Annotated in this window: 111 protein-coding genes and 1 pseudogene (2 of these 112 cut by a window edge); 75 read left to right on the top strand and 37 right to left on the bottom strand. The window is 75.5% G+C overall.

The annotated features are described in order from the left end of the window. From WA616_RS04115 to WA616_RS04045, 15 genes are all read left to right on the top strand, one after another. Positions 1-691, top strand: partial view of a tripartite tricarboxylate transporter permease gene (locus WA616_RS04115; RefSeq protein ID WP_336027519.1) — the 3' portion only. The gene continues 875 nt to the left of window position 1, outside the view; the window shows 691 of its 1,566 coding nt (coding positions 876-1,566); the start codon falls outside the window, past its left edge; the stop codon is at positions 689-691. Beyond that, on the top strand, positions 688-1,107 hold the full coding sequence (locus WA616_RS04110; RefSeq protein WP_336027518.1) for a universal stress protein: 420 nt from the start codon (positions 688-690) through the stop codon (positions 1,105-1,107). Before WA616_RS04115 ends, WA616_RS04110 begins: the two co-directional genes overlap by 4 nt. 87 nt (positions 1,108-1,194) lie before the next feature. After that, entirely contained in the window at positions 1,195-1,473 is a 279-nt protein-coding gene (locus WA616_RS04105) for a hypothetical protein (protein WP_336027516.1), read from the top strand. A 46-nt stretch (positions 1,474-1,519) separates the two neighbouring features. Beyond that, complete coding sequence (locus WA616_RS04100) at positions 1,520-2,428, top strand: alpha/beta hydrolase (protein WP_336027515.1); 909 nt, start codon at positions 1,520-1,522, stop codon at positions 2,426-2,428. Between the two features lie 70 nt (positions 2,429-2,498). Then, the gene (gene uvrC, locus WA616_RS04095; RefSeq protein ID WP_336027512.1) at positions 2,499-4,574 is read left to right on the top strand and encodes an excinuclease ABC subunit UvrC; all 2,076 of its coding nucleotides are present in this window, start codon (positions 2,499-2,501) and stop codon (positions 4,572-4,574) included. Then, positions 4,571-5,554, top strand: coding sequence for an RNase adapter RapZ (rapZ, locus tag WA616_RS04090; protein WP_336027510.1), 984 nt, complete (start codon positions 4,571-4,573; stop codon positions 5,552-5,554). The genes uvrC and rapZ overlap by 4 nt, the downstream gene beginning before the upstream one ends. Beyond that, positions 5,554-6,588, top strand: a complete 1,035-nt coding sequence (locus tag WA616_RS04085) for a gluconeogenesis factor YvcK family protein (RefSeq protein WP_336027509.1) — start codon at positions 5,554-5,556, stop codon at positions 6,586-6,588. The genes rapZ and WA616_RS04085 overlap by 1 nt, the downstream gene beginning before the upstream one ends. A 43-nt stretch (positions 6,589-6,631) precedes the next feature. Beyond that, positions 6,632-7,606, top strand: coding sequence for a DNA-binding protein WhiA (whiA, locus tag WA616_RS04080; RefSeq protein ID WP_425432418.1), 975 nt, complete (start codon positions 6,632-6,634; stop codon positions 7,604-7,606). Between the two features lie 226 nt (positions 7,607-7,832). After that, positions 7,833-9,503, top strand: coding sequence for a histidine kinase N-terminal 7TM domain-containing diguanylate cyclase (locus tag WA616_RS04075; RefSeq protein WP_336027505.1), 1,671 nt, complete (start codon positions 7,833-7,835; stop codon positions 9,501-9,503). Positions 9,504-9,621: 118 nt separating this feature from the next. Next, positions 9,622-10,626 (top strand): type I glyceraldehyde-3-phosphate dehydrogenase, encoded by a 1,005-nt coding sequence (gene gap / locus WA616_RS04070; protein ID WP_073420282.1) that lies wholly within the window; start codon positions 9,622-9,624, stop codon positions 10,624-10,626. Then, positions 10,626-11,834, top strand: a complete 1,209-nt coding sequence (locus tag WA616_RS04065; RefSeq protein ID WP_442901967.1) for a phosphoglycerate kinase — start codon at positions 10,626-10,628, stop codon at positions 11,832-11,834. Before gap ends, WA616_RS04065 begins: the two co-directional genes overlap by 1 nt. Continuing rightward, positions 11,834-12,646 carry a triose-phosphate isomerase gene (gene tpiA, locus WA616_RS04060; RefSeq protein WP_336027502.1) on the top strand — a complete coding sequence of 271 codons (813 nt, stop codon included), beginning with the start codon at positions 11,834-11,836 and terminating at the stop codon, positions 12,644-12,646. Before WA616_RS04065 ends, tpiA begins: the two co-directional genes overlap by 1 nt. Positions 12,647-12,681: 35 nt before the next feature. After that, on the top strand, positions 12,682-14,496 hold the full coding sequence (locus WA616_RS04055; RefSeq protein WP_336027499.1) for an ABC transporter substrate-binding protein: 1,815 nt from the start codon (positions 12,682-12,684) through the stop codon (positions 14,494-14,496). A 35-nt stretch (positions 14,497-14,531) separates the two neighbouring features. Then, positions 14,532-14,765, top strand: coding sequence for a preprotein translocase subunit SecG (gene secG, locus WA616_RS04050; RefSeq protein WP_073420278.1), 234 nt, complete (start codon positions 14,532-14,534; stop codon positions 14,763-14,765). Between the two features lie 176 nt (positions 14,766-14,941). Next, a complete protein-coding gene (locus WA616_RS04045; RefSeq protein ID WP_073420277.1) occupies positions 14,942-15,283 on the top strand; it encodes an RNA polymerase-binding protein RbpA in 342 nt (113 codons plus the stop codon). A 46-nt stretch (positions 15,284-15,329) separates the two neighbouring features. On the opposite strand, the gene pgl is transcribed toward WA616_RS04045, so the two are convergent. From pgl to tkt, 5 genes are all read right to left on the bottom strand, one after another. Beyond that, the gene (gene pgl, locus WA616_RS04040) at positions 15,330-16,160 is read right to left on the bottom strand and encodes a 6-phosphogluconolactonase (RefSeq protein WP_336027495.1); all 831 of its coding nucleotides are present in this window, start codon (positions 16,158-16,160) and stop codon (positions 15,330-15,332) included. Continuing rightward, entirely contained in the window at positions 16,157-17,335 is a 1,179-nt protein-coding gene (locus WA616_RS04035) for a glucose-6-phosphate dehydrogenase assembly protein OpcA (protein WP_336027492.1), read from the bottom strand. The genes pgl and WA616_RS04035 overlap by 4 nt, the downstream gene beginning before the upstream one ends. 25 nt (positions 17,336-17,360) lie before the next feature. Further along, positions 17,361-18,878 carry a glucose-6-phosphate dehydrogenase gene (zwf, locus tag WA616_RS04030; protein WP_336027491.1) on the bottom strand — a complete coding sequence of 506 codons (1,518 nt, stop codon included), beginning with the start codon at positions 18,876-18,878 and terminating at the stop codon, positions 17,361-17,363. Positions 18,879-18,992: 114 nt separating this feature from the next. After that, positions 18,993-20,096, bottom strand: a complete 1,104-nt coding sequence (tal, locus tag WA616_RS04025; protein ID WP_336027488.1) for a transaldolase — start codon at positions 20,094-20,096, stop codon at positions 18,993-18,995. A 33-nt stretch (positions 20,097-20,129) separates the two neighbouring features. After that, entirely contained in the window at positions 20,130-22,349 is a 2,220-nt protein-coding gene (gene tkt, locus WA616_RS04020; RefSeq protein WP_336027486.1) for a transketolase, read from the bottom strand. A 303-nt stretch (positions 22,350-22,652) separates the two neighbouring features. Between tkt and WA616_RS04015 the strand changes: the two genes are divergently transcribed. Together WA616_RS04015 and WA616_RS04010 are read left to right on the top strand one after the other, a co-directional pair. After that, on the top strand, positions 22,653-23,594 hold the full coding sequence (locus WA616_RS04015) for a heme o synthase (RefSeq protein WP_336027485.1): 942 nt from the start codon (positions 22,653-22,655) through the stop codon (positions 23,592-23,594). 259 nt (positions 23,595-23,853) lie between these two features. Beyond that, on the top strand, positions 23,854-24,840 hold the full coding sequence (locus tag WA616_RS04010) for a ScyD/ScyE family protein (RefSeq protein ID WP_336027483.1): 987 nt from the start codon (positions 23,854-23,856) through the stop codon (positions 24,838-24,840). Positions 24,841-24,967: 127 nt separating this feature from the next. Here WA616_RS04010 and WA616_RS04005 read toward each other — a convergent pair whose 3' ends face one another. Beyond that, positions 24,968-25,912 (bottom strand): COX15/CtaA family protein, encoded by a 945-nt coding sequence (locus tag WA616_RS04005; protein WP_336027480.1) that lies wholly within the window; start codon positions 25,910-25,912, stop codon positions 24,968-24,970. A 199-nt stretch (positions 25,913-26,111) separates the two neighbouring features. On the opposite strand from WA616_RS04005, the gene WA616_RS04000 reads away from it, so the two are divergent. The 10 genes from WA616_RS04000 (at position 26,112) to WA616_RS03955 (ending at position 36,336) form a co-directional block, all read left to right on the top strand. After that, on the top strand, positions 26,112-28,652 hold the full coding sequence (locus WA616_RS04000; RefSeq protein ID WP_336027478.1) for an ATP-dependent Clp protease ATP-binding subunit: 2,541 nt from the start codon (positions 26,112-26,114) through the stop codon (positions 28,650-28,652). Between the two features lie 109 nt (positions 28,653-28,761). Beyond that, complete coding sequence (locus tag WA616_RS03995) at positions 28,762-29,583, top strand: helix-turn-helix transcriptional regulator (RefSeq protein WP_336027476.1); 822 nt, start codon at positions 28,762-28,764, stop codon at positions 29,581-29,583. Then, positions 29,580-31,022: a Fe-S cluster assembly protein SufB gene (sufB, locus tag WA616_RS03990; protein ID WP_073420267.1), complete on the top strand. Its 1,443-nt coding sequence runs from the start codon at positions 29,580-29,582 to the stop codon at positions 31,020-31,022. The genes WA616_RS03995 and sufB overlap by 4 nt, the downstream gene beginning before the upstream one ends. After that, a complete protein-coding gene (gene sufD, locus WA616_RS03985; protein ID WP_336027473.1) occupies positions 31,022-32,353 on the top strand; it encodes a Fe-S cluster assembly protein SufD in 1,332 nt (443 codons plus the stop codon). The genes sufB and sufD overlap by 1 nt, the downstream gene beginning before the upstream one ends. Positions 32,354-32,356: 3 nt before the next feature. After that, positions 32,357-32,710: a non-heme iron oxygenase ferredoxin subunit gene (locus WA616_RS03980; RefSeq protein ID WP_073420266.1), complete on the top strand. Its 354-nt coding sequence runs from the start codon at positions 32,357-32,359 to the stop codon at positions 32,708-32,710. 15 nt (positions 32,711-32,725) lie between these two features. After that, positions 32,726-33,499 (top strand): Fe-S cluster assembly ATPase SufC, encoded by a 774-nt coding sequence (gene sufC, locus WA616_RS03975; protein ID WP_336027469.1) that lies wholly within the window; start codon positions 32,726-32,728, stop codon positions 33,497-33,499. Continuing rightward, the gene (locus WA616_RS03970; protein ID WP_336027467.1) at positions 33,496-34,824 is read left to right on the top strand and encodes a cysteine desulfurase; all 1,329 of its coding nucleotides are present in this window, start codon (positions 33,496-33,498) and stop codon (positions 34,822-34,824) included. Before sufC ends, WA616_RS03970 begins: the two co-directional genes overlap by 4 nt. Then, the gene (sufU, locus tag WA616_RS03965; protein WP_073420263.1) at positions 34,824-35,291 is read left to right on the top strand and encodes a Fe-S cluster assembly sulfur transfer protein SufU; all 468 of its coding nucleotides are present in this window, start codon (positions 34,824-34,826) and stop codon (positions 35,289-35,291) included. The genes WA616_RS03970 and sufU overlap by 1 nt, the downstream gene beginning before the upstream one ends. After that, positions 35,288-35,704, top strand: coding sequence for a metal-sulfur cluster assembly factor (locus tag WA616_RS03960; RefSeq protein ID WP_073420262.1), 417 nt, complete (start codon positions 35,288-35,290; stop codon positions 35,702-35,704). Before sufU ends, WA616_RS03960 begins: the two co-directional genes overlap by 4 nt. A gap of 68 nt (positions 35,705-35,772) precedes the next feature. Next, positions 35,773-36,336 carry a GNAT family N-acetyltransferase gene (locus WA616_RS03955; protein WP_217651213.1) on the top strand — a complete coding sequence of 188 codons (564 nt, stop codon included), beginning with the start codon at positions 35,773-35,775 and terminating at the stop codon, positions 36,334-36,336. A gap of 3 nt (positions 36,337-36,339) precedes the next feature. On the opposite strand, the gene WA616_RS03950 is transcribed toward WA616_RS03955, so the two are convergent. Next, on the bottom strand, positions 36,340-38,178 hold the full coding sequence (locus WA616_RS03950; RefSeq protein WP_336027464.1) for an SCO7613 C-terminal domain-containing membrane protein: 1,839 nt from the start codon (positions 38,176-38,178) through the stop codon (positions 36,340-36,342). 46 nt (positions 38,179-38,224) lie between these two features. Next, positions 38,225-40,381, bottom strand: coding sequence for an SCO7613 C-terminal domain-containing membrane protein (locus WA616_RS03945; RefSeq protein WP_336027461.1), 2,157 nt, complete (start codon positions 40,379-40,381; stop codon positions 38,225-38,227). 130 nt (positions 40,382-40,511) lie between these two features. Here WA616_RS03945 and WA616_RS03940 point away from each other — a divergent pair, with 130 nt between their 5' ends. From WA616_RS03940 to WA616_RS03915, 6 genes are all read left to right on the top strand, one after another. After that, the gene (locus WA616_RS03940; protein ID WP_336027460.1) at positions 40,512-42,113 is read left to right on the top strand and encodes an ABC-F family ATP-binding cassette domain-containing protein; all 1,602 of its coding nucleotides are present in this window, start codon (positions 40,512-40,514) and stop codon (positions 42,111-42,113) included. A gap of 284 nt (positions 42,114-42,397) precedes the next feature. Next, complete coding sequence (locus WA616_RS03935) at positions 42,398-42,628, top strand: helix-turn-helix domain-containing protein (protein ID WP_073420258.1); 231 nt, start codon at positions 42,398-42,400, stop codon at positions 42,626-42,628. Continuing rightward, a complete protein-coding gene (locus tag WA616_RS03930; protein WP_336027459.1) occupies positions 42,625-43,398 on the top strand; it encodes an enoyl-CoA hydratase/isomerase family protein in 774 nt (257 codons plus the stop codon). Before WA616_RS03935 ends, WA616_RS03930 begins: the two co-directional genes overlap by 4 nt. 76 nt (positions 43,399-43,474) lie before the next feature. Continuing rightward, positions 43,475-45,367, top strand: coding sequence for an ABC transporter ATP-binding protein (locus tag WA616_RS03925; RefSeq protein WP_073420256.1), 1,893 nt, complete (start codon positions 43,475-43,477; stop codon positions 45,365-45,367). A gap of 43 nt (positions 45,368-45,410) precedes the next feature. Then, positions 45,411-45,878 carry an SgcJ/EcaC family oxidoreductase gene (locus WA616_RS03920; RefSeq protein WP_073420255.1) on the top strand — a complete coding sequence of 156 codons (468 nt, stop codon included), beginning with the start codon at positions 45,411-45,413 and terminating at the stop codon, positions 45,876-45,878. Beyond that, positions 45,875-46,699 carry a sulfurtransferase gene (locus WA616_RS03915; RefSeq protein ID WP_336027454.1) on the top strand — a complete coding sequence of 275 codons (825 nt, stop codon included), beginning with the start codon at positions 45,875-45,877 and terminating at the stop codon, positions 46,697-46,699. Before WA616_RS03920 ends, WA616_RS03915 begins: the two co-directional genes overlap by 4 nt. Positions 46,700-46,723: 24 nt before the next feature. Here WA616_RS03915 and WA616_RS03910 read toward each other — a convergent pair whose 3' ends face one another. Further along, the gene (locus WA616_RS03910; RefSeq protein ID WP_073420253.1) at positions 46,724-47,311 is read right to left on the bottom strand and encodes a TetR/AcrR family transcriptional regulator; all 588 of its coding nucleotides are present in this window, start codon (positions 47,309-47,311) and stop codon (positions 46,724-46,726) included. 94 nt (positions 47,312-47,405) lie between these two features. On the opposite strand from WA616_RS03910, the gene WA616_RS03905 reads away from it, so the two are divergent. After that, positions 47,406-48,905 carry a DHA2 family efflux MFS transporter permease subunit gene (locus WA616_RS03905; protein WP_336027452.1) on the top strand — a complete coding sequence of 500 codons (1,500 nt, stop codon included), beginning with the start codon at positions 47,406-47,408 and terminating at the stop codon, positions 48,903-48,905. A 59-nt stretch (positions 48,906-48,964) separates the two neighbouring features. On the opposite strand, the gene WA616_RS03900 is transcribed toward WA616_RS03905, so the two are convergent. Genes WA616_RS03900 through WA616_RS03890 form a run of 3 tightly spaced genes read right to left on the bottom strand, consistent with a single transcriptional unit; the run spans position 48,965 to position 53,299 of the window. Continuing rightward, positions 48,965-49,681, bottom strand: coding sequence for a sirohydrochlorin chelatase (locus WA616_RS03900; RefSeq protein ID WP_336027451.1), 717 nt, complete (start codon positions 49,679-49,681; stop codon positions 48,965-48,967). After that, complete coding sequence (locus WA616_RS03895; protein ID WP_336027449.1) at positions 49,678-50,433, bottom strand: SDR family oxidoreductase; 756 nt, start codon at positions 50,431-50,433, stop codon at positions 49,678-49,680. The genes WA616_RS03900 and WA616_RS03895 overlap by 4 nt, the downstream gene beginning before the upstream one ends. A 7-nt stretch (positions 50,434-50,440) precedes the next feature. Then, on the bottom strand, positions 50,441-53,299 hold the full coding sequence (locus WA616_RS03890; protein WP_336027447.1) for an aconitate hydratase: 2,859 nt from the start codon (positions 53,297-53,299) through the stop codon (positions 50,441-50,443). A 285-nt stretch (positions 53,300-53,584) separates the two neighbouring features. Here WA616_RS03890 and WA616_RS03885 point away from each other — a divergent pair, with 285 nt between their 5' ends. The 8 genes from WA616_RS03885 to WA616_RS03850 all read left to right on the top strand — a co-directional run bounded on the left by WA616_RS03885 (position 53,585) and on the right by WA616_RS03850 (position 61,952). Continuing rightward, a complete protein-coding gene (locus WA616_RS03885; protein WP_336027445.1) occupies positions 53,585-54,343 on the top strand; it encodes an SIR2 family NAD-dependent protein deacylase in 759 nt (252 codons plus the stop codon). Next, positions 54,340-54,708, top strand: coding sequence for a hypothetical protein (locus WA616_RS03880; protein ID WP_336027444.1), 369 nt, complete (start codon positions 54,340-54,342; stop codon positions 54,706-54,708). Before WA616_RS03885 ends, WA616_RS03880 begins: the two co-directional genes overlap by 4 nt. Then, on the top strand, positions 54,705-55,133 hold the full coding sequence (locus tag WA616_RS03875) for a DUF1772 domain-containing protein (protein ID WP_336027443.1): 429 nt from the start codon (positions 54,705-54,707) through the stop codon (positions 55,131-55,133). Before WA616_RS03880 ends, WA616_RS03875 begins: the two co-directional genes overlap by 4 nt. Before the next feature lie 61 nt (positions 55,134-55,194). Next, positions 55,195-56,733, top strand: coding sequence for an AMP-binding protein (locus WA616_RS03870; RefSeq protein ID WP_336027441.1), 1,539 nt, complete (start codon positions 55,195-55,197; stop codon positions 56,731-56,733). 146 nt (positions 56,734-56,879) lie between these two features. After that, complete coding sequence (locus tag WA616_RS03865) at positions 56,880-58,274, top strand: C40 family peptidase (protein WP_336027440.1); 1,395 nt, start codon at positions 56,880-56,882, stop codon at positions 58,272-58,274. Between the two features lie 330 nt (positions 58,275-58,604). Next, complete coding sequence (locus WA616_RS03860) at positions 58,605-59,885, top strand: AAA family ATPase (protein ID WP_336027439.1); 1,281 nt, start codon at positions 58,605-58,607, stop codon at positions 59,883-59,885. Continuing rightward, entirely contained in the window at positions 59,882-60,964 is a 1,083-nt protein-coding gene (locus WA616_RS03855) for a DUF58 domain-containing protein (RefSeq protein WP_336027438.1), read from the top strand. The genes WA616_RS03860 and WA616_RS03855 overlap by 4 nt, the downstream gene beginning before the upstream one ends. A gap of 28 nt (positions 60,965-60,992) precedes the next feature. Continuing rightward, on the top strand, positions 60,993-61,952 hold the full coding sequence (locus tag WA616_RS03850; protein WP_336027437.1) for a VWA domain-containing protein: 960 nt from the start codon (positions 60,993-60,995) through the stop codon (positions 61,950-61,952). Positions 61,953-62,024: 72 nt separating this feature from the next. Here WA616_RS03850 and WA616_RS03845 read toward each other — a convergent pair whose 3' ends face one another. The 5 genes from WA616_RS03845 to WA616_RS03825 all read right to left on the bottom strand — a co-directional run bounded on the left by WA616_RS03845 (position 62,025) and on the right by WA616_RS03825 (position 68,249). Then, the gene (locus WA616_RS03845) at positions 62,025-63,509 is read right to left on the bottom strand and encodes a glycosyltransferase family 2 protein (RefSeq protein WP_336027435.1); all 1,485 of its coding nucleotides are present in this window, start codon (positions 63,507-63,509) and stop codon (positions 62,025-62,027) included. Beyond that, positions 63,506-64,156, bottom strand: coding sequence for a hypothetical protein (locus tag WA616_RS03840; RefSeq protein WP_336027433.1), 651 nt, complete (start codon positions 64,154-64,156; stop codon positions 63,506-63,508). Before WA616_RS03840 ends, WA616_RS03845 begins: the two co-directional genes overlap by 4 nt. A 187-nt stretch (positions 64,157-64,343) precedes the next feature. Then, positions 64,344-65,315 (bottom strand): quinone oxidoreductase family protein, encoded by a 972-nt coding sequence (locus tag WA616_RS03835; RefSeq protein WP_336027431.1) that lies wholly within the window; start codon positions 65,313-65,315, stop codon positions 64,344-64,346. 86 nt (positions 65,316-65,401) lie between these two features. Continuing rightward, positions 65,402-67,138: a DUF429 domain-containing protein gene (locus WA616_RS03830; protein WP_336027429.1), complete on the bottom strand. Its 1,737-nt coding sequence runs from the start codon at positions 67,136-67,138 to the stop codon at positions 65,402-65,404. Between the two features lie 208 nt (positions 67,139-67,346). Next, entirely contained in the window at positions 67,347-68,249 is a 903-nt protein-coding gene (locus tag WA616_RS03825) for an SDR family NAD(P)-dependent oxidoreductase (RefSeq protein ID WP_336027428.1), read from the bottom strand. A gap of 104 nt (positions 68,250-68,353) precedes the next feature. On the opposite strand from WA616_RS03825, the gene WA616_RS03820 reads away from it, so the two are divergent. Beyond that, positions 68,354-69,019, top strand: a complete 666-nt coding sequence (locus tag WA616_RS03820) for a TetR/AcrR family transcriptional regulator (RefSeq protein WP_336027426.1) — start codon at positions 68,354-68,356, stop codon at positions 69,017-69,019. A gap of 62 nt (positions 69,020-69,081) precedes the next feature. Here the strand turns inward: WA616_RS03820 and msrA are convergent, their stop codons facing one another. From msrA to WA616_RS03800, 4 genes and pseudogenes are all read right to left on the bottom strand, one after another. Beyond that, positions 69,082-69,594, bottom strand: a complete 513-nt coding sequence (gene msrA, locus WA616_RS03815; protein ID WP_336027424.1) for a peptide-methionine (S)-S-oxide reductase MsrA — start codon at positions 69,592-69,594, stop codon at positions 69,082-69,084. Positions 69,595-69,695: 101 nt separating this feature from the next. Next, the gene (locus tag WA616_RS03810; protein WP_336027421.1) at positions 69,696-70,520 is read right to left on the bottom strand and encodes an alpha/beta fold hydrolase; all 825 of its coding nucleotides are present in this window, start codon (positions 70,518-70,520) and stop codon (positions 69,696-69,698) included. Positions 70,521-70,658: 138 nt separating this feature from the next. Next, complete coding sequence (locus WA616_RS03805; RefSeq protein WP_336027419.1) at positions 70,659-71,114, bottom strand: SRPBCC domain-containing protein; 456 nt, start codon at positions 71,112-71,114, stop codon at positions 70,659-70,661. An 82-nt stretch (positions 71,115-71,196) separates the two neighbouring features. Continuing rightward, positions 71,197-72,083 (bottom strand): annotated as a pseudogene (locus tag WA616_RS03800) (helix-turn-helix transcriptional regulator). A gap of 157 nt (positions 72,084-72,240) precedes the next feature. On the opposite strand from WA616_RS03800, the gene WA616_RS03795 reads away from it, so the two are divergent. After that, complete coding sequence (locus WA616_RS03795) at positions 72,241-73,086, top strand: SDR family NAD(P)-dependent oxidoreductase (RefSeq protein WP_336027418.1); 846 nt, start codon at positions 72,241-72,243, stop codon at positions 73,084-73,086. A gap of 6 nt (positions 73,087-73,092) precedes the next feature. On the opposite strand, the gene WA616_RS03790 is transcribed toward WA616_RS03795, so the two are convergent. Next, the gene (locus tag WA616_RS03790; RefSeq protein WP_336027417.1) at positions 73,093-73,581 is read right to left on the bottom strand and encodes a hypothetical protein; all 489 of its coding nucleotides are present in this window, start codon (positions 73,579-73,581) and stop codon (positions 73,093-73,095) included. Between the two features lie 130 nt (positions 73,582-73,711). Between WA616_RS03790 and WA616_RS03785 the strand changes: the two genes are divergently transcribed. Continuing rightward, complete coding sequence (locus WA616_RS03785) at positions 73,712-74,017, top strand: muconolactone Delta-isomerase family protein (RefSeq protein ID WP_336027416.1); 306 nt, start codon at positions 73,712-73,714, stop codon at positions 74,015-74,017. Positions 74,018-74,030: 13 nt separating this feature from the next. Here the strand turns inward: WA616_RS03785 and WA616_RS03780 are convergent, their stop codons facing one another. Continuing rightward, positions 74,031-74,948, bottom strand: coding sequence for a nucleotide excision repair endonuclease (locus tag WA616_RS03780; protein ID WP_336027415.1), 918 nt, complete (start codon positions 74,946-74,948; stop codon positions 74,031-74,033). Between the two features lie 70 nt (positions 74,949-75,018). Next, positions 75,019-75,750 (bottom strand): SDR family oxidoreductase, encoded by a 732-nt coding sequence (locus WA616_RS03775; RefSeq protein WP_336027414.1) that lies wholly within the window; start codon positions 75,748-75,750, stop codon positions 75,019-75,021. Positions 75,751-75,854: 104 nt separating this feature from the next. On the opposite strand from WA616_RS03775, the gene WA616_RS03770 reads away from it, so the two are divergent. Further along, complete coding sequence (locus WA616_RS03770; protein WP_336027413.1) at positions 75,855-76,700, top strand: LysR family transcriptional regulator; 846 nt, start codon at positions 75,855-75,857, stop codon at positions 76,698-76,700. Positions 76,701-76,799: 99 nt separating this feature from the next. Here the strand turns inward: WA616_RS03770 and katG are convergent, their stop codons facing one another. From katG to WA616_RS03755, 3 genes are read right to left on the bottom strand one after another with little or no spacing between them, the layout of a single operon-like run. Further along, positions 76,800-79,076 (bottom strand): catalase/peroxidase HPI, encoded by a 2,277-nt coding sequence (katG, locus tag WA616_RS03765; RefSeq protein WP_336027412.1) that lies wholly within the window; start codon positions 79,074-79,076, stop codon positions 76,800-76,802. Beyond that, positions 79,073-79,537 carry a Fur family transcriptional regulator gene (locus WA616_RS03760; protein ID WP_336027411.1) on the bottom strand — a complete coding sequence of 155 codons (465 nt, stop codon included), beginning with the start codon at positions 79,535-79,537 and terminating at the stop codon, positions 79,073-79,075. Before WA616_RS03760 ends, katG begins: the two co-directional genes overlap by 4 nt. A gap of 31 nt (positions 79,538-79,568) precedes the next feature. Then, on the bottom strand, positions 79,569-80,057 hold the full coding sequence (locus tag WA616_RS03755) for a VanZ family protein (RefSeq protein ID WP_336027410.1): 489 nt from the start codon (positions 80,055-80,057) through the stop codon (positions 79,569-79,571). Positions 80,058-80,273: 216 nt separating this feature from the next. Here WA616_RS03755 and WA616_RS03750 point away from each other — a divergent pair, with 216 nt between their 5' ends. Further along, positions 80,274-81,431: a 3-deoxy-7-phosphoheptulonate synthase gene (locus tag WA616_RS03750; protein ID WP_336027408.1), complete on the top strand. Its 1,158-nt coding sequence runs from the start codon at positions 80,274-80,276 to the stop codon at positions 81,429-81,431. A 6-nt stretch (positions 81,432-81,437) separates the two neighbouring features. Here WA616_RS03750 and WA616_RS03745 read toward each other — a convergent pair whose 3' ends face one another. Continuing rightward, positions 81,438-82,313: an alpha/beta fold hydrolase gene (locus tag WA616_RS03745; protein WP_336027406.1), complete on the bottom strand. Its 876-nt coding sequence runs from the start codon at positions 82,311-82,313 to the stop codon at positions 81,438-81,440. Between the two features lie 34 nt (positions 82,314-82,347). Here WA616_RS03745 and WA616_RS03740 point away from each other — a divergent pair, with 34 nt between their 5' ends. Then, positions 82,348-84,267: an AfsR/SARP family transcriptional regulator gene (locus tag WA616_RS03740; protein ID WP_336027405.1), complete on the top strand. Its 1,920-nt coding sequence runs from the start codon at positions 82,348-82,350 to the stop codon at positions 84,265-84,267. Between the two features lie 34 nt (positions 84,268-84,301). On the opposite strand, the gene WA616_RS03735 is transcribed toward WA616_RS03740, so the two are convergent. Continuing rightward, positions 84,302-84,505: a zinc-ribbon domain-containing protein gene (locus WA616_RS03735; RefSeq protein ID WP_073420226.1), complete on the bottom strand. Its 204-nt coding sequence runs from the start codon at positions 84,503-84,505 to the stop codon at positions 84,302-84,304. A gap of 39 nt (positions 84,506-84,544) precedes the next feature. Between WA616_RS03735 and WA616_RS03730 the strand changes: the two genes are divergently transcribed. The 6 genes from WA616_RS03730 (at position 84,545) to WA616_RS03705 (ending at position 89,557) form a co-directional block, all read left to right on the top strand. Then, positions 84,545-84,901 (top strand): nuclear transport factor 2 family protein, encoded by a 357-nt coding sequence (locus WA616_RS03730; protein WP_336027404.1) that lies wholly within the window; start codon positions 84,545-84,547, stop codon positions 84,899-84,901. A gap of 35 nt (positions 84,902-84,936) precedes the next feature. Next, positions 84,937-85,908 carry a patatin-like phospholipase family protein gene (locus tag WA616_RS03725; protein WP_336027402.1) on the top strand — a complete coding sequence of 324 codons (972 nt, stop codon included), beginning with the start codon at positions 84,937-84,939 and terminating at the stop codon, positions 85,906-85,908. An 87-nt stretch (positions 85,909-85,995) separates the two neighbouring features. Beyond that, on the top strand, positions 85,996-86,700 hold the full coding sequence (gene fabG / locus WA616_RS03720) for a 3-oxoacyl-[acyl-carrier-protein] reductase (protein ID WP_336027398.1): 705 nt from the start codon (positions 85,996-85,998) through the stop codon (positions 86,698-86,700). Then, on the top strand, positions 86,700-87,473 hold the full coding sequence (gene fabI, locus WA616_RS03715; protein WP_336027396.1) for an enoyl-ACP reductase FabI: 774 nt from the start codon (positions 86,700-86,702) through the stop codon (positions 87,471-87,473). The genes fabG and fabI overlap by 1 nt, the downstream gene beginning before the upstream one ends. A 55-nt stretch (positions 87,474-87,528) precedes the next feature. Next, positions 87,529-88,671, top strand: coding sequence for a ferrochelatase (locus WA616_RS03710; protein ID WP_336027395.1), 1,143 nt, complete (start codon positions 87,529-87,531; stop codon positions 88,669-88,671). Positions 88,672-88,711: 40 nt separating this feature from the next. Then, a complete protein-coding gene (locus tag WA616_RS03705) occupies positions 88,712-89,557 on the top strand; it encodes a class I SAM-dependent methyltransferase (protein WP_336027394.1) in 846 nt (281 codons plus the stop codon). On the opposite strand, the gene WA616_RS03700 is transcribed toward WA616_RS03705, so the two are convergent. Then, positions 89,538-90,191 (bottom strand): hemerythrin domain-containing protein, encoded by a 654-nt coding sequence (locus WA616_RS03700; protein WP_336027392.1) that lies wholly within the window; start codon positions 90,189-90,191, stop codon positions 89,538-89,540. The two genes, WA616_RS03705 and WA616_RS03700, sit on opposite strands and share 20 nt — an antisense overlap. Positions 90,192-90,231: 40 nt before the next feature. Beyond that, complete coding sequence (locus tag WA616_RS03695) at positions 90,232-90,969, bottom strand: hypothetical protein (protein ID WP_336027390.1); 738 nt, start codon at positions 90,967-90,969, stop codon at positions 90,232-90,234. 118 nt (positions 90,970-91,087) lie between these two features. Here WA616_RS03695 and WA616_RS03690 point away from each other — a divergent pair, with 118 nt between their 5' ends. Together WA616_RS03690 and WA616_RS03685 are read left to right on the top strand one after the other, a co-directional pair. Further along, positions 91,088-91,519 (top strand): NfeD family protein, encoded by a 432-nt coding sequence (locus WA616_RS03690; protein ID WP_336027389.1) that lies wholly within the window; start codon positions 91,088-91,090, stop codon positions 91,517-91,519. Positions 91,520-91,580: 61 nt separating this feature from the next. After that, on the top strand, positions 91,581-92,762 hold the full coding sequence (locus WA616_RS03685; RefSeq protein WP_336027388.1) for an SPFH domain-containing protein: 1,182 nt from the start codon (positions 91,581-91,583) through the stop codon (positions 92,760-92,762). A 36-nt stretch (positions 92,763-92,798) separates the two neighbouring features. On the opposite strand, the gene WA616_RS03680 is transcribed toward WA616_RS03685, so the two are convergent. Next, positions 92,799-93,749, bottom strand: coding sequence for an RNA polymerase sigma factor SigF (locus WA616_RS03680; RefSeq protein WP_336027387.1), 951 nt, complete (start codon positions 93,747-93,749; stop codon positions 92,799-92,801). Continuing rightward, a complete protein-coding gene (locus WA616_RS03675; protein WP_336027385.1) occupies positions 93,746-94,192 on the bottom strand; it encodes an ATP-binding protein in 447 nt (148 codons plus the stop codon). Before WA616_RS03675 ends, WA616_RS03680 begins: the two co-directional genes overlap by 4 nt. Positions 94,193-94,535: 343 nt before the next feature. Here WA616_RS03675 and WA616_RS03670 point away from each other — a divergent pair, with 343 nt between their 5' ends. After that, positions 94,536-96,347: a SpoIIE family protein phosphatase gene (locus WA616_RS03670; protein WP_336027383.1), complete on the top strand. Its 1,812-nt coding sequence runs from the start codon at positions 94,536-94,538 to the stop codon at positions 96,345-96,347. 73 nt (positions 96,348-96,420) lie between these two features. Beyond that, entirely contained in the window at positions 96,421-97,431 is a 1,011-nt protein-coding gene (locus WA616_RS03665; protein WP_336027382.1) for a DNA topoisomerase IB, read from the top strand. 84 nt (positions 97,432-97,515) lie between these two features. Here the strand turns inward: WA616_RS03665 and WA616_RS03660 are convergent, their stop codons facing one another. Beyond that, the gene (locus WA616_RS03660; protein WP_073420756.1) at positions 97,516-97,914 is read right to left on the bottom strand and encodes an STAS domain-containing protein; all 399 of its coding nucleotides are present in this window, start codon (positions 97,912-97,914) and stop codon (positions 97,516-97,518) included. 305 nt (positions 97,915-98,219) lie between these two features. Continuing rightward, positions 98,220-98,729, bottom strand: a complete 510-nt coding sequence (locus WA616_RS03655; protein WP_073420216.1) for a hypothetical protein — start codon at positions 98,727-98,729, stop codon at positions 98,220-98,222. Positions 98,730-98,873: 144 nt separating this feature from the next. On the opposite strand from WA616_RS03655, the gene WA616_RS03650 reads away from it, so the two are divergent. The 8 genes from WA616_RS03650 (at position 98,874) to WA616_RS03615 (ending at position 107,258) form a co-directional block, all read left to right on the top strand. After that, positions 98,874-99,485, top strand: coding sequence for a DUF1360 domain-containing protein (locus tag WA616_RS03650; protein ID WP_336027380.1), 612 nt, complete (start codon positions 98,874-98,876; stop codon positions 99,483-99,485). Positions 99,486-99,624: 139 nt separating this feature from the next. After that, entirely contained in the window at positions 99,625-100,635 is a 1,011-nt protein-coding gene (ku, locus tag WA616_RS03645) for a non-homologous end joining protein Ku (RefSeq protein WP_336027379.1), read from the top strand. Positions 100,636-100,637: 2 nt separating this feature from the next. Next, positions 100,638-101,624: a non-homologous end-joining DNA ligase gene (gene ligD, locus WA616_RS03640; RefSeq protein WP_336027378.1), complete on the top strand. Its 987-nt coding sequence runs from the start codon at positions 100,638-100,640 to the stop codon at positions 101,622-101,624. A 24-nt stretch (positions 101,625-101,648) separates the two neighbouring features. Next, positions 101,649-102,566: a non-homologous end-joining DNA ligase gene (gene ligD, locus WA616_RS03635; RefSeq protein ID WP_336027377.1), complete on the top strand. Its 918-nt coding sequence runs from the start codon at positions 101,649-101,651 to the stop codon at positions 102,564-102,566. A gap of 44 nt (positions 102,567-102,610) precedes the next feature. Beyond that, positions 102,611-103,495 (top strand): formyltetrahydrofolate deformylase, encoded by an 885-nt coding sequence (gene purU, locus WA616_RS03630; protein WP_336027376.1) that lies wholly within the window; start codon positions 102,611-102,613, stop codon positions 103,493-103,495. A 157-nt stretch (positions 103,496-103,652) separates the two neighbouring features. Next, complete coding sequence (locus tag WA616_RS03625) at positions 103,653-104,129, top strand: Fur family transcriptional regulator (protein ID WP_336027374.1); 477 nt, start codon at positions 103,653-103,655, stop codon at positions 104,127-104,129. Beyond that, complete coding sequence (locus tag WA616_RS03620) at positions 104,126-105,796, top strand: catalase (RefSeq protein ID WP_336027372.1); 1,671 nt, start codon at positions 104,126-104,128, stop codon at positions 105,794-105,796. Before WA616_RS03625 ends, WA616_RS03620 begins: the two co-directional genes overlap by 4 nt. Positions 105,797-105,947: 151 nt before the next feature. After that, positions 105,948-107,258, top strand: a complete 1,311-nt coding sequence (locus tag WA616_RS03615; protein WP_336027371.1) for an MFS transporter — start codon at positions 105,948-105,950, stop codon at positions 107,256-107,258. A gap of 27 nt (positions 107,259-107,285) precedes the next feature. On the opposite strand, the gene WA616_RS03610 is transcribed toward WA616_RS03615, so the two are convergent. Continuing rightward, positions 107,286-108,236, bottom strand: coding sequence for a proteasome assembly chaperone family protein (locus WA616_RS03610; protein ID WP_336027370.1), 951 nt, complete (start codon positions 108,234-108,236; stop codon positions 107,286-107,288). Positions 108,237-108,304: 68 nt separating this feature from the next. Beyond that, positions 108,305-109,660, bottom strand: coding sequence for an AI-2E family transporter (locus WA616_RS03605; protein ID WP_336027369.1), 1,356 nt, complete (start codon positions 109,658-109,660; stop codon positions 108,305-108,307). Positions 109,661-109,887: 227 nt separating this feature from the next. On the opposite strand from WA616_RS03605, the gene WA616_RS03600 reads away from it, so the two are divergent. The 9 genes from WA616_RS03600 to WA616_RS03560 form a co-directional block, all read left to right on the top strand. Continuing rightward, complete coding sequence (locus WA616_RS03600) at positions 109,888-110,352, top strand: PPOX class F420-dependent oxidoreductase (protein ID WP_336027368.1); 465 nt, start codon at positions 109,888-109,890, stop codon at positions 110,350-110,352. A 62-nt stretch (positions 110,353-110,414) separates the two neighbouring features. After that, positions 110,415-110,939 (top strand): hypothetical protein, encoded by a 525-nt coding sequence (locus tag WA616_RS03595; RefSeq protein ID WP_336027367.1) that lies wholly within the window; start codon positions 110,415-110,417, stop codon positions 110,937-110,939. A gap of 88 nt (positions 110,940-111,027) precedes the next feature. Next, positions 111,028-111,561 (top strand): hypothetical protein, encoded by a 534-nt coding sequence (locus tag WA616_RS03590; protein WP_336027365.1) that lies wholly within the window; start codon positions 111,028-111,030, stop codon positions 111,559-111,561. A 20-nt stretch (positions 111,562-111,581) separates the two neighbouring features. Continuing rightward, positions 111,582-112,349, top strand: coding sequence for a dienelactone hydrolase family protein (locus tag WA616_RS03585; RefSeq protein WP_336027363.1), 768 nt, complete (start codon positions 111,582-111,584; stop codon positions 112,347-112,349). Continuing rightward, positions 112,346-112,756, top strand: a complete 411-nt coding sequence (locus WA616_RS03580) for an ankyrin repeat domain-containing protein (protein WP_336027361.1) — start codon at positions 112,346-112,348, stop codon at positions 112,754-112,756. Before WA616_RS03585 ends, WA616_RS03580 begins: the two co-directional genes overlap by 4 nt. A gap of 88 nt (positions 112,757-112,844) precedes the next feature. Next, a complete protein-coding gene (locus WA616_RS03575) occupies positions 112,845-114,299 on the top strand; it encodes an AI-2E family transporter (protein ID WP_336027359.1) in 1,455 nt (484 codons plus the stop codon). Between the two features lie 9 nt (positions 114,300-114,308). After that, positions 114,309-114,572 carry a hypothetical protein gene (locus WA616_RS03570; RefSeq protein WP_073420204.1) on the top strand — a complete coding sequence of 88 codons (264 nt, stop codon included), beginning with the start codon at positions 114,309-114,311 and terminating at the stop codon, positions 114,570-114,572. Beyond that, positions 114,569-115,048, top strand: coding sequence for an ATP-binding protein (locus WA616_RS03565; protein ID WP_336027581.1), 480 nt, complete (start codon positions 114,569-114,571; stop codon positions 115,046-115,048). Before WA616_RS03570 ends, WA616_RS03565 begins: the two co-directional genes overlap by 4 nt. 76 nt (positions 115,049-115,124) lie before the next feature. Then, positions 115,125-115,343, top strand: partial view of a DUF350 domain-containing protein gene (locus tag WA616_RS03560; protein ID WP_336027356.1) — the 5' portion only. The gene runs 201 nt beyond the window's last position; the window shows 219 of its 420 coding nt (coding positions 1-219); its start codon is at positions 115,125-115,127; its stop codon lies off the right edge, out of view.

Below are 115,343 nucleotides of genomic sequence, written 5' to 3'. Positions count from 1 at the left end.
CGGCCGCGGCGCCATCGAGGGCGTCGCCGGGCCCGAGGCGGCCAACAACGCCGCCGCCGCGGGCGTGCTGGTGCCGCTGCTCACCCTCGGCCTGCCCACCTCGGCCACCGCGGCGATCATCCTGGTCGCGTTCCAGAGCTACGGCATCCAGCCCGGGCCGACGCTGCTGTCCACCGAGTCCACCCTGGTCTGGACGCTGATCGCGGCGCTGCTCGTCGGCAACCTCATGCTGCTGGTCCTCAACCTGCCGCTGGCCCGCGTGTGGGTGCAGGTGCTGCGCGTCCCGCGGCCCTACCTCTACGCCGGGATCCTGCTGTTCGCCTCGCTCGGCTGCTACGCGGTCAACGCCGACCCGCTGGACCTGGTGCTGCTGCTGGTGCTCGGCCTGCTCGGCTTCGCCATGCGCCGCTACGGCTGGCCGGTCGCGCCGGCGATCGTCGGGCTCATCCTCGGCCCGGTCGCCGAGACCAACCTGCGGCGCGCGCTGGCCATCAGCAGCGGCGACCTCGGCGTGCTGCTCGACACCTGGTTCAGCCGGATCGTGCTCGGCCTGGCCCTGGCGGCCCTCGTCGTGCCGATCGTGCTCCGCGCGGTGCGCGGCCGGCGGGCCACGCCGGAGGAGGTCCAGGCGGGGGAGGGGCTGCGGCACCGCGAGAGCGTCGGCGCGAGCCCGGGTGAGGAGGAGCGGTGACCCAGCAGCAGCCGGTGGTCGTGGTGGGGCACGTGCCCACCCCGCGCGGGCGGGCCGCCCTCGAGCACGCCCTCGCCGAGGCCGAGCGGCGCGGCGCGCGGCTGGTGGTGATCAACAGCAGCCGCGGCGACGCCCTCGTCGACGAGGAGTACCTGCAGGGCGACCCGCTGCGCCGGCTGCACGACGAGCTCACCGTCTCCGGCGTCCCCTTCGAGCTGCGCCAGCCGATCGGCCGCGACGTCGCCGAGGAGCTGGCCGACGCCGTCGCCGAGACCGCCGCGGAGGTGCTCGTCATCGGCCTGCGCCGGCGCAGCGCCGTCGGGAAGCTGCTGATGGGCAGCGCGGCGCAGCGGATCCTGCTCACCGTCGAGTGCCCGGTCCTCGCCGTGAAGGGACCGCCCGCGACCACCACTTGAGCGGAACCGGCCCCGGGCCGTATCGTCCGTGTGACGGACGTCACGCCGTCGGACCGGCGTGGCGGTGCCTCGACGAGGGAGACGCCCATGAGCGCGCTCACGCCCGACTGCGACCCCGACCTCGCGCACTGCGGCCAGCCCCGGTCCGGGCACGGCATGACCTCCACGCTCGTGCTCGTCGGCCTGGTCACCCTCGGCGCGCTCGCCGTCACCGGCGGGGCGGTGCCCGGCGTGGTGGCCGTCCTGGCCGGGGGTGTCGGGCTCATGGCGGCGGTGGCGCTCACCGCGCGCGTCGTCCGTCTCGGCCAGCGCGCCGTCGCCGCCGTGCACCTGCCCGCGCTGCACCGGTCGCGCCCCGTCGGCTGACCCGTCCCTCTGGCGCCCGGCCCGCCCGGGCGGCAGGGTGCGGTGCGTGACCGCACCCACCTACACCGAGGCGGCCGACGGCGCCCGGCTCGCCGAGCGCCGCTGGACCCCCGACGGCGAGGTCCGCGCCGTGCTCCAGGTCGTCCACGGCCTGTCCGAGCACGCCGGCCGCTACGCGCGGCTCGCCGCCGCGCTCACCGCCCGCGGCATCGCGGTCGGCGCGCTCGACCAGCGCGGCCACGGGCTCACCGCCGCCTCCACCGGCCCGGGCGGCTTCGGCCCCGGCGCGGGCAGCGACGCCGTCCTCGACGACGTCCGGCGGCTCGGCGAGCGCCTGGCCGGGGACCACCCGGGCGTCCCGCGGTTCCTCCTCGGCCACTCACTGGGCTCGGTCGTCGCGCTGGCCTCCGCCGAGCGCGACGGCGAGGTCCTCGACGGGCTGGTGCTCTCCGGGCCGATCGGCGTCGCGCCCCACTTCGCCGCGGCCGCCGAGCAGCTCGAGGCCGCCGTCGCCGCCGGGATGGGCGAGCAGCCGATGGACGCCCTGACCGCCTTCAACGCGCCGTTCGAGCCGGCCCGCACGCCGTACGACTGGCTGTCCCGCGACCCCGCCGAGGTGGACGCCTACCTGGCCGACCCGCTCTGCGGCGACGACGTCCCGCCCACGTACGCCTACGGCGCGGAGATGTTCGCGCTGGCCGCGCGCGTGGCGACCGAGGAGGCCGTGGCCGGGCTGCCCGACGGGCTGCCGGTGCTGCTGCTGGCCGGACAGCGCGACCCGGTGGGCGGGGAGGACGCCGCCCAGGTGGCCGCGCTCGCCGACCTCGTGCGCGGCCGCGGGCACGACGTGGACCTGCGCGTCTACCCCGACGCCCGCCACGAGGTGTTCAACGAGACCAACCGGGACGAGGTGACCGCCGACCTGCTCGCCTGGCTCGAGGCGCGCCTGGCCTGAGCGGGAGGAGCCGAATCACACCGGTGGAGTTCCCCGGCGGACCGTCGGCGTGTCCACCTAGTGTGGAGGTGTGCCCGACCCGTCCACCTACCGACCGGCGGTCGGCTCGATCCCGGAGAGCCCGGGGGTCTACAAGTTCCGCGACCCCAACGGGCGGGTCATCTACGTCGGCAAGGCCAAGAGCCTGCGGCAGCGGCTCAACAGCTACTTCGCCGACGTCGCCGGGCTGCACCCGCGCACCCGGCAGATGGTCACGACGGCGGCCGGCGTGGAGTGGACCGTCGTCGGCACCGAGGTCGAGGCCCTCCAGCTCGAGTACAACTGGATCAAGGAGTTCGACCCCCGCTTCAACGTCCGCTACCGCGACGACAAGAGCTACCCGTCGCTGGCCGTGACGCTGAACGAGGAGTACCCGCGGCTGCAGGTGATGCGCGGGCCGAAGAAGAAGGGCGTCCGCTACTTCGGCCCCTACGCCCACGCCTGGGCCATCCGCGAGACCCTCGACACGCTCACCCGCGTCTTCCCCGCCCGCACCTGCTCCAACGGCGTCTTCAAGCGCGCCGGGCAGATCGGCCGGCCCTGCCTGCTCGGCTACATCGGCAAGTGCGCCGCCCCCTGCGTGGGCCGGGTCAGCGCCGAGGAGCACCGCGCGATCGTCGACGACTTCTGCGACTTCATGGCCGGCCGCACCGACCTCATGGTCAAGCGCCTCGAGCGCGAGATGGCCGAGGCCGCCGAGGCCATGGAGTACGAGCGGGCCGCCCGGCTGCGCGACGACCTCGGCGCGCTCAAGCGGGCCCTGGAGAAGCAGGCCGTCGTCCTCGGCGACGGCACCGACGCCGACGTCGTCGCCTTCGCGCAGGACGAGCTCGAGGCCGCCGTCCAGGTCTTCCACGTCCGCGGCGGCCGGGTGCGCGGCCAGCGCGGCTGGATCATCGACAAGGTCGAGGAGGTCACCACCGGCGAGCTGGTGGAGCAGTTCCTCCTGCAGGTGTACGGCGGCGTCGACGAGCAGACGGGGGTCACCGAGGGCGGCGAGACGGTGCCCCGGGAGGTGCTCGTCCCCGAGCTGCCCGACGACGCCGACGTCTACGAGGAGCTGCTCACCGAGCTCCGCGGCTCGCGGGTCTCGCTGCGGGTGCCGCAGCGCGGCGACAAGCGCAGCCTGCTGGAGACCGTCGAGCGCAACGCCAAGGAGGCCTTCGCCCGGCACCGGGTCAAGCGCTCCAGCGACCTCACCGCCCGGTCCCTGGCGCTCTCGGAGCTGCAGGAGGCGCTCGAGCTGCCCGAGGCGCCGCTGCGGATCGAGTGCATCGACGTCAGCCACGTGCAGCAGACCAACGTCGTCGCCTCGATGGTGGTGTTCGAGGACGGGCTGGCGAAGAAGTCCGACTACCGGCGGTTCTCCGTCAAGCACGGCACCGACGACACCGCGGCCATGGCCGAGGTCGTCCGCCGCCGCTTCGCCCGGCACCTGGAGGAGGAGGCCGACCGCCGCGACGAGCAGGGCGTCGCCGCCGAGGAGGGCCGGCCCCGCCGGTTCGCCTACCCGCCGAACCTTCTCGTCGTCGACGGCGGCGCCCCGCAGGTGGCCGCCGCGGCCCGGTCGCTGGACGAGCTCGGCATCGTCGACGTCGCCGTGTGCGGGCTGGCCAAGCGCATGGAGGAGGTGTGGCTGCCCGGCGAGTCCGACCCGGTGATCCTGCCGCGCACCTCCGAGGCGCTGTACCTGCTGCAGCGGGTGCGCGACGAGGCCCACCGGTTCGCGATCACCTACCACCGGCAGAAGCGGTCCGTCAGCATGCTGGTCTCGCTGTTGGACGACGTCCCGGGTCTCGGGGAGACGCGGCGGAAGGCGCTGATGAAGCAGTTCGGGTCGCTCAAGCGGCTGCGCGCGGCCACGGTCGACGAGCTCGTGGCCGTGCCCGGCATCGGCCGGCGCACCGCCGAGGCGGTGCTGGCGGCGGTGGCCGAGCCCGCTGAGGGGAAGACCGCCGACGACGCCGCGGCCGACGACGCCGGGGCGGACGCCGCGCCGGCCGAGGTGGTCGTGGAGAGCACCACGGCGCCCGCCGGCCCGGCCGAGCGGGGCACGCCCAGCCCCGGGGCCGGCGCCACCGCCGAGGTCGGCCGGGTCGCCTCGTGAGCGAGCAGCAGCCGACCGGACCGGACGTCCCGGCGCCGACCGGCGAGACGGCCGCGCGCGAGGGCCAGGCCGGCCCGCAGGCCGACGTCCCCGCCGGCCTCGACGCCGCCAGCACCGAGACACCGCCCGTCGAGGTCGTCGTCGTCACCGGCCTGTCCGGCGCCGGCAAGAACAGCGCCGGGCGGGTGCTGGAGGACCTCGGCTGGTACGTCGTCGACAACCTGCCGCCGGCGCTGCTGCTGCCGATGGTCGAGCTCGGTGCGCGCGGCGACGTCCGCCGGTTCGCCGCCGTCGTCGACGTCCGCAGCCGGGCCTTCTCCAGCGACCTGCTGGAGGCCATCCGGGTGCTCGCCGAGGCCGGCCACCGGCCGCGCGTGGTGTACGTGCACGCCCGCGACGAGGTGCTCGTGCGGCGCTACGAGTCCAACCGGCGCGAGCACCCGCTGCAGGGCTCGGGCCGGATCCTCGACGGCATCACCGCCGAGCGGGCGCTGGTCGCCGGCATCGCCGGCGAGGCCGACCTGTGGGTCGACACCAGCGACCTCAACGTGCACCAGCTGCGGGCGACGCTGGAGAACGCCTTCGCCCGCGAGGGCCGCACCCCGCCGCTGACGGCGACCGTGCTGAGCTTCGGCTTCAAGTACGGCCTGCCGCTGGACGCCGACCTCGTCGTCGACGCCCGGTTCCTGCCCAACCCGCACTGGCTGCCCGAGCTGCGCCCGCACACCGGCCAGGACCCCGACGTGCGCGACTACGTGCTCGGCCAGTCCGACGCCGGGCCGTTCCTCGACCGCTACACCGAGGTGCTGCGGCTGCTCATCCCCGGCTACCGGCGCGAGGGCAAGCGCTACCTGACGCTGGCGGTCGGCTGCACCGGCGGCAAGCACCGCAGCGTCGCCATCGCCGAGGAGTTCGCCCGCCGGCTGGCCGCCGACGGCATCGACGCGGTCGCGCGCCACCGCGACCTGGGCCGCGAGTAGTGGCGGGGCACAGCACGGCGCCCGGGTCCGGCGGCCCGAGGGTCGTCGCCTTCGGCGGCGGTCACGGCCTCGCGGCGGCGCTCGCCGCCTGGCGCCGGATCACCCCCGAGCTGACGGCCGTGGTCACCGTCGCCGACGACGGCGGCTCGTCCGGCCGGATCCGCCGGGAGATGCCCGTGCTGCCGCCCGGCGACCTGCGCATGGCGCTCGCGGCGCTGGCCGACGACGACCGCGCCGAGATGGCCCGGCTGCTGCAGCACCGCCTCGGCGGCACCGGCGTGCTCGCCGGGCACCCCGTGGGCAACCTCGTGCTCACCGGCCTGGTCGAGCTCCACGGCGGCGACACCGTGCGCGCCCTCGACACCGTCTGCGAGCTGCTCGGCGCCCGTGGCCGGGTGCTGCCGATGGCCGACGTGCCGCTCGACCTCGTCGCCCGCGTGGAGACCGTCGACCCCGACGACCCCGCGCGCACCCGCACGATCCGCGGCCAGGTGGCGATCGCCGGCACGCCGGGCCGGGTGCGCGACATCCTCGTCTCCCCGTCCGACCCGCCGGTGCACCCCGACGTGCTCGCCGCCATCGCCGCGGCCGACGTCGTGTCGCTGGGCCCCGGCTCCTGGTACACCTCGGTGCTGCCGCACCTGCTCGTGCCGCGGCTGCGCGCCGCGCTGGCGGCCAGCAGTGCCCGGGTGGTGGTCGTGCTCAACCTGGAGCCGCAGCCGGGGGAGACCGACGGCTTCTCGCCGGAGGAGCACCTGCGCGTGCTGCAGGCGCATCTCGGCGGAGTGGCGCTGCACACCGTGATCGCGGATGTTGACTCAGTGGTTGACCGCTGTGGTCTCCTGTCTGCGGCGCGCGCGTGCGGCGCCGAGCTCGTGCTGGCCCCGGTCGCCGAGCACGGTGGCGCACCCCGCCACGACCCCGCGCGGCTGGCGGCAGCGCTGGCCCCGGTGGTCGTCGCGGGGGACGGGGTAGGGGTCCCGGCCGGTGCGCCGGGACCGGATGGACCCGGACCGTTCGAGGGGGAGAGGTGACGCCGAGCATGGCGCCGCAGCAGAGGGGGTGGTCGTCGTGGCGATGACGGCCATGGTCAAGGACGAGCTGTCGCGGGTGGAGTGCACACGCACCTCCGAGCGCAAGGCCGAGGTCACGGCGCTGCTGCGCTTCTCCGGGGGGCTGCACATCGTGGGCGGCCGGGTGGTGATCGAGGCGGAGCTGGACACCGGCTCGGTCGCCCGCCGGCTGCGCCGCGACATCAGCGAGGTGTACGGCTACACCAGCGGGGTCAGCGTGCTCGCCGGCGGCAACATCCGCCGCGGGGTGCGGTACCTGGTCCGCATCGCCAAGCACGGCGAGGGCCTGGCCCGCCAGACCGGGCTGGTCGACCAGCGCGGGCGGCCGGTGCGCGGCCTGCCGCCGTCGGTGGTGTCGGGCAGCATCAACGACGCCGAGGCCGCCTGGCGCGGCGCGTTCCTCGCCCACGGCTCGCTCACCGAGCCGGGCCGCTCGTCCTCGCTCGAGGTCACCTGCCCGGGCCCGGAGGCCGCCATGGCGCTGGTCGGCGCCGCCCGCCGGCTCGGCATCGCCGCCAAGGCCCGCGAGGTGCGCGGGGCCGACCGCGTGGTCGTCCGCGACGGCGACGCGATCAGCGCGCTGCTCACCCGCATGGGCGCGCACGACGCGGTGCTGGCCTGGGAGGAGCGGCGGATGCGCCGCGAGGTCCGCGCCACCGCGAACCGGCTGGCCAACTTCGACGACGCCAACCTGCGCCGCTCGGCGCGGGCGGCGGTCGCGGCCAGCGCGCGGGTCGAGCGGGCGATGGAGATCCTCGCCGGCGACGCCCCCGAGCACCTGCTGGTCGCCGGGCGGCTGCGGCTCGAGCACGGCCAGGCCTCGCTGGAGGAGCTCGGTCAGCGGGCCGACCCGCCGATGACCAAGGACGCCGTTGCCGGGCGCATAAGGCGTCTCCTGGCGATGGCCGACAAGCGGGCCAAGGACCTCGGCATCCCCGACACGGAGTCGGTCGTCACCGACGACATGCTCGCCCAGTAATCGAAGGACCACCCTTCCCCCACGCCTCGCAGGCTCGGCGCGGGACCCTGAAGGGCGGCCGTTCCAGTACGTCACCAGGGGGCGCCCTCCGCTGTCGCGGGGGGCGCCCCGTCGTCACTCCCGGGGGTGAGGCCCCGCCCGCCCCGCTGCAGGCCGCGCCCGCCGCCGCCGATGCGCGGGGGAGAGGCCGCCGTCCCGGTGTGCCCGGTACGGGAGCGGAGGCGGCATGACCGCGGGGAGCTGGGCCGTCGTCTTCGGCTGCGCCACGCTGGTCGCCGTCGGCACCGGGGTGCTGGCCTGGCGCCGGCGGCGGCGCACCCCCGCCGCGACCGCGCTCGCGGCCACGATGACCGGCGTCGCCGCCTGGTCGGCCGCCGACGCGCTGGTCTACACGCTCGGCACCGAGACCGCGCACCGCCTCTACCCACCGGTCCTGCTCGCCTCCGTCGGGCTGGTCGTCGTCGGCACCTGGGTGCTGGCCCGGACCGTCGCCGACCCGTCCTGGCGCCCGGCCCGCCGGACGGCGCTGCTGCTTGCGGTCGAGCCGCTGGTCCTCGTCGTGGCCGCCGCGCTGCCGGCCACCCGGGACCTGGTGATGGCCGACCTGAGCGCGGCCGACGGCGCCGGGGAGTCCCGGGTGACCTTCGGGCCGCTGTTCCTGGCCCACACCGCCTACTCCTACGTCCTCGTCGCCGTCGCCTACACGCACCTGGTCCGCTGCTTCCGCCGCGTCACCGGGGTCCTGCGGCGGCAGGTCGCCGTCCTGCTCGGCTCGGCGGTGCTCTCCACCGTGGGCAACGTGGTGGCCGTCGCCTCGGGGCTCGACGGCTCCGGCACCGACGTCACCCCGCTGTTCTTCCTCGTCACCGGGCTGGTCGACTGCTGGGCCATCTTCCGCGGCGGCCTGCTGCGCCTGGTGCCCGTCGCCCGCGACCAGGTCGTCGACACCGTCCCCGACGCCGTGCTCGTGGTCGACCCCGCCGGCCTGCTCATCGACGTCAACCCGGCCGCCGACCGGATGCTGCGCGAGCTGCGGCCCGAGATCGAGGGCGAGCTGGTCGGCCGGCCCCTCCACGACGTCGCCGGCCCCCGGGCGGTCGGGGTGCTGCTCAGCACCGAGCGCCGCGACGGCCACCGCGTCGCCGAGGTCCGGCCGGGCGTGTGGCTCGACGTCCGCGACTCCGCCGTCAGCGACCCGCGCGGGCGGCCGCTCGGCCGCATCCTCGTCGTCCGCGACGTCAGCGAGCAGCAGGAGCGCCAGGCCGCCGTCGAGCGGCTCAACCGGCAGCTCGCCGAGCAGGTGGAGGTCATCGAGCGGCTGCGCGCCGAGCTCGCCGAGGAGGCCGTCCGCGACCCGCTCACCGGCCTGCACAACCGCCGCCACCTCGACCGTGCGCTCGGCGCGGGCCTCGCCGCCCGGCCGCGCACCGGCGAGCTGTCGCTCCTGGTCGTCGACGTCGACCACTTCAAGCGGGTCAACGACCGCCTCGGCCACGCCGCGGGCGACGCCGTGCTCACCGCCGTCGCCGGCACCCTCGCCGGCGCCGTCCGCGAGGGCGACACCGCCGCCCGGCTCGGTGGCGAGGAGTTCGTGCTCGTCCTGCCCGGCGCCGGCCGGGAGCAGGCGCTGGCCCGCGCCGAGCGGATCCGCCGCACCGTGGCCGCCACCCCGCACGACGTCGACGGCGGGCCGGTCACGGTCACGGTCAGCATCGGCGTCGCCGTCTGCCCCGCCGACGGCGCGAGCGCGGCCACCCTGCTCGAGGCCGCCGACCGCGCGCTCTACACGGCCAAGGCCACCGGCCGCGACCGCGTCGTCGCCGCCGGCCCCGCCGCGTTCGTCCCCGCGCCGGCGTCGCCCGCGGACGGCGGGGCGCAGCTCGTTCCCGGAGGCTGAGACTCGTCCGGACACCCGCGTGCCGTGGCCGATAGGGTCGTCGCCGACGGAGCCGCGCGCCGCGCGGCCGACGCACGCGACGGTGCCGGACGGCACCGCGGATCCGTGGAGGTCAGCAGTGACGGTACGGGTGGGGATCAACGGGTTCGGCCGGATCGGCCGCAACTTCTGGCGGGCGGCCGCGGCCAGCGGCAAGGACATCGAGATCGTGGCGGTCAACGACCTGACCAGCAACGAGGTCCTCGCCCACCTCCTCAAGTACGACAGCATCCTGGGCGTCCTCGGCGAGGACGTCGCCGCCGACGGCGAGGGCATCAAGATCGGTGGCAGCACCATGAAGGTGCTGTCCGAGCGCGACCCGGCGAACCTGCCGTGGGGCGACCTGGGCGTCGACGTCGTCGTCGAGTCCACCGGCTTCTTCACCAAGGCCGACGACGCCCGCAAGCACGTCGACGCGGGCGGGGCCAAGAAGGTCGTCATCTCGGCGCCGGCCACCGGCGACGACCTGACCATCGTCATGGGCGTCAACCACGACAAGTACGACGGCAGCCAGACGATCATCAGCAACGCGTCCTGCACCACGAACTGCCTCGCGCCGCTGGCCAAGGTGCTCAACGACAGCTTCGGCATCGAGCGCGGCCTGATGACCACGATCCACGCCTACACCGCCGACCAGAACCTGCAGGACGGCCCGCACAAGGACCTGCGCCGCGCCCGCGCCGCCGCCCTCAACATGGTGCCCACCAGCACCGGTGCGGCGAAGGCCATCGGCCTGGTGCTGCCGGAGCTCAAGGGCAAGCTCGACGGCTACGCCGTCCGCGTCCCGGTGCCCACTGGCTCGGCCACCGACCTCACCGTGCAGCTGTCCCGCGAGGTGCCGGCCGACGAGATCGACGCCGCCTACCGGGAGGCCGCCGCGGGCCCGCTCGCCGGCATCCTCAAGTACACCGACGCGCCGATCGTCTCCTCCGACATCGTCACCGACCCGGCCAGCTGCATCTACGACAGCCAGCTGACCAAGGTCTTCGGCCCGATGGCCAAGGTGCTCGGCTGGTACGACAACGAGTGGGGCTACTCCAACCGCCTGGTCGACTCCGTCGAGCTCGTGGGCCGCTCCCTCTGATGGCACGCTCCCTCGACGACCTGCTCGCCGAGGGGGTCTCGGGTCGGCGCGTGCTCGTGCGCGCCGACCTGAACGTGCCCCTCGACAAGCAGACCCGGGCGATCACCGACGACGGGCGCATCCGGGCCAGCCTGCCGACGCTGCAGGCGCTGCGCGAGGCCGGCGCCCGCGTCGTCGTCGCGGCGCACCTCGGCCGGCCCAAGGGCGCGCCCGACCCGAAGTACTCGCTGGCCCCGGTCGCCGCGCGGCTCGGCGAGCTGCTCGGCACCGAGGTCCCGCTGGCCGCCGACGTCGCCGGCGACGACGCCGTCGCGCGGGCCGGTGCCCTCGGCGACGGCGACGTCCTCCTGCTGGAGAACGTGCGCTTCGAGGCCGCCGAGACGAGCAAGGACGACGCCGAGCGCGGCGCGCTGGCCGACCGGCTCGCCGCGCTGGCCGACGTCTACGTCGACGACGCGTTCGGCGCGGTGCACCGCAAGCACGCGTCGGTCTACGACGTCGCCCTGCGGCTGCCGCACGTGGCCGGCCGGCTGGTCGCCGCCGAGCTCGAGGTGCTCACCCGGCTGACCACCGACCCCGAGCGGCCCTACGTGGTCGTGCTCGGCGGCTCCAAGGTCAGCGACAAGCTCGCGGTCATCGAGGCGCTGCTGCCGAAGGTCGACCGGCTGCTCGTCGGCGGCGGGATGTGCTTCACCTTCCTCGCCGCGCAGGGCCACGGCGTCGGCACCTCGCTGCTGGAGGCCGACCAGGTCGACACCTGCCGCCGGCTGCTCGCCGAGGCGGGCGAGCGCATCGTGCTGCCCGTCGACGTCGTCGCGGCCAGCGCGTTCAGCGCCGACGCCGAGACCTCCGTCGTCGAGGTGGACGCCATCCCCGACGACCGGATGGGCCTCGACGTCGGCCCGCGCACCGTCGAGGCGTTCGGCCGCGAGCTCGCCGACGCGCGCACGGTGTTCTGGAACGGCCCGATGGGCGTCTTCGAGCTGGCGCCCTTCCAGGCCGGCACCCGCGGCGTGGCCGAGGCCGTCGCCGCCGTCGACGGGCTGTCGGTGGTGGGCGGCGGGGACTCCGCGGCCGCCGTCCGGCAGCTCGGACTCGACGAGTCCGCCTACGGGCACATCAGCACCGGCGGCGGCGCGTCCCTGGAGTACCTCGAGGGCCGGGAGCTCCCGGGCCTCACGGTGCTCGCCGACCGGGGCGAGGGCTGATGGCGCGACGGCAGCAGCCGGCTCCGCGCCGGGAGGGCCGCCGCCCGCTCATCGCGGGCAACTGGAAGATGCACATGACGCACCTGGAGGCCATCGGCCTGGTGCAGAAGCTCGTCTTCAGCCTCACCGAGCAGGAGCTCGACGCCGCCGAGGTCGTCGTGCTCCCGCCGTTCACCGCGCTGCGCAGCGTGCAGACGTTGGTCAACGGCGACCAGCTCGCGGTCGGCTACGGCGCGCAGGACCTCTCGGCGAACGACTCCGGCGCCTACACCGGCGAGGTCAGCGGCGCGATGCTCGCCGCGCTGGCCTGCGGCTTCGTCGTCGTCGGCCACTCCGAGCGGCGCGCGCTGCACGGCGAGGACGACGCCACGGTGGCCGCCAAGGTGCGGGCCGCGCTGCGGCACGGCCTCACGCCGATCCTGTGCGTCGGGGAGGGCCTCGACGTCCGCCGCGCCGGCCGGCACGTCCCGCACACCACCGCCCAGCTCGACGCCGCCCTCGAGGGGCTGGACGCCGGGCAGGTGGAGCAGGTCGTCGTCGCGTACGAGCCCGTGTGGGCCATCGGGACCGGCGAGGTCGCCACCCCCGACGACGCCCAGGAGGTGTGCGCCGCACTCCGGTCGCGCCTCGACGGGCGTTTCGGAGCGGCCACGGCCGCCGTCGTCCGTATCCTCTACGGCGGGTCGGTGAAGGCCGCCAACACGGCCGGGATCCTGGCCGGGCCGGACGTCGACGGTGCACTCGTCGGAGGCGCGAGCCTCGACGCCGACGAGTTCGCGCGGATCTGTCGGACCGCCGCCGGGAGCAGCTGAGCAGCAGCCCCGGCGGCCGAGCGGGGGTGGGGTGGGTGGGCAGCACGCTGCAGCGACCGCCCCGGTCCTCCCGGCTGCCGGGGTGGCTCACCGGCACCGCCGGCCGCGTCCTCGGCCTGGCGCTGGTCGTCCTCCTCGTGGTCGCCGTCGCGGTCAGCTGCAGCGGCGGCGGGGACGGCGACGCCGGCGTCCCCGTCCTCGGTGACGGGCCCGACGCCGGCGTGCAGGACGTGCGCTCGCCGTCGGAGGAGACCGGCGGCACCCTGCGCGTGGTCGCGGGGGAGATCGACAGCCTCGACCCGCAGCGCTCCTACCGGCCGGGCGTGTGGAACCTCATGCGGCTCTACGCCCGCACGCTGGTCACCTACTCCTCCGAGCCCGGCGCCACCGCCGACCTCGCGCCCGACCTCGCCACCGACCTCGGCAGCACCCCCGACGGCGGCCTGACCTGGACGTTCACCCTCCGGCAGGGCGCGCGGTTCGAGAACGGCCGGGCGATCACCTCCCGCGACGTCAAGTACGGCATCGAGCGGTCCTTCGCCTCCGACGTCATCGTCGGCGGGCCCACCTACACCGTCGAGCTGCTCGACGACCCGGCCAACCCCTACGCCGGGCCCTACCAGGACGAGGACCCGGCGAAGCTCTCGCTGGCCGCGATCGAGACCCCCGACGACGCGACGATCGTCTTCCGGCTGCGCACCGCGCGCCCCGACTTCCCCTACGTCCTGGCGCTGCCCTCGAGCAGCCCGGTGCCGATCGAGGACGACACGGGTGCCGCCTACGGCGCCGACCCCGTCTCCTCCGGCCCGTACGCGGTCACCACCGTCGACGCCGAGACCGGCATCGTGCTCGACCGCAACCCGCAGTGGGACCCGGCCACCGACGAGGTGCGCACCGCGCTGCCCGACCGCGTCGTCGTCCGCACCGGGCTGTCGAGCCTGGAGCGCGACCAGGCCCTGCTCGCCGGCTCCGCCGACCTGGACATCTCCGGCTCCGGCGTCCACCTCGCCACCGGCGCGCGGCTCGCCGAGGGGGCCGGGGGAGAGGTGCCGCTGACCGACCGGGTCGACGACGTCCCCAGCGGCGCCGTCCGGCTGCTGGCGCTGCCCACCGACGTCGCCCCGATGACCGACCCGAACTGCCGCGCCGCGGTGGCCGCCGCGATCGACCGCACCGCCGTGCAGGAGGTCGCCGGCGGCCCGGAGCGCGCGGTGCGCACCTCGCGGCTGTGGCCGGCCGCGCTGCCCGCCGGCCCCGAGGAGGAGGACCCGGGCGCCGACGTCGCCGCGGCGCGCGAGGCCCTGGCCGCCTGCGGGCAGCCCGACGGCTTCAGCACCGTCCTCGCGGTGCCCGACGCGGAGGCCAGCGTGGCGGTGGCCGAGACCGTCGCGACCCAGCTCGCCGAGGTCGGCATCACCGCCGAGGTGCGCCCGCTGCCGGCGGCCAGCTTCTACGCCACCGACGTCGGCAGCCCCGACAACGTGGCGCGCAACGGCTACGGCATCGTGCTGGCCACCTGGACCGCCGACTTCCCGACGCCGGGCTCGTTCCTCGTGCCGCTGGTCGACGGCCGCTCGGTGAGCCTGGTCGGCAACACCAACTACGCGCGGCTCACCGACCCGGCCCTGTCGGCCGCCGTCGACGCCGCCCGCGCCGCGTCCGACCCCGCGGCCGACCCCGCGGCCGCCGCCACCGCCTGGCGCGACGTCGCCACGGCCGCCCGGGCCACCGGCGCCTACGTGCCGCTCGTGGAGTCCCGCGTGCAGCTGCTGGCGGGCCAGCGGCTGCGCAACGCCGTCGTCATGCGCCCCTACGTGGGCTACGACCTGGCCACCGCTGGCGTGCGCTGACCGGAGGCCGGGAGGCCACCGGTTACGCTGGTGCCATGGTCGAGCTCGTCCTCAACGTGCTGCTGGTCCTCACCAGCGTGCTGCTCGTGGTGCTGATCCTGCTGCACCGGGGCAAGGGCGGCGGCCTGTCCTCGATGTTCGGCGGCGCCGTCTCCTCCCAGCTGGCCGGCTCCTCGGTGGTCGAGAAGAACCTCAACCGCCTGACGGTCTTCACCGGCGTCATCTGGGTGGTCTGCATCGTGACCCTGGGGATCCTGCTCAAGGTCTGACGAAGGACCCCGGCGCCCCCCGCCGCTCGCACGCTCGCAGCGGGCCCCTGCGCCGGGGCCGCTCCGGTCTCTCACTGCCGCCGCGAAATCGTGATCGAGGGAACACCCCCGAGGCCATAGACTGCGCGGGCGGTGCGTCCCGCACCGCGTGCAGCACGGTCCTGAGGGGGGCGCTCGTGGCTGGTGGGAACGCGATCCGGGGTACGCGGGTCGGTGCGGGTCCGATGGGAGAGGCCGAGCGCGGCGAGGCAGCTCCGCGACTGCGGATCGGCTACTGGTGCAGCCAGGGCCACGAGACGCGGGTGGCCTTCGCCGCCGACGCCGAGGTGCCCGAGCTGTGGGACTGCCCGCGCTGCGGCCTCCCCGCCGGCCAGGACTCGGCGGCGCCGCCCCCGGCACCGCGCACCGAGCCCTACAAAACCCACCTCGCCTACGTGCGCGAGCGGCGCAGCGACGCCGACGGCGACGCCCTCCTCGAGGAGGCCCTCGCCAAGCTCCGGGCCCGCCGCGGCGCCTAGGGACGGGTGCCCGGCGCCGCCCGCGGGCGGCGCCGGGCACCCGTCCCTACTCCCCGGCTCCGGGGAGCTGCCCGGCCGCGCCGGCGTCGAGCAGCCAGCGCGTGGCCTGCCGTCCGCGGACGCCCGCGGCCGGGATCTCGCTGCGGTCGGCGCCGCCCAGGGCCCGCGCCACCGCCTCCGCCTTGCCCTCCCCGGACACCAGCAGCCAGACCTCCTCGGCGGCGCTGATCGCGGAGAAGCCCAGGCTCACCCGGGTCGGCGGCGGCTTCGGGCAGTCGCGCACCGCCACCACCGGTCGTTCGTCGGCGACGGCGGGGGAGCCGGGGAAGATCGACGCCACGTGCCCCTCGGGGCCCATCCCCAGCAGCAGCACGTCGAAGCGCGGCAGCGGGCCGTCGGCGCCGGCGTCGCGGGCGGCGTCGGCCAGCGTCCCGGCGTACCACTCGGCCGCCTCCTCGGGCTCGGCGAAGCCGGCGTCGGAGGCGGGCATCGCGCGCACCCGGCCGGCCGGCACGCCGACCCGGTCGAGCAGCGCCTCGCGGGCGCCCTTCTCGTTGCGCTCGTCGTCGTCGGCGGGGACGAAGCGCTCGTCGCCCCACCAGACGTCGACGGCGGTCCAGTCCACGTCCTGACCGGGCGCGGGCTCCTGCGCCAGCTCCGCCACGTGCCGCAGCACCGCGGTGCCGACGCCGCCGCCGGTGAGCACGACCGACGCCGTCCCGTGCACCGCCTGGGCGGCGGCCAGCCGTGCCACCAGCGCCGAGGCCGCGGCCCGCGCCAGCATCTCGGCGTCGGGCTCGACCACGACGTCGGGCACCGGGCCCTCGGTGGTCTCCGCCAGCCGCTCGACGATCCGGTCGCCGGGGGTGAGGGTCACCGGACCGCCCCGGACTCGGCCTCGGGCTGCTCCGGCTGGTCCTCGGGCGCCGTCGGGTCGGGGACGTCGTGCTCGCCGTGCTCGGCCACCTCGTCGGCGCCCTCGGAGTCGGCGGGGACGGTCGGCGCCTCGCCGTGCGGGCTGCCGTCGCCGACCTGCGCGGCCGGGGCCGCGGCGCCGTGCGGCTCCGCCGGGTCGACCCAGACGTGTGAGCGCACCGAGGCGCGGCCGGCCAGCCCGCCGACGCCGGTGGTGACCTCCAGCGCCTCGGCGTAGGGCTCGTCGGGGTCCAGACGCCGCAGCTCCTCGCCGAGCAGGTCGCCCAGCGAGCGGTCGGGCAGCGCCATCGTGGCGTCGGAGCGGTAGGGCTGGCTGATCACCGCGCCGCCGCGGCGGTCGGCGTGCACCCGCACCTCCTCGTCCTGGTCGAGCTGCAGCACCACCGAGTCGATGCCGCTCGGACCCGAGTGACGGGCGGACGGCACGACCTCCAGCCGGGCGCCCGACCGCGACTCGACCCAGCCGGCCAGCAGCTGGGCGGTGGCCGCGCCCGGGTCGCCCTCGATCCGGCCGCCGAGCACCCGGATGGCGTCCCCGCGGCGGCCGTGGACCGAGTCCAGCGCCGAGGTGAGCGTGGCGCGCCAGCCGGTGGCGCGCGTCCAGGCCAGGTCGGTGTCACCCGGGGCGTAGTCCTGCGCCCGGGTGCGCAGCGCGGCGAGCTGGTCGGCCGCCGAGGCGCTGTCGGTGATCCGCCGGTCGGCGATCACGGCGAGGGCGTCGGTGGTCAGCCGCGACGGCGGGTCGCTGTGCCACCAGGTGACCACCGGGGCGTCGGCGGCCAGCAGCGGCAGCACGACCGACTCCGCGTGCAGCGCGAGCCGGCCGTACATGCGCATGACCACGGCCTCGCCGGGGCCCAGGCGCCCGCCGATCGTCACCTCGGCGTCCAGGCGGGGGACCGGCGCGTCGATCTGCCGGCGCACCACGACCAGGATCCGGCAGGGGTGCTGCTCGGACGCCCCGGCCGCGGCCTCCTCGGCCTCGGCGACCCGGGCCTCGTCGGCGACGACGACCAGGGTCAGCGCGACGCCGGAGAGCACCGCGCCGCCGGTCCGCCGCTGGGCGGCCAGCTCCTTCACCACGGCCGAGCCGGTGGTGTCCCACAGGGTCGTCACGGGGTTCCCTCCTGTCGGGTGCCGCTCACGGACGCCGCCACCGGCGGCCCTCGGCGGCGAGCATGTCGTCGGCCGCGCGCGGCCCCCACTCGCCGGCCCGGTAGGGCTCCGGTGTGGTCCCGGCCCAGAACTCCTCGAGCGGGTCGATGACCGCCCAGGAGGCCTCGACCTCGGCGTTGCGCGGGAACAGCGTGGCGTCGCCCAGCAGCACGTCGAGCAGCAGCCGCTCGTAGGCCTCGGGGCTGGTCTCGGTGAACTGCTCGCCGTAGAGGAAGTCCATGGACACGTCCCGGACCTCCATCACGCTGCCGGGCACCTTCGAGCCGAACTTGAGGGTCACGCCCTCGTCGGGCTGCACGCGCACGACGAGCTGGTTGTTGCCCAGCTCCTCGGTGTCGGTGTCGGCGAAGGGCAGGTGCGGGGCCCGCTTGAACACCAGCGCGATCTCGGTGACCCGGCGGGGCAGCCGCTTGCCGGTGCGCAGGTAGAACGGGACGCCGGCCCAGCGGCGGGTCTCCACGCCGAGGCGGACGGCGGCGTAGGTCTCGGTGAGCGACTCGTCGTCGACCCCCTCCTCCTGCCGGTAGCCCTTGGCCCGCTGCCCGGCCAGCCAGCCCTGCTCGTACTGGCCGCGCACGGCGAAGCGGCGCATGTCCTCCGGCAGCGACACCGCGCGCAGCACCTTGAGCTTCTCGGTGCGGATCTCGTCGGCGGAGAACTCGACCGGCTCCTCCATGGCGGTGAGCGCCAGGAGCTGGAGCAGGTGGTTCTGCAGCACGTCGCGGGCGGCGCCGGTCTTCTCGTAGAAGCCCGCACGGCCGCCGATGCCGACGTCCTCGGCCATGGTGATCTGCACCGAGTCGACGTGGTGGCCGTTCCAGACCGGCTCGAACAGCTCGTTGGCGAACCGCAGCGCCATCAGGTTCTGGACGGTCTCCTTGCCCAGGTAGTGGTCGATGCGGAAGACGTCCTCGGCGCTGAAGACCGAGTCGACCAGCTCGTTGAGCTCGCGGCTGGAGGCGAGGTCGGTGCCGAAGGGCTTCTCGACGACGACGCGGCGCCACCGGTCCGGCGTGCTCTCGGCCATGCCGGTGCGCTCCATCTGCTTGAGCACGACCGGGAACATCGCCGGCGGGATGGAGAGGTAGAACGCGGCGTTGCCGCCGATGCCGTGGCTGCTCTCGAGGTCGCCGAGCGCCGCGGCGAGCTCGTCGAAGGCGTTGTCGTCGTCGAAGGAGCCCTGCACGAAGCGGACGCTGCCCGCCAGCCGCTCCCACACCTCTTCCCGCCACGGGGTGCGGGCGGCGTTGCGGGCGGCGTCGCGGGCGAGCTCGGCGAAGTCCTGGTCGCCCCAGTCCCGGCGGGCGAAGCCGAGCAGGGCGAAGTTGGTGGGGAGCAGGCCGCGGTTGGCCAGGTCGTACACCGCGGGGAGCAGCTTCTTGCGGGCCAGGTCGCCGGTGATGCCGAAGACGACGAGCGCGCAGGGCTCCGGGACGCGGGGCAGCCGCCGGTCCCGCGGGTCGCGCAGCGGGTTGGGGATCATGTGCCCTCCTGTGGGGGACGCAGCCGCCCGGCCGGCACCGGTGTGCCGGCCGGGCGGACTGTCAGCCGAGCGCGTCGAAGGAGCGTGCGTCGAGGGGGTGCCGGGGCAGCAGCGTCACGCCTTGTCCTGGAGCTCGCTCTTCACCGAGGCGGTGAGCTCGTCCCAGGAGTCGACGAACTTCTGCACGCCCTCCTCCTCGAGGACGCGGAAGACGTCGTCGAGGTCCACGCCGGCGTCCGCGACGGACTTCATCACCGCGGCCGCGTCGTCGTAGGTCTGCTGCACCGGGGTGCCCGCGGCGCCGTGGTCGGCGTAGGCCTGCAGCGTCTTCTCCGGCATCGTGTTGACGGTGCCGGGGGCGATGAGCTCGCTGACGTAGAGGGTGTCCGGGAGGGACGGGTCCTTGACGCCGGTCGAGGCCCACAGCGGCCGCTGCGGGCGGGCGCCCTTGGCCTCCAGGGCCTTCCAGCGGTCGGAGGAGAAGACCTCCTCGTAGGCCTGGTAGGCCAGCTGGGCGTTGGCGAGCGCCGCCTTGCCCTTGAGCTGGTCGGCGCCGGCCTTCTCCAGCCGCTTGTCGATCTCGGTGTCCACGCGGGAGACGAAGAACGACGCGACCGAGGCGATCTCGGTCAGGTCGGCGTCGGCGTCGTCGGCCAGCCGCTGCTCCAGGCCGGAGAGGTAGGCGTCCATGACGGCGCGGTACCGCTCGAGGCTGAAGATGAGGGTGACGTTGACGCTGATGCCCCGGGCGATCGACGTCGTGATGGCCGCCAGGCCCGCCTCGGTGGCCGGGATCTTGATGAACAGGTTCGGCCGGTCGACGAGCCACCACAGGTGGGCCGCCTCCGCGGCCGTCGCGTCGGTGTCGTGGGCCAGGCCCGGCGCCACCTCCAGCGACACGCGGCCGTCGCCGGGCTGCCGCTGCGCGACCGGGGCGAGCAGGTCGCAGGCGTCGCGGACGTCGGCGGCGGTGATGGTCCGCAGCGCCTCCTCGACGCTGACCTTGCGCACGGCGAGGGCGTGCACCTGGTCGTCGTAGGAGTCCGACCCGCTGATCGCCGCGGCGAAGATCGTCGGGTTGGTGGTGACGCCGACGACGGAGCGCTCGTCGACCAGCGACTGCAGGTTGCCGCTGCGGATGCGGTCGCGCGAGAGGTCGTCGAGCCAGACGGCGACGCCCGCCTGCGACAGCTGCGCCAGGTTCTCGTTCTGTGCCATGTCAGTGCCTTCCGTTGGAACCGGGCCGGGGCCTCAGCGGTCGCCGGTGGGGTGGGGGAGCCCGCCGGTGGCTGCAACCGGGCCGGCGGGGACGGCGTTCCCGGAGCGGGCGGCCTCGATGCTCTCCCGGGCGGCGGCGACGACGGCCTCGTCGGTCAGGCCGAACTCCTCGTAGAGCACCGAGTAGGCGGCGCTGGCGCCGTAGTGGGTCAGGCCCACGATGCGGCCGGCGTCGCCGACGAACTCGCGCCAGCCCAGCGGCACGCCGGCCTCGACGCTGACGCGGGCGCGGACCGAGGGCGGGAGCACCTCGTCCTTGTACGCCTGGTCCTGGTCGGCGAACCACTCGACGCACGGCACGCTGACCACGCGGGTGGGGACCCCGTCGGCCTCCAGCCGCTCCCGGGCGGCGACGGCGATCTGCACCTCCGAGCCGGTGCCCAGCAGGATCACCTCGGGCTGCCCGTTCGAGGCGTCGGCCAGCACGTAGGCGCCGCGCGCGGCGCCCTCCGCGGAGGCGAACTCGCCGCGGTCGAACACCGGCAGGTTCTGCCGCGACAGCAGGATGCCGGCGGGCCGGTCGTTGTTCTCGAGGATCGTGCGCCAGGCGACCGAGACCTCGTTGGCGTCGGCCGGGCGGACGACGTCGAGGCCCGGGATCGCGCGCAGCGCGGCGAAGTGCTCGATCGGCTGGTGGGTCGGGCCGTCCTCGCCCAGGCCGATCGAGTCGTGCGTCCACACGTAGGTGACCGGCAGCTGCATGAGCGCGGCCAGGCGGACGGCGCCGCGCATGTAGTCGCTGAAGGTGAGGAACGTGCCGCCGTAGACGCGGGTGCCGCCGTGCAGCGCGATGCCGTTCATGATCGCGCCCATGGCGTGCTCGCGGACGCCGAAGTGCAGGGTGCGGCCGTAGGGGCCGCCGCTCCACATCTTGGTCTGGCGGTCGGCGGGCAGGAACGACGGCTCGCCCTCGACGGCGGTGTTGTTGCTCTCCGCGAGGTCGGCCGACCCACCCCACAGCTCCGGCAGCGCCGGGTAGAGCGCGGCGAGCACCTTGCCCGAGGCCTTGCGGGTGGCCACGCCCTTGGGGTCGGCGTCGAAGGTGGGCAGCACGTCGGCCCAGCCCTCGGGCAGTCGGCGCTCGCGCATGCGGGCCAGCAGGTCGGCGCCCTCCGGGTCGGCCTGCGCCCAGGCGTCGAAGCGCTGCTGCCACTCGGCGTGCGCCTGCCGGCCCTTCTCGACGACGGAGCGGGCGTGGGCGAGGACGTCGTCGTCGACCTGGAAGGTGCGCTCGGGGTCGAAGCCGAGGACCTCCTTGGTGGCGCGCACCTCGTCGTCGCCGAGCGCCGAGCCGTGGGAGGCGCCGGTGTTCTGCTTGTTCGGGGCGGGCCAGGCGATGATCGTCCGAAGCACGATGATCGACGGGCGCGAGGTCTCGGCCTTGGCCGCGGCGAACGCGGCGTCGATCGCGGCCAGGTCCTCGCCGTCGTCGACGCGCTGGACGTGCCAGCCGTAGGCCTCGTAGCGCTTGCCGACGTCCTCGGTGAAGGCGACGGTCGTGTCGTCCTCGATGGAGATCCGGTTGTCGTCGTAGACGAGGACCAGGTTGCCGAGCTGCTGGGTGCCGGCCAGCGACGAGGCCTCGCCGCTGACGCCCTCCTCCAGGTCGCCGTCGGAGGCGAAGGCCCAGATGGTGTGGTCGAACAGGCTCTCGCCCTCGGGGGCGTCGGGGTCGAGCAGGCCGCGCTCGCGGCGGGCGGCCATGGCCATGCCGACGGCGTTGCCCACGCCCTGGCCGAGCGGGCCGGTGGTGGTCTCGACGCCCGGGGTGTGGTTGACCTCCGGGTGGCCCGGGGTCTTCGAGCCCCAGGTGCGCAGCGCCTGCAGGTCCTCGACCTCCAGGCCGTAGCCGGACAGGAACAGCTGCACGTAGAGCGTCAGGCTGGAGTGGCCCATCGAGAGCACGAAGCGGTCGCGGGCGACCCAGTTCGGGTCGGTCGGGTCGTGCTGCAGCCACTTGTGGAAGAGCAGGTAGGCGGTGGGCGCCATGCTCATCGCGGTGCCGGGGTGGCCGTTGCCGACCTTCTGCACCGCGTCCATCGCGAGGACGCGCGCGGTGTCGATCGCCCGGCGGTCGAGGTCGCCGAGGTCCTCCGGCAGCGTGGGGTGCGGCTGGCGCGGGTCGCCGGTGGGCGCGTCGGTGGCGGCCTCGGCCGGGGCCTCGGACTCCGTGCTCCTGGTGTCGCTGCTCATGTCGGGCGCTGTCTCCTCGAGGATCGGCCGTTGCGGGGCCGTCCGGGGACCGGTGTCCCGTGCTCCCGGGCGGGCGACGCGGGCGCGGTGGTCGGCTGGGCCCGGGTGTCCCCGGGGCGGCGATGGCCCGAGACCCTCCGTCGTCGGCGACGGCCCTACCCGCTGTCCGCGCGGCGTCAACGTGATCAGACCCTAGTCATCCCGCCCGGTCCAGGGCGTGCCCGAGGGCTACAGTGGGTCCGTTCATCCACGGTTCGAAGGGACCCCCGTGCTGTCTTCGTGCCCGGTGGTGCCCTGCTGCCCGTGCGCGCACGCGGTCGAGGCCACCAGGTGACGGCGCTCGCCGAGCGACCGGCCGTCTCCGCCCGCCGGCTCTCCGGCCTGGTGGGTGCCTACGTCGCGCTGACCAAGCCCAAGCTCGTCGAGCTGCTGCTCGTCACCACGCTGCCGGCGATGATGATGGCCGCCGACGGCTGGCCGTCCTGGCGGCTCGTGGGCGCCACGATGGTCGGCGGGATGTTCGCCGCGGGCGCGGCCAACGTCGTCAACTGCTGGTACGACCGCGACATCGACCGGCTCATGTCGCGCACCGCGAACCGGCCCATCCCGTCGGGCGTGGTGTCGCCGCGGGCGGCGCTGGTGTTCGGCCTGGTGCTCGCCGCGGCGTCGCTGACCCTGCTCTGGGTGGCCACCACGCCGCTGGCCACCGCGCTGGCCGCCGTCGCGATCCTGGCCTACTCCGTCGTCTACACGATGGTGCTCAAGCGCCGGACCCGGCACAACACGGTGTTCGGGGCGTTCCCGGGCGCGGCGCCGGTGCTCATCGGCTGGGCCGCGGTGACCGGCTCGCTCGACTGGCCGGCGCTGGCCTTCTTCGCCGTCGTCTTCTGCTGGCAGATGCCGCACTTCTGGGCGCTGGCCAGCCGTTTCCGCGAGGACTACGCCCGCGCGGGCGTCCCGATGCTGTCGGTGGTCGCGGGGCCGGAGAGCGTCGGCCGGCAGTCGGTCGCGTGGGCCTGGGCGACCCTCGGTGCCACCCTGCTCATGGGGTCGATCACGCCGGTCCTCGACTGGGCCTTCGCCATCGGCGGCGGGCTGCTCGGCGCCTGGTACGTGGCCGAGTCCCACCAGTGGCTCGACCGCATCCGCGCCGGCGTGCCCGACCGGCCGATGAGGCTGTTCTCGGTGTCGATCACGCACATGACGCTGCTGTCGATCGCCATCGCCATCGACGTCCTCGTCTGACCTCCCGCTCCGCCGCGAGCCCGGACCCGCCTGGGGTCCGGGCTCGCCGGCCACCGGGGCGCCGTCGTGTCCCGGCTCGCGGCGCGTCGGAATCCGGTCACGAGCCGTGCCGCCGTGCCGGGGAGCGCGGCCACGACGGCGGCGGCGGCGCCCGCAGGCCCGGCGGGGGAGTAGACCGGCCCTCCGGTGCGCGGCGGTTCCGGGTGACGACCCGTCACCCCGCCGCGCCGCGGGGGACCGCCTCGGGAGAGGGACCACCGTGGGGACTCCACGACGCGTGATCGGTGCCGGCGCCGCACTGCTGCTCCTGGGGGTGGCCGCGCCCGGCGCGGCAGGCGCGGCACCGCCGGCTGCCACGGTCCGGCCCCAGCTGCTCGTGACGGGCCTGGACGGCGGCTCGGGCAGCGCCATCGGACCGGGCGGCGACCTGTACGTGACCGAACCCGTCTCCGGCGAGCTGACCCGCATCGACCGCCGCACCGGCGCGGCCACTCCGGTCGCGGACTGCCTGCCGCCCCTGCTGCCGGCCGTCGGCCCGGGCGGGGCGATGGACGTCGACTTCCTGGGCGGCACCGCCTACGTCCTGGTCACGCTCGTCGGCGCCGACCTCGGCGGGGACGACGTCGTCGGCCTGTACCGCGTCGACGGCCCGCACACCTGCACCGTCGTCGCCGACATCGGTACCTGGTCGCAGGCGAACCCACCGGAGGGCTTCGAGATCGAGGTCCCCACCGGCGTCCAGTACGCGATGGAGTCCTGGCACGGCGGCTTCCTCGTCACCGACGGACACCACAACCGGGTGCTGCACGTGACCCTCGACGGCGGGGTGAGGGAGGTCCTGGCCCTCGGCAACGTCGTCCCGACGGGCCTCGACGCCTCCGGGCACCGGGTCCTGCTCGCGCTGGCCGGGCCGGTCCCGCACCTGCCGGAGAACGGCCGGGTGGTCGCCTTCCGGCCGGGGGACGACGACGTCCGCGAGGTCGCCTCGGGTGCGCGGCTGCTGGTCGACGTCGAGCGCGGCCGGGGCGGCGTCCTCGCCCTGTCGCAGGGCGAGTTCACCGAGGGCAACATCGAGGGCTCACCGGCCGACCCGGACACCGGGCAGCTGCTGCGGGTCACCCGGGACGGCGGCCTCGCGCCGGTGGCCGGGCCGTTCGACCGACCGACGTCGATGGAGGTCGTCGGCCGGACCGCCTACGTCGTCACGCTGGACGGCGAGGTCTGGACCGCGCGCCTGCACGGCTGACGCCGGGGAGCGAAGTGCGCCGGGAGGTCGTCATCCGGGGTGCGGTGACGACCGCCCGGCGCTCCTCACCGGCCCGGCGGGTCGGCGGGCGGCGGCCCGCCGGCGGGCCGGGTCAGCGGGCGGCGGCTCAGCGGGCGGCGGGGACCTGGGTGGAGGGGGCGTCCAGCGGCTGCTCGCTGGCCGGGCCGCGGACCGACCAGACCAGCCGCGCCGTGAACACCGTGGTGAGCACCGCGCCGAGCATGTGCAGCAGCACGAGCGCCACCGGCAGGTGCGTGAAGTACTGGACGAAGCCGACGACGCCCTGCAGCAGCTGCACGACCAGCAGGTCGCGGGCGGCCCGGCGCACGCGGCCCGGGGCGTCGGTGGCGTACAGGGCCACGAGCAGGGCGATCGTCAGGCCGACGAGCAGGAAGACCGCGTCGGCGTGCAGCTGGCTCACGGTCTCCGGGTCGAAGCCCATCCGGTCGCCGGTCGGCACGTCGTCGTCGTCCACGTCGCCGCTGTGCGGCCCGGAGCCGGTGACGATCGTGCCGAGCACCAGCACGACGCCGGTCACCGCGGCGATCCCGCCGACCAGCAGGGCGAACGGGCGGCGCACCAGCGGCTGCCCCACGCCCGGCTCCCGGGAGCGCAGCCACAGCACCGTCGCCAGCGCCACGAGCACGGTCGACACGAGGAAGTGGACGGCGACCGTCCACGGGTTCAGCCCGGTCAGCACCGTGACGCCGCCGATGGCCGCCTGCACCGGGATGCCCAGGAAGGTGAGGACCGCCAGCGGGCGCAGGTCGCGCCGGACCGAGCGCCACACCGCGACCAGCGTGGCCACCGCGACGGCGGTCAGCACGAAGGTGAGCAGCCGGTTGCCGAACTCGATCAGGCCGTGGCCGGCCATCTCCGGCGTGGTGACGAAGCTCTCCTCGGTGCACCGCGGCCAGGTGGGGCAGCCGAGTCCCGAGCCGGTCAGCCGGACCACCCCGCCGGTGACGACGATCGCGCCGTTGGCGACCACGTTGGCCAGCGCCAGGCGGCTGATGACGGCGGGGGAGAACGAGCGGGGCAGGACCTGCACGGCCCGATGCTAGCCGCGCCGGGCGGGCCGCCCGGTTCGCTCAGGGCGGACCGGAGCGGGGAAGCGGCGGGCCCGCGTCCGCGCTGGACAGGACGCAGGCGGCGGGGACGCCGTCCTGGTGTCGGTGCGCCGGTACCGGTACCGCCTCCGCGGGTACCGGAGCCCCACCGACCTCCCCGACTCCCCTTGGACGTGAGGTATGACCAGCCCGTTCTTCCCGGGCCCCTACGGGAGCCCGTTCGACGACTTCTTCTCCCGGTACCTCGGCGGCGAGCAGCGCGCGCCGCGGCAGCGGGTCGACATCACGCAGTTCCTCAGCCAGCAGGCCCGCGAGCTGGTGAACGCCGCGGCGCACCAGGCCGTGGCCACCGGCAGCGCCGACCTCGACACCGAGCACCTGCTGTGGGCGATGACCGCCGACGAGAGCACCCGCACCCTGCTGGCGCGCTCGGGCACCGACCCCGACCGGCTGCGCGCCGCCCTCGACGAGCAGCTTCGCCGCGGCGAGCCCCTCGACGAGGCGCCCTCGCTCACCCCGGCCGCCAAGCGGGCGCTGCTCGACGCGCACCGCGTCTCGCGCGCCCTCGGCTCGACCTACATCGGCCCGGAGCACCTGCTGTTCGCCCTCGCGGTGAACCCGGAGTCGCCCGGCGGGCGGGTGCTGCGCGAGCGCGGCGTCACCCCCGAGGCGCTGCAGCAGGCGGCCACCGGCGGCGGCGCCCCCGGCGGCGGGCGGCCCGGCCAGGGCGGGGCGGGGCCGTCGGCACCGTCGAGCACCCCGACCCTCGACGAGTACGGCCGCGACCTCACCGCGATGGCCCGCAACGGCCAGATCGACCCGGTGATCGGCCGCGAGTCCGAGATCGAGCAGACCGTCGAGGTCCTCTCCCGGCGCCGCAAGAACAACCCGGTGCTCATCGGCGAGGCCGGCGTCGGCAAGACCGCGATCGTCGAGGGCATCGCCGCCCAGATCGTCGAGGGCGACGTGCCCGAGACGCTGCGTGGCAAGCGCCTCGTCGAGCTCGACCTCACCGGCCTGGTGGCCGGCACCCGCTACCGCGGCGACTTCGAGGAGCGGCTGAAGAAGGTCATGGACGAGATCCGCGAGCACTCCGACGAGGTGATCGTCTTCATCGACGAGCTGCACACCGTCGTCGGCGCGGGTGCGTCCGAGGGCTCCGGCGGCGCGGGCAACATGCTCAAGCCGGCCCTGGCCCGCGGCGAGCTGCACATCGTCGGCGCGACGACGCTCGACGAGTACCGGCGCAACATCGAGAAGGACGCCGCGCTCGAGCGCCGCTTCCAGCCGATCCTCGTGTCCGAGCCGACGGTCGAGGACACGGTGCAGATCCTCTGCGGCCTGCGGGACCGCTACGAGGCCCACCACCAGGTGCGCTTCACCGACGACGCCGTCCGGGCCGCCGTCGAGCTGTCCGACCGCTACGTGACCGACCGGCACCTGCCGGACAAGGCGATCGACCTCATCGACCAGGCTGGAGCCCGGGTGCGCCGGCGGGTGAAGACCCCGCCGACCGACCTGCGCGGCCTCGAGCAGGAGGTCGACCGGCTGCAGCGGGAGAAGGACCAGGCGGTCGCGGCCGAGCAGTACGAGCGCGCCTCCGAGCTGCGCGACCAGCTCACGGCGGCGCAGGCCCGCCTCGAGGAGGCGCGCGGCGGCGGCCGGCCCGGGGTGCCCGAGGTCGGCGTCGACGACATCGCCGAGGTCGTCTCGCGGCAGACCGGCATCCCGGTCGCCCAGCTGACCCAGGAGGAGATGCAGCGGCTGCTGGCCCTGGAGGAGCACCTGCACCAGCGGGTGGTCGGCCAGGACGACGCCGTGTCCGTCGTCTCCGAGGCGGTCCGGCGCTCCCGCGTCGGCCTCGGAGACCCCGACCGGCCGATCGGCAGCTTCCTGTTCCTCGGCCCCACCGGCGTCGGCAAGACCGAGCTGGCCCGGGCCCTGGCCGAGGCGCTGTTCGGCGACGAGGACCGGATGGTCCGGCTGGACATGAGCGAGTTCCAGGAGCGGCACACCGTCAGCCGCCTGGTCGGCTCCCCGCCCGGCTACGTCGGCTACGAGGACGCCGGCCAGCTCACCGAGGCGGTCCGCCGCCGGCCCTACTCGGTGGTGCTGCTCGACGAGATCGAGAAGGCGCACCCCGACGTCTTCAACACCCTGCTGCAGGTGCTCGACGACGGCCGGCTCACCGACTCCCAGGGCCGCACGGTCGACTTCACGAACACCGTGCTGGTGATGACCAGCAACCTGGGGTCGGAGCTGATCCAGGGCCGCAACGCCCCGCTCGGCTTCGGCACCGGGGACGCCGCGGCGGCCGACGCCGGGCTGCGCGAGCGGCTCATGCGGCGGCTGCGGGAGTCCTTCCGGCCGGAGTTCCTCAACCGGATCGACGAGATCGTGGTCTTCCAGCAGCTGGAGAGCGAGCAGCTGCAGCAGATCACCCGGCTGCTGCTCGACGAGACGCGGCGCCGGCTGGCGGCCCAGGACATCACGGTGGAGTTCACCGACGACGCCGTCGCCTGGCTCGCCGACCGCGGGTACGAGCCGCAGTTCGGCGCCCGCCCGCTGCGCCGGGCCATCCAGCGGGAGGTCGACAACGCCCTCGCCCGGCTGCTGCTCGACGGCCGCGTCGGCCCCGGCCGGACCGTCGTCGTCGACGCCCGGGACGGCGCGCTCGACCTCCGCGTCGAGGAGGAGGCCGTCCCGGCCGGCCAGGCCTGACGACCCGCTGGTGATCTGCCTCACCCGGCCCCTGACCTGCGCGGTCAGGGGCCGGGTGACTTAGGGCGGCCTTCCTTGCGGGCGTCCGGAAATAGGACACAATCGTGTTGTGGAAACCAGCGCGGGACAGGCGGGGGCGGTGCGGGCCGACGACGTCCGCACCCGTGACCGCGTGACCGCGCTGCTGCTCGAGCACGGTCCGCAGACAGCGAGCGAGCTGGCCGCGCGGCTGGGCGTGAGCCCCGCCGCCGTCCGCCGTCACCTCGACGCGCTCGCCGCCCGCGGGGGCGTGGAGGAGCGGGCGGCGCCCGGCACGCAGCGGGGGAGGGGCCGGCCCGCCCGGCGCTTCCACCTCACCGACGCCGGCCGCTCGGGCTTCGCGCACGCCTACGACGACCTGGCGCTCACCGCGCTGCGGTACGTCGCCGCCTCGGGCGGGCCCGACGCCGTCCGCGCCGTGGCCGAGGCGCAGCTCGCGGGCCTGGAGCGGCGGGCCTCCGACGCCGTCGCCCGCACCAGCGGGGCGCCGGTCGAGCGGGCCCGGGCCCTGGCCGGGGCGCTGACCGCCGAGGGCTACGCTGCCTCGGCCTCCGCGATCGCCAGCGGCGGGCAGCTGTGCCAGCACCACTGCCCGGTGGCGCACGTGGCCGCGGAGTTCCCGCAGCTGTGCGAGGCCGAGACCGCGGTGATCGGCCGGCTCGTGGGTACCCACGTGCAGCGGCTGGCGACGATCGCCCACGGCGACGGCGTCTGCACCACCCACATCCCCGGGCCGCCCCGCGGCGTCCGGGACCACACCCGCGCGGGGAACAGATCGACCCCCGCGAGCCCTGTACCCGGTGAGCGAGCAGCGCGGGTCCCGCGCACCGCCCCGTCCACCAGCACCGCACGCAGCACCCCCACGAGCGACCGGGAGAGGACGCCCGCATGACCAGCACCCAGCAGCCGGTGACCGGCACGCCGCTGACGCAGGACGAGCAGATCGAGCAGCTCGGCCGCTACCAGTACGGCTGGGCCGACGCCGACGTCGCCGGGGCCTCCGCCCGCCGCGGCCTGGACGAGGACGTCGTCCGGGACATCTCGGCGCGCAAGAACGAGCCCGAGTGGATGCTCGAGCGCCGCCTCAAGGCGCTCAAGCTCTTCGACCGCAAGCCGATGCCCGACTGGGGCTCGGACCTGTCGGGGATCGACTTCCAGAACATCAAGTACTTCGTGCGCTCGACCGAGGCCCAGGCGACCTCGTGGGACGAGCTGCCCGAGGACATCAAGAACACCTACGACAAGCTGGGCATCCCCGAGGCGGAGAAGCAGCGGCTGATCGCCGGCGTCGCGGCCCAGTACGAGTCCGAGGTCGTCTACCACAAGATCCGCGAGGACCTCGAGGAGCAGGGCGTCCTCTTCCTGGACACCGACACCGCCCTCAAGGAGCACGAGGACCTCTTCAAGGAGTACTTCGGCTCGGTCATCCCGTCCGGCGACAACAAGTTCGCCGCGCTGAACACCGCGACCTGGTCCGGTGGCTCGTTCATCTACGTGCCGAAGGGCGTGCACGTCGAGATCCCGCTGCAGGCCTACTTCCGGATCAACACCGAGAACATGGGCCAGTTCGAGCGGACGCTGATCATCGTCGACGAGGGCGCCTACGTGCACTACGTCGAGGGCTGCACCGCGCCGATCTACAAGTCGGACTCGCTGCACTCCGCGGTCGTCGAGATCATCGTCAAGAAGAACGCGCGCTGCCGGTACACGACCATCCAGAACTGGTCGAACAACGTCTACAACCTGGTCACCAAGCGGGCGATCGCCCACGAGGGCGCGACCATGGAGTGGATCGACGGCAACCTCGGCTCCAAGGTCACCATGAAGTACCCGGCCGTCTGGATGACCGGCGAGCACGCCAAGGGCGAGGTCCTGTCCATCGCCTTCGCGGGCGAGGGCCAGCACCAGGACGCCGGCGCCAAGATGGTGCACGCGGCCCCGAACACCTCCTCGACCATCGTGTCGAAGTCGGTGGCCCGCGGCGGCGGCCGCACCTCCTACCGCGGCCTCGTGCAGATCGACGAGGGCGCCCACGGCTCGAAGTCGACGGTCAAGTGCGACGCGCTGCTCGTCGACACCATCAGCCGGTCGGACACCTACCCCTACGTCGACGTCCGCGAGGACGACGTCGCCATGGGCCACGAGGCGACCGTCTCCCGGGTCAGCGAGGACCAGCTCTTCTACCTGATGAGCCGCGGCCTGTCCGAGGACGAGGCGATGGCGATGGTCGTGCGCGGCTTCGTCGAGCCGATCGCCCGCGAGCTGCCCATGGAGTACGCCCTCGAGCTCAACCGGCTCATCGAGCTGCAGATGGAAGGTGCCGTCGGCTGATGACCGACCCGAACACCCCCAGCACCACCGGTCTGACCACGGAGTCCGCCACCCTCGCCGGCGAGCTGTTCGGCGAGGGGGTGGGCACCCAGGCGGGCCCGCCTGCGGTCCCCGCGGCCGGCACCGGCACCGCCGGGCAGGCCGCCCCCGGGGCGCACTCGCACGGCGGCACCACCCCGACCGGCTCGCCGGCCGAGCGCTTCACCTCGACCGACCCCGACGCCTTCGGCGCGGTCACCGGCCGCGAGGAGGAGTGGCGGTTCACCCCGATGCGCCGCGTCCGCGCGCTGCTCGACGGCGCCGCGTCCGACGCGCACCTGGCCTGGACGACCGACCTGCCCGAGGGCGCCGAGCTCACCAGCGTCGACGCCGACGACCCGCTGCTCAAGGGCCTGCCCGAGCCGGTCGACCGGCTCGCCGCGCTCGCCCGCCAGCGCAGCGGTGGTGCCGCGGTGGTCCGGGTGGCCGCCGAGGCGCAGCTCGACCGCCCGCTCACCCTGGGCCTGGCCGGCACCGGGAGCCCGGACGACCTGGGTGACGTCGTGTGGGGCCAGCTCGTCGTCGAGGTCGGCGCGTTCGCGAAGGCGACCGTCGTCCTCGACCACACGGGCCTCGCCCGCTACGCCGGCGGCGTGTCCGTGCTCGTCGGCGACGGCGCGCAGGTGACCGTCGTGTCCGTGCAGGACTGGGCGCCCGGCGCGGTGCACGGCGGCCAGTTCGACGCCGTCGTCGGCCGCGACGCGAGCTACAAGCAGGTCGTGGTCACCCTCGGCGGCGACCTCGTCCGGCTGGTCAGCAACGTGCAGTACGCCGGTCCCGGCGGCACCGCGGAGCTCTTCGGCGTCTACTTCTCCGACGAGACGCAGCACCAGGAGCACCGGCTCTGGGTCGACCACGCCGTCCCGAACTGCACCAGCAACGTGCTCTACAAGGGCGCGCTGCAGGGCGAGGGCGCGCGCACGGTGTGGGTCGGGGACGTCCGGATCCGCCCGGCCGCCACCGGCACCGACACCTACGAGCTCAACCGCAACCTGGTGCTCACCGACGGCGCCCGCGCCGACTCGGTGCCCAACCTGGAGATCGAGACCGGCGAGATCGTCGGCGCCGGCCACGCCAGCGCCACCGGCCGGTTCGACGACGAGCAGCTGTTCTACCTCTGCTCGCGCGGCATCGACGCCGAGACCGCCCGCCGCCTGGTCGTGCGCGGCTTCTTCGCCGACGTCGTCCAGCACATCGGCGTCGACGCGCTGCAGGACCGGCTCATGCGCTCCATCGAGACGCGCCTGGGCGCCCTGCCCGGCCTCGACGAGCAGCCGGTCGAGGTGGCCTGACCGATGGCGTTCGAGCGGGTCTGCGGCCTCTCCGAGGTCCCCGAGGACGGCGCGCTGCGCGTCGAGCTCGCCGACGTCGACGTCGCCGTCGTCCGGTTCGAGGGGCAGGTCTACGCGCTGCAGGACCTCTGCTCCCACGCCGAGGTGCCCCTGTCCGAGGGCGACGTCGAGACCTTCGACGGCGCCCCCACGATCGAGTGCTGGCTGCACGGGTCCTGCTTCGACCTGCGCACCGGCGAGCCCACCAACCTGCCGGCCACCGAGCCGGTCGACGTCTACCCGGTGCGCGTGGAGGGGGAGGACGTGCTCGTCGACATCGACGCCGACGGCCGCCTGCCCCTGGCGTCCGGCAACTGAGGAGCGAGAGAAGAAGTGTCGGTTCTGGAGATCCGCGACCTGCACGTCACGGTCGGTGAGGGCGACGACGTCAAGGAGATCCTCCGCGGCGTCGACCTGACCGTCCGGTCGGGCGAGACCCACGCGATCATGGGCCCCAACGGGTCGGGCAAGTCCACGCTCGCCTACTCGATCGCCGGGCACCCGAAGTACACGATCACCGGCGGCACGGTGACCCTCGACGGCGAGGACGTCCTCGCGATGAGCGTCGACGAGCGCGCCCGCGCCGGCCTGTTCCTGGCCATGCAGTACCCGGTCGAGGTCCCCGGCGTCTCGGTGTCGAACTTCCTGCGCACCGCCGCCACCGCCGTCAAGGGCGAGGCGCCGAAGCTGCGCACCTGGGTCAAGGACGTCCGCGAGGAGATGTCGGCCCTGGAGATGGACCCGGCGTTCGCCGAGCGCAACGTCAACGAGGGCTTCTCCGGCGGTGAGAAGAAGCGCCACGAGATCCTGCAGATGCGGCTGCTCAAGCCGAAGATGGCGATCCTCGACGAGACCGACTCCGGCCTCGACGTCGACGCCCTGCGCGTCGTCTCCGAGGGCGTCAACCGCACCCGCGCCGAGGGCGAGGTCGGCGTCCTGCTGATCACGCACTACACGCGGATCCTGCGCTACATCCAGCCGGACTTCGTGCACGTGTTCGTGGGCGGCCGCGTCGTCGACGAGGGCGGCAAGGAGCTGGCCGACAAGCTCGAGGCCGAGGGTTACGCGGCCTACGTGAAGGACTCGAAGGAGACCGCGAAGGCATGACCCAGACCGTCTCGCGTCCCGGTGCCGGGGCGCACACGCCCCTGCCACTGGACGTCGAGGCGATCCGGGCGGACTTCCCGATCCTGTCGCGCACCGTGCGCGACGGGAAGCGGCTGGTCTACCTCGACTCCGGGGCCACCTCGCAGAAGCCCCGCAGCGTCCTCGACGCCGAGCGGGACTTCTACGAGAACCACAACGCCGCCCCGCACCGCGGCGCCCACCAGCTCGCCGAGGAGGCCACCGGCCTCTACGAGGCGGCCCGGGCGAAGATCGCCGGGTTCATCGGTGCCGCCGTCGAGGAGGTCGTGTTCACCCGCAACACGACCGACGCGGTCAACACCGTCGCGTACGCACTGTCCAACGCCGCCACGGCCAAGGAGCCGTCCTTCCGCCGGTACGCCGTCGGCCAGGGCGACGAGATCGTCGTGACCGAGATGGAGCACCACGCGAACCTGGTGCCCTGGCAGCAGCTGTGCGAGCGCACCGGCGCCACCCTGCGGTGGCTCGGGCTCACCGACGACGGCCGGCTCGACCTCTCCGACCTCGACACCGTGGTCACCGAGCGGACCAAGCTGGTCGCGGTCACCCAGCAGTCGAACATCCTCGGCACGATCAACCCGCTCGAGCCGATCGCGGCCCGGGCGCGGGAGGTCGGCGCGCTGGTGCTGGTCGACGGCGCCCAGTCGGTGCCGCACCAGCCGGTCGACGTCGCCGCGCTCGGCGCGGACTTCCTCGTGTTCTCCGGCCACAAGATGCTCGGGCCCACCGGCGTCGGCGTGCTGTGGGGCCGCTACGACGTCCTCGACGCGCTGCCGCCGTTCATGACGGGCGGCTCGATGATCGAGGTCGTGCGGATGGAGGGCAGCACCTTCATGCCGCCGCCGCAGCGCTTCGAGGCCGGCGTCCCGATGACCGCGCAGGTCGTGGGCCTCGGTGCCGCCGTCGACTACCTGCAGGCGCTCGGCATGGACAAGGTGCAGGCGCACGAGGAGGCGCTCACCGCCTACGCCCTCGAGCAGCTGCAGGCGATCCCGGGCGTCACGGTGATCGGCCCGCCGGACACCGTCGCCCGCGGCGGCGCGGTCTCCTTCACCGTGGAGGGCATCCACCCGCACGACGTCGGCCAGGTCCTCGACGACCTCGGCATCGCCGTCCGGGTGGGCCACCACTGCGCGTGGCCGGTCGTCCGCCGCTACGGCGTGCCGGCCACCACCCGGGCCACCTTCTACGTGCACACCGGCTACGACGACGTCGACGCGCTCGTGGAAGGTGTGCGGGCCGCGCAGCGTTTCTTCGGAGTGACGCCGGAGGAGGCAACCGCCTGATGCAGCTGCAGTCGATGTACCAGGACATCATCCTGGACCACTACCGGAACCCCCACGGGCGCGGGCTGCGCGACCCGTTCGAGGCCGAGGTGCACCACGTCAACCCGACCTGCGGGGACGAGGTGACGCTGCGGGTGCACCTCGACGGCGAGACGATCGCCGACGTGTCCTACGAGGGCATGGGCTGCTCGATCAGCCAGGCCTCGGTCTCGGCGATGTACGACCTCGTCGTCGGCCGGTCGGTCACCGACGCACTCGCCACCGGCGACTCGTTCATGACGCTCATGCAGTCCAAGGGCGACACCACCGTGGCCGAGGGCCTGGAGGACGAGCTCGAGGACGCGATCGCCTTCGCCGGGGTGTCGAAGTACCCCGCCCGCATCAAGTGCGCCCTGATGAGCTGGATGGCCCTCAAGGACGCCTCGGCCCGCGCGCTGGCCGCGACCCCCGCTGGAGGACAGGCATGAGCGAGACCACCGAGCCCACCACCGGGCTCCCCACCGAGCCCGCCGCCGGATCCACCGCCGACGCGACCCCGGAGCTGCCGCCGTACAAGTCGGCGCTGCTGGAGGACGTCGAGGAGGCCATGCGCGATGTCGTCGACCCCGAGCTGGGTGTGAACGTCGTCGACCTGGGCCTCGTCTACGGCATCGACGTCGACGACGACAACGTGGCGATCCTGGACATGACGCTGACCTCGGCGGCCTGCCCGCTGACCGACGTCATCGAGGACCAGGCGCGCCAGGCGCTCACCGGCGGCCCCGGCCCCGGCCTCGTCGACGACATCCGGATCAACTGGGTCTGGATGCCGCCGTGGGGCCCGGACAAGATCACCGACGACGGGCGCGAGCAGCTGCGCGCGCTCGGCTTCCGGGTCTGAACGGCAGCCTCGCCGATCTCCTCACTCGTCTCGCCGGCGGGGACGACCCGCCGGCCGACGCGAGCGTCGTGACACTGCCCGCGCCCCCCGGGGCGCGGGCAGTCGTCGTCGGTGGGACGGCGTGGCACGTGGTGGCCGCCGACGTCGACCCGGACTGGGTGACCGCGCGGACGGCGCACGACCCGCTCGCCGCGCCGCTGGGCGCCCGGTTCCTCGCCGCGCTGGCGGACCGCACCGGCGTCGAGCCGGGCGTGGTCGACGCGGTCCTGGTGGCGCCCGCGCCGGCCGCCGCGGGGCCGGGGATCGAGCTGGTGCCGGCCGAGGTCGACCACCCGCGCGTGGACCGCGCGCTGCTGCACCGCACCGACGTGCGCGCGTGGACGACGCCCGACGGGTGCGCCGTGCTGGTGCTCGGCCGCGGGGTGGCCCGGCGCTGGGAGGTCAGCGTGGAGGTCGACCCGGCCGCCCGCGGGCGCGGGCTGGGCACCGCGCTGGTGGCCGCCGCGCCGTCACTGGTGCCCGGCGGGGCGCCGCTGTGGGCGCAGGTGGCGCCGGCCAACACCGCCTCGCTGCGCGCCTTCCTCGGCGCGGGCTACCGGCCGGTGGGCGCCGAGTGCCTGTTCGGCTCCTGATCCTCAGCGCATCTCCGACAGCCGCGCCCCGAAGCCCGCGACCGGCCGCAGCTCCCGCCGCGCGCCGAGCGCCAGCAGCACCGCGCCCACCGCGAGCGCGGCCACGACCGGCAGCGGCAGCGCGAGGACGGCGAGCCCCGCGGCCAGCGCCACCGCGGTGACCGCACCGGTGAGCAGGGGCGCCCGCACCGCCGTGCGGGCGCCGAGCGCCATGGCGACCGCCGCGGCCACCAGCACGAGCACCGGCCGCAGCGCGCCCGGCGCGAGGACCGCCGCGACCGTCGACGGCGCGGCCGCCACCACCAGGCCCGGGCCCCACGCCGGCCAGGACGGCCCGTCGAGCAGCCGCGGGCCGGCGGCCAGCCACAGCCCCGCGGCGGCCGGCAGGATCCAGGCCTCGAGCGCGGGCGCGCCGGTCAGCGCGGCTCCGGTCCACGCGGCGGCCACCAGCTCCGCCGCGCCCGTGCGCCAGACCGCCCGCTCCTCCCGCTCGTCCCCCCGCGCGCGGGTGAGGAACGCCGCCCAGCCACAGGTCAGCGCGCCCTGCACGGCCAGGTGCACGGCGAGCGCGCCCCAGTCGGCGCGGGCGGCGACCACGACGAGGGCGGCCGCCGCCGCGAGCGCGCCGACCGTGCCGGTGGGCCCGCGCAGGTCGGCGGCCATGCCGGGGCGCGCCGCCAGCGTGACGGCGTAGAGGCCGGTCAGCGCCGCCGCGGAGGCGCCCGGGGAGAGCAGCCCCGCCGGGATCGCCAGCAGCGCGGCCCCCGCCAGGCACGCGACGGCCGAGGGCACCGCCTGCGGGCGCTCGTCGCGGCGCACCGCGGCGACCCCGGCGGCGGGCAGCGCGGTGAGCACCAGGAGCACGACCAGCGCCTGCCACCGCGCGGCCGCGACCAGCTGGGCCACCGCCGCCACCACGAGGACGCCCCCGGCGGCGTACGCGGCGGGCAGCAGCAGCCCGCGGCGCCAGCCGGTCAGCAGCGCGGCGGCGACGCTCATCAGCAGCACGCCGAGCCAGCCGGCCAGCGGCAGCGGCACGGGGCCGTCGGTGGACAGCGCCGCCGCGACCGCCCCGCCCGCGACCAGCCCGCTGACCACCGGCACCAGCCGCAGCGGCCCGAGGAGCGGCTCGACCGCCCGCTCCAGCCGGACCGGCAGGAGCGCGGCCGCCGTGGCGGCGGTGAGCGCGGCCGACACCCAGCGGGCCGGACCCTCCGCGCCGGCCGCGGTGACCAGCCCGCCGGTCACGCCCGCGGCGAACCACGGCGCGGTGGTGACCAGGGCGACGCGGGCCAGCGGCCGCCGCGCGGTGAGGGCCACCGCGAGCCCGGCCAGCGTGACGCCGAGCAGCAGCGCGGTGCGGGGCACCCCGGCGGGCGCCAGGTCCACCGAGCGGAGGGCGGCCACCTGCACGGCGGCCCACGCCGCGAGCGGCCAGCTCAGCGGGCGGGGGAGCAGCACCCGCAGGCAGACGAACACGCCCGCCACGACCAGCGCCCCGAGCGGTCCGCCCTCCAGCGGCCGGTCGCCGGACGCGGCGCCGGTGAGGGCCAGCGCCGCCGCGGCCGCCGCGCACGCCTCCTCCGTGCTGCGCAGCCGCGTGCGGGCGGCCCAGGCCGAGGCACACCCGGCGACCAGGGCCAGCAGCAGCAGCCCGAGGCGGGCGGCCCCACCGGCCAGCGACGGCCCGGCCAGGCCGGCCGCCACGAGCAGCACCACCCCGACGCCGAGCAGCACCTGCGGCGGGCGCAGCCGGGTCTCCAGAGACGGGGCGACCGTCCCCGCGGGCATGGGCGCCGGCGGGCCGGCGTAGGGGAGCGGTGGCGGCGGTGCACCGGTCATCGCCGTCCCCCTCCGCTCGCCCTGCGCTCCCCACGCTAGGGGCAGGTCAGCGCATCTGCGCGACCCAGGCCACCGCCTCCCGCGCCTGCTGGCGGCGCCGCTCGTAGGTGGCGCCGACGACGAGGAGCAGCAGCCCCGCGGTGGCCAGCGTGACCCAGCGGGGGACCAGCGGCGCGTAGGGCGCCAGCCGGCCGAGCACCACCAGGACCAGCGCCCCGGCCCCCACGAGGAAGGGCGCCTGCCGGTGGGTGAGCGCGCCGCCGACGGTCAGCCCGGCCGCGGCGGCCACCACCAGCGCCAGCCGGAGCGCCGTCGGCTCGTCGACCACCACCACCGCCGAGGGCAGCAGCGCGACGGCCACCGCCGGGCCCTCGGCCGCCCACGACGCGGCGCCGGTGCGCAGCGCCGGGACGGCGAGGAGCAGCAGTCCCGCGGCAGCGGGCAGCGTGTAGACCTCCGGCGTGGTGATCTCGGCGCCCGCCGCAGCGATCCAGCCGGCCGCGACCAGGTCGGCCACCGCCAGCACGGCCACCGGGCGGCGCCGCGCGACGACCGCGTAGCAGCCCGCCGCCGCGCCGACGACGGCGAGGTCGACCGCCGTCTGCCCCCAGGCGCCGGCCTCCACGGTGACCAGGCCCGCGACCGCGCCGGCCAGCGTCCCGGTGACCGCCGCGGCCCACTCCTCGGGGTGCCCGGCGCGCAGCGCGGCGACCGCGAAGGCGGCGGCGCCGACGAGCGCGACCAGCAGCGCGGCGGGCACCGCGCCGAGCAGGCCGCCCTCCCACGCGACCAGCGCGGCGAGGGCCGGGGCGGCGAGCGCGGCCGCCGTGGCGGCCGGCCGGAGCGCGTGCCGCTGCACGGCCGCGAGGCCGGCCGGCACCGCCGCGGCGAGCACGAGCAGCGCGAGGGGCGCGTTCTGGCCCCCGTCGGCCAGCACCGCGGCGCCGCCACCGGCCAGCACGGCGCCGGCCGCCGGCAGCGCGCCCGCGAGCGGGCCGGTCACCGGTGCCGGCGCCGCCGCGGTGAGCAGCACCAGGCCGAGCCCACCGGCCAGCACGGTGCCCACGAGGCCGGCGCCGGTGAGCGATCCGGTCAGCGCGAGGGCCGCGACGCCCGCCGCGACCGGAGCCGTGACGCCCGGCTCCGGCAGGCGCGGTGCGAGCCGCGGCTCGCGCAGCAGGGCGACCGCGCCGCCCGCGGCGAGGGCGAGGGCCGCGGTGGCGGTCCACGAGCCGGCCGGGTCGCCGGACCAGGCCAGCGGGACGCCGAGCAGGACCCCCGCCGCGGCGACGAGAGCGGCGAACACGGTGGCGACCCGGTGCAGTTCCAGGCGCAGGACCAGCAGCAGGGCGACGTCGAGCAGCGCCGTGCCGAGCAGCACGGCGACCGCCGCGGGCGCCTGGCCCAGCCCGCCGGGCAGCAGCAGCCAGCCGGCCGGCTGGACCGCGAGCAGCGCGACGAGCGGCCACGTGGCGGTGCTGCGGGTGGCCCGGCCGGCGGCCAGGGCGACCGCCGCGACGGCGACGCACGACAGCCCGGCCCACAGCCGCAGCGGCACCGCGTCGGCGCCGCCCAGCCCCAGCGCGTGCGCGGCGGCCAGGTCGACGGCGAGCAGCGCCGAGCCGGCGGCGGCCAGCGCCTCCTCGGTGGCCCGCAGCCCGCGCCGCGCCGCCCACGCCGACGTCGCCACCGCGGCCGCGGTGACCGTGGCCATCACCGCGGCCTGGAAGCCGACGCCCAGCCGGGTCCAGGCAAACGCGACGAACGCCACGCCCGCCGCGACCACCAGCAGGGCGCCCAGGCCGAGCAGCACCTGCTGCGGACTGAGCCGGCGCCGCGGGGGAGGAGGTGCCAGGGGGCCCGCCGCGGCCGGGACGTGCGGCGGGAGGTGCGGGGGCGCCGGGGGGAACGGCACCGGCGGGACGGGTCCCGGCCGGCGGACGGCCGGGAACACGACCGGCGGCGGCGCCGTCACGGGCGGCGGCACCGGCGCGGGCGTCGTCGCCGGGCGGGCCGACGCGCGCAGCGTGGCGAGCAGCGCGTCCCGCTCGCGGGCGAACTCGTCGATCGTGGCACCCATCCGGGCCACCACCACGGCGGCCTGCGCCACCGCCGGCAGCCCGCAGGCGGGGCACGCCGCGGGCGCCGGGACGGCCGGGGTGCCGCAGACGGGACAGGGCGGTGCCCAGGTCGGCGTGCTCATGCCCGGATGGTGACCTGCTCCCGGCGTCCGCGGAACCGATCTCACCCCGGCTGTGGACACGGAGAGCTGCTGTGGACGTCACCCGGCAATCCGCTCGGGATCCGTCCGCGGAGCGCCTACCCTGGGATCAGTGATCACGACGACCGGCCTGGAGCTGCGCGCCGGCGCCCGCATCCTGCTGAGCGACATCAGCCTGCGGGTGCAGGCCGGCGACCGCATCGGCCTGGTCGGGCGCAACGGCGCCGGCAAGACCACCACGCTCACCACGCTCTCCGGCGAGCGGCTGCCGCACGCGGGCAAGGTGGACGTCACCGGCGAGATCGGCTACCTGCCGCAGGACCCGCGCAGCGGCGACCTCGACATCACCGCCACCGACCGGGTGCTCTCCGGCCGCGGCCTCGACAGCCTCAAGGCGCAGCTGGTCAAGGCCCAGGTGGCCATGGCCGAGCCCGCCGACGACGCCGAGCGCGACCGCGCGGTGCGCCGCTACGGCCGGCTCGAGGACCAGTTCGCCGCGCTCGGCGGGTACGCCGCGGAGAGCGACGCCGCCCGCATCTGCACCGCGCTCGGCCTGCCCGACCGGGTCATGGGCCAGCCGCTGCGCACCCTGTCCGGCGGCCAGCGGCGCCGCGTCGAGCTCGCCCGCATCCTGTTCTCCGACGCCGAGACGCTGCTGCTCGACGAGCCGACGAACCACCTCGACGCCGACTCGATCGCCTGGCTCAAGACGTTCCTCGCGTCGCACAAGGGCGGCCTGATCGTCATCAGCCACGACGTCGAGTTGCTGGACGCCGTCGTCAACAAGGTGTGGCACCTCGATGCCAACCGGGCCACGGTCGACGTCTACAACCTGGGCTGGAAGGCCTACCTCGCCCAGCGCGAGACCGACGAGCGCCGCCGCAGGCAGGAGCGCGCCAACACCGAGCGCAAGATCGACGCGCTGAGCGCGCAGGCGGACAAGATGCGCGCCAAGGCCACCAAGGCCAAGGCCGCGCAGAGCATGGACAAGCGGGCCGCCCGGCTGGCCTCCGGCCTGGAGGCGGTGCGCCAGCAGGACCGGGTGGCCAAGCTGAGGTTCCCGACGCCGTCGCCGTGCGGGAAGACGCCGCTCACCGCCCAGGGCCTGTCCAAGACCTACGGCTCGCTCGAGGTGTTCACCGACGTCGACCTCGCCGTCGACCGGGGCACGCGGGTCGTCGTCCTCGGCCTCAACGGCGCCGGGAAGACGACGCTGCTGCGGATGCTGGCCGGCACCGAGATGCCCGACACCGGCGAGGTCCGGCCCGGGCACGGCCTGCGCGTCGGGTACTACGCCCAGGAGCACGAGACCCTCGACATGGACCGGTCGCTGCTGGAGAACATGCGCTCGGCCGCGCCCGACAGCACCGACACCGAGCTGCGGCGGATCCTCGGCGCCTTCCTCTTCTCCGGCGACACCGTCGACCAGCGGACGGGCACCCTGTCCGGCGGTGAGCGCACCCGGCTGGCCATGGCGACGCTCGTCGTCTCCGGCGCCAACGTGCTGCTGCTCGACGAGCCGACCAACAACCTCGACCCGGCCAGCCGCGAGCAGGTGCTCGAGGCGCTGCGCACCTACACCGGCGCGATCGTGCTGGTCACCCACGACGAGGGCGCCGTCCGCGCGCTCGACCCGGACAAGGTGATCCTGCTGCCCGACGGCACCGAGGACGCCTGGAGCGAGGACCTCGCCGACCTCGTCGAGTTGGCCTGACGAGCCGCCCTGCGGGGACGGCGGACCGGTCGCGGGGCCGGAGGCTCCCGACCGGGACGCCGTGGCAGGGCTCAGCGCCACCGGGGGACGGCTCCTGGCCGCGGTGCGGTCCGGTAGGACCGCGATGACGCCGCGCCGTAGAAGTTGTCATTCGCGTGGCCGGGTCGCCGGGGCTGGGTGATCATCAGTCCGGGAGGCCGGCGTCACGGGGACGGCGGCACCACGCGGACCAGCACCGGGCACGCCGGCTCCGGCCGGCGCGACGGCGGCGACGGAGGGGAGTCATGGCCGACTCGAGCACGGCGGACCTGGGCAAGGGCAAGCGGATCACCGGGGGCGACCGCACGTCCCTCGCGGACGAGCTGAAGAAGCGCTACGACGGCGGGGAGAGCATCCGCTCCCTGGCCACCTCGACCAACCGGTCCTACGGGTTCGTGCACCGGCTCCTGTCGGAGTCCGGTGCCACCCTGCGGAGCCGTGGCGGCGCCAACCGGAACAGCAAGAAGACCGCGTGACGGCGGCCGACGCCGACGGCTGGGTCCGCACCCGCCGGGACGGCGCCGTCCTCACCGTCACGCTCGACCGGCCCGACCAGCTCAACGCCCAGACGCCGGCCACGTGGGCGGCGCTCCGGGCGGTCGGCGACTCCCTCGACGACGACGTCCGCGTCGTCGTCGTGCGGGGCGAGGGCCGATCCTTCTCCGCCGGGCTCGACCGCAGCCTGTTCAGCACCGACCCGTCGACGCCCGGTGGGCTCGGCCAGCTGAGCGGGCTGGGCGCCGACGGGGCGCAGGAGCGCATCCGGGGGTACCAGGCCGGCTTCCGCTGGCTGCGGTCACCCGGGATCGTCTCCATCGCGGCGGTGCAGGGCCACGCGATCGGGGCGGGCGCGCAGCTGGCGCTGGCCTGCGACCTGCGGGTGCTGACCGACGACGCCTCGATCCGGCTCCCCGAGGCGACGCTGGGGCTCGTGCCCGACCTGACCGGCACCAGCACGCTGGCCGAGCTCGTCGGCTACGCGCGGGCGCTGGAGGTGTGCGTGACCGGGCGGCCGGTACCGGCGGCGGAGGCGCTGTCGTGGGGGCTGGCGAACGTCGTCGTTCCCGCGGCGGAGCTCGACGGCGCGGTGGCCACCCTGGCCGCGGCGGTCACCGCCCCGCCGGCGGGCGCCGTCCGGGAGACCGCGGCGCTGGTGCGCGCGGCGGTCCGCAACGACCCGGACACCCAGGACGCCGCCGAGCGGGCGGCCCAGGTGCGCCGGCTCACCGAGCTCGCCGGCGGCTGAGCGACCGGAACAGCGGGGGACCGGTGGCTGTTGACGCTGCCGCCGGTCCCCCGTCCCCGGCAGAGGAGGTCACCGCATGAGCAGTCCCATGACCTCCATGGCGGCGATGCGGTCGTTCCGCCGCGACCCGTCGGTCACCTCGCGCGAGCTGCCCAAGGGCACCGTCCGCCGCATCCTCGGCATCGCCCGGCCCTACCGCCGGGAGCTCACCGGGTTCCTGCTGCTGGTGGTGCTGTCCTCGGTCATCGGCGTGGTCACCCCGCTGCTGGCCGGCGACATCGTCAACCGCATCGCCCGGCTCGACGGCACCGCGGGCGGCGTCGTGCGGATCGCCCTGTTCATCGCCGGTCTCGCCGTCGTCGACGCGTTCATCTCGGTGGCCACCCGCTGGTATTCCGCGCGGATCGGCGAGGGCGTCATCTACGACCTGCGCGCCCGCGTCTTCGAGCACGTGCAGCGCATGCCGGTCGCGTTCTTCACCCGCACGCAGACCGGCGCGCTGGTCAGCCGCCTGAACAATGACGTCGTCGGGGCGCAGCAGGCGTTCACCTCGACCCTGTCCGGCGTCGTGTCCAACGTGATCGGCCTGGTGCTCACCGCCGGCGTCATGTTCACGCTGTCGTGGCAGATCACCCTGCTGTCGCTGGTCATGGTGCCGCTGTTCGTGCTGCCCGCCCGCCGCATCGGCCGGCGGCTGCAGGAGATCACCAGGGAGTCCTACGGGCTCAACGCGTCGATGAACGCGACGATGACCGAGCGGTTCAACGTCGCGGGCGCCCTGCTGGTCAAGCTGTTCGGCCGGCCCGACGCCGAGGCCGAGAGCTTCCGCGGCCGCGCCGCCCGGGTGCGCGACATCGGCGTCCTGTCGGCCATGTACGGCCGCACCTTCTTCACCGCGCTCACCCTCGTCGCGGCGCTGGCCACCGCGCTCGTCTACGGCCTCGGCGGGTGGCTTGCCTTCGACGGGTCGCTGTCGCCGGGCGACGTCGTCGCGCTGGCCCTGTTGCTGTCGCGGCTGTACGGGCCGCTGACCGCGCTGTCCAACGTCCGGGTCGACGTGATGAGCGCGATGGTCAGCTTCGACCGCGTCTTCGAGGTGCTCGACCTGCCGCCGATGATCGCCGAGGCGCCCGACGCCGTCCCGGTGCCCGCCGAGGACCGGTCGGTCGAGTTCGACGGCGTCTCGTTCAGCTACCCGGCCGCCGCCGACGTGTCGCTCGCGTCGCTGGAGGACGTGTCGCTGCCCGAGCACGGCGGGCCGACGGCGGTGCTGCACGACGTGTCCTTCCGCGTCGAGCCCGGGCAGATGGTCGCGCTGGTCGGGCACTCCGGAGCCGGGAAGTCGACGGTCGTCAACCTGGTGCCGCGGCTCTACGACGTCACCGGCGGTGCCGTGCGGGTCGGCGGGGTCGACGTCCGGCAGGCCACGCTCGCCTCGCTGCGCGACGCGATCGGCGTCGTCAGCCAGGACGCGCACCTGTTCCACGACACCATCCGCGCCAACCTGCTCTACGCGCGGCCCGACGCCACCGAGGAGCAGCTGTGGTCGGCGCTGACCGGCGCCCGGATCGCCGCGCTGGTCGCCTCGCTGCCCGACGGCCTGGACACCGTCGTCGGCGACCGCGGCTACCGGCTCTCGGGCGGGGAGAAGCAGCGGCTGGCGATCGCCCGGGTCCTGCTCAAGGCGCCGGGGATCGTCATCCTCGACGAGGCGACCGCGCACCTGGACAGCGAGTCGGAGGTGGCGGTGCAGCACGCGCTGGACACCGCGCTGGCCGGCCGGACGTCGCTGGTCATCGCCCACCGGCTGTCCACGATCCGCAGCGCCGACCAGATCCTCGTGGTCGACGACGGTCGCGTCGTGGAGTCGGGCACTCACGAGGAGTTGCTGGCGCTCGGGCGGCGCTACGCCGACCTCTACCGGACCCAGTTCGCCGACGGCGAGCGTCGAACGGTCCCCGTCGCGTAGCAACTAGCGTTCCTCCTGCCCCAGCTGCACCAGGAGGAGTTCCGTGACGTCCGCCCACCCGCACGACGCCCAGATCCGCGCGCTCTACGCCGCGTTCATCGAGGGCTGGAACCAGCGCAGCGGGGCGGCGGTCGCCGCGGTGTTCGCCGACGACGGCGACATGGTCGGCTACGACGGCACCACGGTGGGCGGCCGGCTGTCGATCGCGTCGGACCTGCGGCGCGTCTTCGGCAGCCACCCGACCGCCCGGTACGTGGCGCTGGTCCGGTCGGTGCGCGCGGTGGCCGGCGGCGTCGCGGTGCTGCAAGCGCACGCCGGGATGATCCCGCCCGGCGAGGACGACATCGACCCGGGGCTGCACAGCATCCACACGCTGGTCGCCGTCGACGAGGGCGGCGGGCGCTGGAAGACGACGCTGTTCCAGGCGACGCCGGCCGCCTGGCTGGGCCGCCGCGACGCCCGCGACGCCCTCACCGCCGAGCTGCGCGGGCTGCTGGCCGCACCGCGGTGAGCGTGCTCGTGCGGGCCGCCGACCTGCTGGCCGGCCCGCGCCCGGTGCTGCTCGACGTCCGCTGGGCGCTCGGCGACCCGCACGGCCGCGAGCGCTACCGGACCGGTCACCTGCCGGGCGCGGTGTTCGTCGACCTGGACACCGAGCTGGCCGCGCCGGCCTCCGCCGCGGAGGGCCGGCACCCGCTGCCGGCGCTCGCCGACCTGCAGGCCGCGGCCCGGCGGTGGGGCATCCGGTCCGGTGACGCCGTCGTCGCCTACGACGCCACCGGCGGGCTCGCCGCGGCGCGGGCCTGGTGGCTGCTGCGCTGGGGCGGGCTGGCCGACGTGCGGCTTCTCGACGGCGGCCTCGGCGCGTGGGTGGCCGCGGGCGGGGAGCTGGAGACCGGCGACGTCGTCCCGGAGCCCGGCGACGTGGTGCTGACCGGCGGCGGCATGCCCACGCTGACCGCCGACGAGGCGGCCGCGCTGCCCGCCTCCGGCGGCGTGCTGCTCGACGCCCGCGCCCCCGAGCGCTACCGCGGCGAGGTGGAGCCGGTGGACCCGCGGGCCGGGCACGTGCCCGGCGCGGTGAGCGCGCCGACCGCGGCGAACCTGGCGCCCGACGGGACCTTCCGCGCCGACCTCGCCGGCCGGTTCGCCGCGCTCGGGGTGCGGCCGGGGACCCGGGTCGCCGTCTACTGCGGCTCGGGCGTCACCGCCGCCCACGAGGTGGCCGCGCTCGCGGAGGCCGGGATCGAGGCGGCGCTGTGGCCGGGCTCGTGGTCGCAGTGGTCGGCCGATCCGTCCCGCCCCGCGGCGACGGGGCCCGATCCCGGCTGAGAGCGCCGCCCGGGTCGGGGCCGGCTACTCAGGCTCGCCGAGGAGGGCCTCGAGCGCCGGGCGCATGAGCCGCTCGATGTCCTCGGGCGCGGCGTCGCCGAGCCCGGGCAACTCCAGCGCGTAGCGGCCCAGCGCCATGCCGGCGATGCACGACATCAGCAGGGCCGCCTTGAGCTCGGCGTCGGGCCCGCCGATCGTGCGCGACAGGTCGCCGATGACCGCGCACATCACCTCGTCCCGCATGATGCGCTTCGCCTCGTGGTGGGTGAGGAAGTTGCGCAGGAGCGTGACGGCGGCCTCGCGGTCCGGCGTGGACTCGAACTTGGCCAGCAGGTCCCGCAGGACGGCGGCCGGGATCTCCGCGCGCGGCGCCGTGCGGGCCGTCCCCCCGGTGTGGGCGCCCTCCATCGCCGCGGCGAAGAGGCCCTCCTTGTTGCCGAAGTACTGCATCACCAGGGCGGGGTCGACCCCCGCCAGGCCGGCGACGGCACGGATCGTCGTCCGCTCGAAGCCCTCCTCGGCGAACAGGCAGCGGGCCTGCTGGAGGATCACCGACTCCGTCCGGCGGCGGCGTTCCTCGCGCGACACGGGCTCGGCACCGGCTGTGGTCACGGATTCACTCTACAGACGTTGACCATCTCCGGCAGTCGCTCTACGGTCGTTGAGTCGTCGCTCCACGAGCGTTGAGCCATCGTCAGGAGTCCTCGTGACCGCCACCGCCTCGCCTCCCGGGCCAGGTCCCCTCAGCCATCCCGACGGGCGGGAGGTCCGCAAGGGCCTCGCCCTCGCCGTCCTCGCCATCAGCCAGCTCATGGTCGTGCTCGACGTGTCGATCGTGAACGTCGCGCTCCCCGACATCGCGGTCGCCCTGGGCGTCGCGAGCCAGGCCGACCTGTCCTGGATCGTCACCGGCTACACCCTCACCTTCGGCGGCTTCCTGCTGCTCGGCGGGAAGCTGGCCGACCGGCTCGGCCGCCGCCGGGTCTTCGTCATCGGCACGGCCCTGTTCGCCGTCGCCTCCCTGCTCGGCGGTCTCGCCGGCGACCTCGGTCTGCTCGTCGGCGCGCGGCTGCTGCAGGGCCTCGCGGGCGCGCTCATGGCGCCGTCGGCCCTGTCGCTGCTCACCGTCGTCTTCGCGGAGGGCCGGGAGCGCAACCGGGCACTCGGAATCTGGGCCGCCATCTCCGCCGGCGGGGCCGCGATCGGCCTCATCCTGGGCGGGGTCCTCACCGAGTACGCCAGCTGGCGCTGGGTGCTCTTCGTCAACGTCCCCGTCGCCGTCCTGGCCGTCGTCGGGGCGCTGCGGGTGGTCCCGGAGAGCCGCGACGCCCGCGCCCGCGGCTTCGACGTCCCCGGTGCCCTCCTGGTCACCGGCGGCCTCGTCGCCCTGGTCTACGCACTGGTGAAGGGCAACGACTTCGGCTGGTCGTCCGGGCAGACGATCGGGATGCTCGCCCTGGCGGTCGCGCTGCTGGGTGCCTTCGTCGTCGTGCAGCGCCGGTCGGCCGACCCGCTCGTCGACTTCCGGCTCTTCCGGTCGCGCTCCGTGCTGGGCGCCGACCTCGGCGCGCTGTTCGTGGGCGCCGGCATCTTCGCGGTCTTCTTCTTCCTCGTGCTGTGGATGCAGCAGGTCAACGGCTGGTCCCCGCTGCGCGCGGGGTTCGCCTTCCTCCCGATGACCGTCGCGATCGTCGTCGGCGCCGGCATCGCCTCGCAGCTGCTCGGGCGGGTCGGTCCCCGGCCGCTGCTCGTCGGCGGCCCGGCGCTGGCCGCGGCCGGCATGCTCGTCCTGGGCCTGCGGCTGGACCCCACCGCGTCCTACCTCACGATCGTGCTGCCCTCGCTGGTGACGGTCGCCCTCGGCATGGGCCTGACGTTCGTGGCGCTGACCAGCGCGGCGGTCGCCGGTGTCCCGCAGGAGGACGCGGGCGTGGCCAGCGCGCTGCTCAACGCCGGGCAGCAGGTCGGCGGGGCCCTCGGGCTGGCCATCCTGACCGCGGTGAGCGTGGCGCGCACCGAGGCCGTCGCCCCCGCGGGGCCGCCCACGACGCCGGGGTACGTCTCCGCGGTCGTCGAGGGCTGGGGGATCGGCTTCGTCGTCGCGGCCGGCTTCCTCGCCGCGGCCGCCGTCGTGAGCGCGACCCTCGTGCGGGTGTCGCGGCGGGAGGCCGCCGAGGCGCTCGCCGTCGCCGGGGCCGTCGGCTAGCGAGCCCCCGGTCCCCGCGTCCCGGGCCGCCTCCCACCCCGGGAGGCGGCCCGGTGGCGTCAGCCGAGGGCGGCGTCGTAGCGGTCGAGCAGGACCGCGGCGATGCGCGCGTCGGGCAGCAGGGGAGCGGTGACCAGGTCGGCACCGGCCTCGGCGAGCTTGCCGTGGAAGTGCCCGGGCGCCAGCAGGTAGGAGGCGACGACGACCCGCTCGGCGCCGGCCCGCCGCGCGGCGGCCACCGCGTCGGCGACCGGGGGCTGCGCGGCCGAGCCGTAGCCGGTGGTCACCGGGCCCGCCCAGGAGCGCTGCAGCAGGTCGGCGGTGTCCTCGACGTCGGCGACCGAGCGCGGGTCGCTCGACCCGGCCGCGGCCAGCACGACGGCGGTCAGCGGGTCGCGCGGGTCGGCGCCGGCCTCGGCCAGCCGGTCGGCGAGCACCGCGGCCAGCCGCGGGTCGGGCCCCAGCGGGCGGGCGGCGACGGCGGACTCGTGCGCGGCCACCGCACCCGCGATGTCGACGTGCACGTGGTAGCCGCCGGACAGCAGCAGCGGGACGACGACGGCCGGCCGTTCCTCCGCGGCGAGTCCGGCGACCACGTCGACGACGGTCGGCGGCTGCACGTCGACGAAGGCCGCCGTCGTGACCAGGCCGGGACGCAGCCGGCGCGCGGCGAGCGCCAGCTCGGCCACCAGCCGGCGCCCGGTGGGGTTGCGGGTGCCGTGCGCGCACGCGACGAGGACGGGGCCGTCGGCCGGAGCGTCCGGGACGGCGGTCACGGGGTGCGGAGGACGCCGCCGTCGACGGCGACCATCGTGCCCGTGACGTAACTCGCGGCGGGGGAGAGCAGGAAGGCCGCCACCCGGCCGAACTCCTCGGGCTGGCCGACGCGGCGCAGCGGGATGCTCCGCTCGGTGCGGGCCCGCGCGGCGGCCGGGTCCCCGGAGGCGGCCTCGATCTCGGTGATCCGGTCGGTGGCGATGGTGCCCGGCATCAGCCCGAGCACCCGGATCCCGCGCGGGCCCAGCTCGTCGGACAGCGCCTTCGCCGTCATGGCCAGGCCGGGACGCAGGCCGTTGGAGATCGCGAGGGACCCGATCGGCTGGCGCACCGACGTCGAGAGCACGAAGCCGATGACGGCGCCGGCGGACAGGTGCGGCACCAGCGCCCGCACCAGCCGCAGCGGGCCGAGCAGCACGCTGTCGACGGCGGCGCGCCAGGCGTCCTCCGGCGTGTCCAGCACGCTGCCCGGCGCGGGGCCGCCGACGCTGACCAGCAGGCCGTCGACCGTGCCGAGCCGCTCGCGCGCCGTCGTCACCAGGTGCTCGGCGGCACCGGGGTCGGCGAGGTCGGCCACCGCCCCGGACGCGCCGTCGCCCAACGCGGCGACGGCGGCGTCCACGGAGGAGGCGGAGCGTGAGCTGACGAGGACGCGCGCCCCGTCGGCGACGAGGGCCCGGGCGGTCGCCAGGCCCAGCCCCCGGCTCGCGCCGGTGAGCAGGTACCCGCGACCGCCCAGGCCCAGGTCCATCGGGGGATCAGCCCTGCCGCAGCGAGCGGAGGACGTACTGCATGATCCCGCCGTTGCGGTAGTAGTTCGCCTCGCCGGGGGTGTCGATGCGGACGCGGGCGTCGAACTCGACGTCCCCGGCCTTCACCTTCACGGTGCGCGGGGTCTCGCCGTCGTTGAGGGCGGTGATCCCGGTGATCGTGAACTCCTCGTCACCGGTCAGGCCGAGCGACTCCCGGTCCTGGCCCTCGGGGAACTGCAGCGGCAGCACGCCCATGCCGATGAGGTTGGAGCGGTGGATCCGCTCGTAGCTCTCGGCGATGACCGCCTTGACGCCGAGCAGCGCCGTCCCCTTCGCCGCCCAGTCGCGCGACGAGCCCGAGCCGTACTCCTTGCCGGCCAGCACGACCAGGGGGATGCCCTGCTCCTGGTAGGCCTGCGAGGCGTCGTAGATCGTCGTCGTCTCGCCGGTCAGGTGGTTCTTGGTGACGCCACCCTCGGTGCCGGGCACCAGCTGGTTGCGCAGCCGGATGTTGGCGAAGGTGCCGCGGATCATCACCTCGTGGTTCCCGCGCCGGGAGCCGTAGGAGTTGAAGTCGCGGCGCTGCACGCCGTGCTCGGACAGGTACTTCCCGGCGGGGCTGTCGGCCTTGATCGAGCCGGCGGGGGAGATGTGGTCGGTGGTCACCGAGTCGCCGAGCACCGCCAGGGTGCGGGCGCCGGTGATGTCCTGGACCGGGGCCGGCTGGTCCTGCATGCCCTCGAAGTACGGGGGCTTGCGGACGTAGGTGCTCTGCGCGTCCCACTCGAAGGTGTCGCCGGTGGGCGTGGGCAGCGCCTGCCACTGCTCGGTGCCGGCGAAGACGTCGGCGTAGTCGTTGCTGAACATCTCCGCCGAGACGGCCTCGTCGATGACCCGCTGCACCTCGTGCGGCGAGGGCCAGATGTCGTGCAGGAAGACGTCGTTGCCGTCGGCGTCCTGGCCCAGCGGGTCGTTGTTGAGGTCGACGTCCATCGAGCCGGCCAGCGCGTAGGCGATGACCAGCGGCGGGGAGGCCAGGTAGTTCATCTTGACGTCGGGGTTGATCCGGCCCTCGAAGTTGCGGTTGCCCGACAGCACCGAGACGACGGCGAGGTCGGCCTCGTTGACCGCCTTGCTGACCGGCTCCGGCAGCGGGCCCGAGTTGCCGATGCAGGTGGTGCAGCCGTAGCCGACCAGGTAGAAGCCGAGCTTCTCCAGGTACGGGGTGAGCTGCGCCTTCTCGTAGTAGTCGGTGACGACCTTCGACCCGGGGGCCAGCGTCGTCTTCACCCACGGCTTGGTGGTCAGGCCCCGCTCGACGGCGTTCTTCGCCAGCAGCGCGGCGCCGATCATCACCGACGGGTTGGACGTGTTGGTGCACGAGGTGATCGCCGCGATCACGACGGAGCCGTGGTCGACGAACGTCTCGGTGCCGTCCTCCATGACGACGCGGGTCCGCTTCGAGGGGCGGCCGGAGACCGGGTCGTCCTCGTAGTGGTGCGGCTGGCCGGCGGTGCCGTTGCCGCCCTCGCTGCCCGGGGCCGGGGTGGCCGGGTCGGAGGCCGGGAAGGACTCCGACGACGCCTCGTCGACGCGGGACTCGACGCCGAAGGGCTGGGTGTTCTGCGGGACGCCCGGCTTGCGGTCGTCGCCGCCGGTCTCGTCGGCCGAGACGTAGTCGGCGAGCGCCGCGCGGAAGGCGTGCTTGGCGTCGGTGATCGCGACCCGGTCCTGCGGGCGCTTCGGGCCGGCGATGGAGGGGACGACCGTCGACAGGTCGAGCTCGAGGTACTCGGAGAAGGCGATCTCGCGCGACGGGTCGTGCCAGAGGCCCTGCTCCTTCGCGTAGGCCTCGACGAGCGCGACCTGCTCCTCCGAGCGGCCGGTGAGCCGCAGGTAGGCGGTGGTCTCCTCGTCGATGGGGAACATCGCCGCAGTGGAGCCGAACTCCGGGCTCATGTTGCCGATCGTGGCGCGGTTGGCCAGCGGCACCGCGGAGACGCCCTCGCCGTAGAACTCGACGAACTTCCCGACGACGCCGTGCTGGCGCAGCATCTCGGTGATCGTGAGGACCAGGTCGGTGGCGGTGGAGCCGTCGGGCAGCTCGCCGGTGAGCTTGAAGCCCACGACGCGCGGGATGAGCATCGACACCGGCTGGCCGAGCATCGCGGCCTCGGCCTCGATGCCGCCGACGCCCCAGCCCAGGACGCCCAGGCCGTTGACCATCGTGGTGTGCGAGTCGGTGCCGACGCAGGTGTCGGGGTAGGCGACGACGCGGTCGCCCTCCTGGCGCGGGAAGACCACGCGGGCCAGGTGCTCGATGTTGACCTGGTGGACGATGCCGGTGCCCGGGGGGACGACCTTGAAGTCGTCGAACGCGCCCTGGCCCCAGCGCAGGAACTGGTAGCGCTCGCCGTTGCGCTCGTACTCGATCTCGACGTTGCGCTCGAAGCTCTCCGGGGTGCCGAAGACGTCGGCGATGACGGAGTGGTCGATGACCAGCTCGGCCGGGGCGAGCGGGTTGATCTTGTTCGGGTCGCCGCCGAGGTCGGCCATCGCCTCGCGCATCGTGGCGAGGTCGACGATGCAGGGGACGCCGGTGAAGTCCTGCATGACCACGCGGGCCGGGGTGAACTGGATCTCCTGGTCGGGCTCGGCCGACGGGTCCCAGTTCGCCAGCGCCCGGATGTGGTCGGCCGTGATGTCGGCGCCGTCCTCGGTGCGCAGCAGGTTCTCGAGCAGGACCTTCAGGGAGAAGGGGAGCTTGCCTGCGCCCTCGACCGCGTCGAGCCGGTAGATGTCGTAGTCGGTGCCGTCGACGCTGAGCGTCGACCGGGCCCCGAAGCTGTCCTTGCTGGCTGCCACTGCTTGCGCCTCACCCTCGAGAGTCCATCGGGCTTGAATGCCACCCTCCATCATCCCAGGTGGCGCGCGCGGGCCGCTGGGAAGGCGACCCTTCCCTCACCCGGTGACCTGTGTCTCACGGCGGACGGGCCGGTCCCGGCACGATCAGGCCGCCTGATCGTGCCGCGTCCTGGCTCACGGCCGGCGGTGAGCCAGGACGCGCGGAGGTGAGCCAGGACGCGCGGAGGTGAGCCCGCCTGATCGTGCGCGGGGGCGGCGGGCGGGCGGCGTGCCTACCGTGGGCGCGTGACCGGCGCCGTCCCCGACCCGCTGCCCGGCTGGCTCGCCGAGGCCCGGCGGGTCACCGTGCTCACCGGCGCCGGGATCTCCACCGACAGCGGCATCCCCGACTACCGCGGCCCGAACGGCGTCTGGACCCGCGACCCCGACGCCGAGAAGCTCGTGACGCTGTCCTACTACGTCGCCGACCCGGGGATCCGCCGGAAGGCGTGGCGGATGCGTGCCGAGATGCGGGCCGCCGACGTCGCCCCGAACGCCGGGCACCGGGCGCTGGCGCGACTGGGGGAGCAGGGCCGGCTGCACGCGCTGCTCACCCAGAACGTCGACGGGCTGCACCAGGCCGCCGGCTCCCCGCCGGGCACCGTGCTCGAGCTGCACGGCACGGTGCACGCCGTCGAGTGCCTGTCCTGCGGCGACCGCACGTCGATGGACGACGCCCTGGCCCGCCTCGACGCCGGCGAGGACGACCCGGCCTGCCGGGTCTGCGGCGGGATCCTCAAGTCGGCGACCGTCAGCTTCGGGCAGGCGCTCGACGAGCGGGTGCTGGGCGCCGCGGCCGAGGCGGCCGCCGACTGCGACGTCTTCCTCGCCGTCGGCACCTCGCTCGTCGTGCACCCCGTGGCCGGGCTGGTGGAGGTCGCCGCCGCGCACGGCGCCCGGGTCGTCATCGTCAACGCCGAGCCCACGCCCTACGACGACCTCGCCGACCTCGTCGTCCGCGAGCCCATCTCGACGGCGCTGCCGCGACTGCTGGGGACGGTGTGACCCGCGCCGACCTCGAGGCCCGCTACCGCGAGCTGGTGCTGCACGAGCTGCCGCGGCGGGCGCGCGAGGGGCGCTGGGTGGTCACCAACGACCACTGCTTCGGCCGGATCGTGCTCGACCACGCGGTCGGCGGGCGCTGGTACGACGTCCTCGACCGCCGCCGCTCGCCGGCCTTCGCCCAGCTGTCCGACGACCAGCTCGCCGGGGCGGTCGCGATGGCCGAGCGGGTGCTCGCCGAGGGCGACCCGCTGCTGCGCGAGCTCGACGCGCGGAGCCTGGCCTGGCGCGGCAAGCCGCCGAAGACGACGCCGACGCCGACGACGACGCCGACGACGACGCCGCGGAAGACGACGACGCGACGGTGACCCTCCTCGTCGTCCACCTGGCGCTGACCGCCGCCTACGCCGGGTTCCAGTGGACCGTGCGGGCGCTGGTCTACCCGCAGTTCGCGCAGGTGCCGGCCGGGGCGTTCCCCGCCTACGAGAAGGCGCACCAGCGGCGGGTCACCGCCGTCGTCGGGCCGCTGTTCGCCGGGCAGGGCGTCACGGTGCTGTGGCTGCTCGCGGCCCGCCCGGCCGGCGCGCCGGTGCCCGGGGTGGTCGCCGCCGCCGTCTGCCTGGGGGTCGTCCTGGGGGTCACCGGACTGCTGGCGGTGCCGCTGCACCGGCACCTGGCGCAGGGGTTCGACCGGGCGGTGCTCGCCCGGCTGCTGCGGGTGGACACCGTCCGCGCGCTGGCCGCGACGGCGGGCACGGCCGTGGCCGCGTGGCTGGTGCTCGCCAGCGGATAGCGTGACCCCGACCACGTCGAGCGGCCGACCGCGGTCGGCCCTGGCCACCCGGGAGCCCGGCATGCGCGTGCCCCTGACCACCCGCGACTTCCTCGACCGCGCCGAGCTCGTCTACGGCGACCGGGTCGGGATCGTCGACGAGCCGGACCAGCCGGCCCCGCCGCTGGGGGAGGTGAGCTGGCGCGACGTCGCCCGCCGCGGCCGCGCGCTGCAGGCCGGGCTCGACGCCCTGGGCGTGGGGGAGGGCGAGCGGGTGGCGGTCGTCAGCCACAACGCCGCCCGGCTGCTGGAGGTCCTGCTCGCCGTGCCGTCGTCGGGGCGGGTGGCGGTGCCGGTGAACTTCCGGCTCAACCCCGAGGAGGTGTCCTACATCGTCGGGCACTCCGGCGCGCGGGTGCTGCTGGTCGACCCGGAGCTGGAGACCTCGCTCAAGGGCGTGCAGGCCGAGCACCGCTTCGGCACCGGCGAGGAGTACGAGCAGCTGCTGGCCTTCGACGCCGAGCCGCGGCCGTGGGCCGAGCCCGACGAGGACGCCACCGCCACGATCAACTACACGAGCGGCACGACGGCGCGGCCCAAGGGCGTGCAGATGACCCACCGCAACATCTGGGTGAACGCGGTCACCTTCGGCATGCACATGCAGGTCAGCGACCGCGACGTCTACCTGCACACGCTGCCGATGTTCCACTGCAACGGCTGGGGCCTGCCGTACACGATGGCCGGCGTCGGGGCCCGCCAGGTGGTGCTGCGCAAGGTCGACGGCGCGGAGATCCTGCGCCGGGTCGAGCGGCACGGCGTGACGATGATGTCCGGCGCGCCCGCGGTGTGGAACGCCGTCCTCGACGCCGCCGCCGACTGGGACGGCGAGGTCCCGGGCCGCGACCGGGTGCGCATCGTCGTCGCCGGGGCCCCGCCGCCGTCGCGCACCATCGCCCGCGTGGAGGCCGAGCTGGGCTGGGAGTTCAACCAGATCTACGGCCTCACCGAGACCGCGCCGCTGCTCACCGTCAACCGGCCGCGCGCGGAGTTCGACGACCTCGACCCCGAGGAGCGGGCGAAGCGGCTGTCGCGGGCCGGGGTCCCGGCGCTGGGCACCCGGATCGAGATCAGCGAGTCGGGGGAGGTCCTCGCCCGCGGCAACACCGTGCTCGCCGGCTACTGGGAGAACCCCGACGCCTCCGCCGAGGCGCTGGAGGGCGGCTGGTTCCACACCGGCGACGGCGGCAGCGTGGACGACGGCGGCTACCTCACGATCTCCGACCGCAAGAAGGACGTGATCATCACCGGCGGGGAGAACGTGTCCTCGATCGAGGTGGAGGACGCCGTGTTCAGCCACCCGGCGGTCGCGGAGGTCGCCGTCATCGGCATCCCCGACGAGAAGTGGGGCGAGCTGGTCACCGCCCTCGTCGTGCTCGCCGAGGGGGAGACGGCGACGGCGGAGGAGATCATCGCCCACTGCCGCACCCGGTTGGCCGGCTACAAGGCGCCCAAGCGGGTCGAGTTCCGCGACGAGCTCGCTCGCACCGCCACCGGCAAGATCCAGAAGTTCAAGCTGCGCGAGCCGTTCTGGTCCTCCACCGGCGGCCGCCAGGTGAACTGAGGCCTCCCCCCTCGGGGGGAGATCCCCCGCAGATCCCTCCGGAGGTCACCCGGGCCGGTCGATGACCGGCCTGGGTGGCGTCCGGTCCCGGGCGCCCGCACAGCGAGCGCCGGCCGGCGAGCCGGCGCACCGGGAGGGGTCGGCACGTGGGAACGGGTACGCGCACGCGACATCACCACTGGGCTCTCCGCGCCGCCGGCTCGGCGGTCGCCGGGCTGGTCGTCCTGGGCCTGACCCCGGGCACCGCGTCCGCCGCCCCGAGCGACGCCGAGATCGCCGCCGCCGAGGCCGAGCGGGTCGCCGCCGAGCAGCAGGTCGGCGTGCTGAGCGCCCAGCTCGCGCAGGCCGAGGCCGCCGCGGAGACGGCGCACCAGAACGCGCAGATCGCGCTGCAGGACTACGAGGAGACACAGGCCGCCTACGAGGCCGCCCGCGCCGCCGCCGACGCCGCCACGGCCGCCGCCGCGCAGGCCGACGCCGACGTCGCCGTGGGCCGCGCGCAGGTCGCCGACTACGCCCGCACGACCTACATCCAGGGCACCACCGCCCCCGGCGCCGCCGCGCTCATGTCGGCCGACGGCCCCGCCCAGCTCATCGAGCGCGCCGCGCTGCTCGAGGCCGCCGGCAGCCACCGCGTCGACGTCGTCGGCGAGCTCGAGGTGCTGCAGCAGCAGGCGGTCGCCGCGCAGCAGCAGGCGCAGGTCGCCTCCGCGCAGGCCGAGACGCTGCAGGTCGAGGCCGCCGTCACGCTGGCCGGCGCGCAGGCGCAGGAGTCCGCCGCCCGCGAGCAGCGCGCCGCCGTCGCCGAGCAGCGCGACGCCGTCGCCGCCCAGGCGCAGGCCGCGGGTCTGGAGGTCGCGCAGCTGGAGGCCGAGCAGGCCGCCGCCGAGGCCGCCGCCCAGGCCGCCGCGCGCGCCGCAGCGGCGCGGGCCACCACCGCCCGCCCGGCACCCGCGCCGGCGCCGCAGACCGCCGCGCCGCAGACCGCCGCGCCGACCACGCCGTCCCGCTCGTCCTCCTCGGGGTCGTCGTCCGGCTCGTCGTCGTCGGGCTCGTCGTCGTCGGGGTCGTCCTCCTCGGGCAACCCGACGCCGCCGCCGGCCACCACCGCCGGTGCGCCCTCGGCGTCGGCGGTGGAGACCGCGATCGACGCGGCGATGTCGCAGCAGGGCCTGCCCTACAGCTGGGGCGGCGGCGGGGCCAACGGTCCGGGCTACGGCATCCCGCCGGACACCCGCATCTGGGGCTTCGACTGCTCGGGCCTCACCGAGTACGCCTACGCGCAGGCCGGCATCCGGATCGGCGGCACCAGCCGCGACCAGTGGTGGCGCTTCCGCGGCTCCACGGTGGCCCGCGCCGACCTGCGTCCCGGCGACCTGGTCTTCTGGGGCTCGGGCAGCTCGTACACGTCGATCTACCACGTCGCGCTCTACATCGGGAACGGCCGGGTGGTCCACGCCCCGCAGAGCGGCGACGTCGTCCGGACCGGCTCCATGTGGTTCGGCAGCGACTACTTCGGCGCGGTCCGTCCGACCGCCTGAGGGAGCAGGCTTCCCGGGCCGGGAGGGGGACACCGGCCGGGGGAGGAGTGGGGCGTCGGGCAGCCACGGGGGGAGCTGCCCGACGCACCGCCCACGCTAGCAGCCGAGAGGCGCCCGGTGCAGGGGGACGCACCGGGCGCCTCCGCGCGTCCGGGGGCGGCGGCGTGTCCGGGCGGACGCGCCGCGCGGGGCGCCGCACGGCCGATCCGGACGGCTTGCCAGGTCGGGGTGGGACACTGGCGCCGGGACGGGCGAGCGGCCCGTCACCGGCCTCCCCGGGACCCCGACGACGGGTGCCCGGCGGCCGCGGACCGGCATCCAGGGAGCCCCGTGACCACCGCCGCCAGCACCCCTCTCGACGAGCCCGCGGGCGCGTCCGCCGCGAGCGGAGCTCCGGTGCCCCCGTCGGCCGACGCCGCGCGGCTGGAGCGGGTCCTGTTCGAGATCAAGCGGGTCATCGTCGGCCAGGACCGGCTGGTCGAGCGGATGCTGGTGGCGCTGCTGGCCCGCGGTCACGTGCTGCTCGAGGGCGTGCCCGGCGTCGCGAAGACCCTCGCCGTCGAGACGCTGGCGCGGGTCGTCGGCGGGCAGTTCGCCCGCCTGCAGTTCACCCCCGACCTGGTGCCCGCCGACATCCTCGGCACCCGCATCTACAAGGCCGGCCAGGACGCCTTCGACACCGAGCTCGGCCCGGTGTTCGCCAACTTCGTGCTCACCGACGAGATCAACCGCGCGCCGGCGAAGGTGCAGTCGGCGCTGCTGGAGGTCATGGCGGAGCGGCAGGTGTCCATCGGCGGCGTCACGCACAAGCTGCCCGACCCGTTCCTCGTGCTCGCCACGCAGAACCCGATCGAGTCCGAGGGCGTGTACCCGCTGCCCGAGGCCCAGCGCGACCGCTTCCTCATGAAGGTGCTCGTGGACTACCCGAGCCCGGAGGAGGAGCGCGAGATCATCTACCGGATGGGCTCGACGCCGCCGGTGGCCGAGACCGTCCTCGGCCCCGACGACCTGCGCCGCATGCAGCGCACCGCCTCCCAGGTGTTCGTGCACCACGCGCTGGTCGACTACGTCGTGCGGCTCGTCGTCGCCACCCGCCAGCCGCGCGACCACGGCATGGACGACGTCGCCTCCTGGGTGTCCTACGGCGCCAGCCCGCGCGCGTCCCTCGGCCTGATCGCCGCCAGCCGCGCGCTCGCCCTGGTCCGCGGCCGCGACTACGTGCTGCCGCAGGACGTCCTCGACGTCACCGCCGACGTGCTGCGCCACCGCCTCGTGCTCTCCTACGACGCGCTGGCCGACGGCGTGCCCGCCGACCACGTCGTCAAGCGGATCCTGCAGACCGTGCCGCTGCCGCAGGTCACCCCGCGCCAGCGCGCCGGCGGCTTCGGGCCGGCCGCGCCCGGCGGCCCGCAGGTGCCCCCGCCCGGGGCGGCGCAGTACGGGCCGCCGCAGGGCGCGCCGCAGTACGGCCCGCCGTTCCCGCCGCCCGTCCCGCCGAACGGCCAGCCCGGCCGTCCTCTCGGCCAGGCGCCCGGCCAGGCGCAGAACGGCCAGCCCGGTCCCGGCGCGCCCGCCGGCAACGGGCACGCCCCGGGCACCCCGCAGGCGTGATCCTCCGGCGCGGCCGGGCGCGGGCGGCGGAGGCCGCCCCCGACGGCGCGGACGGCGGCACGGCGACCGCGACCGACCCCGGGACGGCGGGCGCGACCCCCGGCTCGGGCACCCCCGGCTCGGGCATCGACCCCCGGGACGGCGACGGCTCCCCGCCGCACTTCGGCGAGGGCCCGGCCGACGTCCTGCTGCAGCGGCTCGAGCTCACCGTCCGGCGGCGGCTCGACGGGCTGCTGCAGGGCGACCACCTGGGCCTGGTCCCCGGGTCGGGCACCGAGGCCGGCGACTCGCGCACCTACCACCCGGGCGACGACGTCCGGCGGATGGACTGGCCGGTCACCGCCCGCACCCAGGTGCCGCACGTGCGCGAGACGATCGCCGACCGCGAGCTGGAGACGTGGGCGGTGGTCGACCTGTCGGCCAGCCTCGACTTCGGCACGGGCCTGTGCGACAAGCGCGACCTGGCCATCGCCGGGCTCGCCGCGGTCAGCCACCTGACCGTGCGGGGCGGCAACCGGCTCGGCGCCGTCGTGACCACCGGCGAGCGGGTCGACCGCTATCCGGCGCAGCCCGGCCGGCTCGCGGCCGACCGGCTGCTGCGCGCCGTCGTCGCCACCCCGCGGGCGTCCACCGGCCGCCGCGGCGACCTCGCCGCGGCCCTGGAGACCCTGCGCCGCCCGCCGCGCCGCCGCGGGCTGGTCGTCGTGGTCAGCGACTTCCTCGGGTCGGACGCGGGGCAGACCGCCGACTGGGAGCGGCCGCTGCGCGGGCTCGGCACCCGGCACGAGCTGCTCGCCATCGAGGTGGTCGACCCGCGCGAGCTCGAGCTGCCCGACGTCGGCCTGCTCACCGTCCGCGACCCCGAGTCCGGCCAGACGCTCGAGGTGCCCACCGGCGACCCCGAGTTCCGGGCCCGCTACGCCGCCGGAGCCGCCGAGCAGCGGCGGGCCATCGCCGCCGGCCTGCGCCGCGCGGGTGCCGGGCACCTGCAGCTGCGCACCGACCGCGACTGGCTGATGGACGTCGTCCGTTTCGTCGCCGACCGCCGGCGCGCCGGCAGCGGCGGGGCCTCGCGGTGAGCGCCCCGCACCCCAGGAGGGCCCGCCCGTGAGTTTCCAGTCACCACTGTGGCTGATCGCCCTCGTCCCCGTCGTCGCCCTGGCGGCGCTGTACGTGGTGAAGCAGCTGCGCCGGCGGGTGTACGCCGCCCGGTTCTCCCAGACGGGGCTCGCCGCGAGCCTGCTGCCCAAGCGGGCCGGGTGGGTGCGCCACGTCGCGTTCGGGCTGACGCTCGCCTCGCTGCTCGGGCTGGTGCTGTCGCTCGCGCAGCCGAGCACCGAGGTGCGGGTGCCGCGGGAGACCGCCACCGTCGTCCTGGCCCTCGACGTGTCGCTGTCGATGCAGGCCGAGGACATCGAGCCCAGCCGGTTCGAGGCGATGAAGGACGCCGCCAGCGACTTCGTCGACATCCTCCCCGAGCGGATCAACCTCGGGCTGGTGTCGTTCTCGGGCACCGCGTCGACGCTGGTGACCCCGACGACCGACCGCGACCAGGTGCGCGGCGCCATCGCCAACCTGGAGCTGTCGGAGGCGACGGCGATCGGCGAGGCGATCTTCACCTCGCTGACCGCGATCAGCACCTTCCAGTCGACCCTCGACGTCGGCTCGGAGGAGGCGCTGCCCCCGGCGCGGATCCTGCTGCTGTCCGACGGCTACAACACCGTCGGCCGGGAGAACACCCAGGCGATCTCCGCGGCGCAGGAGGCCGGGGTGCCGGTGTCGACGATCGCGTTCGGCACCGACTACGGCTCCATCGACATCGGCGGCGAGCGGACGCCGGTGCCGATCGACCGCGAGGCGCTGCGGCTGATCGCCGACGAGACCGGCGGGCAGTACAACGAGGCCCGCACCCGCGCCGAGCTCGAGGCGGTCTACGACGACCTGGGCAGCCAGATCGGCTACACCACCGAGCCGCAGGACGTCTCCTACTGGTTCGTGCGGGTGGCCACCCTGCTGCTCGCCTGCGGCCTCGGCCTCGCGGCCTGGCGGCTGCAGCGCCTGTTCTGACCACGCCCCGGCCGCGCACGCACGAGGGGCCCCGGACCAGCAGGTCCGGGGCCCCTCGCGTGCGTCAGGAGGTCAGACGCTGAAGCCGCGCTGGCGGCGCACCAGCTTCTTCAGCATGAGGACCGTCTGCAGGATCGTGAGCAGGTACAGGACCGGCCAGCCGATCGACAGGATCGCCGACTGCACGCCGATGCTCTGCTGGCTCCAGGCGAAGATCAGCACCGCGAAGGTGACCGCCGCGCAGACCGCCGGCATGACGTAGGCCGACCCGCGGCCGCGCTCGGCCGCCGCCTGCGCCGCCCAGTTGTCCTTCTCCACGCGGGCGAAGAACTGCACCCACGCGGTGACGAAGTGGCCCATCCGCACCCACATGTAGAGCTCGGCGGGCGCCACCAGGGCGGCGTAGAGCAGGTCCGTGGCGCTCTTGTCGTGCATCGCCAGCGCGATCCGCAGGTTCAGCAGCGTCGCCACCGCCGGCGGGATCAGCCAGATCGGGTTGAACACGAACGCGTCGATCGACAGCGCCGCCGCCAGCAGCAGCAGGAAGCCCATGCGGGCGGCGATGTTGAAGACCATCGAGATGTTCTCGTACCAGCGCAGCCGCAGGTTCGGGTGCAGCGGCTGGCCCTTGCTGTCGCCGCGCTGGCCGGGCCACAGCAGGTCGATGCCGCCGAAGTTCCACTTCACCTGCTGGCCGTGCAGCGCGCGCAGGGTGGTCATCGGCCCCACGAACGCGCGGGCCCGGGCGCTGATCTTCGTGCTGAAGCCCGCGTCCTTGATCTGCAGCGAGAGTTTGGAGTCCTCGACCTCCGAGTCGCGCACCCACGGGGCGGACTGGTGGTGGCGGTACATGACGGCCTCCAGCGCGCGGACGCTGAAGAGGCTGCACTGGCCGCCGAGGACGGCCATGTTCCGGCCGCGGACGAGGTTGTCCATGTTGAAGCCGGCGAACTGCGCGCGCTGGCCGGCGACGAGGAACTTCGCCATCGCGCCGTGCACCTTGGACTTGTCGAAGGTGTAGATGGCCGACAGCCCGCCGATGCGCGGGTCGGTGACCATCTCCTTCTCCAGCCACTCGACGCAGCGCCGGTCGAGGGTGGTGTCGCCGTCGACGCCGAGGATGTAGTCGTAGCCACGGCTGACGAAGTAGCCGTAGTTGAGCGCGCCGACCTTCTTGTCGGGGTTCTCGCCGATGTCGTGCACGTGCACGGTGGTCCGGTACGTCTCGCCCTTGACCACGCGGGTGTGCTCGCCGACGAACTGGCCGGCGATCTCCGGGGTGTCGTCGTCGGTGTTGTTGATGACGACGTGGATCACGTCCGGCGGCCGGGTCTGCGACAGCAGCGAGGTGAGGACGTCGGCGATCGTCGACTCCTCGTTGTAGGCCGGGATGACGCAGCTGATGGTGGCGTGGCGCAGCGCCTCGGCGCTGTCCTGCGGGCCGCCGAACTCGGCGGGCACCAGCGAGCTGATGTCGGGGATCTGCTGACCGCCGCGGGCGAGCAGCTGCACGCGGTCGGTGGACCGCCGCATGCCGTGGACGACGAGCTGGGTCACGAGGGGTCCTCCTGCAGGAGCGGCAGCTCGAGGGTGTCGAGCACGGTCTGGCGGAAGTAGCGCTGGGCGCCGGGCTCGGTCTCGACCAGCAGGTCGAACTGCACCGTGACCGTCAGCGACGTCGCTGCCGGGGTGGCCTCGGTGAGGGTGAGCGCGGTGGTGTAGCTGAACGGCGGCATGAGCGCGAACTCGCCCCGGTCCTCGGCGGCGAGGAGGCGGGCGGTGCCGTCGTCGGTCGTGGCGGCGAAGCGGGTGACGAGGACCTCGGTCTCGTCGTCCCCGCCCTCGACGTGCGCGGCGATCTGGATGGTCTTGTCCTGGGCCGCGGTCCAGGTGGTGGCCTGGTCGGCGGTCCAGTAGTCGACGACGACGGTGCGGTCGCCGGCCGGCAGCGCGCGGGTGAGCGATCCCGCGTCGAGGTCGCCGGTGGGCCGCACCGGCGTGGGGACGGCGACCTCGTCGGTCGTCGCCGTCTCCTCGGCCGGCGTCTCGTCGGCGGGCTCGTCGGTGGGCTCGGCGGCCTCGGTGGTCTCCGCGGCGGCGCCGAGGCCGGGGCTCATGCTGACGTCGGGCCACTCGCAGCCGGTGAGGCCGGTCGCGCCGAGCGCGAAGGCGGCCGCGCGGGCACGGGGTGTCGGTCGGGACACGGTCTCCCCTGGACGATCCGGGTGATCGCCGGGGTCCGGGCGACGTTGCACACCCCCAGCAGTGGTCACCGACGACGTTAGGGAGGGGATAGCGGAACGGTGTAGTGGTCGTGACCCGTCGGGGGGAGACGCGCCACCGCCCGGAGGGGTGGGCCCTCCGGGCGGTGACGGTGCGTGAGGTGCGGTGTCAGCGGGTCGGGTCGAGGACCAGCTTGCCGGTGGTGCGGCGGGACAGGATGTCCTGGTGCGCCTCGCGGACGGCGGACAGCGGGTAGCGGCCGCCGCCGACCGGCGTCAGCGCGCCGTCGGCGGTGAGCTGCAGCAGGTCGCTCATCGCGTCGTCGAGCATGGCCGGGCGGCTGAAGCAGTGCGCCAGCCAGAAGCCGATGACGCCGCGGCTGGTGCCCATGAGCGACGGCGGCTGCACGGCCTTCGGCGGGCGCCGGCCGGCCATGCCGTAGGCGACGAGCCGGCCGAAGGGCGCCAGCGCGGAGAACGAGCCGTCGAAGACGTTGCCGCCGGTCATCTCGAGGACGACGTCGACCCGCCTGCCGCCGTTGGCCTCGCGCAGCGCCGCGGTGAAGGTCTTCGGGTCGTCGTCGGCGAGCGCGGGGTCGACGGTGGCGTCGGCGCCGAGCTCCTCGGCCAGCGCCCGCTTCTCGGGGCTGGACGCGGTGGCGATGACTCGCCCGGCGCCCCACCGCTTGGCCAGCTGCACGGCCAGCGACCCGACTCCGCCGGCGCCGGCGATGACGACCACCGACTCGCCCGCGGCCAGGTGCGCGCTGGTCCTGAGCAGGTGCCAGGCGGTGGTGCCCTGCAGCACGAGGGCGAGGGCCTGCTCGTCGGTGACGGCGTCGGGCACCGGCCAGGTCAGCCGCGGGCTGCCGACGACCTTCTCGGCGTACCCGCCGCCCTCCACCAGCCCGACCACGCGCTCGCCGCCACCGGCGGGGCGGCCGACGAACTCCGCCCCCGGTACCAGCGGCAGCGTCTGCGGGGCGAGGTAGCTGTCCTCGGTCTGGTGGGTGTCGGCGTAGTTCACGCCGGCGGCACTCACCTCGTAGAGCTGCTGACCGTCGCCGGGGACGGGGTCGGGGAGGTCGACGACGTTGAGGACCTCGGGGCCGCCGAACTCGGTGATCTGGACTGCGCGCATGAGGGTGAGGCTATGACCTGCCCACCCCCGGACGTCGGCCCGGCCGGTCCCGTCGGCCGCCGGGGTGCTCGGCCGCGGCGCGGTGGTCAGCGGCCGGTGAGCCGCTGCAGCCGGGTGGTCAGGGCGGCCCGCCGGTCGGCGTTGCCGTGCAGGTCCACGTACCGCTGCCCGAAGCCGGCCAGCAGCGTGTCGTCCAGCCGGCGCACGGCGCCCGGGGGATAGCGGTAGTCCATCCGGGCGGTGATGCCGCGGTCGTCGACGCCGCGCAGCACCTCGCCGAGCTCCACCAGGCTGGTCACGCCGAGTTCGAGCAGCAGGCCGGAGATCCAGGTGTAGTGGTCCGGGCGCGACCAGCCGGCGTCGGAGTACTGCCCGGCCAGGAACGCGGCCAGTTCCCGGGGCGCGATCCGAGGGTCGTCGGGGTCGACGTCGTCGGCCCCGTCGCCGGGCACCGGTGCCCGGAGGCGCTCGCGGATCGCGGTGAACTGCTGATCGGCCAGCTCCAGCAACCCGGCGGCCAGGGTGAACCGGCGGTCGAACTCAGGAGCGTGCTCGTCCGGCACCGTGCCCTTGTAGCGGATGTCGTGCTCGAACTCGGCCCACGCGTGCTGAAGCACCGTGCGCACCTGCACCTGCACCACACGCCCGACCAGCTCCGGCAGCTCGGCCGCCCGGCCACGGTCCACGCTGATCAGCAGGTGCCGGCTGGAGTAACCGAACCGGCCCTGCTGCGCGGTCCGCCGCCCCATGTCGAGGTCGTCGATCACCCGCACCTGCGCGGCCAGCAGCTCGGCGACCGCCTCCACGTCGCTCTGCACGTAGGTGATCACCCGCACGCCGATCTGGTCGGTGATCTCCCGCATCGGGTCCGGGTACGCAGGCACGCCGTCGACCGTGCGGGCCGCCTTCTCCGCGAACGAGGCGATGGTCTTGGTCCGCCCGGTCACCGACAGGTAGTTGATCCCGGCCTCGTCGAGCACCCCGGTGACGAGCGCCAGTGCCTGCTCCCCGGCGACCAGGGTCTCGGGCCGCCCGTCGGCGTACGCCTGGATGGCCTGCTGCACCGGGTCGGGCGCCGGTGCGGTGCCCCGGCGGCCGGGCTGCAGGTCCGGCGGCAGGGTCGGCGTCACGATGGCGCCGCCGGCCGCGTCGCCGTAGGTGGTCACCTCGTCCGGGCGCCGGACGGCGATCCATCCCACGTAGGCGCACACCACGGCGTCGACCTGGTCCTCCGCCACCCGCAGCTCGCTCTTGCGGGTGGCGGCCTGCACCTGCCGGCGCAGCGCGGCGAACGGTGCCCCGAGATCGAGCTCGACCACCGCGCTCAGCAGGTCGATGAGGACGAGCAGCTCGGCGCGCATCTGCTCGAGCGTCCGACCCGGCTTGTTCTTGTACTTCAACGTGCGGCCCAGCCGGAACAGCGCCACCGTCGCCGCGTGCGGGTAGACCTCGATCGCCCGGCGGTCCCGGCCCGAGCGGGGGTCGAGGTCCAGCTTCAGGCGCCGGCCGATCCGCCCGCCGCGGGTGTCACCATCGGCGAACTCGGGCTTGCCGGTGTTCGTCGGGTGCGCCCCGGCCTCGAACCTCGCGAAGTCGGCGTTGAGCGCCCGCTCGGCGGACCGGTTCCCGGTGGCGTTGGTGACCACCAGCGGGGCGTCGATCGCCACGATGCACGGGCCGGCGGTGAACGGGGCCAGCGCGGTCTCGATCTCCTCGTCGGTGCGCACCGCGCTGACGTGCACCAGCCGGCCGGCGTCGTCCAGCACGGCGAGGCCGGTGGGTTGCCTGAGCCCCCAGGCGAGGTCGATCCCGATGTGCCGCACGGGGTCAGCCTGCCCTGCCCCGTACCCCGGCGCGGCTCGTCCCGCGAGATCCGACCGGCGTGTGCAGGTGCCGGCCCCGCGGGCCGTCAGGTCAGTTGCGAGACAGCCGGTGGTGGGTGTCGGCGTGGTCCACGCCGGCCGCGCCCACCCCGTGGAGCTGCTGACCGTCGCCGGGAACGGGGTCGGGGAGGTCGCCGACGGGTGCGGGTCAGACGGGGGACGTGACGCCCGTGAGCTCCTCGGACACCGCCCACAGCCGGCGCTGGGCGGCGAGGTCGTAGGACTGCGGGCTGGAGGTGACCAGGCGCGGGTTTCCGCGGACCTCGCCGCGGCCGCCCGGCCCGTAGTACTGCCCGCCGAGCACGGCCGGGTCGGTCGCGGCCCGCAGCGTCGGCAGCGCGCCCATGGCCGGCGGCTGGGTGACTAGCGGGGCCAGCAGCTCCACCGGCGCCCGCAGCGCGGTGGGGGAGTTGCGCACCAGCTCGGTGTCGGCCACCCCCGGGTGCGCGGCCACCGCGACGGTGCTCGCGCCGCGGGCCGCGAGCCGGCGCTGCAGCTCGTAGGTGAACATCAGGTTGGCCAGCTTCGACTGCCCGTACGCGCCGACCCGCGAGTACGAGCGCTCCCACTGGAGGTCGTCGAAGTGGATCGCGGCGCGGATGCGGTGGCCGACGCTGCTCACCGTGACCACGCGCGAACCGGGCACGGGCAGCAGCCGGTCGAGGAGCAGGCCCGTGAGCGCGAAGTGCCCCAGGTGGTTGGTGCCGAACTGCAGCTCGAAGCCGTCCCGCGTCGTCTGCCGCGGGGTGTACATCACGCCGGCGTTGTTGACGAGCAGGTCGATCCGCGGGTGCGCCTCGCGCAGGGCCGCCGCGGCGTCGCGGACTGAGTCCAGCGACGTGAGGTCCAGGCGCTGCACGGTGACGTCCCCGGTCATGCGGGCCGCCGCCCGGGTGCCCTTGTCGACGTCGCGCACCGCCAGCACCACGGTGGCGCCGCGCGCGGCGAGGGCGTCGGCGGTCGCGAACCCGAGGCCGGTGTTGGCGCCGGTCACGACCGCCACGCGGCCGTGCTGGTCCGGGATGTCGTGCGCCGTCCAGGTCGTGCCCATGTCGTCCTCCTGTAGAGACCGTCGGTCTGTTGTGAGGAAGACGCTAAGAGACCACTGGTCCGCTGTCAAGAGACCGGCGGTCTGGAAAGTGCTATCGTCCGGCGGTGACCTTCCAGCGGGCCCGCAGCGAGGAGCAGCGCGAGATCCGGCGCCGGGCGATCCTCGACGCCGCGGCCGCCATGCTCGACGAGATGCCCGTGGCCGACCTGAGCCTCAACGAGCTGAGCCGCCGGGTCGGCCTGGCGAAGTCCAACGTGCTGCGCTACTTCGACTCCCGCGAGGGCGTGCTGCTCGAGCTGATGGACGCCGTGCTGCAGGACTGGCTCGCGCAGCTGGCCGGCGACCTCGCGGCCGGGATCGACGCGGGCTCCCCGCTGGTGCGGCGCGCCGAGCAGCTGTCCGCGGTGCTCGCCCGGTCCCTGGCGGAGCGGCCGGTGCTGTGCGACCTGGCCGGGGCGCAGGGCGGCGTCCTGGAGCGCAACGTCACCGCCGACGTCGTCCGGCGCCACAAGCGCACGGCCCTCACCCGGCTCGCCGCCGGCGCCGACCTCCTGCGCCGGTACGTGCCCGAGCTCGGCGAGGCCGCGGAGGTGTTCTGCTTCCACGCGCTGGTCCTGGCCGGCGCCCTGGCCCCCTACAGCTCGCCGCCGCCCGGCGTGCGGGCCGCCTACGAAGCGGAACCGGAGCTCGCCGTCCTGCACGCGGACCTGCGGGACTCCCTGCAGCGGGCGATCCGGACCCTGCTCCTCGGAGCCGTGCCGCGCGACTGACGCCGGGGCACCGACGCGGGACGGCCGGCCTGCGCTCGGCGGGCCGGCCGTCCTCGACCGCGTCAGGCGGTCTGCGTCTCCCGGCGGGGGAGCACCCAGTCCGGCCGCACCCAGTGGCAGGTGTAGCCCCACGGGTACTTCTGCAGGTAGTCCTGGTGCTCCTCCTCGGCCTCCCAGAACGGGCCGGCCGGCTCGACCTCCGTCACGACCTTGCCGGGCCACAGGCCGGAGGCGTCGACGTCGGCGATGGTGTCGAGGGCGACCTGGCGCTGCTGCTCGCTGGTGAAGTAGATCGCCGAGCGGTAGCTGCGGCCCACGTCGTTGCCCTGCCGGTCGACCGTCGTCGGGTCGTGGATCTGGAAGAAGAACTCCAGGATCTGCCGGTAGGAGATGACGGAGGGGTCGAAGACGATCTCGACCGCCTCGGCGTGGTCCCCGTGGTTGCGGTAGGTGGCGTTCGGGGTGTCGCCGCCGGAGTACCCGACGCGGGTGGAGAGCACCCCCGGGCGCTTGCGCAGCAGGTCCTGCGCGCCCCAGAAGCAGCCGCCGGCGAGGATCGCGGTCTCGGTGGTCACGTGTTGCCTCCCTGTCTGGTCCTGCATCCCGCGCAACTCCGCGGACCGGGCCCGTGTTCCGCCCGGCTCCCGTCGGCCGGGAGCCGGGCGGGCGGCGGGCGTCAGGAGCGGATGAACTCGAGCAGGTCGGCGTTGATGGTCCCGGCCTGCGTGGTCGGCATGCCGTGCGGGAAGCCGGCGTAGGTCTTGAGCGTGCCGTTCTGCAGCAGCTCCGCCGACAGCGGCGCGGAGTCCTCGTACGGCACGACCTGGTCGTCGTCGCCGTGCATCACCAGCACGGGGACGGTGATCTTCCTCAGGTCGTCGGTGAAGTCCGTCTGGGAGAAGGCGACGACGCCGTCGTAGTGGGCCTTGGCGCCGCCCATCATCCCCTGCCGCCACCAGTTGGCGATGATCGCCTCGACCGGCTCGACGCCGTCCCGGTTGAAGCCGTAGAACGGCCCCGACGGCAGGTCGCGGTAGAACGCGGAGCGGTTCGTGGCCACCTGGGTCTGGATGTCGTCGAAGACGCTCTTGGGCAGTCCGCCGGGATTGGCGTCGGTCCGCACCATGATCGGCGGGACGGCGCTGATCAGTGCGGCCTTCGCGACGCGGTCCTCCCCGTGCCGGGCGAGGTAGTGGACGACCTCGCCCCCGCCGGTCGAGTGGCCCACGTGCACGGCCTCGCGCAGGTCGAGGTGGGCGGTGAGCGCGGCCAGGTCGTCGGCGTAGTGGTCCATGTCGTGCCCGTCGCTCGTCTGGGTCGAGCGGCCGTGCCCCCGGCGGTCGTGGGCGATCACGCGGTAGCCCTGCGCCAGGAAGAACATCAACTGCGCGTCCCAGTCGTCGGCCGACAGCGGCCAGCCGTGGCTGAAGACGATCGGCTGACCGGTGCCCCAGTCCTTGTAGAAGATCTCGGTGCCGTCGTCGGTGGTGAGGGTGGGCACGGGGCGCCTCCGTCGGTCTCGGGAAGGGGGAGCGCTGCCGGACGCGGTCCGGAGCGGCCCCATCCCAGTGGAGCGGGGTGTTCCGCGGGGGGCCGGCGCGGGTCGATCAGGTGAACTGCGGCATGTCCTGGCGCCGTGTCACCCGGCGGCGCCCGCCCGTCCGGCCAGGCCCTCCGCGCGGGTGCGGAGCGCCTCGTTCATCGCCGTGAACCCGGCTCCGGTCTGCCGCAGCGTGCCCGCGACCAGCGGCACCAGGACGCCGCGGAACACCTCCCGCTGCAGCGGGTCCGTGCCGCCGTCGGCGCGCGGCGTCAGCGTGAACGAGTGGGTGCCGTCGAACAGGCCGGGCAGGCCCAGCCGGCCGAGCCACGCCAGCTCCCGCTCCTCCTCGACGGCGGTGACGGTGGGGCGGAACGTCATCCCGCGGCCGCCGGGCGGGACGATGCGCACCCGCAGCCGCTGCCCCACCCGCAGCTGCCCGGACAGCTCGGGGATGAACGGGTTCCAGGTGCCGTAGGCGGCGGTGTCGGTGAGGACCCGCCAGACGACGGCGGGCGGCGCGGCGACGGTCGTGGCGGCGCGGAGCTCTCGCACGGTGCACTCCAGGGGGAGGGGGCGGCGCCGGCCATCCTGACCGACGGTGCCGGGGGAGCCGACGTCGTCCGGCGTGGGGCGGTCAGGCGCCGAGGGCTCCGGGCCGGTCCGCCGGGGTGGCCCCGTCGCCGGACAGGGCCCAGCCGGCCAGCAGGTCCAGCGCCTGCCGCGACGAGGTCCCGGCCTCGGTCGTGTACACGAACAGCGTCTGGCCGGGGTCGCCGGGGAACGTGAGCGTCTCGTACTGCACGGTCAGCTCCCCGGCCATCGGGTGGCGCAGCCGCTTGCTGCCGGACGTGCGCTGGTGCACCCGGTGCTCGGTCCACCAGCGGCGGAACTCGGGCTCGCGGCGGTCAGCTCGGCGACGAGCTCCTCGGCGGCCCGGTCGCCGGAGGCGGTGCCCAGGTCCAGGCGCAGGTTCTCGACCGCGGCCCGGGCCTGGGTCTCCCAGTCGACGAACAGCGCCCGCGCGTCGTCGTCGAGCAGCAGCCAGCGGGCGTAATTCCGCTCGCGGGGGCGCATCCGCTCGAAGTCGGCGAACAGCGCGCGGGCCATGCGGTTGCTCGCCAGCACGTCGGTGCGCCGTCCGAGGACCAGCGCGGGCTGGGTGCCGAGCGCGTCGAGGAACTGGTGCAGCCCCGGCCGCACGCGCTGCACCGCCGGGGCGCGGGAGGCCGACCGCGGGCCGATCAGGTGCCGCAGGTGCGCGGTGCCGGCGTCGTCGAGGTCCAGCGCCCGGGCGATCGCGTCGACGACGCCGTCCGACGGCACGATCCGCCGGCCCTGCTCCAGCCGCGTGTAGTAGTCGGTGGAGACCCCGGCCAGCAGGGCCACCTCCTCGCGGCGCAGCCCGGGCACCCGCCGGACCCGGCCGTCGAAGGGCAGGCCGGCGCGTGTCGCGTCGACAGCGCCCCGCGCCCGCCGGAGGAAGTCGGCGAGCTCCCGGTTGAGGTCGGACACGCCGGCCATCCTCGCAGCGGGGGCGCCGCCGTACCTGGCCCTCCGCGTCCTGGGCAGGCGGATCCCCGGTCCCGCCGGGCCAGTCGTGCGGCCCCGCACCCGGCGGCCGGCGGCGAGGGTGGAGACACCGCCGGGAGCCGCCCGGCGCCCACCCGAGGAGGATCCCGTGTCCGAGCCCACCACCTGGTTCGTCACCGGAACGTCCCGCGGCCTCGGCCTGCAGCTCGTGCGCCAGGTGCTCGAGCGCGGCGACCGCGTCGCGGCCACCACCCGCTCCGCGGACCGGCTGACCGCCGCGCTCGACGACGTCGACACGTCGCGGCTGCTGCCGCTGGAGCTCGACCTCGCCGACGACCGGGCCGTCGCCGGCGCCGTCCGGGCCACGACCGAGCGCTTCGGCGGCCTCGACGTCGTGGTGAACAACGCCGGCTACGGCTTCCTCGCCGCCGTCGAGGAGGTCACCGACGCGGAGGCCCGCGCCATGTTCGACGTGCAGGTGTTCGGGGTGTGGAACGTGCTGCGCGCCGTCCTGCCCGTCCTGCGCGCGCAGGGCAGCGGGCACGTCGTCAACGTCTCCTCGATCCTCGGCCTGACCGCCTTCCCCGGCTGGGGCCTCTACTGCGCGGGCAAGTACGCGCTCGAGGGGCTCACCGAGTCGCTGGCCGCGGAGGTCGAGGGGCTCGGCATCCGGGTCACGCTGGTGGAGCCGGGTTACCTGCGGACGGACTTCCTGCGCCCGGTCTCGCTCGGCCTCCCGGCGGCGACCGCGTCCGGCTACGGGTCGATCCGGGAGATGACCGACGCACACCTGGCCATGCCGGGCACCCAGCTCGGCGACCCGGCCCGGGCGGCCGCCGCGATCATCGAGGTCACCGCCTCCGGCACCGCGCCGCTGCACCAGCTGCTCGGCTCGGACTCCCTCGCGCTGGCCACCTCCCGGGTCGAGGGCCTGGCGCGGGACATCGAGGCCGGCCGGGCGCTGGCGGTCACCACCGACCTCCCCGGGGAGTGAGGCCGGTCAGGCGGGGCCGGACGGCTCGGGCCAGCCGGCCAGGGTGCCGATCCAGGCGAGCGCCAGCCAGGCGCCCGTGAGCGTGCCGGTGCCGGAGCCGTCGGTGAGCTCGAGCCGCCACGGCGCGTCGGCCTGGCGCGGCCGGCGCGACCCGGTGGCCGGCACCGCGCGGACCACTCGCCAGGACCGGACGGGCAGCTCCCGCGGCGGCCGGCCCGGTGGCACCGCCCACACGCCCTCCCGCGAGGCCGCCACCGGCTCGGCCCGGGCGGAGTCGGGCCAGCGCAGCCGGACGGTGCCGAGGCCGAGATAGGCGGCCGGGTCCGCCGGCACGCTCCAGTCGGGGCGGCGCGCGCCCCCGGCGGCGTCGGCGCCCAGCGTCACCACGGCCGAGACGGCGTGCAGCAGGCCGCCGAGCACCCGCCCGGCGCGGCCCTCCGGTGGGACGTCCTCCACCCGCCACCGGACCAGGCCCCGCAGCTCCGCCTCCCCCACCGGGCCAGCGTGCCGCAGCCCGTGCGGCGGCGCCCGGCGTCTTGTCCGGGCGGCTGGGCGCGAGGACGCTGACGGCCACCCCGACGGCAGCGGCGCCTGCCCGGGCGCCGCCCGGACCCTGGAGCGCCCGATGCTGTTCCACGTCAGCTTCCGTGTCGACCACACCCGGCTCGACCGCGACGAGTTCTGGGACGAGTGGGAGCGGGAGACGCAGGCCGCGACCGGGGCGATGGAGGCCGGGGTCATCAAGAGCCTCTACAAGGTCGCCGGCCAGCGCCGCGTGATCGGCATCGTCGAGGTCGAGTCGCACGACCAGCTCGACCAGATCGTCATGGGAGCGCTGCCCATGGGACACCACCTCACGCTGGAGGAGGTGCTCCCGGTCCGGGAGTACACGGCCTTCGCCGAGGACGTGCGCCGGCGCTGGCGGTCCTGAGGCGCCGGCCCGCTCAGGTGACCGGCAGGGCGACCAGGCGGGCGGCCAGCTCGGCGTTGCGGCGGAGGAAGGGCCCCCAGCCCGCGGGCGCGCGCGTCCCGGCCGATGCGCGCGTGCAGGGCTCCTGGTCCCAGTCGCGCACCCGGCCGCCCCGGATGCGCAGCCGGACGAGCACCTCGCCGGTCCAGCCGGTGACGTCGCCGTCGGCCCGGTCCTCCGCCGCGGTGACCCGCTGCGGGGCCACCACCCACCGCAGCGCCTCGATCTCCTCCTGCAGGCGGGCGGCCGCCTCGTAGGCCTGCGCCCGCGCCGCGGTGTCGCGCCGGGCGGCCAGCGCCGCCACGGCCGCGTCGACGGCGGCCGGCTCCCGGTCGAGCACCGCGGTCAGCGCGGCGGCGAGCTCGGGCACCGGGGTGTCCCGGCCACCCCGGGCCCGCGCCAGCTCGCGCGCGGCGGCGCTGCCCGCCGCGCCGGCGTGCGCGAGCGGGTACACGCGGCCGAGCCCGGACACGGCCGCGCGCACCCGCCGGGCGCCGAGGTAGGGGCCGAACAGGCGCACGTCCGGTCCCGGCCGGGGATCGCAGACGACGTCGAGGCGCGGCGCGTCCGGGGAGGCGTCCAGCCGGATGCGGACGGGCACCTCCAGGCCGCCGGCGATGCGGTTCCACGGCGGCAGCGAGCGCTCCAGCAGGTTGCGCTCGGCCCATGCGGCCTCGTGCACCGAGTCGCACTCCAGCGCCTCGATCCGGGCCACCCGCCCGACCATCCGCCGCAGGTGCCGCCGGTCGCGCAGGTCGCCCCAGTAGGAGCCGACGCGCGAGCGCAGCGAGGTGGCCCGGCCGACGTAGAGCACGCGCCCGCCGCCGTCGCGGAAGCGGTAGACACCCGGGGCGGCCGGCAGGGCCGCGACGGCGTCCGGTCGGGCGGGCACGCGCCCATGGTGCGCACGCCACCGCCCTCCGTGACGGCGCCACGCCCCACGCGTCACGGGCGCCCCACGGTCACCAGGGAACGGTGCCGGCGTCCTCGAAGAACCCGCCCGTCGGCCCGCCGTCGGGCAGCGTGGCCAGCCGGATCGGCGTCGCCGCGCCCTGCTGGGGGGTGCGCACGCCGCGGAAGCCGTTGAGGTCGGTGGCGACGTAGCCGGGGCACGCGAGGTTGACGAGGATCCCCGTGCCGGCCAGCTCGCGGACGTACTGCACCGTCACCGCGTTGAGGAACGTCTTCGACGGCGAGTAGGCCACCGCGACCGGCCCGGTGGTGAGCTCGCCGTCGGGCCCGGACTGGCGGGTCAGCGACCCCACGCCGCTGGACACGTTGACGATCCGCGGCGACGGCGAGCGGCGCAGCAGCGGCAGCATCGCGTTGGTCACCCGGATCACCCCGAGCACGTTGGTCTCCACGACGGTCCGGACGACGTCGAGGTCGACGGTGGTCGGCCTCTGGTCCATGCCCCCGGTGATGCCGGCGTTGTTCACCAGCGCGTCCAGCCGGCCGAAGCGGTCGGCGAGCAGCTCGGCCGCGGCGGCGACGCTCGCGTCGTCGGTGACGTCCAGCGGCACGCCGACCGCGTCGACGCCGGCCGCCCGCAGCCGGGCCACCGCCTCCTCCCGGCGGGCGTCGTCGCGCGCCCCCACCCCCACGCGGTGGCCGAGGGCCCCGAGCCCCGCCGCGATCTCGTACCCGATGCCCTTGTTCGCGCCCGTGACCAGCACGGTCCTCGTCTCTGCCATGCCGTCGAGCCTCGGCGCGGGCGGCGCGGCCGTCCAACACCGTCTCGGTGCCGGCCGATACCGCGGCGGTATGGATCGGCGGGCTCCCGGCGTTGGACCGGGTCGTGGAGACGCGGGAGCTGCGCTACTTCGTCGCCGTCGCCGAGGAACTGCACTTCGGCCGGGCGGCGCAGCGGCTGGGCATCGCCCAGCCGCCCCTGTCCCGGGCGATCCGCGCGCTGGAGCGGCGCCTGGGCGCGGCGCTCCTGCACCGCACCAGCCGCTCGGTGGCCCTGACCGACGCCGGCACCGTCCTCCTGCGTGAGGCCCGCGCCGCCCTGGAGGCGGTGGAGGCCGCCGAGCACCGCACCCGCCGCGCCGTCGCGGACGCCGGCCGGCCGCAGGTCGTCCTCGCCACCAAGGCCGCCGCGTCGGTCGAGCTGCTGGCCAAGCTGCTGTCGGCCTACGCCGCGGAGCCCGGGTCCGTCCCGGTCGACGTCGTCCTGTGCGGCCCCGGCGAGCAGGGGCGGCTGCTGCGCACCGGGCGCGCCGACGTCGCCCTGCTGCACCGCCCCTTCGACGACACCACGGGACTCGACGTCGAGGAGCTGGTCACCGAGGGGCAGGTCGCGCTCCTGCCGGCCGGCCACCCCCTGTCGGCCCGGCGCGAGCTCCGGCTCGCCGACCTCGCCGACGTCCCCGACCTGCCGGCGCCGCGCTGGCCCGGCCCCGACGGCGGCTACGCACCCGGGCCCGGGCCGGAGGTGCACAGCCACACCCAGCTCCTGCAGCTGGTCTCGCTCGGCCGCACGCACGTCGTGCTGCCCGACTCCGTCCGCGCCCAGCTGCACGACGACGTCGTCGCCGTGCCGGTCGTGGACGCCGAGGAGGTCACCACGCTCGTCGCCTGGCCGCCGCACAGCCGGTCGCGGTCCGTCGCCGACCTGGTGCGCACCGCGCTGCGGCTCTGAGCCGGCGCTCCGTCCCCCGGGACGCCCCCGGGGCGACCCCGGACGCGCGGGTGCCCCGGCCCGCGCACGCGGACCGGGGCACCCGGAGGGGAGGAGCGACTACCGCAGGTCGAAGCGGTCGAGCTCCATGACCTTCGTCCACGCGGCGACGAAGTCGCGCACGAACAGCTCCGCCGCGTCGTCGGAGGAGTAGACCTCGACGATGCCGCGGAGGATCGAGTTCGAGCCGAACACGAGGTCGGCCGCGGTGGCGGTGCGCACGACGGCGCCGTCGGCGTCGACCGCCTCGTAGACGTCCTCGGAGTCGGCCGACGTCCGCCACTGCACGCCCAGGTCGAGCAGGGTGCGGAAGAAGTCCTGCGACAGGACGCCGACCCGCTCGGTGAACACGCCGTGCCGCGTGCCGCCGCTGTTCGCGCCCAGCACCCGCAGGCCGCCGACCAGCGTCGTCATCTCCTTGGCCGACAGGTCGAGCATGTAGGCCTTGTCGACGAGCATCGTCTCCGGGGCGAGCTTGCTGCCCGGCTTGACCCAGTTGCGGAACCCGTCGGCGCGCGGCTCGAGCCACTTCATGCCGTCGGTGTCGGTGGTCTCCTGGGTCGCGTCGGTGCGGCCCGGCGAGAACGGCACGGTGACCGGCACGCCGGCGTCCGCCGCAGCCTTCTCCACGGCCGCGGAGCCGCCGAGGACGACGAGGTCGGCGAAGGAGACCCGCTTGCCGGTCTCGCGCTCGAACTCCTCCTTGACCCGCTCGATCACCGGGATCACGTCGGCGACGCCCTCGTTGACCGCCCAGCCGACCTGCGGCTCGAGCCGGAGGCGGCCGCCGTTGGCGCCGCCGCGCTTGTCGGTCTTGCGGAACGACGACGCCGCCGCCCACGCGGTGGACACCAGCTGCGGGACCGTCAGGCCCGAGGCCAGCAGGCGGGCCTTGAGGTCGGCGATCTCCGCCTCGCCGACCAGCTCGTGGTCGACGGCGGGCACCGGGTCCTGCCAGAGCAGGTCCTCGGCCGGGACGTCCGGGCCGAGGTAGCGGCTCTTCGGGCCCATGTCGCGGTGCAGCAGCTTGAACCAGGCCCGCGCGTACTGGTCGGCGAAGTACTCCGGGTCGGCGTGGAAGCGCTCGGAGATGGCGCGGAACTCCGGGTCCTTGATCAGCGCCATGTCGGCCGTCGTCATCATCGGCGGGTTCTTCTTGCCCGCGATGTGCGCGTCGGGCACGAGCTCCTGCGCCTCGGGGTTGCTCGGCTGCCACTGCTTGGCGCCGGCCGGGCTGCGGGTCAGCTCCCAGTCGTAGCCGAACAGCGTGTCGAAGTAGCCGTTGTCCCACTGGGTGGGGTTGGGGGTCCAGGCGCCCTCGAGACCGCTGGTGATGGTGTCGGCGCCCTTGCCGGTGCCGTTCTGGTTGATCCAGCCCAGGCCGTTGCCGTGCACCGGGCAGCCCTCGGGCTCCGGGCCGACCAGCGAGGGGTCGCCGCCGCCGTGCGTCTTGCCGAAGGTGTGGCCGCCGGCGATGAGCGCGACGGTCTCCTCGCTGTTCATGCCCATCCGGCTGAAGGTGACGCGGATGTCGTGCGCCGAGGCGACCGGGTCCGCGCTGCCCTTCGGGCCCTCCGGGTTGACGTAGATCAGGCCCATGGTGACCGCGGCGAGGTTGCCCTCCTCGAGGTCGAGCGGGTCGTCGCCGGCGTAGCGCTCGTCGCCGAGCCAGGTGTCCTCCGGGCCCCAGAAGATCTCGTCGGGCTGCCACGTGTCCTCGCGGCCGAAGGCGAAGCCGAAGGTGGGCAGGCCCATGTCGTCGTGGGCCACGTTGCCGGCGAGCACCAGCAGGTCGGCCCAGGACAGGCGGCGCCCGTACTTCTGCTTGATCGGCAGCAGCAGGCGGCGGGCCTTGTCGAGGTTGGCGTTGTCCGGCCAGCTGTTGAGCGGGGCGAAGCGCTGCCCGCCCTCGCCGCCGCCACCGCGGCCGTCGGCCATGCGGTACGTGCCGGCGGCGTGCCACGACATGCGGATGAACAGCGGGCCGTAGTGGCCCCAGTCGGCCGGCCACCACTCCTGCGAGGTGCGCATGACCTCGACGAGGTCGCGCTTGACCGCCTCGACGTCGAGCTTCGCGAACTCGGCCTTGTAGTCCAGGCCGGCGAGCGGGTCGGAGTCCGGCGAGGTCTTGGTCAGCACCGTGAGGTCGACCTGGTTGGGCCACCAGTCGCGGTTGCTGCGCGGGCGGTGGCCGGTCTCGTTGACCGGAGAGGGGATGACCGGGTTCTGGCTCTCGCTGGCCGGGCTCTCGGTCTCGTACGTGCCGACCGGGCTGGTCGTGGTGTCGTACGGCTTGGGCTCGTTGGCGCCCGCGGTGTCCTCGGGACTGGTGCTCACGGCGTACCTCTCTGTGCTCGGGTGTCGGGCAGGTCGGCCGGGGTCGTCGCGCAGGACCGGCAGCGGCCCCAGTAGAAGACCTCGGCGGAGTCGACGAGGAAGCCCCCGCCGACCGGGGGAGTGAGGCAGAGGACGTCGCCGGTGGCGCCGTCCACGTCGGTGATGGCGCCGCAGGAGCGGCAGACCAGGTGGTGGTGGTCGTCGCCCACCCGCGCCTCGTAGCGGGCGAGCGAGCCCTGCGGCTGGATGCGCCGCACGAGGCCGCGCTCGGTGAGGACGGCGAGGACGTCGTAGACCGCCTGGTGCGACACCGCGCCGAGCCGGGCGCGGGCGGCGGCGATCAGCGTCTCGGTGTCGACGTGCGGGTGCGCGTGCACGGCATCGAGCACGGCCAGGCGGGGACGGGTGACCCGCAGGCCCGCCGAGCGCAGCACGCGTTCGAGCTCCGCGGCGTCCGGCACGGCGCCATCCTCACGGCTTTCCTTGAACGAGTCAAGAACGCCGGGCGGCCAGCGCGGTCGTGCCCACGGCCAGGGCGGCGGCCAGCGCCGCCCCGGCGGCGTTCATCGCGAGGTCGTTCGTGTCGCACGAGCGGCCGAGCGCCGGGAGCGCGGCCTGCACCGCCTCGACGGCGGCCGACGCCCCCACCGCGGCGAGCAGCACCGCCACCGGACGCCGGGTGGCCAGGGCGGCGAAGAAGACCGCCGGGACGAACAGCGCGACGTTGGCGAGCAGTTCGACGCTGCCCGAGGACGGCAGGGAGAGCTGCACCGCGCACGTCTCGAACGCGCGCCGCGGGGTGGGCGTCAGGGTCAGCGCGGCCACCGCCAGCAGGGCCAGCAGCGCCAGCGCCGCCGGCGCACGGCGGTCGTGCGGCCGGCGGCGCAGCAGCAGCCACCCGGTGCCCGTGCAGCCCGCGAGCACGAGGAGCAGCGCCACCGGCACGAGCGCCGCGTGCTCGACCAGGGACGTCGTGACCATCGCGACCGGGGACGGTAGGGCGGCGGGCCCGCTCCGCCCGGGAGCCCGGCCGGGACGCGCCGCGCATGTGGTTGGCTCGACGGCTGCACCGACCGACCCGGCCGCGCTCCCCGCGCGGCGCAGCCGCACCGCCCGAGGAGCCCCCCGATCCCCGCTGACCAGATCCTGGCCGAGGCGACGCGGGTCGCCGACCTGCTGCTCGACGTCCAGACCCGCGTGAACGCCCAGATCGACGCCACGCTCGCCGAGCTGCTGCCCGGCGTGCAGCGGCAGGTCGGCGTCGGGCCGGAGGACGCCGCCGACGTCACCGGGCTGGTCAACGCGCGGATCACCGGCCTGAGCGTCGTCGTCACCCCGGCCGCGGTGGCCGCCGTCGTGCCGCTGACCGCGGCGTCCGCGGCGACGACGGCGGCCGGCCGGCGGGCGATGACCGACGTCGTCACCGGCTCCGACGACCGGCTGGCCGTCATCGCCGGCCCGTGCTCGATCCACGACCCGGCCGCGGCGCTGGAGTACGCCGGCTTCCTCGCCCGCATGCGCGAGCGGCACGGCGCCGACCTCGAGATCGTCATGCGCACCTACACCGAGAAGCCGCGCACCGAGGTCGACTGGAAGGGCTTCGCCTACGACCCGTTCCTCGACGGGTCGAGCCGGATCAGCGTCGGCCTGGTCGCCACCCGCATGCTCATGGGCGCGATCACCGGCCTCGGCGTCCCGGTGGCGGCCGAGCCGCTCAACGCGCTCACCCCGCAGTACGTCAACGGCCTGGTCACCTACAACGGCGTCGGGGCGCGCAACGTCACCGACCAGACCGCGCGCGAGCGGGTGTCGGGCTTCTCCTCCGTCGTCGGGTTCAAGAACTCGCCCGAGGGCAGCGTCGACTCGGCGATCTCCGCGGTGCTCACCGCCCGCGCCCCGCACGAGTTCCTGGGCGTCGACTCCCACGGGGTGTCCGCGCAGCTGTCGACGACCGGCAACGACACCGGCCACGTCATCCTGCGCGGCACCGCCGAGGGCCCCAACTACTCCGCCGAGCACGTCGCCGACACCCGGCGCCGGCTGGCCGCGCGCGGGCTGCCCGAGGTGCTCGTCGTCGACGCCTCGCACGGCAACAGCCGCAAGGACCACCGCCGCCAGCCCGCCGTCGTCGCCGACCTCGCCGGCCAGGTCGCCGGCGGGGAGCGCGCGATCCGCGGCGTGATGATCGAGAGCTTCCTGGCCGAGGGCCGCCAGGACCTCGACCAGGCGCACCCCGAGCGGCTGGAGTACGGCGTGAGCGTCACCGACTCCTGCGTCGACCTGCCCACCACCGAGGCCCTGCTCGACGAGCTGGCGGCGGCCGCCCGGGCCCGGCGGGCCGCGACCGCCGGCTGAGCCGGGTCAGCGCGCGAGCAGGTCGCGGAGCGCCCCGACGACGACGTCCGGCGCCTCCTCGGCCATGAAGTGGCCGGCCGCGACGGTGCGGTGGTCGAGGTCGGGCGCCCACGCCCGCCACAGCGCCGCCGCGTCGAAGCCGAGCGCGGCGCCCCAGTCCTGCTGCAGCACGGTCACCGGCATGGTCAGCCGGCGGCCGGCCGCGCGGTCGGCGGCGTCGTGCTCGAGGTCGACGCCGGCGCTGGCCCGGTAGTCGGCCACGATCGAGCGCACCCGCTCCCGCGAGGCGCGCAGGTACTCGGCGCGCACGTCCGCGGGGAAGAGGCCCTCCCGGCCCCAGCCGTCGAGGAACGAGCCGAAGAAGGCGTCGGCGGTGGCGGTGATCATCGCCTCGGGCAGGCCCGGCGGCTGGGCCATCAGGTAGAGGTGCCAGGCCACCGACGCCCGCACGCCGGAGAGGATGTCCCAGGAGTCGAGGGTCGGCAGCACGTCGAGGGAGCACAGGTGGGTGACGGCGTCGGGGGAGTCCAGGCCCGCGCGCACCGCCACCAGGGCGCCGCGGTCGTGGCCGGCCAGGGCGAAGCGCTCGTGACCCAGCGCGCGGGCGGCGGCCACGACGTCGGCGGCCATCGTGCGCGCGCTGTAGGTGTCCGGGCCGGTGGCCCCGGGGGCGTCGCTGGCGCCGTAGCCGCGCAGGTCGGGACAGATCACGGTGCGGTCGGCGGCCAGCGCCGGGGCCACGAGCCGCCACATGAGCGAGGTCTGCGGGAAGCCGTGCAGCAGCACCAGCGCGGGGCCGCTGCCGAGCACCGCGACCGACAGCTCGACGCCGTCGGTGCCGGGGACGCGGGTGCGGGTGGAGCCGGGGATGTCGGGGGTCATGCCGGCCACCCTCGGCGCGGCCGATGAGCGATCGATGAGCGCGACGTCGATGAGCGCGACGTGGATCGGCGTGCTCGGGCCCGTCGAGGCCCGGGACGCCGGCGGCCGGCCGCTGCCCCTGGGCGGGCCGCGGCACCGCGAGCTGCTGGCCCGCCTCGTGGTCGCCCGCGGCCGCGTCGTCCCGGTGCCGGTGCTCGTCGACGACCTGTGGGACGTCCCGCCCGACGGCGCGGTCGCCGCCGTGCGCACCTTCGTCGCGGCGCTGCGCCGCGCCCTGGAGCCCGACCGCCCGCCGCGCACGCCGGCCCGGCTGCTGGTCACCGAGGGCCCGGGCTACGCGCTGCGCGGCGTCGCGGTGGACGCCTGGGACGTCGAGCGCACGCTGTCCGGCCCCGCGGACCTGCCCGCCCTGGAGACGGTGCTGGCCGCCTGGCGCGGCCCGGCGCTCGCCGACGTCGGCGACCGGCCGTGGGCGGCGCCCGACCGCGCCCGGTGGGCCGAGCTGCACGCCACCGCCGTCGAGCGGTCGGCCGCCGCCCTGCTCGACCTCGACCGGCCGGCCGACGCCGTCGCGCGGCTGGACGCGCACGTCACGGGCTCGCCGTGGCGGGAGGAGGGCTGGCGGCTGCTCGCGCTGGCCCTCTACCGCGCCGGCCGGGCGCCGGACGCCCTCGCCGTGCTGCGCCGCGCCCGCGCCCGGCTGGCGGGCGAGCTCGGCCTCGACCCGGGGCGGCGGCTCGCCGACCTGGAGGCGCGGGTGCTGCGGCGCGACCCGGGGCTGGACCGGCGCGCCGAGGACACCGTGTGGGCGCGGGCCGCCCGCAGCTGGGAGGGCGCCGTCGCGCCGGGCTCGCGGGCGCGGCTGGAGACGTCGGTGACGCTGCTGCGCGCCCTCGCCGTCAGCGGCGCGGCGGGGCTCACCGCCGCCCGCGAGCAGCGCCTGGCCACCGTCGCCGCGGCGGAGGAGACCGGCGACCCGCTGCTGGTCGCCCGCGTCGTCGGCAGCTTCGACGTCCCCTCGGTGTGGCCGCGCTCCGACGACCCGGAGGGCTCGGCCCGGCTCGTCGCCGCGGCGGAGCGGGCGCTGGCCCGGCTGCCGGAGGACGCCCCCGCCCCGCTGCGCGCCCGGCTGCTCACCACGGTCGCGGTGGAGTCCCGCGGGCTGCCCGGCGACCGCGGGCCCGCCGCCGCCCGCGCCGCCGAGGTCATCGCCCGCGTGACCGGCGACCCCGCGCTGCTCGCCTCCGCGCTCGGGGCGGTCTACCTGCACACCTGCGACCGCGCCGGGCTCGCCGCCACCCGCGACGCGACCGGCGCGGAGGTGGTCGCGCTCGCGGAACGGGCCGGCCTCGACGACGCCCTCGTCCTCGGCCACCTCGTGCGGCTGCAGGCCCGCACCGCGCTCGGCGACCTCGACGGCGCCGCCGGGCACGCCGCGGTCCTCGACTCCCTCGCCGTCGCCGGGGAGCGGCCGCTGGCCGCGGTGTTCACCGCGGCGTGGCGGGCGCTGCGGGCCGTGGCCGGCGGCGGCCCGGAGGACGTGCTGCGCGCCGCGCTGGAGCGGGTGGCCGGCTCCGGGATGCCCGGGGTGGCCGCCGGCCTGGTGCCGCTGGCGCTGACCTGCCTGCGGGTCGCCCGCGGCGAGCCCGCGCGCGAGGAGGGCGACGCCGGCCCGTACGCGCCCTGGGTGCGGCCGCACGTGCTGCTCGCGGCCGGCCGCGACGCGGAGGCCGCCGAGGCGGTCGCGGCCCTGCGCGGGCTGCCCGGGCCGCCGCCCGGGCTCCTGCTGGAGGCGCTGTGGGTGCTCGCCGGGCGGGCCGCCGTCGCGACCGGCGACCGGGACCTAGCCGCGCGGGCGGCGCGGGCGCTGCGGCCGGCCGCGGGGGAGCTCGCCGCCGGGAGCGGCCTGCTCACCGCCGGGCCGGTCGACGCGACCCTGGCGCTGCTCGGGTGAGCCCGGCTCCGACGGCTCGGACCAGCACGGCGGCTCAGACCTGCACGGCGGTGCCGCAGACCCCGCACACCTCCAGCGTCTCCCGCCGCCACCGGGCGACCGGCACGAAGAACAGCGAGAACTGGCGGAACTGCCGGATGCGCGTCCACTGCGTCGTGTTGCCGCAGCGCGGGCAGGTGCGGACCTCGCCCGGCCCGAGGACCTTCTGCTTGGTGCCGAACCCGAAGAGGAGGAACATCCCGCCAGCGTAGGGACCCGACCGCGGGAGGACCGGACCGTGACCACACCCCGGGAGGTCGCCGAGGCCTTCTCCCGCCACCGCTTCCGGGACGTCTACGACGCCCTCGCGCCCGCCGTCGTGTGGACGGCGGTCGGCCAGGGCCGCACCGAGGGCCGGCAGGCGGTGGTCGACGCCTGCGAGGCGGCGCTGGCCGAGCTGGCGGGCACCGACGTCGCGTTCTCCCGCTTCGTGTCGGTGGCCGACGGCGACACCGCCGCGGTCGACGTCGTGGCCCGCTACACCGCACCCGACGGCGGGCTGTCGGTGGTGTCCTCCTGCGACGTCTACGAGTTCCGGGACGGCGCGCTCGCCGCGATCACCTCCTACGCGGTCGAGCTCGGGACTCCCGGCTGACGCGGCCGCGGCCCGCCGGTGGCAGGCTCCCAGGCGTGGCGCGGGTGGGGCTGGTGCTGGGCGGGGGCGGGGTCGTCGGGCAGGCGTACCACGCCGGCGTGCTGGCGGTGCTGGAGCACGACGCCGGCTGGGACGCCCGCACCGCCGACGTGGTCGTCGGCACCTCCGCCGGCTCGATCACCGGCACCCTGCTGCGCGCCGGGGTCTCCCCGGAGGACCTCGCCGCCTGGACGGTGAAGGCGCCGCTGTCCGGCGACGGCGGCCTGCTGGCCACCATCGCCACCACCGAGGTGCCCGAGCTCGCGCCGTTCCGCCCGCTCGACGTGTTCCGCCGGCCGATGCGGCTGCCCGGGCCGCCGCTGGTCGCCCGCGCGCTGGCCCGCCCGTGGCGGTTCCGCCCGCTCGCGGCCGGCATGACGCTGCTCGCCCCCGGCCGGCACGACGTCGTGTCCCAGCTCGGCGCGCTGCGGGAGGTCGAGGGCGCCGGCTGGCCCGAGCGCCTGTGGATCACCGCGGTGCGCCGCCGCGACGGGCGCCGCGTCGTCTTCGGCCGCCCCGGGTCGCCGACGGCACCGGTGCACCTCGCCGTCGCCGCCTCCTGCGCGGTGCCCGGCTACTTCACGCCGGTGCAGATCGGCCGGCACGCCTACGTCGACGGCGGCGTCCACTCGGCCACCAACGCGGCGGTGCTGCGCGGCACCGGCGTCGACGTCGTCGTGGTGGTCGCGCCGATGAGCGGCTCGCCGGGCTGGAAGCAGGACCTCACCGCCGCGATGCGCCGCTACTCGCAGCGGCAGCTCGACCGGGAGGTGCGGGCGCTGGAGGCGGTCGGCATCCGCACCGTCGTGTTCACCCCCGGCGCGGCCGAGCAGGAGGTGATGGGCGCGGACATGATGTCGCGCGAGCGCCTCGACGAGGTGCTGCAGCAGTCGTTCCTGCGGGCCGGCGAGCACGCCGCCTCGCCGGAGGTGGCCGGGCTGCTGCGGCGGGCGGCCGGCCGGGACTGACCGGCGCTCCCCGTCCGGCCGGGTGTGACCGGCGTCCAGCGACTAGGTTCAACCGCTGACAAGGTTGCCGGTGGTAGGGGGCGCTTCGTGGGCAGGTCGGTGCTGGTGACCGGCGGCAACCGGGGGATCGGGCTGGCCATCGCCCGCTCCTTCGCCGAGCAGGGCGACTCCGTGGCCGTCACCCACCGCGGCAGCGGCGCCCCCGACGGGCTGTTCGGCGTGCAGTGCGACGTCACCGACGCCGAGGCCGTCGACCGCGCCTTCACCGAGGTCGAGGAGCACCAGGGGCCGGTCGAGGTGCTGGTGAGCAACGCCGGCATCACCCGCGACGGCCTGCTCATGCGCATGAAGGAGGACGACTTCGCCGACGTCCTCGACGCCAACCTGACCGCCGCCTACCGCGTCACCAAGCGCGCGGTGCCGAAGATGGTGCGCGCCCGGTCGGGGCGGATCGTGTTCATCAGCTCGGTGGTCGGGCTGCTCGGCTCGGCCGGCCAGACGAACTACGCGGCGAGCAAGGCGGGGCTGGTGGGCCTGGCCCGCTCCATCGCCCGCGAGCTGGGCAGCCGCAGCATCACCGCGAACGTCGTCGCGCCGGGCTTCGTGCGCACCGACATGACCGCGGAGCTGCCCGAGAAGCGGCAGCAGGAGATCCTCGGGCAGGTGCCGCTGGGCCGGTACGCCGAGGCCGACGAGATCGCCGCCGTCGTCCGCTTCCTCGCGAGCGACGCGGCCGGATACGTCACCGGGGCGGTCGTCCCGGTCGACGGCGGACTGGGGATGGGGCACTGATGAGCGGGATCCTCGAGGGCAAGCAGGTCCTCGTCACCGGCGTGCTGACCGAGGCGTCGATCGCCTTCGCCACCGCGCGGATCGCCCAGGAGCAGGGCGCCACCGTCGTGCTGTCGAACTTCGGCCGCGCGCTGTCGCTGTGCCAGCGGATCGCCAAGCGGCTGCCGCAGGAGGCGGCCGTCGTCGAGCTCGACGTGACCGACACCGGGCACCTGGACGCGCTGGCGGGCCGGCTGCGCGAGGCCGGCCTCGACCGCCTCGACGGCGTCGTGCACTCCATCGGCTTCGCGCCGCAGGAGGCGATGGGGGAGGGCTTCCCCGAGGTCGCCTGGGAGCACGCGGCGACCGCGTTCCAGGTGTCCTCGTGGTCCTACGCCTCGCTCACCCAGGCCTGCCGGCCGCTGCTGGCCAACCCGTCGTCGGTCGTCGGGCTCACCTTCGACGCGTCGGTGGCCTGGCCGGTCTACGGCTGGATGGGCGCGGCCAAGGCGGCGCTGGAGTCGGTCAGCCGCTACGTGGCCCGCGAGCTCGGCCCCGACGGCGTGCGGTCGAACATCGTCGCCGCCGGCCCGCTGCGCAGCATGGCCATGAAGTCCATCCCGGGCAGCGCCCAGTTCGAGGAGGCGTGGGAGGGCCGCGCGCCGCTGGGCTGGTCGGTCACCGACACCGAGCCCGCCGGCAAGGCCGTCGTCGCGCTGCTGTCGGACTGGTTCCCCGCCACCACCGGCGAGATCGTCCACGTCGACGGCGGGTTCCACGCCGTGGGCGTGTGACGGGTCCCACCGTCCGTCCCGCATCCGCGCCTCCCGGCGCACAGGAAGAGAGCACGTGCCCCGCGCGACCGTCGACCTGCACCCCGGCCAGCGACCCGACGAGGACCCCTCGCTCGCCGTCCGCAACAACGGGGGCGCCGAGCCCTCCGCCACCCCCGCACCGCCCGGCCGCCGCGAGGCGCTGCTGGTCCTGTCCTTCGGCGGCCCCCGCGGCCACGACGACGTCATGCCGTTCCTGGAGAACGTCACCCGCGGCCGCGGCGTCCCGCGCGAGCGGCTGCTCGACGTCGCCGAGCACTACCACCACTTCGGCGGCGTCAGCCCCATCAACGAGCAGAACCAGGCGCTGGTCGCCGCCGTCGAGGCCGACCTCGCGGCGAACGGCGTCGACCTGCCCGTCTACTGGGGCAACCGCAACTGGGACCCCTATGTCGAGGACGTCTGGGCGCAGATGACCGACGACGGCATCGAGCACGTGTACGTGCTCGCCACCTCCGCCTACGCCTCCTACTCCGGCTGCCGGCAGTACCACGAGGACGTCGCCCGGGCCCGGATCGCCACCGGCGGGGGCCCGACGGCGGAGAAGCTGCCGCACTACTTCGACAGCGCCGGGTTCGTCCGCGCCAACGCCGACGCGCTGGCCGCCGCCCTCGCCGAGCTGCCCGAGGAGCACCGCGCCACCGCCCGCCTGGTGGCCACCGCGCACTCCATCCCCGACGCGATGGCCGCCGTCGCCGGCCCCGACGGGCACGCCTACGAGCACGAGCTCACGGCCGCCGCGCGCGCCGTCGTCGACGCGGTCGAGCCGGGGCGCGCCTTCGACCTCGTCTGGCAGTCGCGCAGCGGCCCGCCGTCGGTGCCGTGGCTGGAGCCCGACGTCAACGACCACCTGCGCGCGCTGCACGAGAACGGCGAGACGGCGGTCGTGCTGTTCCCCGTCGGCTTCGTCAGCGACCACCTCGAGGTGATCTGGGACCTCGACAACGAGGCGGAGGAGACCGCCGAGGAGCTCGGGCTGGCGTTCGTCCGGGCCGGCACGGCGGGCACCCACCCGGCATTCGTGGCGATGGTCCGCGAGCTGCTGCAGGAGCGGCGCGCCGGCGGCGAGCCGCGGCTGGGCACCAACTGCCCGGCCTCCTGCTGCTTCGTCCAGCGGCCGGCCCGGCCGGCCGTTGACGGGGCCGCCGCGCGCGAGTAGACCGTCGGTCCACCGGGGGCCGGACGAGGGACGGTGGACCGTGCTCGCTCCCGTCGACGTGGACCCCGGCAACGCCGCGCAGCTGGGTGCCTGGGACGGCGCGCAGGGCGCGTTCTGGGCCGCGCAGGCCGACCGCTTCGACCGGGCGGTGGCCCGCTACGACGCCGCGTTCCTCGCCGCGGCGGAGCTGCGCCCGGGCGACCGGGTGCTCGACGTCGGCTGCGGCACCGGCGCCACCACCCGGGCGGCCGCGCGCGTCACCGGTTCCGCGCTCGGCGTGGACCTGTCGGCGGCGATGCTCGAGGTGGCCCGGCGGCGGGCGGCCGAGGAGGGCCTCGACGGCGCCCGGTTCGAGCAGGCCGACGCCCAGGTGGCGCCCTTCCCGCCGGCGTCCTTCGACGTGGCGGTCAGCCGCACCGGCGCGATGTTCTTCGCCGACCCGGTGGCCGCGCTGGCCAACGTCGGCCGCGCCCTGGTGCCCGGCGGCCGGCTGGTCCTGCTGGTGTGGCAGGCGCTGGAGGCCAACGAGTGGATGACCGAGATCCTCGGGGCGCTGGCCGCCGGGCGCCCGCTGCCCGCGCCGCCGCCGGACGCGCCGGGGCCGTTCTCCCTCGCCGACCCGGCCCGGGTCCGGCGGGTGCTGGCCGAGGCGGGTCACGCTCAGGTGGAGGTCGAGGGTCTGGCCGAGCCGGAGTGGTTCGGCGCCGACGCCGACGACGCGGTCACCTTCGTCCTCGGCCTGGCCGGCTGGATGCTCGACGGCCTCGACGACGCCGCGCGCGAGGGCGCGGTCGCCGACCTGCGCCGCCGCATGGCGGCGCACGCCGGACCGGGCGGCGTGGAGCTCGGCTCGGCCGCCTGGCTGGTCACCGCGCGCCGGGCGTGACCGCCTCCCGCCACACCGGCGCCACCGTGCGGGTGTAGCGGCGGCCGAACACGCGCGACAGCACGCCGGTCACCGGCGCCGGGACGGTGGCCCGCAGCGCCGCCCGGTCGCCGTCGCTGATCCCGTCGGTCAGCCAGGCGAAGAACGAGCCCGCGTCGGCGGGGGAGCGGTGCCGCAGCCGCCCGGTGACCGCCCGCCACTCGGCCGTCCCCTCGTGCCCGTGCAGCAGGGGCTCCAGTTCCTGCTCCTCGTGGTCGAGGTGGGCGCCCACCACCTCGCGGGTGCGCCCGACGCTCGCCCGGGCCGCCGCGGCGTCGGCCGCCGACCCGGTGCGGGCGAGCGCGGCCAGGGCGTCGCCGGTCTGCGCGAGGGCGGCCGACATCGCGGCGTGCTCGTCCTCCATCTCGGCCAGCAGGTCGCGGGCCACGCCGGTGCCGGCGAGGAAGGGCCAGACGTGGGCGTCCTCGCCCTCGTGGTGGTGGGTGAGCTCGCGGCGCAGGTTGGCGAAGGCCCGGCCGAGCCGCGCCGCGCGGGCCCGGTCGCCCTCGGGCCAGACCTCCAGCGCGGCGGCCAGGCGGCCGAGGTCGCGGCGGACCGCGTTGTGGATCAGGCCGTTCATCGTCGGCGCCGTCATGCCCGCGCACCGTAGCGCCGGGACGGCCGCCGGCGGGCGCTCAGGAGCGCGGGACGGCGTTGTAGGCGGCGACGGTCGCCTCGCGGACGGCGTCGGCGAGCGGGCGCAGCGCGTCGTCGCGGGCGGCGGCCTGCCCGTGGGTGACCGCGCCGCCCGGGGTGTCGGCCAACGCGAGGTCGAGCACCCGCGACAGCCGCTGCGCGCGGGCCAGCACCGACAGCGCGAGCGGGTCGGCGTCCGGCGGCAGGCCCGGCGCCCGCGCGCCGGCCAGGCCGCTCAGCAGCGCCGGCACCTCGGGGTGCCAGCGGGCGAGGTCGAGCCGGGCGAGGGTGCGGGCGGCGTCGCCGACGGCGAGGTCCAGCGCCCCGGACACCGCCCGCAGCGAGCCCTCCACCGGCGGGGGCGCCGGCGCCACGCCGGCCAGGTCGACCGCCGTCCAGGACACCACCTCGGGGCCGGCCGCCTCGGGGACCAGCGCCACCCGGTCGCCCACCGCCGCCTGGCCGGCCTCCAGCGCCAGTGGCGCCAGGCCCGGCGCCCGCGGCAGCCCCCGGACGTCGCCGGGCACCGGCAGGACCAGCCGGACCCGCCGCTCGCCGAGCCCGCGCAGGGCGGTGAGCGCCCAGCCGAGCGGCACCGTGCCCGGCGACCCGGGCATCCCGGTGACCTGGTGGGCGCGGTCGTCGGCCAGCGCGTCCAGCGCTTCGTCGGTGGAGGTGCGGCCGGTCAGCCACGCGGTCGCCCAGACCGCGAACCGGCCCGCGAGGAGCTCGTGCACGCCGCGAGGCTACGTGGCGGGGCTCTCCCGCGCGGCCCGGCGCCGGGGCTCCCGCGCCCGGTCGCGCCGCCGTCCTCGTCCCCGCTGATCTCGCCCCGCCGTCTGGGAGACTGGGGGCATGACTGCGTGGGTGCTCTGGCTGGTCGCCGCGGGCATGCTGGCCGCCGGCGAGATCGCCGGCGGGGCGCTGGTCCTGCTGATGCTCGCCGGCGGCGCGCTGGGCGGAGCCGTCGCCGCGCTGGCCGGTGCGCCCGTGCCGTTCCAGCTGGTGGCGTTCCTCGGGCTGTCGGCGTTCCTCCTGGCCAGCGTCCGGCCGGTGGCGCGGGCGCACCTGGAGCGGGCGCCGGCCCACCGTGACGGCGTCCAGGCCCTGGTGGGCCGCACCGCCGTCGTCACCCGGGTGGTCGGTCGCTCCAGTGGCCGCATCCAGGTGGGCGCCGACGAGTGGACCGCCCGCAGCGAGTTCGACGACACCTACCCCGTCGGCACGACGGTGCGGATCCTGCAGGTCGAGGGCGCCACCGCGATCGTCGGCGAGGAGATCGGCTAGCGCCGCCTCCGCTCCGACCAGCAGGATCGCCGTAGGGACCACCGACCCCGGGAGGACGCCCGTGAGTGCCGCGTTGATCGTGCTGGTCGTCGCCGTCGTGCTGTTCGTGCTGGTCGCCGCCAAGAGCGTGACGATCGTGCCGCAGGCCCAGGCGAAGGTGGTGGAGCGCCTCGGTCGTTACAGCCGCACGCTCTCCCCGGGCCTGTCGCTGCTCGTGCCCTTCGTCGACCGGGTACGGGCCACCATCGACCTGCGCGAGCAGGTGGTGTCCTTCCCGCCGCAGCCGGTGATCACCGCCGACAACCTGCAGGTCGGCATCGACACCGTCGTCTACTTCCAGGTCACCGACCCGCGGCTGGCCGTGTACGGCATCGCGAACTACATCACCGGCATGGAGCAGCTGACCACGACGACGCTGCGCAACGTCGTCGGCGGGCTCAACCTCGAGGGCGCGCTCACCGGCCGCGACGGCATCAACAGCCAGCTGCGCGAGGTGCTCGACGGCACCACCGGCCCGTGGGGGCTGCGGGTGGCGCGGGTGGAGATCAAGGCGATCGACCCGCCGCCGTCGATCCAGGACTCCATGGAGAAGCAGATGCGCGCCGACCGCGACAAGCGGGCGATCATCCTGCAGGCCGAGGGCGCCCGGCAGTCGGCGATCACGACGGCGGAGGGGCAGAAGGCCTCGGCGATCCTGTCGGCCGAGGGCCGCAAGCAGGCGGCGATCCTCGAGGCGGAGGCCGAGCGGCAGAGCCGCATCCTGCGGGCCGAGGGCGACCGCGCCGCGCTGTACCTGCAGGCGCAGGGGCAGGCCAAGTCGATCGAGACGGTGTTCCAGGCGATCCACGACGGCAAGCCCGACCAGGGGCTGCTGGCCTACCAGTACCTGCAGACGCTGCCGCGGATCGCGCAGGGCGACGCGAACAAGATGTGGATCGTCCCGAGCGAGTTCACCAAGGCGCTCGAGGGCCTGTCGCGCCTCGGCGGCGGCGACGGCGAGAGCCGCTCGTTCCTCGACGTCCCGCCGTCGGGGGACGGGGCGCCGGCCGCGCCGATGGACACCAGCGGCTGGTTCGAGTCGAGCCTGCCCCCGGCCGCGGAGCAGCCCGAGGCGCGCATCGAGATGAGCAGCATCGCCGACGCGGGGCCGGCGGTGCCCTCTCCGCAGCTGCCGCCGACGGCCGACCTCGCCCGCGCCGCCGAGAACGGCGTGGCGCGCCGGGACGAGGAGCCGCCGGCCTGAGGTGGCGTGCGCCCCCCCGGGGGGGGGCACGCCACCTCAGTCCTTGAGCAGTCCCTCGCGCAGCTTGGCCAGGGTCTGGCTGAGTAGCCGGGACACGTGCATCTGCGAGATGCCGATGTCGGCGGCGATCTGCGACTGGGTCATGTTGCCGAAGAACCGCAGGATGAGGATGCGCCGCTCGCGGGCCGGGATGGTGGCCAGCAGGGGCTGCAGCGACTCGCGGTACTCGACGCCCTCGAGCGCCGCGTCCTCCTCGCCGAGGGTGGCCGCCAGCGTGGGGGAGTCGTCCTCGCCGGAGAGCCGCTCGTCCAGCGAGCTGCTGCGGTAGGCGTTGGCCACCGCCAGCCCCTCGAGGACCTCCTCGCGCGGGATGCCCAGGTGCTCGGCCAGCTCCGACGGGGTGGGCGCGCGGCCGTTCTTCTGCGCGAGCTCGCCGACGGCGGAGTTCAGCGACAGGTGCAGCTCCTGCAGCCGGCGCGGCACCCGTACCGACCAGCCCTGGTCGCGGAAGTGCCGCTTGATCTCACCGGTGATCGTGGGCACGGCGAAGGAGAGGAACTCCACGCCGCGGTTCGGGTCGAACCGGTCGATCGCGGCGATGAGGCCCAGCGTGCCCACCTGCAGCAGGTCGTCGAAGGGCTCGCCGCGGTTGCTGAACCGGCGGGCGAAGTGCCGGACGAGGGGCAGGTGCTCCTCGACCAGGATCTCGCGCAGCCGGTCCCGCCGCGGGTCGTCCTTCTCCAGCGTCGCGAGCTCGGCGAACAGCGGCGCGGTGCGCTCGGCCCGGCGGCGGTTGTCCGACACCGGGGGGCTGTCGGACTCCGCGGTGAGGCGGTCGGTGGCCGGGGTGGCGCTGACCGCCTGCCCGCTGTCTCTCGTGTCCCCGGCGGACGCGTCCTCGGGTGTGGTCGCGTCCTCGGGTGTGGTCGCGTCGTCGTGCAGTGGGTCCTCCTCGACGGCCCGGCTGCCTGCGGCCGCCGACGTCACGGAGCGACCGTGACGTCGCTGCTCAGGTCACGGTCGAGCCGGCCGACGGGGTCGCCCGGTCGCTGGCCGGGCAGGTACTTGTCCATGGAGATGACGGCGACGGCGGCGTCGCTGCCGTCCCCGGCCGGGACGGACGCCTGGGTGGCGGGCCGGCCCTCGACGTTGTCGGCGAGGGTCTGCAGCACCGTCCAGCCGAAGCCGTCGCGGGGCACGTCGGTGCCGTCGGCGGTGGGCACCCACGCGTCGATGTGCAGGCCGCTGCGGGTGGTCTCGAACACCACGGTCAGGGGCGCGTCGCCGAGGGCGATCGCGGCGAGGGTCGCGCAGGCCTCGTCGACGGCCAGGCGCAGGTCCTCGACCGAGTCGAGGTCGTAGTCCATGCGGATGGCCAGGTCACCGGCCATCGCCCGCACCGCGGGGAGCTGGGTCGGCGTGCTCGGCACGCGCAGTTCCAGTCGTTCGGCGCGCCGCCCGTCGTGGGCGAGGGCACTCCTCGGGTCCGCCATACGTCGTCTGCTCCTCGTCGTCCGCCTCGGCCGCCCGTCCGCCGGAGGCGGGACGACGGCGACCGGCTCCAGTCTGCCCGCCGGGGTGCCCCCGGCGACGGGCGGGGCGCGGGCACGGGCCCGGCGCTGCCGCCAGCAGGGTGGGCTACCCGGGGTTGCGTCCCCGCAAACACCGCCACCGGGGCCCCGGCCGCGCGGTTGCCGGGCCCCGGCTCCTGTTGTCGACTTGTCCCGGATGAACGCCAGCCAGGGGAGCGCGCCGCCGGGGCCCCGTCCCGTCGTGGACGAGGGCCCGGCGGCGTTCGTCGCGGCGCTGGAGGACGCGCCGTCGGCCCTGTGGTTCGTGACCGGCCCGGAGCAGCACACCGTGTGGGCCAACGCCCGGGCCCGCGAGCTCGGCCCCGCTCCCGACGACCTGCCCGTGGTGGGCGGCCGGCCGGTCGCCGAGATCGTGGCCAGCGTCCTGCGCACCGGCCGGCCGGAGACGCTCAGCGGGTCGCTGGTGCACGGCGGCCCGCCGGTGCGGGTGTCGGTGCGCCCGCTCGCGGCCGGGAGCGACCCCGGCGCGGTGCTCGTCGTCGAGGGCGGGGAGGGCGCCGCGCCGCTGCCCGGCGACGGCGAGACCCCGGCCGACGTGGTCGCGGAGGCCCAGCACTCGCTGCTGCCGCCGTCGCTGCCGCTGCTGCCCGACGTCCGGCTGTCCGGCAGCTACCACCCCGCCACCTCCGAGCGCGCCGCCGGCGGCGACTGGTACGACGTCGTCTCCCTCGGCCACGGCCGGCTGGCGCTGGTCATCGGCGACGCCGTCGGCTCCGGGGTCCCGGCGGCCGCGGCGATGAGCCGGCTGCGCGGGGCCATGCGCTCCAGCGCGCTGCGCGACCCCGCCCCGGCCGCGGTGCTCGCCGCCCTCGACGACTTCGCCGCCCAGATGGACGACGTCCAGGGCGCCTCGGTCTTCTACGCCGTCCTGGACGTCGCCACCGGAGGGCTGTCGTTCGCCGCCGCCGGGCACCCCGCGCCGCTGCTCGTGCACGCCGACGGCAGCACGGGCTACCTCCCGGTCACGGCCCGCCCGCCGCTGGGCACCCTGCCGGGCGCCGCCACCCCGGTCGCCCGCGCGGAGCTCGAGCCCGGCGCCACGCTCGTCCTCTACTCCGACGGCGCCGTCGCCGCGCCCGGCCCGCCGCCCTCGGAGGGCCTCGGCCGGCTCACCGCGGTGGCCCGCGCCGCGCTCGCCGACCCCGACGCGCTCGACGCCGAGGCGGTGGCGGGGCTCGCCGCGCACATCGCCGGCGGGCTGCTCACCGGCGACGGCCGCCCCGACGACGTCGCCGTCCTGGTCGCCCACCGCCGGGCCCGGTCGGTGGAGCCGCTGCACCTGGACCTCACCGCCGTCCCCGCGGCGCTGCCGGCCGTCCGCCGACGGCTGTCGGCCTGGCTCACCACCCTCGGGATGGGCGAGCAGGACCGGGTCGGGGTGATGGTGGCCGTGGGGGAGGCCTGCGCCAACGCCGCCGAGCACGCCTACCGCGGCACCGAGCCCGGGCCGATGCAGGTGACGGCGGCGGTCGACGTCGACGGCGTCCTCACCGTCACCGTCCACGACGAGGGCACCTGGCGCCCGCCGGACCGCGACCCCGGCGACCGCGGCCGCGGGCTGCTGATCATGCGCCAGCTCGTCGACGGCATGGTGGTGCGCGGCGAGCACGGCACCACCGTCACGCTGCGCACCCGGCTGCGGCAGACGCCCGACGAGGAGCCCGAGCACCCGGCCGGCGGCACCGACGCGAGCATCGTCGTCGACCGGGAGGGCGAGGGCCCGGTGGTGCGGGCGGCCGGCGACGTCGACATGGTCAGCGCCGAGCAGCTGCGCATCCGCCTGCTCGAGGCCAGCCACGGCGGCACCGTCCGGGTCGAGCTCGACCTCGGCGAGGTCACCCTGTTCAGCAGCGCCGCGGTGCGGGTGGTGCTGGCCGTGGCCGCCATCGCGGAGGCCGAGGGCTGGCGGCTGGTCGTACACGCCCCCGCCGGCGGGGTGACCCGGCACATCCTCGAGGTCAGCGGGCTGGAGCGGCTGGTCGAGCTGCGCTGACGGGTGGCGCTGACGGGTGGCGCGGACGGGTGGCGCCCGTTTACGGGGCCGCCGCGGTGCCCATCCACGCAGGGTGAGACTCCGGCGCAGCGACGTGCACGGCCCCGGCTGGACCCGGCGGCGTGCCGGCCGCGGCTTCTCCTACCGCGACCAGACCGGCGCGCTGATCCGCGACGCCGACCGGCTCGAGCGGATCAAGGGCATCGCCATCCCGCCCGCCTGGCAGGACGTCTGGATCTGCCCGTGGCCCAACGGGCACATCCAGGCCACCGGCCTCGACGCCGCCGGGCGGCGGCAGTACCGCTACCACGACGCCTGGCGGGCCCGCCGCGACGCCGAGAAGCACGAGCGGGTGCTGGCCATCGCCTCCGAGCTGCCCGACGTCCGCGAGCGGGTGGCCGCCGCCCTGCGCACCCGCGGCCCCAACCGCGAGCGCGTCCTCGCCTGCGCGCTGCGGCTGCTCGACCTCGGGACGTTCCGCATCGGCAGCGAGGAGTACGCCGAGGAGAACGGCACCTACGGGCTGGCCACGCTGCGCCGGGAGCACGTCACGGTCCGCGGTGAGCGCACGTACTTCCGCTACACCGCCAAGGGCAGCATCGAGCGCGAGGTCGAGATCACCGACCGCCCGACGGCGACCGTCGTCCGGCAGCTGCTCGAGCGGCCCGACGACGCCGGCGACGAGCTGCTGGCCTACCGGCTCGAGGACGGCACCTGGCACGACGTCACCAGCGACGAGATCAACGCCTACCTCAAGGAGGTCAGCGGCGCGGAGATCACCGCCAAGGACTTCCGGACGTGGAACGCCACGGTGATGATGGCCGCCGCGCTGGCCGAGCAGCCCGCGCCGAAGAACAAGACGGCGCGCAACAGGACGATCCGCGAGGCCTACGTGCGGGTGTCCGAGCACCTCGGGAACACCCCGGCGGTGTGCAAGGCCAGCTACGTGGACCCGCGGGTGGTCGACCGGTACGAGCACGGGGAGACGGTGGCCGGGGCGCTGGCCGAGCTGGCCGACTCCGAGGGCACCCGCGACACCCAGAAGGTCCTCGAGCAGGCGGTGTGCCGCCTCCTGTCCGCCTGACCCGGCCGGCCGGGTCCCGGAACGACGCGAGGCCCCGCCGGAGCGGGGCCTCGCCGGTGGTGCGGGGTCGTGCGGGGGGGCAGGTCAGCGGGCGCTGCTGTCCACGATCGTGAACAGGTCGATCAGGCCGGTGACCTCCAGCGGGCGGGTGACCGCCCGGGTGGTGGCGACCAGGCGCAGCTCGACCTCGCGGGCGCGCGCCGACTTCTGCGTCTCGACGAGGACGGCCAGCCCGGCGGAGCCGAGGAACTGGACGCCGGACAGGTCGATGACCAGCTCGCGGGGCTGCTGCTCGAGCTGGGTGTCCAGCGAGGAGCGCAGCACCGGGGCGGTGAAGGTGTCGACCTCGCCGACGACCGTCACCGTGACCGCGCCGTCCTCACCGGTGGAGGTCGAGAGCGTGATCACGTCGTCGAAGGGTGCCTCCGTGCCCTCGTTCGACACGTCGTGCTGCCCCCCGGCGGGCAGGTCGGATGCGGTCACGGACACAGCTCCTCTCAGTGGCCACGCCGATCGGGGCGGCCACCGGTCAATCTACCGCCGCGCGGGCCGGGGGTGTCGTCGCCCCCGAGCTGTCGCGCGGTCCTGGGAGCACCGCCGGCGGTCGGCCGGGCGGCGCGTACGGCTGACTGCTCAACCGCACGCCCAAACGTAGACAACCGGATGGCAGACCGCCAACCAGCCCGGGCGGGTGCCCGGGCCGGTCGGTGGATCGGGTGAGGAGATGCGTCCGGCCAGGTGACCGGAGCCGGTGTCCCGGGCCGTCCGGACCGGGACCCGGCGGTCGGTCAGGAGTCGATGACGTGGACCGCGGACTCCTCCGGGCCCTCGCCGCCGGCCCGGACGTCGGCGGTCGCCTCGACGTCGTCGGCGGTCTTGTTCGTGCCGGAGTCGCTGTCGAACGTCGTCGAGGTGTCCTGCTCCAGCTGCATCGCGGCGGCCTGCGGGTCCTCCGCGGGGCGGACGCCGGGCTGCACGTCGGGCACCTCGCGGTCGAGCCGGCCGCTCAGCGGCTCGCCGGCGGACTGCTCGTAGGCGGTGGTGCCGGTGTCGAGGACGGCGCCGGGGTCCTCGCCGGGCATCGGCGCGAACTCGGGGTCCTCCGCGGACTGCATCGTCGGCGAGTCGTCCTGGGCGACCTCCGGGATGCCCTCGTCCTCGGGGAACACGTCCCGCGCGGTCTGGCCCTCGGTGCGCGGGGCGCCGGCGTCGTCGTGGGTGCCGGTCAGGCCGCGCTCGTCGTCGGGGAAGTCGGCGTCGTTCTGGGCGGAGTGCAGCGCACCGCTGTTCTCGGTCACGGGGTCCCTTCCTCTCGGGCCGCCGGGACACCGGTCCCGGCGGCGGGCTGCCCTCCGCCTACCCGCCGCCCGGCGGGCCATGCGGGAACGCTCGTCACTCCCACCGGCGGCATGAGGCGGTGCGCGACCGGGTAGCGGGCGGCCATGGCCATCCCCGACGAGGTGCAGCGGACCCTCGAGCCGGTCCGCCGCTGGGCGCAGGACCAGGAGCGCGGTTACAACGGCGACGAGGACCGCCCGCTCGGCGGCTTCCTCGGCGCGATGGGCGTCTACAGCGCCGCGGTCGCCGCGGGCGCCGCCGTCGTCCGCGCCTCCGGCCGCGAGCTGCCCTCCCGCATTCCCTTCGGCGACGCGCTGCTGCTGACGGTCGGCACCTTCCGGCTGGCCCGCCGCATCGCCAAGGACCCGGTCACCAGCCCGCTGCGCGCCCCGTTCGCCCGCTTCCAGGGCGCGTCGGGCGAGGCGGAGCTCGCCGAGGACCTGCGCGTGGAGCACGGCTGGAAGCACGCCGTCGGCGAGCTGGTCACCTGCCCGTTCTGCCTGGCGCAGTGGGTGGGCACCGCGTTCGTCTTCAGCTACGTGGCCGCGCCGCGCGCGACCCGGCTGGCCGCGCTGACGATGACGATGGTGGCCGGCTCCGACGTCCTGCAGTTCGCCTACGACGCGCTGCAGACCAGCGTCACCGGCGGCGGGGACGACCAGCAGGACGATCCGCAGGACGACGACACGGCCGGCCGGCACGCCGAGCAGGCCTGAGGACAGGAGACGCCCGCTTCCCCCGGGCGGAGGAGATCGACGGCATCCGTGCTGCTGGGAGGCCCGGTCCGCACCTATCCTGCGGGCCGGCCGCCCCGCGGCCGGTGTGCCCGGTCCGGCCCGGGGAAGGGGAGTGGAGATGCGCTCGATCTGGCGCGGCGCGGTCTCGTTCGGCCTGGTCAGCATCGGGGTGAAGCTGTACACCGCCACCGAGGACAAGGACGTCCGCTTCCACCAGGTGCACGCCGCCGACGGCGGGCGGGTGAAGTACAAGCGGGTCTGCTCGATCGACGGCGAGGAGATCGAGTACGGCGACATCGCCAAGGGCTACGAGCTGCCCGACGGGCAGCTGGTGATCCTCACCGACGACGACCTCGCCGAGATGCCGCTGGCCACCCGCCGCGAGATCGAGGTCCTGCAGTTCGTCGACCAGGGCGACATCGACCCGGTGCAGTACGAGAAGACCTACTACCTGGAGCCCGACGGCCCGGCCACGCGCCCCTACGTGCTGCTGCGCGACGCGCTGGAGAACACCGGCCGGGTCGCCATCACCAAGATCGCACTGCGGCAGCGGGAGTCGCTCGCCGCGCTGCGGGTCAAGGACGGCGTGCTGGTCCTGCACACGATGCGCTGGCCCGACGAGATCCGCCGTCCCGACTTCGGCTTCCTCGACGAGGACGTGTCGGTGCGCCCGCAGGAGCTGCAGATGGCCGAGGCGCTCATCGGCTCCATGACCGGCGAGTTCGACCCGACCGAGTTCAGCGACGACTACCGCGAGGCCATGACCGCGCTGCTGGAGGCCAAGGCCGGCGGCGGCGAGGTGCAGCCGGTCCCCGAGACCGCCGACCCCGGCGCGGCCGTGGTCGACCTCATGAGCGCGCTGCGGCGCAGCGTCGAGCGCGCCCGCGGGGGAGCGGCCGCCGCTGACGAGGACGCCGACGCCGACGACGCCGACGCCGACGAGCCCGCGCCGGCGAGGCGCGCGCCCGCGAAGGCCGCCGCGAAGAAGCCGGCGAAGAAGGCGCCGGCGAAGAAGGCGCCGGCGAAGAAGGCCGCCGCCGAGGAGCCGCCGGCCCGCACCACCCGCGCCCGCAAGGTCACCGCCGCCAAGAAGGAGCCGGCCAAGCGCACCTCGCGGCGCAGCGCCTGACGGTGCGCCCCGTTCTGCCCGAGCTCCCCGTGCCGGGGCCGATGCTCGCCGTCGCCGGCGAGCTGCCGCCCCGCGCGCAGGACGCGGAGTGGGGCTACGAGTTCAAGTGGGACGGCGTCCGCGCGGTCACCGCGGTCCGCGGCGGCCGGGCGGAGCTGTGGGCGCGCAGCGGCACGCCGATCACCGACCGTTATCCCGAACTCGGCCGGGTACCGGACGCGCTGGCCGGGGCCGACGTCGTCGTCGACGGCGAGGTGGTGGCCCTCGACCGGCTCGGCCGGCCCGACTTCGGGCTGCTGCAGGGGCGGATGCACCGCACCGGCGGCGCCGAGGTGGCCCGCCTGGCCGCCGCCGCGCCGGTCACCTACCTCGTCTTCGACGTCCTCTCCGTCGGCGGCCGCAGCCTGCTGCACCTGCCCTGGACCGAGCGCCGCGAGCGCCTCGACGACCTCGGCGCCCAGGGGCACCGCTGGGTGACCACCCCGTGGTTCACCGGTGGCGGCGCCGGGGTGCACGCCGCCAGCCGGGACAACGGCCTCGAGGGCGTGGTGGCCAAGCGGCTGGACTCCGCCTACCGCCCCGGCGTGCGCGCGCCGGAGTGGCGCAAGGTCAAGCACGTCCGCATGCAGAGCGTCGTCGTCGGCGGGTGGCGGCCCGGCAAGGGCCGGCGGGCCGGGGGAGTGGGCTCGCTGCTGGTCGGCGTCCACGACGACGACGGGCGGCTGGTCTACGCCGGCCACGTCGGCACCGGCTTCACCGACGCCGTGCTGCGCGAGCTCGGCGCCGCGCTCGCCCCGCGCCGCACCTCGCCGTTCGCCGACGCCCTGCCCCGCGACGTCGCCCGCGACGCGCACTGGGCCGAACCGGACCTGGTCGGCGAGGTGGCCTTCGCCGCGTGGACCGCCGACGGCCGGATGCGCCACCCTGCGTGGCGGGGACTGCGCGACGACCTCGACGTCGAGGACGTCGTCGTGGAGTGGTCCCCGTGAGGGGGACGGCATGAGGTGGGCACGGTGAAGCAGCGGGTGCGGGTCGAGGGCCGGCAGCTGTCGGTCTCCAACCTCGACAAGGTGCTCTTCCCCGAGGTCTCGTTCACCAAGGCCGCGGTGATCGACTACTACGTGCGGATCGCCCCGGTGCTGCTGCCGCACCTGTCCGGGCGGCCGGTGACCTTCACCCGTTGGCCCGACGGCGTCGAGGGGCAGGCCTTCTTCGAGAAGAACACCGCCCGCCACGCGCCGGACTGGGTGCGCCGGGTGACCGTGCCCAGCCCCGGGAGCTCGCGGGACCGCGAGGTGCTGGAGATGGTCGTGCTCGAGACCGTCGCCGACCTCGCCTGGGCGGCCAACCTCGCGGCGCTGGAGCTGCACGTCCCGCAGTGGCAGGTGGGCAGCAAGCTGCAGCCGACGCTGCCCGACCTGCTGGTGCTCGACCTCGACCCCGGCCCGCAGGCGGGCATCGCCGAGTGCTGCGACCTCGCCGAGCGGCTGCGCGTCAAGCTCGTGGCCGACGGCCTCGACCCGGTGGTCAAGACGTCGGGCTCCAAGGGCATGCAGGTCTACGCGCCGATCCGGGTCACCGACCGCGAGCACCCCTCCCGCTACGCCAAGGCGCTGGCGATGGAGCTCAGCGCCGAGACGCCGGACCGCGTCGTCTGGCGGATGGAGAAGGCCCTGCGGCCGGGCAAGGTGCTCGTCGACTGGAGCCAGAACAACCCGGCCAAGACGACCGTGGCGCCCTACTCGCTGCGGGCCCGGCCCGATGCCCCGGTGTCCACGCCGATCGGCTGGGACGAGGTGGACGCCGTCCGCGACGGCGCCGACCCCGGCGAGCTGCGGTTCCGCACCGAGGAGGTGCTCGCCCGGGTCGAGGAGTACGGCGACCTGTTCGACGTGGCGGACCGCACCCGCTCCCGGCTGCCCGCGGTGTAGCCACGGTGCAGCCCGGGCGGCCGGCTCTGCGAGCATGTCGTCCCGTGTCCGCCGCCCCGCTCGCGCACGACCCCGCCACCACCGACGTCGGACGGCTGGTGGTCCGCTGCCCCGACCGCCCGGGCATCGTGGCGGTGCTCTCCCGCCTGCTGGCCGACGTCGGCGCCAACATCATCGAGTCGCAGCAGCACTCCTCCGACCCGACCGGCGGCACGTTCACGCTGCGGCTGGAGTTCGTGCTGCCCGGGCTGGCGCAGCGGCGCGGCCAGCTCGAGGGCGCGCTCGACCTGCTCGCCGCGCAGTGGCAGCTGACCTGGCGGCTCTCGGAGGCCGCCCGCCGCCCGCGGGTGGCGGTGTTCGTGTCGAAGACCGACCACGTGCTGCAGGAGCTGCTCTACCGGGTCAGCGCCGGCGACCTGCGAGCCGACATCGTCGCCGTCGTCTCCAACCACCCCGACCTCGAGCCGGTCGCCACCGCGGCGGGGGTGCCCTTCCACCACGTGCCGGTCCCGCCGGAGGGGAAGGAGCAGGCCGAGGCGCGGGCCCTGGAGCTGGTCGGCGACGTCGACCTCGTGGTGCTCGCCCGCTACATGCAGATCGTCTCGGCCGACTTCTGCAGCCGCTTCCCCGAGCGGCTGATCAACATCCACCACAGCTTCCTGCCGGCCTTCGTCGGCGCGAACCCCTACCGCGCGGCGCACGACCGCGGCGTGAAGCTCATCGGGGCGACGGCGCACTACGTGACCCCCGACCTCGACGCCGGCCCGATCATCGAGCAGGAGGTGGCCCGGGTCGACCACCGCGCCACCGTGGAGGACATGCGCCGGGTGGGCCGCTACGTCGAGCGGCAGGTCCTGGCCCAGGCGGTCACCTGGCACGTCGAGGACCGCGTGGTCGTCGAGGGCGACCGCACCATCGTCTTCGCCTGAGCCCCCCGTCCCGTTCCCCGGGCCCCTCCTCCCGCGTCGCGGAGGCGGGGCCCGGCGTGTGTCCGGGCCCGGCGGCGGGTACCGCACCCTCGCCCCACGCCTCCCATCCCCACCCTTGATTTGACTCGATCAAGAAAAGGGGGTTGGGTGGGACCCGATGGAGACGACCTGGGCGCACCGGCTGCGCGACGCGGGGCTGCGGGTGACGCGGCCCCGGCTCGCGGTCCTCGACGCCCTGGCCGGCCATCCCCACGCCGACGCGGACACGCTGGTCACGGTGGCCCGCGCGGCACACCCCACCCTCTCGCCGCAGGCGGTGTACGGGGTGCTCCGGGCGCTGGTCGCCGTCGGCCTGGCCCGCAGGGTCGAGCCCGCCGGCGCCCCGGCGCTCTACGAGGTCCGCGTGGGGGACAACCACCACCACCTGGTCTGCCGTTCGTGCGGCGGGGTGACCGACGTCGACTGCACGGTCGGCGCGGCCCCGTGCCTCTCCCCGTCGGAGGCGTCCGGCTTCGTCGTCGACGAGGCCGAGGTCGTGTTCTGGGGGCTCTGCCCCGACTGCCAGGACGCCGGCCGCCCCGCGGCCGCCGTCCCGGTCGCACAGCACCACAACCGAGGAGGAACAGGAGCATGACCGACGTCGCATCGCAGGGCCCGGCCCCGAGCGAGGCCGACCGCCCGGTCCTGACCGACCGTCAGGGCCACCCGGTCTACGACAACCAGAACCAGCGGACGGTGGGCGCGCGCGGCCCGGCGACCCTGGAGAACTACCAGTTCCTCGAGAAGATCAGCCACTTCGACCGCGAGCGGATCCCCGAGCGCGTCGTCCACGCGCGCGGCTTCGTCGCCTACGGCGAGTTCGAGGCCACCGGCCGGTGGGGCGACGAGCCCATCGAGCGCTACACCCGCGCCAAGTTCCTCAACGCCCCCGGCAAGAAGACCGAGCTGGCGATCCGCTTCTCCACCGTCATCGGCGGCCGCGACTCCTCCGAGGCCGCCCGCGACCCGCGCGGGTTCGCCGTCAAGCTCTACACCGAGGACGGCAACTGGGACCTCGTCGGCAACAACCTCGCGGTCTTCTTCATCCGCGACGCGATCAAGTTCCCCGACGTCATCCACTCCCTGAAGCCGGACCCGATCACCTTCCGGCAGGAGCCGGCCCGGATCTTCGACTTCATGTCGCAGACCCCCGAGGCCATGCACATGCTGGTCAACCTGTTCTCGCCGCGCGGCATCCCGTCGGACTACCGGCACATGCAGGGCTTCGGCGTGAACACCTACAAGTGGGTCAACGCCCAGGGGGAGACCCACCTGGTCAAGTACCACTGGATCCCCCGGCAGGGCGTCAAGAGCCTCACCGCCGCCGACGCCGCGGCCATCCAGGCCGGCGACCTCGGGCACGCCACGAAGGACCTCTACGAGGCCATCGAGAACGGCGACTTCCCGCAGTGGGACCTCTACGTCCAGCTCATGAGCGACGACGAGCACCCCGAGCTGGACTTCGACCCGCTCGACGACACCAAGGTGTGGCCGGAGAACGACTTCGAGCCCAAGCTCGTCGGGACGATGACGCTCAACCGGAACGTCGCCGACCACCACAACGAGAACGAGCAGAGCGCCTTCGGCACCGGCGTCCTCGTCGACGGCCTCGACTTCTCCGACGACAAGATGCTGGTCGGCCGGACGTTCTCCTACTCCGACGCCCAGCGCTACCGGGTGGGCCCGAACTACCTGCAGCTGCCGGTCAACTCGGCCAAGGGCGCGACGGTCCACACCAACCAGCGCGGCGGCCAGATGTCCTACGGCGTGGACCTCGGCCCGGGGCAGAACCCGCACGTGAACTACGAGCCGTCGATCACCGGCGGCCTGCGGGAGGCCGAGTACCCGACGCACGACGAGCAGGGCCCGGAGATCACCGGCCGGCTCACCCGCAAGCGCATCCCCCGGACCGACGACTACACGCAGGCCGGGCAGCGCTACCAGCTCATGGACCAGTGGGAGAAGGACGACCTGGTCCAGAACCTGGTCGACAACATCTCCGAGGCGGTCCGCCCCGTCCAGGAGCGGATGGTCTGGCACTTCCTCATGTGCGACGACGAGCTCGGCCAGCGCGTCGGCGAGGGGCTCGGCATCTCCGCGGACGACGTCCGCGGGCTCGAGCCGCTGCAGACCCAGACGCTGTCGGAGGCGGAGCTGCAGCGCGCGGCCAACCTCGGCAAGAACGGCCCGCGTGACGTCACCGGCCTCCGGATGACGCACTGCGTGCCCAACGAGCGCGTCGAGGTGCGCTTCGGCGCCTGACGAATCCGCACGACGCGGCGGGCCGCGACCGGATCCCGGTCGCGGCCTGCCGCCGTCCCCTGGACCTTCCGCTGGCCGGGAGCCGAGTGGGGCCCCGTCCGCGGTCCACCTAGCGTCGGTCGACCGCACCGCGCCTCGCCGTGGAGGACCGATGAGCACGACCCCCGTGCGCCCGACCGCACCCGGGACGGCGGCCCGCGCCGCCGGCTGGGTGGCGCCGCTCTGCTGGATCGCCGTCCTGCTCGACGGCTTCGACCTCGTCGTCGTCGGCACCGTCGTGCCCACGCTCCGGCAGCCGGAGGAGTACGCCCTCACCGGCAGCGGCGCGACCGTGGTGATCACCGTCGGCCTGGTCGGCATGATGATCGGCGCGCTGACCATCGGCACGCTCACCGACCTGGTGGGCCGCCGCAAGGCGCTGATCGGCGCGGTGGTGTCCTTCTCGCTGTTCACGCTGCTGTGCGCCGTCGCGCCGAACGAGACGGTCTTCGGCGTGCTGCGCTTCCTCGCCGGCATCGGCCTCGGCGGCTGCCTGCCGACCGCCATCGCGATGGTCAACGAGTTCAGCCGGTCCGGGCGCAGCGGCCGCGCCACCACGACGATCATGACCGGCTACCACGTCGGTGCCGTCGCCACCGCGGCCCTCGCGATCGCGGTCATCCCCTCGCTGGGCTGGCGGTGGATGTTCGTCATCGGCGCCGCGCCGGCGCTCGTGCTGGTCCCGCTGATGCTGGCGAAGCTGCCCGAGTCGCCCGCGTACCTGCTCGCCGCGGGCCGGCGCGCGGAGGCCGAGGAGGTGGCCCGCGCCAACGGGCTGACGCTGGAGGCCGCGACCGGGCCGGCGACCCCGGCCGAGGCCGGGTCGGGTGCGGCCGCGACGGTCCGGTCGCTGTTCACCGGCGGGTACGCCCGCAACACCGTGGCCATCGGCGTGACCTCGTTCATGGGCCTGCTGCTGGTCTACGGCCTCAACAACTGGCTGCCGACGATCATGCGGGACGCCGGTTACGACCTCGGCGACTCACTGGCGTTCCTGCTGGTGCTCAACGTCGGCGCGATCGTCGGCCTGCTCGTCGCCGGGACGGTCGCCGACCGCATCGGCGCCCGCCTCGCCGGGATGATCTGGTTCGCCTCCGGCGCGCTGTTCCTGGCGTTGCTGTCGGTGCGGCTGCCCACCGCGGGGCTGTACCTGATGTGCTTCCTGACCGGCTGCTTCGTCTTCTCCGCGCAGGTGCTGGTCTACGCCTTCACCAGCGCCAACCACCCCTCGGCGGTGCGCGCGACGGCGCTGGGCTGGTCGGCGGGGGCGGGGCGGATCGGTGCCATCGTGGGCCCGGTGGTCACCGGCGCGCTGGTGACGGCCGGCATCGCGTTCCCGTGGGGCTTCTACGTCTTCGCCGTCGTCGGGGCGCTGGGCGCGGTGGCGCTGAGCGTCACCCGGGCGCTGCGCACCGCCCGCTGAGGGCGTCCCCCAGCGGGCGGTGCCGCCTCAGTCGCCCTGGCGGCGGTCCTGCTCGGCGAGGAAGCGCTCGAACTCCGCGCCGATCTCGTCGCCGCTGGGCACCTCGCCGACGCCGCCGAGCAGGTCGCTGCCCTCCCGGGCGGCGGTGAACTGGTCGTACTGCTGCTCCAGGGCCGCGACGACGGCGGTGTTGTCCGAGGAGCGGGCGATCTGCTCGTCGACCTCGGTGCGGTGCTGCTGGGCGGCCTCGCGCAGCGACTCGGTGGGCAGCAGCAGGCCGGTCAGCCGGCCGACGTGCTCGAGCAGCGTGAGCGTCGCGGCGGGGAAGGTGGCCTGGGCCAGGTAGTGCGGCACGTGCGCGGCCACGCCGAGCGCGTCGACGCCGGCCTCGCCGAGCCGTAGCTCCAGCAGGGCCGAGGCGCTGCCCGGGATCCGCAGGTCACCCCAGTAGACGGGGTAGGACTCGATGAGCGAGCGGCGGGTGGCGTGCGCGGTCACCGTGACCGGCCGGGTGTGCGGCACGGGCATCGGGATGGCCTGCAGCGCCACCACCGACGTCACCCCGAGCTCCTCCACGAGGGAGGTGACGGCGCCGGTGAACGCCTCCCACCGGTAGTCCGGCTCGGGGCCGTGCAGCAGCAGGAACGGCTCGCCGGAGTCGTCCTCCAGCGCGCTGAGCAGGATCTCCGGGGCGTCGAAGGACTCGTAGCGGTCGCCGGAGAACGACATCCGCGGGCGCCGGGCGCGGTAGTCGACCAGCAGGTCGGCGTCGAGCCGGGCGATCGTGCGGTGCGGCAGCGTCCCGAGCAGGTGCCCGGCCGCCAGTGCGGCCGACGACGCCGCGTCGAAGTCGCCCGAGAGGGCGTGCAGGAGCACCAGCCCCCGCCGCTGCTCCGGCGCGCCCACCTCCGCCTCGGCGGCGAGGAACGGCTCGGCATCGGGGAGCAGCTCGACGAGCTCCTCCGGTAGCTGCGCCACGGTGGGCACCTCCTGCTGGTCGTCGTCAGCACGGAGCAGCGCCGGAGGGAGGCGCCGCATTCCCGGCCTCACCCCGCGGCGGGCCCTCCCGGCGCGGGCGCCCGGGTGAGCACGGCCCCGTCGTCGCCCCCGGCGACCCGGGCGTGCGTGCCGTCGCCGGCCACCTCCGGGTGGCGGCCGTCGAACACGTCGCGCACGTACCGGTAGGTGACGGCGATGAGCGCGGCGACCGGCACGCCGAGGAAGGCGCCGATGATCCCGGCAAGGCTGCTGCCGGCGGTGACGGCGAGGATGACCACCGCGGCGTGCAGGTTGAACCCGCGGCCCTGGATGATCGGCTGCAGCACGTTGCCCTCGAGCTGCTGCACGAGCAGCACGATGCCGAAGACGATGAGCGCCACGGTGAAGCCCTCGTCGACCAGTGCGATCAGCACCGCGAACGCGCCCGCGACGAAGGCGCCGATGATCGGGATGAACGCGCCGAAGAAGGTCAGCACGGCCAGCGGGATCACCAGCGGCACGTCGAGGATCCACAGCCCCAGGCCGATGAAGAACGCGTCGACGAAGCCGACCAGCGCCTGCTGCTTGATGAACTCCGACAGCGTCGACCACGTCTTCTGCGACAGCGCGGCGACGTGCGGGGCGGCCTTCGGCCCGGCCTGCGCGGCCAGCCACGGCACCCAGCGCGGCCCGTCCTTGACGAAGAAGAAGGCGAGCACCAGGGCCAGCACCAGGTTGATCAGCCCGTTGCCGACGGCGGAGGCACCGCTGGCGGCGTAGCCGGCGATGTTGGAGGCGTTGCCCTGCACCGACTCGATGGCCTGGTCGACGTACTGGCCCAGCTGGTCCTCGTCGATGTTCAGCGGCGGTCCCTGCAGCCAGTCCTGCACCTGCTGGAGGCCGCTGGTGAACTGGTCGGCCAGGTCGGTGACCTGGTCGGCGACCTGCGGGGCGATCAGCGCGATGATCCCGCCGATCAGCCCCAGGAACAGCAGCAGCACCACGGCGGCGGCGAGTGCCGGGGGCCAGCCGTGCCGGCGGAGGAACCGGGTGGGCGGCCACAGCACGGTGGCGAACAGCAGGCCGAGGATGATCGGCAGCAGGACCACCCACAGCTTGCCGAGCACCCAGCCGACGACGACGAGCGCCGCCGCGATCAGGAGCAGCTGCCCCGAGGCGATGGCGAGGGTGCGGCTCGCCGCGCGGGCGCGCTCGCCGCGCTGCCAGGTGGGCGTGGGCGCCACGGTGGCGCGGTGGTCGTCGACGCGGGGGTCGCGGGGGCCGCCCTCGCCGGTCAGCTCGGGGGTGGGGTGCGCGGACGACCGCGGGCCGCCGTCCCCGCCGGGCGGGCGGGCCGCGGGGCCGCCCGCGGCGGACGCGCCGGCCGGTGCGGGGTCCCGGCGTCCGGGAAGGCGGAACCTCATGGTCTCCATCGCACCACGGATCACCGGTGCCCACCGGTCGGGCGCCGACCGGCATCCCCGGGCGCTGACCGGCGTGCCCGGGTGCCGACCGGGTACCGACCGCGACACCGGGACCGTGCACCACGACGTCGGGCGCCGGGTGCTGGTGTCCGGCGTGACGGGGACCGGCTCGTGACGGCGCCGGCACGGCCCGGGCTCCCGCGCACGGGGGCGCTAGCGTCGGGGTCGTGCCCAGGACCGCCACCGCCGACCGCGTCGACCGACCCGCCCTGCTGGAGTTCCTCCGCCCGCGGCACCACGCCGTGCTGCTCACCCGCCGCCGCGAGGGCGGCGTCCAGATGTCCCCGGTGACCTATGGCGTCGACGCCGAGGGCCGGGTCGTCGTCTCCACCTACCCGCAGCGGGCGAAGGCCCGCAACGCCCGGCGCGACCCCGCCGTCTCCCTGTGCGTGCTCTCCGACGACTTCGACGGCCCCTGGGTGCAGCTCGACGGCACCGCCGAGGTGCTCGACCTGCCCGAGGCGCTCGAGCCACTCGTCGAGTACTTCCGCTCCATCAGCGGCGAGCACCCGGACTGGGACGAGTACCGGGCGGCGATGACGCGGCAGGGCAAGTCGCTGCTGCGCGTCACCATCGACTCCTGGGGACCGGTGGCCACCGGCGGCTTCCCGCCGGAGCTCGACGCCGGCTGAGGCGGCGCGCCGGGCAAGTCCAGGAGCTTGCCTGCACGCCGCGGGAGGGCGACCCTCCCTGCGTGCCCCTGGCCCTGGCCTGCGCCCCGCTGACCGGCGGCGCCCCCGCCCCGCCCCCGGAGCTGGGGCCGGTCGCCCGGCCGCTGGGGGAGGGCTGGGCCGCGCCGGCCGCCGGGCCCGCGGCGGCGGTCGAGGCCGTCGCCGCGCTCGTCCGCCGCGGCGGCTGGCGGATCGGGGTGGGCGCGGCGCCGGGCGACGACGACGGCCCGGTGGCGCTCGCCGCCCGCCGCGCGCTCGAGGCGGCATCCCGGCGACCGGCGCGGCTGGCGGTGCGCGGGACCGACGCCGGCGCCGCCGCCGACGCCCAGGCGGTGCTCGCCGCGCTCGCCGTGCTGCTGGCCCGCCGCAGCGACGCGGCCTGGGCCGCCGTCGACCTGGTCGCCGCGGGCGGCACCCGGGCCGCGGCGGCGTCGGCGCTCGGCATCTCCCGCCAGGCGGTCGCCCAGCGGCTGGCGGCCGGCGGCTGGGACCTCGAGCAGGAGCTGCGCCCCGCCGCCGCCCGGCTGCTGGCCCGGGCCGCCGGCTGACCGCCCGCGCGGGGGACACCGCCGCGCGTCGCCGGGCGGTGATCGGCGAGGATGGACCGTCCGGAACACCCCCGACCGGAGGTCCGCCGTGCCCGAGCAGCCCCAGCGCAACGCCGAGCTCCTCGGCATCTACGTCAACGACCACCTGGCCGCGGCCACCGGCGGCATCGAGCTGGTGGGCCGCATGATCGGCGTGCACCGCGGCAGCCGCTGGCAGCAGCCCCTCGAGCAGCTGCGCGACGAGCTGTACGAGGAGCGCGCCGCCCTGCGCCGGGTGACCGAGGTGCTCGGCATCCCGGTGCGGCAGTACAAGCAGGTCGGCGTGTGGCTCGCCGAGAAGGTGACCCGCGCCAAGCTCAACGGCCGGCTGCTGTCGCGCTCGCCGCTGTCGGACCTGGTCGAGTTCGAGTTCCTCGCGTCGGCCGTGCGCGGCAAGCGCAGCGGCTTCGAGACCCTGCGGATCGTCTCCGAGGTCGACGGCCGCCTCGACCGCGCCGAGCTCGACCGGCTCATCGACCAGGCGCACCGCCAGTACGAGTGGCTCACCGACGCCCGCCGCGAGGTCGCCGCCGCCACGTTCGGCGGCCGGCCGGAGGCGGCCGTCCCCAGCGACGTCGACTGAGGGCTGGTAGCAACGACGCCATGTGCCACGACCCCGCCAGCCGCCCGCCCGCACCGCCCCGGACCGGGGAGGTCGGCGGCTCCGGGCTGACCACGCTGACCGCGGCCGACGGCACCCGGATGTCGGCCGCCTGGGCGCTGCCGGGCGACGTCGCCGCCGCCGGGGCGGGCGTCGTCGTGCTGCCCGACATCCGCGGCCTGCACCCCTACTACGTCGCCCTCACCGAGCGGTTCGCCGAGGCCGGGCTGCCCGCCGTCGCCATCGACTGGTTCGGGCGCACCGCCGGCGTCGCCGCGACCGGCACCCGCGACGCCGACTTCGACTGGCAGACGCACATCCCGCAGACCACGCCCGCGGGCATCGACGCCGACCTCTCCGCCGCGATCGCCGAGCTGCGCGCCCGCACCCGCCCCGACCTCCCGGTGCTCACCGTCGGGTTCTGCTTCGGCGGCAGCCACTCCTGGCGGCAGGCCGGCGGGGACCTCGACGTCGCCGCCTGCGCCGGGTTCTACGGCCGGCCGGCCATGGTCGGCGACACCGCGGCCCGCGCCACCCGGCCCGTGCTGATGCTCATCGCGGGGGCCGACACCGCGACGCCGGTGGAGGAGCAGCTGGCGCTCGCGGAGACGATGCGCTCGGGCGGGGCCGACGTCGAGACCGCCGTCTACGACGGCGCGCCGCACTCCTTCTTCGACCGCGCGGCTCCCGAGTGGGGCGAGGCCTGCCAGGACGCCTGGCGGCGCATCCTCGCGCTGGCCGACCGGGTGGCCGCCGGGGCGGCACGGTGAGCGGGCCGGACGGGGAGCCGATCGAGGAGGGCGTCCTCGAGCTGGCCCGCCGGGTCTTCGACCTCGCCCGCGCCGGGCACACCGAGGAGCTCGCCGCCTACGTCGACGCCGGCGTGCCGGTCGACCTCACCAACGAGAAGGGCGACACCCTCCTCGTCCTGGCCGCCTACCACGACCACCCCGACACGGTGGCCGCCTTGCTGGCCCGCGGCGCCGACCACGGCCGGGCCAACGACCGCGGGCAGACGGCGCTGGCCGCGGCCGTGTTCCGGCGCTCGGAGGCCGGCGTGCGGGCGCTGCTGGACGCCGGCGCCGACCCCGACGCCGGGGGCCCGAGCGCGCGGGAGACCGCGGCCTTCTTCGAGCTGCCGGAGATGACCGCGCTGCTGGACCGCGACACCCGCTGACGCCGGCCGCGCCGCCCGGCGCGCCGTGACACCCTGGTCGCGCCCGGGGCGCGATCGCCCGGGCGGCACCGGACGGGGAGGGGGACCCATGGCCGCTCAGCAGCACCTACCCGGACCGGGCGCGGACCGGCCCCGCGGCGGGAGCACCCGCCTCACCCCCGCCGACGAGGAGGTCGTCGTCGCCGCCGTCCTCGACGCCGTGGCAGTCGATCCCGACGCCGCCGTGACGGCACCCGAGCCGGCCGCGGCCGCACCGGCCGAGGCCGAGCCCGCCGGCGCGGGCGGGCTGCTGTCCGGCGCGCTGCCCCGCTGGCTGGTGCTCCTCGTGGGCGCCGCGGCCGCGACGATCGCCGTCGCCGGGGTGCGCGAGATCGCCTGGCTCGTCGCGCCGGTGATGCTCGCGCTGGTCGTCGTCGTCGCGCTCATGCCCGTGCAGCGCTGGCTGCTGCGGCACGGGGTGCCCCGGGCGGCCGCGGCCACCGTCCTGCTGCTGCTCGTCTGGGGCGTGCTGCTGGGTCTGGGCTCGCTGCTGGTCGTGGCGATCGCCCAGTTCGCCGTCCTGCTGCCCGACTACGCGCCGCAGTTCGCGGTGCTCCTCGACGACGCCGTGGAGCGGCTCGACGAGGCCGGGCTGTCCTCGACCCAGATCCAGGAGCTCGTCGACCGCTTCGACTACGGCCAGCTCGTCGGGCTCGCCACCGACCTGCTGGCCCGCGTCACCGACACCGCGACCACGCTGGTGCTGCTGCTGTCGGCGATGGTCTTCCTCGCCCTCGAGTCCGGCGGGTTCGGCCGGCGGCTGGCGCTGGTGGCCGAGGACCGGCCGCACCTGCCGATCGCGCTGGGCCTGTTCGCCCGCGGCACCCGCTCCTACCTGCTGGTGAGCACCGTGTTCGGCGCGATCGTCGCGGTCGGCGACACCGTCGCCCTGGCGATCCTCGACGTGCCGATGCCGGTGCTGTGGGGCCTGCTGTCGTTCATCACCAACTACGTGCCCAACATCGGTTTCGTCCTCGGCGTCATCCCGCCGGCGCTGCTCGCGCTCCTCGACGGCGGCTGGACCGAGTTCTGGGTCGTCATCGTCGTGTACTCGCTGCTCAACTTCGTCGTCCAGACGCTGATCCAGCCCCGGTTCGTGGGCGACTCCGTCGGCCTGTCGATGACGGTCACGTTCCTCGCGCTGCTGTTCTGGGGCTGGGTGCTCGGCGCGCTCGGCGCCCTGCTGGCCATCCCGCTCACGCTGCTGGTCAAGGCCCTCCTGGTCGACGTCGACCCGCGCGGGCACTGGCTCGACGCGCTGCTGCGCGAGGAGCCGAGGGCGCCGCGGACCAGCCGCGCGCGGCAGCGCGCCCACACGCGCCGGGCGGCGCTGGCGTCGGTGCGCGCGATGCACCCGCACTGGCCCGCCCGCCGCGGCTCCGGACCGGCCGACACGCCGCCCGACCTGCACGGACAGCCCGCCGACACCCCGCCCGCGAGGAATGTCGGACCCCAGGAGGACGTTGATCCACAGTCGGGCGCGGTGCCCGGCAGCACCCCCTGAGGAGGCCCCGTGAAGGGCGATCGTGTCGAGGTCGTGATCGACGCCGGCGGCAGCACCCGCACCTACGAGATCGAGGCCACCCGCGCCGGCCGGCGGGTGGAGGTCAGCAACGGCCGCGGCGTCGTGGAGGTCACCGAGACCACCCGCGGCGGCACTGCGGTGCGCACCGCGCGGTTCATGTCCGGCCGCGTGCTGGCCCTGGTCGAGCACCCCGCGTCCCGGGCCGGGCTCGACGACGACGAGCCGGTGACGCCGCTGCGGCGCACCGCCTGAGCGCCGCTGCCCGTCCGGGCCCCGGCCAGGAACTCGTCGTCCTGGTCGGGCTGCAGGGCGCGGGCAAGTCCACCTGGGTGCGCGAGCACCTGGGCCGCACGCACGCGGTGGTGAGCAAGGACCACTGGCCGCGGGCGCGGCGGCGCGAGGCCCGCCAGCAGCGCGTCGTCGCCGAGCTGCTCGCGGCCGGGCGCAGCGTCGTGGTCGACAACACCCACCCCTCGCCGGCCGAGCGGGCACCTCTCGTGCGCGCGGCCCGCGCGGCCGGGGTCCCGGTCCGCGCCGTCTGGTTGGACACCCCGCGCGCCACCTGCCTGGCGCGCAACGACGACCGCGAGGGGCGCGCGCGGGTCCCGCCCGTCGGCGTCCACGCCACTCTGGCCCGGCTGGTCCCGCCCTCGACCGACGAGGGGTTCGACCGGGTCGACGTGGTCCGGATCGACGTCGTCCGGCCCGGCGACACGGGGCACGGCTGAGGGACGCCGCGTGCGGGCCGACGGAGCGGTGCGATAGACACTGCAGGCCGCCCGCCCACCCCTGGAGGTCCCGCCCGTGCTGGCCAGCATCGGATACGCCGTCGCCTACACCGCCGTCGGCCTGGTGCTGCTGGCCCTGGGGTACCTGGTCCTCGACCTGCTCACCCCCGGCCACCTGGGCCGGCACATCTACCAGGACCGGTCGGTCAGCGCCGGCATCGTGCTGGCGGCCGGCTTCCTCGCGCAGGGCGCGATCATCTTCACCACCATCTGGACCAACGCCACCGCCGGCTTC

The organism is Geodermatophilus sp. FMUSA9-8 (genome assembly GCF_037034165.1).
Taxonomy (GTDB): Bacteria; Actinomycetota; Actinomycetes; order Mycobacteriales; family Geodermatophilaceae; genus Geodermatophilus; species Geodermatophilus nigrescens.
This window is presented reverse-complemented; position numbering and strand designations above follow the sequence as displayed.

Coding starts and splice junctions, on each gene's coding strand:
- WA616_RS03650 (WP_336027380.1), top strand. CDS start 98,874: ATGGCCATCCCCGACGAGGTGCAGCGGACCCTCGAGCCGGTCCGCCGC.
- zwf (WP_336027491.1), bottom strand. CDS start 18,878: ATGATCCCCAACCCGCTGCGCGACCCGCGGGACCGGCGGCTGCCCCGC.
- WA616_RS03785 (WP_336027416.1), top strand. CDS start 73,712: ATGCTGTTCCACGTCAGCTTCCGTGTCGACCACACCCGGCTCGACCGC.
- WA616_RS03895 (WP_336027449.1), bottom strand. CDS start 50,433: ATGGACCTGGGCCTGGGCGGTCGCGGGTACCTGCTCACCGGCGCGAGC.
- tkt (WP_336027486.1), bottom strand. CDS start 22,349: ATGAGCAGCGACACCAGGAGCACGGAGTCCGAGGCCCCGGCCGAGGCC.
- WA616_RS03935 (WP_073420258.1), top strand. CDS start 42,398: ATGGCCGACTCGAGCACGGCGGACCTGGGCAAGGGCAAGCGGATCACC.
- WA616_RS03870 (WP_336027441.1), top strand. CDS start 55,195: ATGCGCGTGCCCCTGACCACCCGCGACTTCCTCGACCGCGCCGAGCTC.
- WA616_RS03970 (WP_336027467.1), top strand. CDS start 33,496: ATGACCCAGACCGTCTCGCGTCCCGGTGCCGGGGCGCACACGCCCCTG.
- sufD (WP_336027473.1), top strand. CDS start 31,022: ATGACCGACCCGAACACCCCCAGCACCACCGGTCTGACCACGGAGTCC.
- WA616_RS03835 (WP_336027431.1), bottom strand. CDS start 65,315: ATGCGCGCAGTCCAGATCACCGAGTTCGGCGGCCCCGAGGTCCTCAAC.
- fabI (WP_336027396.1), top strand. CDS start 86,700: ATGAGCGGGATCCTCGAGGGCAAGCAGGTCCTCGTCACCGGCGTGCTG.
- ku (WP_336027379.1), top strand. CDS start 99,625: ATGCGCTCGATCTGGCGCGGCGCGGTCTCGTTCGGCCTGGTCAGCATC.
- WA616_RS03625 (WP_336027374.1), top strand. CDS start 103,653: ATGGAGACGACCTGGGCGCACCGGCTGCGCGACGCGGGGCTGCGGGTG.
- WA616_RS04000 (WP_336027478.1), top strand. CDS start 26,112: ATGACCAGCCCGTTCTTCCCGGGCCCCTACGGGAGCCCGTTCGACGAC.
- WA616_RS03825 (WP_336027428.1), bottom strand. CDS start 68,249: ATGGGCACGACCTGGACGGCGCACGACATCCCGGACCAGCACGGCCGC.
- whiA (WP_425432418.1), top strand. CDS start 6,632: ATGACGGCCATGGTCAAGGACGAGCTGTCGCGGGTGGAGTGCACACGC.
- sufU (WP_073420263.1), top strand. CDS start 34,824: ATGCAGCTGCAGTCGATGTACCAGGACATCATCCTGGACCACTACCGG.
- tal (WP_336027488.1), bottom strand. CDS start 20,096: ATGGCACAGAACGAGAACCTGGCGCAGCTGTCGCAGGCGGGCGTCGCC.
- secG (WP_073420278.1), top strand. CDS start 14,532: ATGGTCGAGCTCGTCCTCAACGTGCTGCTGGTCCTCACCAGCGTGCTG.
- WA616_RS03735 (WP_073420226.1), bottom strand. CDS start 84,505: ATGTTCCTCCTCTTCGGGTTCGGCACCAAGCAGAAGGTCCTCGGGCCG.
- WA616_RS04065 (WP_442901967.1), top strand. CDS start 10,626: ATGGCACGCTCCCTCGACGACCTGCTCGCCGAGGGGGTCTCGGGTCGG.
- WA616_RS03585 (WP_336027363.1), top strand. CDS start 111,582: ATGTGCCACGACCCCGCCAGCCGCCCGCCCGCACCGCCCCGGACCGGG.
- WA616_RS03945 (WP_336027461.1), bottom strand. CDS start 40,381: ATGAGCACGCCGACCTGGGCACCGCCCTGTCCCGTCTGCGGCACCCCG.
- WA616_RS03690 (WP_336027389.1), top strand. CDS start 91,088: ATGACTGCGTGGGTGCTCTGGCTGGTCGCCGCGGGCATGCTGGCCGCC.
- WA616_RS03745 (WP_336027406.1), bottom strand. CDS start 82,313: ATGACCCCCGACATCCCCGGCTCCACCCGCACCCGCGTCCCCGGCACC.
- WA616_RS03620 (WP_336027372.1), top strand. CDS start 104,126: ATGACCGACGTCGCATCGCAGGGCCCGGCCCCGAGCGAGGCCGACCGC.
- WA616_RS04075 (WP_336027505.1), top strand. CDS start 7,833: ATGACCGCGGGGAGCTGGGCCGTCGTCTTCGGCTGCGCCACGCTGGTC.
- WA616_RS03615 (WP_336027371.1), top strand. CDS start 105,948: ATGAGCACGACCCCCGTGCGCCCGACCGCACCCGGGACGGCGGCCCGC.
- tpiA (WP_336027502.1), top strand. CDS start 11,834: ATGGCGCGACGGCAGCAGCCGGCTCCGCGCCGGGAGGGCCGCCGCCCG.
- sufB (WP_073420267.1), top strand. CDS start 29,580: ATGACCAGCACCCAGCAGCCGGTGACCGGCACGCCGCTGACGCAGGAC.
- WA616_RS03980 (WP_073420266.1), top strand. CDS start 32,357: ATGGCGTTCGAGCGGGTCTGCGGCCTCTCCGAGGTCCCCGAGGACGGC.
- WA616_RS04105 (WP_336027516.1), top strand. CDS start 1,195: ATGAGCGCGCTCACGCCCGACTGCGACCCCGACCTCGCGCACTGCGGC.
- WA616_RS03960 (WP_073420262.1), top strand. CDS start 35,288: ATGAGCGAGACCACCGAGCCCACCACCGGGCTCCCCACCGAGCCCGCC.
- WA616_RS03575 (WP_336027359.1), top strand. CDS start 112,845: ATGGCCGCTCAGCAGCACCTACCCGGACCGGGCGCGGACCGGCCCCGC.
- WA616_RS03605 (WP_336027369.1), bottom strand. CDS start 109,660: ATGAGGTTCCGCCTTCCCGGACGCCGGGACCCCGCACCGGCCGGCGCG.
- WA616_RS03775 (WP_336027414.1), bottom strand. CDS start 75,750: ATGGCAGAGACGAGGACCGTGCTGGTCACGGGCGCGAACAAGGGCATC.
- WA616_RS03950 (WP_336027464.1), bottom strand. CDS start 38,178: ATGACCGGTGCACCGCCGCCACCGCTCCCCTACGCCGGCCCGCCGGCG.
- WA616_RS03700 (WP_336027392.1), bottom strand. CDS start 90,191: ATGACGGCGCCGACGATGAACGGCCTGATCCACAACGCGGTCCGCCGC.
- WA616_RS03925 (WP_073420256.1), top strand. CDS start 43,475: ATGAGCAGTCCCATGACCTCCATGGCGGCGATGCGGTCGTTCCGCCGC.
- WA616_RS03755 (WP_336027410.1), bottom strand. CDS start 80,057: ATGGTCACGACGTCCCTGGTCGAGCACGCGGCGCTCGTGCCGGTGGCG.
- WA616_RS03740 (WP_336027405.1), top strand. CDS start 82,348: ATGAGCGCGACGTCGATGAGCGCGACGTGGATCGGCGTGCTCGGGCCC.